This window comes from Pedobacter sp. R20-19, assembly GCF_000708265.2.
In the GTDB taxonomy this organism is placed as follows: Bacteria; Bacteroidota; Bacteroidia; order Sphingobacteriales; family Sphingobacteriaceae; genus Pedobacter.
This window is the reverse complement of the sequence record NZ_JCKI01000003.1, coordinates 346030-461372: the sequence shown is the minus strand read 5'-3', so window position 1 is coordinate 461372 and position 115343 is coordinate 346030. Positions and strand designations below refer to the sequence as shown.

At 38.7% G+C, this 115343-nt stretch carries 94 protein-coding genes, 2 tRNA genes and 1 pseudogene (1 of these 97 running past the window's edge); 70 read left to right on the top strand and 27 right to left on the bottom strand.

Annotated features, from left to right (window positions below; genetic code table 11):
* The 4 genes from AN34_RS09605 to AN34_RS21615 form a co-directional block, all read left to right on the top strand.
* Positions 1-32 (top strand) — tRNA-Pro (locus AN34_RS09605) (it extends 42 nt beyond the left edge of the window).
* A gap of 51 nt (positions 33-83) precedes the next feature.
* Positions 84-157 (top strand) — tRNA-Pro (locus tag AN34_RS09600).
* Positions 158-332: 175 nt separating this feature from the next.
* Positions 333-686, top strand: a complete 354-nt coding sequence (locus AN34_RS09595; RefSeq protein ID WP_029284716.1) for a hypothetical protein — start codon at positions 333-335, stop codon at positions 684-686.
* Positions 687-809: 123 nt separating this feature from the next.
* Positions 810-1100, top strand: a complete 291-nt coding sequence (locus AN34_RS21615; RefSeq protein WP_157263271.1) for a hypothetical protein — start codon at positions 810-812, stop codon at positions 1098-1100.
* 331 nt (positions 1101-1431) lie between these two features.
* On the opposite strand, the gene AN34_RS09585 is transcribed toward AN34_RS21615, so the two are convergent.
* Positions 1432-3060, bottom strand: coding sequence for a response regulator (locus AN34_RS09585; protein WP_082468360.1), 1629 nt, complete (start codon positions 3058-3060; stop codon positions 1432-1434).
* Positions 3061-3228: 168 nt separating this feature from the next.
* Between AN34_RS09585 and AN34_RS09580 the strand changes: the two genes are divergently transcribed.
* Together AN34_RS09580 and AN34_RS09575 are read left to right on the top strand one after the other, a co-directional pair.
* Positions 3229-3597, top strand: coding sequence for an Hpt domain-containing protein (locus tag AN34_RS09580; protein ID WP_051666399.1), 369 nt, complete (start codon positions 3229-3231; stop codon positions 3595-3597).
* A 491-nt stretch (positions 3598-4088) separates the two neighbouring features.
* Positions 4089-5321 (top strand): glycoside hydrolase family 76 protein, encoded by a 1233-nt coding sequence (locus tag AN34_RS09575; protein WP_082468359.1) that lies wholly within the window; start codon positions 4089-4091, stop codon positions 5319-5321.
* A 535-nt stretch (positions 5322-5856) separates the two neighbouring features.
* On the opposite strand, the gene AN34_RS09570 is transcribed toward AN34_RS09575, so the two are convergent.
* Together AN34_RS09570 and AN34_RS21610 are read right to left on the bottom strand one after the other, a co-directional pair.
* A complete protein-coding gene (locus AN34_RS09570; RefSeq protein ID WP_029284703.1) occupies positions 5857-6363 on the bottom strand; it encodes a GNAT family N-acetyltransferase in 507 nt (168 codons plus the stop codon).
* Positions 6364-6816: 453 nt separating this feature from the next.
* On the bottom strand, positions 6817-6963 hold the full coding sequence (locus tag AN34_RS21610) for a hypothetical protein (protein ID WP_157263270.1): 147 nt from the start codon (positions 6961-6963) through the stop codon (positions 6817-6819).
* 530 nt (positions 6964-7493) lie between these two features.
* On the opposite strand from AN34_RS21610, the gene AN34_RS09565 reads away from it, so the two are divergent.
* The 7 genes from AN34_RS09565 (at position 7494) to AN34_RS09530 (ending at position 13440) form a co-directional block, all read left to right on the top strand.
* Positions 7494-9227: an ATP-binding protein gene (locus AN34_RS09565; protein ID WP_051666398.1), complete on the top strand. Its 1734-nt coding sequence runs from the start codon at positions 7494-7496 to the stop codon at positions 9225-9227.
* A 62-nt stretch (positions 9228-9289) separates the two neighbouring features.
* Positions 9290-9646: a response regulator transcription factor gene (locus AN34_RS09560; RefSeq protein ID WP_029284699.1), complete on the top strand. Its 357-nt coding sequence runs from the start codon at positions 9290-9292 to the stop codon at positions 9644-9646.
* A gap of 464 nt (positions 9647-10110) precedes the next feature.
* Positions 10111-10677, top strand: a complete 567-nt coding sequence (locus tag AN34_RS09550) for a Crp/Fnr family transcriptional regulator (RefSeq protein ID WP_029284695.1) — start codon at positions 10111-10113, stop codon at positions 10675-10677.
* A 75-nt stretch (positions 10678-10752) separates the two neighbouring features.
* On the top strand, positions 10753-11490 hold the full coding sequence (locus AN34_RS09545) for an SDR family oxidoreductase (RefSeq protein WP_029284693.1): 738 nt from the start codon (positions 10753-10755) through the stop codon (positions 11488-11490).
* Positions 11491-11867: 377 nt separating this feature from the next.
* Positions 11868-12341, top strand: coding sequence for a hypothetical protein (locus tag AN34_RS09540; protein WP_029284690.1), 474 nt, complete (start codon positions 11868-11870; stop codon positions 12339-12341).
* A gap of 40 nt (positions 12342-12381) precedes the next feature.
* Positions 12382-12672: a hypothetical protein gene (locus AN34_RS09535; protein ID WP_157263269.1), complete on the top strand. Its 291-nt coding sequence runs from the start codon at positions 12382-12384 to the stop codon at positions 12670-12672.
* 186 nt (positions 12673-12858) lie between these two features.
* The gene (locus tag AN34_RS09530) at positions 12859-13440 is read left to right on the top strand and encodes a pyridoxal 5'-phosphate synthase (RefSeq protein ID WP_029284687.1); all 582 of its coding nucleotides are present in this window, start codon (positions 12859-12861) and stop codon (positions 13438-13440) included.
* A gap of 92 nt (positions 13441-13532) precedes the next feature.
* Here the strand turns inward: AN34_RS09530 and AN34_RS09525 are convergent, their stop codons facing one another.
* Both AN34_RS09525 and AN34_RS09520 read right to left on the bottom strand, forming a co-directional pair.
* Positions 13533-14216 carry a hypothetical protein gene (locus AN34_RS09525; RefSeq protein WP_051666397.1) on the bottom strand — a complete coding sequence of 228 codons (684 nt, stop codon included), beginning with the start codon at positions 14214-14216 and terminating at the stop codon, positions 13533-13535.
* Between the two features lie 69 nt (positions 14217-14285).
* Positions 14286-14870, bottom strand: coding sequence for a Crp/Fnr family transcriptional regulator (locus AN34_RS09520; protein WP_029284684.1), 585 nt, complete (start codon positions 14868-14870; stop codon positions 14286-14288).
* Between the two features lie 117 nt (positions 14871-14987).
* Between AN34_RS09520 and AN34_RS09515 the strand changes: the two genes are divergently transcribed.
* From AN34_RS09515 to AN34_RS09440, 16 genes are all read left to right on the top strand, one after another.
* Positions 14988-15749: a DUF72 domain-containing protein gene (locus AN34_RS09515; RefSeq protein ID WP_029284682.1), complete on the top strand. Its 762-nt coding sequence runs from the start codon at positions 14988-14990 to the stop codon at positions 15747-15749.
* A gap of 394 nt (positions 15750-16143) precedes the next feature.
* Positions 16144-19311 (top strand): TonB-dependent receptor, encoded by a 3168-nt coding sequence (locus AN34_RS09510; protein WP_029284680.1) that lies wholly within the window; start codon positions 16144-16146, stop codon positions 19309-19311.
* A 14-nt stretch (positions 19312-19325) separates the two neighbouring features.
* The gene (locus AN34_RS09505; RefSeq protein WP_029284678.1) at positions 19326-20861 is read left to right on the top strand and encodes a RagB/SusD family nutrient uptake outer membrane protein; all 1536 of its coding nucleotides are present in this window, start codon (positions 19326-19328) and stop codon (positions 20859-20861) included.
* A gap of 199 nt (positions 20862-21060) precedes the next feature.
* Positions 21061-22149, top strand: coding sequence for a family 43 glycosylhydrolase (locus AN34_RS09500; RefSeq protein WP_029284675.1), 1089 nt, complete (start codon positions 21061-21063; stop codon positions 22147-22149).
* A 1-nt stretch (position 22150) separates the two neighbouring features.
* The gene (locus tag AN34_RS09495; protein ID WP_029284674.1) at positions 22151-23197 is read left to right on the top strand and encodes a family 43 glycosylhydrolase; all 1047 of its coding nucleotides are present in this window, start codon (positions 22151-22153) and stop codon (positions 23195-23197) included.
* 38 nt (positions 23198-23235) lie between these two features.
* Positions 23236-24315 (top strand): cellulase family glycosylhydrolase, encoded by a 1080-nt coding sequence (locus AN34_RS09490; RefSeq protein ID WP_231625521.1) that lies wholly within the window; start codon positions 23236-23238, stop codon positions 24313-24315.
* 49 nt (positions 24316-24364) lie between these two features.
* On the top strand, positions 24365-28396 hold the full coding sequence (locus AN34_RS09485; RefSeq protein ID WP_029284670.1) for a hybrid sensor histidine kinase/response regulator transcription factor: 4032 nt from the start codon (positions 24365-24367) through the stop codon (positions 28394-28396).
* A gap of 292 nt (positions 28397-28688) precedes the next feature.
* Positions 28689-28904: a hypothetical protein gene (locus tag AN34_RS21605; protein WP_157263267.1), complete on the top strand. Its 216-nt coding sequence runs from the start codon at positions 28689-28691 to the stop codon at positions 28902-28904.
* A 215-nt stretch (positions 28905-29119) separates the two neighbouring features.
* Positions 29120-29614: a hypothetical protein gene (locus tag AN34_RS09475; RefSeq protein WP_231625520.1), complete on the top strand. Its 495-nt coding sequence runs from the start codon at positions 29120-29122 to the stop codon at positions 29612-29614.
* A gap of 321 nt (positions 29615-29935) precedes the next feature.
* Complete coding sequence (locus tag AN34_RS09470) at positions 29936-32122, top strand: TonB-dependent siderophore receptor (RefSeq protein WP_051666393.1); 2187 nt, start codon at positions 29936-29938, stop codon at positions 32120-32122.
* A gap of 13 nt (positions 32123-32135) precedes the next feature.
* Complete coding sequence (locus AN34_RS09465; RefSeq protein WP_036676927.1) at positions 32136-33248, top strand: PepSY domain-containing protein; 1113 nt, start codon at positions 32136-32138, stop codon at positions 33246-33248.
* A gap of 190 nt (positions 33249-33438) precedes the next feature.
* A complete protein-coding gene (locus AN34_RS09460; RefSeq protein WP_029284660.1) occupies positions 33439-35856 on the top strand; it encodes a TonB-dependent receptor family protein in 2418 nt (805 codons plus the stop codon).
* Between the two features lie 109 nt (positions 35857-35965).
* On the top strand, positions 35966-36481 hold the full coding sequence (locus AN34_RS09455; RefSeq protein ID WP_029284658.1) for a DUF2975 domain-containing protein: 516 nt from the start codon (positions 35966-35968) through the stop codon (positions 36479-36481).
* Between the two features lie 2 nt (positions 36482-36483).
* Complete coding sequence (locus AN34_RS09450; protein ID WP_029284656.1) at positions 36484-36690, top strand: helix-turn-helix transcriptional regulator; 207 nt, start codon at positions 36484-36486, stop codon at positions 36688-36690.
* A 77-nt stretch (positions 36691-36767) separates the two neighbouring features.
* Complete coding sequence (locus AN34_RS09445; protein WP_029284654.1) at positions 36768-37646, top strand: ABC transporter ATP-binding protein; 879 nt, start codon at positions 36768-36770, stop codon at positions 37644-37646.
* On the top strand, positions 37643-40840 hold the full coding sequence (locus AN34_RS09440) for a M1 family aminopeptidase (protein WP_082468358.1): 3198 nt from the start codon (positions 37643-37645) through the stop codon (positions 40838-40840). Before AN34_RS09445 ends, AN34_RS09440 begins: the two co-directional genes overlap by 4 nt.
* A 64-nt stretch (positions 40841-40904) precedes the next feature.
* Here AN34_RS09440 and AN34_RS09435 read toward each other — a convergent pair whose 3' ends face one another.
* The 5 genes from AN34_RS09435 to AN34_RS09415 form a co-directional block, all read right to left on the bottom strand.
* Entirely contained in the window at positions 40905-41261 is a 357-nt protein-coding gene (locus AN34_RS09435) for a hypothetical protein (protein ID WP_157263266.1), read from the bottom strand.
* A gap of 371 nt (positions 41262-41632) precedes the next feature.
* On the bottom strand, positions 41633-42610 hold the full coding sequence (locus AN34_RS09430; protein ID WP_051666391.1) for a DUF5777 family beta-barrel protein: 978 nt from the start codon (positions 42608-42610) through the stop codon (positions 41633-41635).
* Positions 42610-43152, bottom strand: coding sequence for a YceI family protein (locus AN34_RS09425; RefSeq protein ID WP_029284646.1), 543 nt, complete (start codon positions 43150-43152; stop codon positions 42610-42612). Before AN34_RS09425 ends, AN34_RS09430 begins: the two co-directional genes overlap by 1 nt.
* Positions 43153-43154: 2 nt before the next feature.
* Entirely contained in the window at positions 43155-43523 is a 369-nt protein-coding gene (locus tag AN34_RS09420) for a cytochrome c (RefSeq protein WP_029284644.1), read from the bottom strand.
* Positions 43524-43525: 2 nt separating this feature from the next.
* The gene (locus AN34_RS09415; protein WP_029284642.1) at positions 43526-44380 is read right to left on the bottom strand and encodes a hypothetical protein; all 855 of its coding nucleotides are present in this window, start codon (positions 44378-44380) and stop codon (positions 43526-43528) included.
* 142 nt (positions 44381-44522) lie between these two features.
* Between AN34_RS09415 and AN34_RS09410 the strand changes: the two genes are divergently transcribed.
* The 6 genes from AN34_RS09410 to AN34_RS09385 all read left to right on the top strand — a co-directional run bounded on the left by AN34_RS09410 (position 44523) and on the right by AN34_RS09385 (position 50204).
* Positions 44523-45182, top strand: a complete 660-nt coding sequence (locus tag AN34_RS09410) for an RNA polymerase sigma factor (RefSeq protein ID WP_197285512.1) — start codon at positions 44523-44525, stop codon at positions 45180-45182.
* The gene (locus AN34_RS09405; protein WP_029284638.1) at positions 45166-46272 is read left to right on the top strand and encodes an outer membrane beta-barrel protein; all 1107 of its coding nucleotides are present in this window, start codon (positions 45166-45168) and stop codon (positions 46270-46272) included. Before AN34_RS09410 ends, AN34_RS09405 begins: the two co-directional genes overlap by 17 nt.
* Before the next feature lie 141 nt (positions 46273-46413).
* A complete protein-coding gene (locus AN34_RS09400) occupies positions 46414-46680 on the top strand; it encodes a DUF3072 domain-containing protein (RefSeq protein WP_197285511.1) in 267 nt (88 codons plus the stop codon).
* Positions 46681-46724: 44 nt separating this feature from the next.
* Positions 46725-47153, top strand: coding sequence for an EamA family transporter (locus tag AN34_RS09395; RefSeq protein WP_029284634.1), 429 nt, complete (start codon positions 46725-46727; stop codon positions 47151-47153).
* 182 nt (positions 47154-47335) lie between these two features.
* A complete protein-coding gene (locus AN34_RS09390) occupies positions 47336-47752 on the top strand; it encodes a GtrA family protein (RefSeq protein WP_051666386.1) in 417 nt (138 codons plus the stop codon).
* 103 nt (positions 47753-47855) lie between these two features.
* Positions 47856-50204: a tetratricopeptide repeat protein gene (locus AN34_RS09385; protein ID WP_029284630.1), complete on the top strand. Its 2349-nt coding sequence runs from the start codon at positions 47856-47858 to the stop codon at positions 50202-50204.
* Here AN34_RS09385 and AN34_RS09380 read toward each other — a convergent pair.
* Both AN34_RS09380 and AN34_RS09375 read right to left on the bottom strand, forming a co-directional pair.
* On the bottom strand, positions 50201-50575 hold the full coding sequence (locus AN34_RS09380; protein ID WP_029284629.1) for a DUF2304 domain-containing protein: 375 nt from the start codon (positions 50573-50575) through the stop codon (positions 50201-50203). The two genes, AN34_RS09385 and AN34_RS09380, sit on opposite strands and share 4 nt — an antisense overlap.
* Before the next feature lie 2 nt (positions 50576-50577).
* The gene (locus AN34_RS09375) at positions 50578-51285 is read right to left on the bottom strand and encodes a glycosyltransferase family 2 protein (RefSeq protein ID WP_029284627.1); all 708 of its coding nucleotides are present in this window, start codon (positions 51283-51285) and stop codon (positions 50578-50580) included.
* 189 nt (positions 51286-51474) lie between these two features.
* On the opposite strand from AN34_RS09375, the gene AN34_RS09370 reads away from it, so the two are divergent.
* The 3 genes from AN34_RS09370 to AN34_RS09360 are packed head-to-tail and all read left to right on the top strand — an operon-like array spanning position 51475 to position 54619.
* The gene (locus AN34_RS09370; RefSeq protein WP_082468357.1) at positions 51475-51981 is read left to right on the top strand and encodes a T9SS type A sorting domain-containing protein; all 507 of its coding nucleotides are present in this window, start codon (positions 51475-51477) and stop codon (positions 51979-51981) included.
* Positions 51982-51988: 7 nt separating this feature from the next.
* Positions 51989-54049 carry a collagen-like protein gene (locus AN34_RS22040; protein ID WP_051666384.1) on the top strand — a complete coding sequence of 687 codons (2061 nt, stop codon included), beginning with the start codon at positions 51989-51991 and terminating at the stop codon, positions 54047-54049.
* A gap of 30 nt (positions 54050-54079) precedes the next feature.
* Positions 54080-54619 (top strand): phage tail protein, encoded by a 540-nt coding sequence (locus tag AN34_RS09360; RefSeq protein ID WP_029284621.1) that lies wholly within the window; start codon positions 54080-54082, stop codon positions 54617-54619.
* A gap of 735 nt (positions 54620-55354) precedes the next feature.
* Here the strand turns inward: AN34_RS09360 and porV are convergent.
* On the bottom strand, positions 55355-56506 hold the full coding sequence (gene porV / locus AN34_RS09355) for a type IX secretion system outer membrane channel protein PorV (RefSeq protein ID WP_029284619.1): 1152 nt from the start codon (positions 56504-56506) through the stop codon (positions 55355-55357).
* Positions 56507-56746: 240 nt separating this feature from the next.
* Between porV and AN34_RS21600 the strand changes: the two genes are divergently transcribed.
* From AN34_RS21600 to AN34_RS09345, 3 genes are read left to right on the top strand one after another with little or no spacing between them, the layout of a single operon-like run.
* Positions 56747-56980, top strand: a complete 234-nt coding sequence (locus AN34_RS21600) for a hypothetical protein (protein ID WP_157263265.1) — start codon at positions 56747-56749, stop codon at positions 56978-56980.
* 10 nt (positions 56981-56990) lie between these two features.
* Complete coding sequence (locus AN34_RS09350) at positions 56991-57932, top strand: hypothetical protein (RefSeq protein WP_029284617.1); 942 nt, start codon at positions 56991-56993, stop codon at positions 57930-57932.
* Between the two features lie 6 nt (positions 57933-57938).
* Positions 57939-58460 (top strand): adenylyl-sulfate kinase, encoded by a 522-nt coding sequence (locus AN34_RS09345; protein ID WP_029284615.1) that lies wholly within the window; start codon positions 57939-57941, stop codon positions 58458-58460.
* 54 nt (positions 58461-58514) lie between these two features.
* Here the strand turns inward: AN34_RS09345 and AN34_RS09340 are convergent, their stop codons facing one another.
* On the bottom strand, positions 58515-61865 hold the full coding sequence (locus AN34_RS09340) for a hypothetical protein (RefSeq protein ID WP_157263264.1): 3351 nt from the start codon (positions 61863-61865) through the stop codon (positions 58515-58517).
* Between the two features lie 403 nt (positions 61866-62268).
* Here AN34_RS09340 and AN34_RS09335 point away from each other — a divergent pair, with 403 nt between their 5' ends.
* From AN34_RS09335 to AN34_RS09280, 12 genes are all read left to right on the top strand, one after another.
* Positions 62269-63594 carry a paraquat-inducible protein A gene (locus AN34_RS09335; RefSeq protein ID WP_231625519.1) on the top strand — a complete coding sequence of 442 codons (1326 nt, stop codon included), beginning with the start codon at positions 62269-62271 and terminating at the stop codon, positions 63592-63594.
* Between the two features lie 43 nt (positions 63595-63637).
* Entirely contained in the window at positions 63638-64996 is a 1359-nt protein-coding gene (locus AN34_RS09330) for a paraquat-inducible protein A (protein WP_231625518.1), read from the top strand.
* A gap of 68 nt (positions 64997-65064) precedes the next feature.
* A complete protein-coding gene (locus AN34_RS09325; protein ID WP_029284607.1) occupies positions 65065-66174 on the top strand; it encodes an AI-2E family transporter in 1110 nt (369 codons plus the stop codon).
* A gap of 102 nt (positions 66175-66276) precedes the next feature.
* The gene (locus AN34_RS09320) at positions 66277-66819 is read left to right on the top strand and encodes a Crp/Fnr family transcriptional regulator (RefSeq protein WP_029284605.1); all 543 of its coding nucleotides are present in this window, start codon (positions 66277-66279) and stop codon (positions 66817-66819) included.
* A gap of 75 nt (positions 66820-66894) precedes the next feature.
* Positions 66895-67488, top strand: coding sequence for an NAD(P)H-dependent oxidoreductase (locus AN34_RS09315; RefSeq protein WP_029284603.1), 594 nt, complete (start codon positions 66895-66897; stop codon positions 67486-67488).
* 155 nt (positions 67489-67643) lie between these two features.
* On the top strand, positions 67644-69248 hold the full coding sequence (locus AN34_RS09310) for a tetratricopeptide repeat protein (protein ID WP_029284601.1): 1605 nt from the start codon (positions 67644-67646) through the stop codon (positions 69246-69248).
* Between the two features lie 261 nt (positions 69249-69509).
* Positions 69510-72287 (top strand): TonB-dependent receptor, encoded by a 2778-nt coding sequence (locus tag AN34_RS09305; protein ID WP_029284598.1) that lies wholly within the window; start codon positions 69510-69512, stop codon positions 72285-72287.
* Between the two features lie 24 nt (positions 72288-72311).
* The gene (locus AN34_RS09300; RefSeq protein WP_029284596.1) at positions 72312-73568 is read left to right on the top strand and encodes a hypothetical protein; all 1257 of its coding nucleotides are present in this window, start codon (positions 72312-72314) and stop codon (positions 73566-73568) included.
* A gap of 5 nt (positions 73569-73573) precedes the next feature.
* Entirely contained in the window at positions 73574-74650 is a 1077-nt protein-coding gene (locus tag AN34_RS09295) for a phytase (RefSeq protein WP_029284594.1), read from the top strand.
* 377 nt (positions 74651-75027) lie between these two features.
* On the top strand, positions 75028-75759 hold the full coding sequence (locus tag AN34_RS09290; protein WP_029284592.1) for a YafY family protein: 732 nt from the start codon (positions 75028-75030) through the stop codon (positions 75757-75759).
* A 46-nt stretch (positions 75760-75805) separates the two neighbouring features.
* Positions 75806-76213 carry a VOC family protein gene (locus AN34_RS09285; RefSeq protein WP_029284590.1) on the top strand — a complete coding sequence of 136 codons (408 nt, stop codon included), beginning with the start codon at positions 75806-75808 and terminating at the stop codon, positions 76211-76213.
* A 314-nt stretch (positions 76214-76527) separates the two neighbouring features.
* The gene (locus AN34_RS09280; protein WP_029284586.1) at positions 76528-77922 is read left to right on the top strand and encodes a DASH family cryptochrome; all 1395 of its coding nucleotides are present in this window, start codon (positions 76528-76530) and stop codon (positions 77920-77922) included.
* A gap of 434 nt (positions 77923-78356) precedes the next feature.
* Here the strand turns inward: AN34_RS09280 and AN34_RS09275 are convergent, their stop codons facing one another.
* Both AN34_RS09275 and AN34_RS09270 read right to left on the bottom strand, forming a co-directional pair.
* Positions 78357-78671: a hypothetical protein gene (locus AN34_RS09275; protein ID WP_029284584.1), complete on the bottom strand. Its 315-nt coding sequence runs from the start codon at positions 78669-78671 to the stop codon at positions 78357-78359.
* A gap of 333 nt (positions 78672-79004) precedes the next feature.
* On the bottom strand, positions 79005-80126 hold the full coding sequence (locus AN34_RS09270; RefSeq protein ID WP_029284582.1) for a two-component regulator propeller domain-containing protein: 1122 nt from the start codon (positions 80124-80126) through the stop codon (positions 79005-79007).
* A 176-nt stretch (positions 80127-80302) separates the two neighbouring features.
* Here AN34_RS09270 and AN34_RS09265 point away from each other — a divergent pair, with 176 nt between their 5' ends.
* The 9 genes from AN34_RS09265 to AN34_RS09225 all read left to right on the top strand — a co-directional run bounded on the left by AN34_RS09265 (position 80303) and on the right by AN34_RS09225 (position 93276).
* A complete protein-coding gene (locus AN34_RS09265; protein WP_029284580.1) occupies positions 80303-81202 on the top strand; it encodes a winged helix-turn-helix domain-containing protein in 900 nt (299 codons plus the stop codon).
* 321 nt (positions 81203-81523) lie between these two features.
* Positions 81524-81883, top strand: coding sequence for a helix-turn-helix domain-containing protein (locus tag AN34_RS09260; RefSeq protein WP_029284578.1), 360 nt, complete (start codon positions 81524-81526; stop codon positions 81881-81883).
* A gap of 1309 nt (positions 81884-83192) precedes the next feature.
* Complete coding sequence (locus AN34_RS09255) at positions 83193-83846, top strand: CPBP family intramembrane glutamic endopeptidase (protein ID WP_029284576.1); 654 nt, start codon at positions 83193-83195, stop codon at positions 83844-83846.
* Between the two features lie 64 nt (positions 83847-83910).
* Positions 83911-84312 carry a GNAT family N-acetyltransferase gene (locus tag AN34_RS09250; protein ID WP_051666380.1) on the top strand — a complete coding sequence of 134 codons (402 nt, stop codon included), beginning with the start codon at positions 83911-83913 and terminating at the stop codon, positions 84310-84312.
* A 402-nt stretch (positions 84313-84714) separates the two neighbouring features.
* Complete coding sequence (locus AN34_RS09245) at positions 84715-85287, top strand: RNA polymerase sigma factor (RefSeq protein ID WP_029284571.1); 573 nt, start codon at positions 84715-84717, stop codon at positions 85285-85287.
* Positions 85288-85417: 130 nt separating this feature from the next.
* A complete protein-coding gene (locus AN34_RS09240; protein WP_029284569.1) occupies positions 85418-86416 on the top strand; it encodes a FecR family protein in 999 nt (332 codons plus the stop codon).
* Between the two features lie 219 nt (positions 86417-86635).
* Positions 86636-89872 carry a TonB-dependent receptor gene (locus AN34_RS09235; protein ID WP_036676914.1) on the top strand — a complete coding sequence of 1079 codons (3237 nt, stop codon included), beginning with the start codon at positions 86636-86638 and terminating at the stop codon, positions 89870-89872.
* 16 nt (positions 89873-89888) lie between these two features.
* On the top strand, positions 89889-91340 hold the full coding sequence (locus AN34_RS09230; RefSeq protein ID WP_029284565.1) for a RagB/SusD family nutrient uptake outer membrane protein: 1452 nt from the start codon (positions 89889-89891) through the stop codon (positions 91338-91340).
* Positions 91341-91350: 10 nt separating this feature from the next.
* Entirely contained in the window at positions 91351-93276 is a 1926-nt protein-coding gene (locus AN34_RS09225) for a TlpA disulfide reductase family protein (RefSeq protein WP_029284563.1), read from the top strand.
* A 167-nt stretch (positions 93277-93443) separates the two neighbouring features.
* Here AN34_RS09225 and AN34_RS09220 read toward each other — a convergent pair whose 3' ends face one another.
* On the bottom strand, positions 93444-93821 hold the full coding sequence (locus AN34_RS09220; RefSeq protein ID WP_029284561.1) for a helix-turn-helix domain-containing protein: 378 nt from the start codon (positions 93819-93821) through the stop codon (positions 93444-93446).
* A gap of 97 nt (positions 93822-93918) precedes the next feature.
* Here AN34_RS09220 and AN34_RS09215 point away from each other — a divergent pair, with 97 nt between their 5' ends.
* Complete coding sequence (locus AN34_RS09215) at positions 93919-94548, top strand: NAD(P)H-dependent oxidoreductase (protein WP_029284559.1); 630 nt, start codon at positions 93919-93921, stop codon at positions 94546-94548.
* 750 nt (positions 94549-95298) lie between these two features.
* Here AN34_RS09215 and AN34_RS21595 read toward each other — a convergent pair.
* Positions 95299-95481, bottom strand: coding sequence for a hypothetical protein (locus AN34_RS21595; protein ID WP_029284555.1), 183 nt, complete (start codon positions 95479-95481; stop codon positions 95299-95301).
* A gap of 6 nt (positions 95482-95487) precedes the next feature.
* On the opposite strand from AN34_RS21595, the gene AN34_RS09205 reads away from it, so the two are divergent.
* Positions 95488-96399, top strand: coding sequence for an AraC family transcriptional regulator (locus AN34_RS09205; protein WP_029284553.1), 912 nt, complete (start codon positions 95488-95490; stop codon positions 96397-96399).
* Positions 96400-96417: 18 nt separating this feature from the next.
* The gene (locus AN34_RS09200; protein ID WP_029284551.1) at positions 96418-97614 is read left to right on the top strand and encodes an FAD-dependent monooxygenase; all 1197 of its coding nucleotides are present in this window, start codon (positions 96418-96420) and stop codon (positions 97612-97614) included.
* Positions 97615-98238: 624 nt separating this feature from the next.
* Here AN34_RS09200 and AN34_RS09190 read toward each other — a convergent pair.
* Positions 98239-98793 carry an STM3941 family protein gene (locus AN34_RS09190; protein ID WP_029284547.1) on the bottom strand — a complete coding sequence of 185 codons (555 nt, stop codon included), beginning with the start codon at positions 98791-98793 and terminating at the stop codon, positions 98239-98241.
* Between the two features lie 67 nt (positions 98794-98860).
* Positions 98861-99070: a hypothetical protein gene (locus AN34_RS09185; protein WP_197285510.1), complete on the bottom strand. Its 210-nt coding sequence runs from the start codon at positions 99068-99070 to the stop codon at positions 98861-98863.
* A 432-nt stretch (positions 99071-99502) separates the two neighbouring features.
* Here AN34_RS09185 and AN34_RS09180 point away from each other — a divergent pair, with 432 nt between their 5' ends.
* Complete coding sequence (locus AN34_RS09180; RefSeq protein ID WP_197285509.1) at positions 99503-100189, top strand: hypothetical protein; 687 nt, start codon at positions 99503-99505, stop codon at positions 100187-100189.
* 1057 nt (positions 100190-101246) lie between these two features.
* On the opposite strand, the gene AN34_RS09175 is transcribed toward AN34_RS09180, so the two are convergent.
* Positions 101247-101879: a bifunctional 2-polyprenyl-6-hydroxyphenol methylase/3-demethylubiquinol 3-O-methyltransferase UbiG gene (locus AN34_RS09175; protein WP_029284541.1), complete on the bottom strand. Its 633-nt coding sequence runs from the start codon at positions 101877-101879 to the stop codon at positions 101247-101249.
* A gap of 271 nt (positions 101880-102150) precedes the next feature.
* Positions 102151-103224 (bottom strand): annotated as a pseudogene (locus tag AN34_RS09170) (IS3 family transposase).
* A gap of 236 nt (positions 103225-103460) precedes the next feature.
* Between AN34_RS09170 and AN34_RS22110 the strand changes: the two are divergent.
* The gene (locus AN34_RS22110; protein WP_029284537.1) at positions 103461-103730 is read left to right on the top strand and encodes an endolytic transglycosylase MltG; all 270 of its coding nucleotides are present in this window, start codon (positions 103461-103463) and stop codon (positions 103728-103730) included.
* A gap of 336 nt (positions 103731-104066) precedes the next feature.
* Here AN34_RS22110 and AN34_RS09155 read toward each other — a convergent pair whose 3' ends face one another.
* Positions 104067-105713, bottom strand: coding sequence for a M1 family metallopeptidase (locus tag AN34_RS09155; RefSeq protein WP_029284535.1), 1647 nt, complete (start codon positions 105711-105713; stop codon positions 104067-104069).
* A gap of 605 nt (positions 105714-106318) precedes the next feature.
* Here AN34_RS09155 and AN34_RS09150 point away from each other — a divergent pair.
* Complete coding sequence (locus AN34_RS09150) at positions 106319-106720, top strand: TonB-dependent receptor plug domain-containing protein (RefSeq protein WP_036676847.1); 402 nt, start codon at positions 106319-106321, stop codon at positions 106718-106720.
* Between the two features lie 327 nt (positions 106721-107047).
* Positions 107048-107302 (top strand): hypothetical protein, encoded by a 255-nt coding sequence (locus tag AN34_RS09145; protein ID WP_029284529.1) that lies wholly within the window; start codon positions 107048-107050, stop codon positions 107300-107302.
* Between the two features lie 397 nt (positions 107303-107699).
* Here the strand turns inward: AN34_RS09145 and AN34_RS09140 are convergent, their stop codons facing one another.
* From AN34_RS09140 to AN34_RS09130, 3 genes are all read right to left on the bottom strand, one after another.
* Complete coding sequence (locus tag AN34_RS09140; RefSeq protein ID WP_157263262.1) at positions 107700-108845, bottom strand: glycosyltransferase; 1146 nt, start codon at positions 108843-108845, stop codon at positions 107700-107702.
* 67 nt (positions 108846-108912) lie between these two features.
* On the bottom strand, positions 108913-110250 hold the full coding sequence (locus AN34_RS09135; RefSeq protein ID WP_051666373.1) for a Coenzyme F420 hydrogenase/dehydrogenase, beta subunit C-terminal domain: 1338 nt from the start codon (positions 110248-110250) through the stop codon (positions 108913-108915).
* A 167-nt stretch (positions 110251-110417) separates the two neighbouring features.
* Positions 110418-111464 carry a polysaccharide pyruvyl transferase family protein gene (locus AN34_RS09130; protein ID WP_029284523.1) on the bottom strand — a complete coding sequence of 349 codons (1047 nt, stop codon included), beginning with the start codon at positions 111462-111464 and terminating at the stop codon, positions 110418-110420.
* 330 nt (positions 111465-111794) lie between these two features.
* Between AN34_RS09130 and AN34_RS09125 the strand changes: the two genes are divergently transcribed.
* Complete coding sequence (locus tag AN34_RS09125) at positions 111795-114236, top strand: outer membrane beta-barrel family protein (RefSeq protein WP_029284521.1); 2442 nt, start codon at positions 111795-111797, stop codon at positions 114234-114236.
* Here the strand turns inward: AN34_RS09125 and AN34_RS09120 are convergent.
* Complete coding sequence (locus AN34_RS09120) at positions 114231-115286, bottom strand: LLM class flavin-dependent oxidoreductase (RefSeq protein ID WP_029284519.1); 1056 nt, start codon at positions 115284-115286, stop codon at positions 114231-114233. The genes AN34_RS09125 and AN34_RS09120 overlap by 6 nt on opposite strands.
* Positions 115287-115343: the final 57 nt, after the last annotated feature.

Below are 115343 nucleotides of genomic sequence, written 5' to 3'. Positions count from 1 at the left end.
GGAGGTCGTAGGTTCGAATCCTGCCATCCCGACAAAAGTTCAATCCACTTTTCAAAAGGAAATAAAAAGGTGATACCAAAGTTCGGGATGTAGCGTAGCCCGGTATCGCGCCTGCTTTGGGAGCAGGAGGTCGTAGGTTCGAATCCTGCCATCCCGACGAAAACAGAAAGAACCCTCTAAATAATAAATTTAGGGGGTTTTGTTTTTTTATTGGTATTAGTTTGAATGAAAGAGGATCAAGGATCGGATCAAGCGGAAAAGGGATCAAGCGGAAAAGTTGGGGGGAATAAAATAATTTCTTTCTTTTGTAGTTTATAAGAACTACATATCCCTTGAATCCAGCCGAACAAACGCTTATCAGTTTTTTATTGCCAGAAGGTATTCTGGATTATTTCGAAATACTCAAAGTAGAAAAAGAGTCAAAAGAGCTTCAGATCTATTTGGAAGAAAAGAATACAGCTCCCTCTGGCTATCAGATAGCTGAGCTTGAATCAAAGGGCTTTCTTCCGGAAGTTGCCATTCAGGATTTTCCTATCCGTGGACAAAAAGTTGCCTTACGTATCAAGAGGCGCAGGTGGACCGTAAAAAAGACTGGCGATATCATCAGCAGGGATTGGGATTTGGTAAGAAAAGGGGCTCGGATGACTACGGAATTCGGTCTTTTTTTAAAAGGAATATTTGGATAACCATCCCATTAGCTGTTATCATTTAGGACATTATTTTCAAGTAGATGGCAAACAGCTCCAGGAGCAATATAAAGAGCATATCAGCGATTATAGTTATTGGAACCAGAAAGCACATGCGTATGATTGGATGCTTTTCGTAAAGAATGTAAGTCCCGGCTCAGTATTGATGAAACAGCTTTATCCAATGGAGAGCTTTATACCACTTTGGTGAGGGAAATGTTCAGGATATCTTTCCAGTATATCAAACCTGCTGCCTTGCTCACTGCAGTGACCCACGAGGTTATCCCTTCATTGCTAAGGACTAGCATTGGAACTGAGCGATTTAGAGAAATCAACATTCTGATGATCACAATGAACAGGATGAGCCCTAAAACAGCAGATATTCCGGCTAGCTTAGTGGATGAACCACAATAAGGCGCTAATGGTTAATGCCAGAAAATTAATGTTGGTCATCTGGAATATATTAGTCAAAAAAGCAATACTATAGGCCTTTAGACGCTTAGAATTGGTAGACAAAGAACAAGATAAGGTCCTTATATTGTGGTGGAATGGAACACCGTTTTTCAAACTGGCACAATAGTAAAAGTGTGTTACAGGCAAGGAATTGCGTTTGAGACATAGCGCTCGTAAAGGAAATATAATATGAACCGTAAATTTAGTAAAGCATGATTTTTACTGGCTCTCTTTATGTTTTGCTTAAGTCGCAGCTATTTATAGTGACCTTCTCTTTTAGTTGTTTAATGCATTATGATGACTTATCAACAAATTTATTTCTTTCGCCCAAACGATCCAGAACCAAAAGACTTGATATTTGCGCATATAAATCTGCAGGTTCTATTGGTTTTTGAATATAAGCATCAATTCCAACAGCGCGTCCCTCTTCCCTGTCTTTCTCCATAATGGATGCGGAGAATGCCACTATAGGAATAGATTTGTTCAATTCAGATGACTCATTCCTAATCATTCTTGTCGTTTCGATGCCATTCATGACAGGCATATGGATATCCATTAATATGATATCATATTTCTTGAATTTAACTTTATTGAAAGCATCCAGCCCATTTTCAGCCTCGTCTACCTGGATATTCCAATTAGAGAGCATTTGTGAAATAACAAACCGATTAATCTGGTCATCATCAGCCAGTAACAATGCAATATTTCTAAAAGGTTGAACTGTTGAGGTCTCTTTAGTTATTTCATCTGCAGCCTTATTTACATGACGGATTTTGTACCAATTGGTGAAGGTAAATGTTGTGCCTTCTCCCACAATACTTTCCACATTTAGCTTTCCACCTTTCAGGTCAGTCAGTTTTTTAACTATTGACAAGCCTAAGCCTGTGGATCCAAAGCTATCTTCTATGGTATTATCCAGTTTCTCATATCTGTCGAATATTTGGCCAAGCAATTCATTAGGTATCCCAATCCCGGTATCTGAAACAGAGAAGCTCAATAATACTTGTGAGTCTTGAATTTCTGAGATTGAAACGACGAGCTTTATACTACCGCGTGATGTGAATTTTATAGCATTGGTTATTAAATTGATTAAGATCTGGTTAAGCCTTAAGGTGTCAGCCATGATCACCTCAGGGATATCACTATTAACAGAACAGGTTAAGACAAGTCCTTTGCTTTCTGCTAAAGGTCGCGTCAAATCACAAATATCATTGAGCAGTTTTGTTAAGTCGGTTTCTGTCTTGGTAATTTTTACCTTTCCAGCATCAATTTTAGATATATCCAGAATGTCATTAACCAGGCCAAGTAACAGCTTTGAAGAATATGAAAGCATGCTCAAAATCTTCATTTGTTCATTATCAAGTTTTGAAGTTTCAAAAATGTTGATCAAACCTAAAATAGCGTTTAAGGGAGTTCTTAACTCGTGGCTCATGTTTGCGAAAAAATTTTCTTTTGCCAGTCTGCTTTGCTCGGCCATTGAAACTGCTTCTAGTAGCTGTTTTTGATATTCTACCAACTGCTGGTTTTTATTGCTTATTTCTCTTCGTTGGAGAATCAATTTAATAATTGAATCAACTTTAGCGATAGTAACATGCAAATCAAGAGGTTTAAATAAATAATCTACCGCCCCAAGCGATAAACCTTTCACCACATCTGGAGTACTCATGGAATACCCGGTAATAAGTACCACCATAATCCCGGAAGTTAAAGGATCTTGCTTGATGGCCTGTAGAAGATCATATCCTGATAGTTCCGGCATATTTACATCGATCAGTGCAATATCAATGGAATGATCGGTACACATTTGAAGGGCCTCCTTAGGTGACGTTGTTGAATATTCTCTGATATCATCTCTTTCTAAAGCAGATTCTAACATTATAACATTATTGGGGTTATCGTCGACGATGAGAATATTTATCATATTTTTATAGGGGATGGCTAATGGGAAACTATTGTTTAATTAAATTGTTAAGGATGCTAATAGTATATTTAATGTAATTGTTTTACTTAATATGATTAATTCAAGTCGACCGATTTCGTTATGATAAAGTATCAGTTATGGACTTGTATAAAAAGATATTAGCTTAATATGAATAACACTAACGAAATTGAGAATCCATTAGATCTTTCATTTCTTAAAAAAATGTCTGGTAATAGTCCAAAGTTTATTTTAACCATGATTGATCTTTTCATTTCTCAAACGCCAGTATTGCTATTAGCGGTAGAAGATGCTATTTCTCATCAAAATTGGGATAGAATTGCATCTACTGTCCACAAAATGAAGACATCATTTAGCTACTTAGGTAGAGCAGATATCACTGAAAATCTTAAAAATATTGAACAACAGGCGATTGAGCATATGGATATGAAAACGCTGTCAATGTGTTTCGAAGAAGCAAAATTACCTATAGCTATATTAACTGCACAATTACTCGAGTACAAAAGCAAATTTCAGTAAAACACGTAGAAAGTACACTTATTAAGCAAACAAGGCACAACTCATCACTTCATCACTAACCATTTAATTGCTATTCTCTTACTAGCAGGATTAGTATGCTTTGATTGTAATTTGATCAAATCTGTCCTTTACTAATTAGTCCCATTAGTAATGTATGCAGCCGCAAATGTGAATTTTTTGTAAATGACAATATTGTCATCATAAAATACTATATAAAAACTTCTGAAATATGTATTAGTTGCTTTATATATTTTTGATTATCGCCAACATATAAATAACTGATTTAAATTTTTTTAAAAATTATTTTACTGATAATCAGTTTTTTATATTTTTTAAAAGTCTTTTTTAGATTTAGTATGGAATATCATTGGAAATAATTGGGCTGATTAGCGTCGGTATTTAAAGGCCAGCTTTTTTATATCTTTAAGCAATTAACGTCGCTAGCTGATCCAAAAAGTCTAGTAAAATAACCAAATATAACTACCTAAATTATGAAAACAGACAAAAAGAAAGCGTTAAAACGTACTTTTAAACTTACTGATTGGCTTTGTGGAAACAGAAAGTTAATTGTAGTCTATGCCTTTGTGTTAGCCACCCAATTAATCAGCTGTAAAAAGGAACAGAAACCCAGCAGACCTGAATTGTCAGCAGCACTGGCTATACAATCAAATACCGCTGGTCTGGTAAGTGTTTCCGTGCCGACCAGAAGTGAGGCACTTTTTGCTATGCAAGTCTATAACAATCATTTTTATAACCAGTATGGTACGTATGGGGGATCTTATAAAGCGTATTATTGGAAGGATGATAACCACACCGGACGTATGGATTTCTGGACCCAGCAGGAGGCCATTGAGATGCTTATTGATGCCTATAATATCAACCCTAGCGATGATTTAAAAAACAAGATCATTTATCTGTATAATGGCGTGAGGGATGGCTATGGATTACTTTGGTCCAATAACATCTATAATGACGATGTGGTATGGGGCGCTTTAATGTGTATTCGGGCATTTAAGATCACCAATGATGGCGGGATGTTAGATATGGCAAAAAATAATTTTAATATGATGTGGAACCGTGCCTGGGATACACAATTTTTAGGAGGAGGATTATGGTGGACCACCGCTAATGAGACTAAAAATACTTGCGTGAATGCACCGGCTGTGATATGTGCAATGTTGTTGTATCAGGCTACAGGTGATCCCGTTTATAAAAGCAGGGCCAAGCAGCTTATGGATTGGATAGTGCTGAAGCTTTATGATGCTTCTACCGGTGAAGTTAAAGGTGCCATCAACAAAGCAGGGAATATCACTGAGGGGGCACTCTCTTATACACAAGGCACTTTTATCGGTGCCTGCGATATTTTGCGTGGAGATTATCCTTCAGTCAATTACCGAGCTATGGGTTTAAAAGCAATGGATTATGCGCATGACAGCATGTGCAATCAGTCTGGTGGGATACTGAAAGATGAAAACGCAGTTGCAGATACCCAGGGCATGAAAAGCATATTTGCAAGATGGGCATGTCTCTTTGTAAAAAATACGGGTACCGTAAGCAATTATGGGGCTTGGCTTGATGCAAATGCAGCTCAGGCTTGGTCAATCCGTAATTCACAAGGTTTAATGTGGAATATATGGGGTACACACACACCTGATAATGTACGTAATGCTTTTGAAACCACTTGTGGCGTGGCCATGATGAATGGTATTTATTATTATCGTTAATTGCAATGGTAAAACCTTAGCTATAATATCTGGTAGGTTTGGGATTCCTGCCTATCAGATCATTGTCAGATGCTATCAATTAAGATAGTATTGAAGCTTTGAATACTATCTTGGCTAGACCAGGATGATTCTTAAGAATTGTATCTTTTTTGTTCAAGTAACAGGAAGCTTAACTGATACCCACAATAACATGGTGATACAGCTGACCAAGCTGCTATTGATAGGATTTTATGTGTAAATAAAAATTAGCTTTATTTAACTTTTTACAATCATGATGATAAGAGATCCGTTTAAACTTTCTAAGATTTATTCTTAATATCATTCAGCACATCATTAACTTTTTTGATCCGATTTACATCTGAGGATGGCATCTTTAACTGCGATTTACCTGTATGGCATTCGAATACTGCACCCATAATCAATGCTTGCGCACTAAATTCAATATCTGATTGGCAGTTTGGGCATTGTATCTTAATTCATCATTTTCAAATAATGGTTATAAATTAAAGTTATATAAATACTGTATGTTAAGATTTTAAATCTGTTGTTTTAAAATACTATATAAATGTTCATCGGTCAGTTTTCCTTCTTTAATAACGGAGGAATGAAGAATTGCTTCTTTTCGAAATCCAGATTTTTCTAAAACCCTCATTGAAGCCTTATTAAAATCATAGATATAGGCATATACCCGAAAAATGTCTCGTTTCTCAAACGCGAATTTTACCAATAATTTAACTGCCTCTGTTGCATAATCTTTTCCCCAATACTCTTCTCCAATCCAGTAACCGATTTCAGCATTCATTCGATGTTCATTGTTCTGTGGAATTATACTGCCAATACCTATAAAGTCACTATTCAAAGAAATAGCAAATACATGACCTACCAAGCCATTGGATACTAATTCAAGAAAGATTGTGGCATCTTCCACTGAATAAGGATGTGGAAAAGAATCTCTAAGGTTCTTTTTAATAGCATAGTTATTAGCCAAATGCTGAATTTTTTTTGGGTCAATATCATTTATACTGGTTAACTGTATCATCATAATTTGATCATTCTGACCTTAAAAAAATTCTATTATTTAAATCAAAGGGTGGTTTTTTTACAAAGCAGTTTGCTTCGATTTTATATAACGCTAAAATATTAAATCAATAATATAAGGCAAAATTAAAAGATGGAATTTTTATGATGCTGGTATCATTGGTTTGGGATGAAGTGATCAATTGCTCCTGGATGCCCATGTTGTATTTCGCCCCCCCCCGAAGTTACTTGTTACCTGATCAATAGAGATAATCCCCAATCCGTTCATTGGGATTGGACTCGTATGATATGAAGCTTATTGATCATTACTCCGTACTGCAAAAGAAGCTTATAACTATTCTAATATTCATTTTCACTTTTAATATTCTGGTATACGCTCAAAGTGATCGGCTTTAAGCTTCACTTAAAGAGTATATATTAGTTCACCACAAGATGTAAAGCAAAAATATCAAAGTCATTAAGGTTGCTGACTTCCCTTTTTTCCATGCACTTCGCCCATGCGTGACAGTGTATCTTTTTGGACGTAAAGTATGCCTAATCCAAGCAGCAGCAATGCGGCGATAAATAAAAGTACCTTCAGGCTTTTTTTATATCTGATTATCATAAATGATTTTTCGAACGCCAAAAAAGGAGATGAAGCCAATGGTTACTCCAACGATGATTAGTGCTTTAAATGTCATACTTATTAAACGGTTTGAGTACAGGGTTTGTTTTAGTTTTTAATCATTTGTAGTTGACTAATGGAGGTGTAGCGATTTATTGATAAATAATATAGTTTGATAAATCCGGCTGGCATCGGTCAGTTTGCTCAGCAACTTTTTTCCAAAAAGTATACACCCATCTTGCCATTAATTATTTAACGGTTTATGGGCTTATGTTTTTATTTTATCGATTCTAAAAATCATATTACCGGGGCACCTTTGAACAGGAGCATGGTTTGATTGGATATACTGACTGGCAGTCGATTTTGTTCTCCTGACTGAGTTAAGAATACTGAATGTAAAGGATTTTAAAGTCAATACTTTATATGATATATATTCTTTCAGGTTGTAAGTTTGCGTTAACTGGATTACGTTGCTTATTAAATAATTGGTGATATTTGATCTTCCAAATTAAATTGCTTTTTTCATATTCATGTGCTCATCATCCATTCACCTTCAGAACAATATATTCTCGGAGGTATTAGAGCAGTCTACTCATGCTACTGCGATTTACACCAGCGCTGATCTCATCATAGGATTAGCAAATCCTGCTATGCTATTGATTTGGGGGAAGAATGAATCTGTTGTTGGTATGCGGTTTGAAGATGCGCTTCCGGAAATGAAAGCGCAACCGTTTACTGCAATACTCAAAAATGTCTGGCAAACTGGGCAAGCTTACCATGCAGCTGATACCGCTGCTACGATGGAAAAAAAAGGGATATGGTGTACCTCATTTTTCGATTTTGTTTATCAACCCATAAAGGATGCTAATGGAAATATTACCTGTATCCTGCACACTGCAGTAGATGTAAGTGAGCGGGTGATGGCCTGGAACCTAATCAGCAAAAAAAAGAAGTTGCAGGACAGGCTTAATGAGGAACTGCAATCTGCTAACAAAGAATTTTCTATCTTAAACCAGCAGTATCAGGCAATTAACGCGGAACTTCAGGAAAGAAATCAAAAGCTGGAAGCTTCAACTGCGAAGTTATTGGAGCTAAACCGTACCATAGCAGAAGGAAATATAACTTTAACGGCGGCCAATGACAATCTTAGGTCGTCGCACGATGAGATCTTTCAGCTCAACGAGAAATTTAGTGAAAACGAAAAGCATTTGCAGGGTATACTGGATACAATGGCAGAAGGAGTTGGGGTAACGGATCATTTAGGCAAACTCATTTATGCCAACCCGAGAGCGCAAGAGATCCTGGGGCTTAGCCACAGTGAGATTTTGGATAGGGTATATGATGATCCACGTTGGCAAAATATTCGTCTGGACGGATCTGATCTTCCCCCGGAAGAACATCCCATGTCTATTATGATGCGTACTGGTCGGCCTGTTTATGACCATGAGATTGGTGTAAGGCCACCAGGTTGTGAACCCTTTTACATTTCGATAAACGCTGCTCCCATCTTTAACAGCAAAGGTGAGCTCACTGGAGGGATTGGCACATTCATGGATGTGACCACCAGGCGAATGATCATTCAAGGCAAGGATGATTTCATTAGTATCGCCAGCCACGAACTTAAAACCCCTGTGACCTCGCTGAAGGCTTCTTTGCAATTACTGGAGCGATCCCACCAGAGATTAACCGAGGATAACCGGGGATCGTTAATTGCACAGGCAATCAAAAGTCTTGATAATCTATCCAGGCTGATCAATGATCTCTTGGATACCAGCAGAGTGGAGCAAGGTCATCTTAAGCTGGAACTTTCACATTTTTCGATCCAAACCCTTTTTGAAAACTGTTCCGCCCATGTAATGAAGGGAATTAAACAGGATTTGCGTATTTTGGGAGATACAAGTCAAGTTATCAGGGCTGACATGCAGCAGATCTCCCAGGTTTTGGTCAATCTGATCAACAATGCACTGAAGTATGCGCCAGATTCCGATCAAATTATTCTACATTCAACAGCCATATCAGAAAGTGAGATTAAAATAATGGTAAAAGACTTTGGTCCTGGTATAGAAAGAGAAAAGCTGGACCACTTGTTTGAACGCTATTATCGTACCAGTTACAAAGGGCAAAAGTTTTCAGGGCTCGGCCTTGGTTTATATATCAGTGCGGCAATCATAAAAAACCACGGAGGGAAAATCGGTGTAGAAAGTCAGCCAGGTGAGGGTAGTACATTTTGGTTTACCTTACCTGTTGAAGTGACGGGCCGATAAACAATCCTGCAAAGAATAATCGAAACTATCATCGGGCTAGCTTGTTTTAACCCAAAGCACAGATGAGGAAAATAATCTTATTAGAGGATGACCAGGGGATACGGGAGGTGATGGAATTGATATTGATGCTGGAAAATTATGAAGTCCAATCATTTGCAAGTGTTGATGAATTTAGAAAACGGGATCAGAAGGTATTGCCTGATCTTTTTATTTTTGATGTGCGTTTACCGGATGGGTCAGGCATTGATGTATGTAATGAGATCAGGAAAGATGTGATTAATGATGATATTCCTGTTGTGATCATGAGTGCACATGCAAGCATTAAAGATTTGAAGGGAAAATGTGCTGCTAATGATTTTATCGCCAAACCATTTGAACTTGACTGGCTTCTGGAACGAATCAAAATTGCTATTAATTAAGTCAGATAGCAACATTGTTGAGGTGCCGGCCTTACGTATGCTAAAATTCGCTTTGCCATTATCGCTGAAAGCCAGCTCAAGCGAAATCATCCTTAGCCATCACCATCCTTCAGGCCACTGCCTTCCTGGTCAGGCAAAATGTCCATCCAGGCAAAAGAATGGTACAAATTAGAACCTTGCTTTGAACTGCCCGTTCTTGATCATATCATCTTTTGTCCACGCCACTACCACAGCTTTAAAGATGAGGATTAACCTAAACTTAAAAGCTCCTGCATTTCTAGAGGCGATTGTCTTTATAAGCACCCGGTATCAAGGTTCTTTCCGATGAATAAAAATATTCATGTATTGATTAAAAAAAATGCTGACAAAAAAGCAATACGCCCAATCCTATGTTGAATGATGTGGTGTATTAAAAATTACCAAATGTTAAATCTGGCACACTTTACTTTTATTAACTTGCGGTAATGAAAGAATTGATTGACTATATTTCAAAGTTTGGCAACCTCAACAGACAACAAGTAAATTTTGTTGAAAGCATGGCTATGAGAATAGAACTTCGCAAAGATGAATATTTTTCAGAAGCAGGAAAAATTCCTAATCAGGTCGGCTTTATTGTAGAAGGTGTTATACGCGGATGTTACTATAGCAATAAAGGGGAAGAAATAACCCGCTGCTTCATTGGTGAAAACAACCTGGTGGCTGATTATGTCAATCTAGAGGCAAATGTCATTTCTGCTGAATATCTGCAAGCGTGCACGCCATGTAAACTCATCGTATTCTCCAAACAAAGCTGGGAAGAGCTTTCTCATACTATTGTGGGTTGGGACAATATAAAAAATAAAATGGTTCAGATGTGTATGTTCCAGAAATCAAGAAAGGGACCTGTAATTTCGCAAAATGCCACGACTCGTTATCTGGAATTTATGAAGAATTACCCCTTACTTACCAATCGTGTTCCCCTGGCTTATATTGCTTCTTATTTAGGCATTACCCAACAATCATTGAGTAGAATAAGAAAAAATATCGGATAAAGAGTTTTTACCAAATGATAAATGATTTTCTTTTTATACTGTACATTTTTGTGTTATTCACTTAGAAACTATAAAATGAAATCAGTATTAATTACAGGAGCCAATAAAGGCATAGGATTTGAAACAGCAAGACAGTTGTTACAAAATGATTTTTACGTCTACCTGGGAAGCCGGGATCTGCAAAAAGGAATTGAGGCTGCCGGAAAATTAAAAGCAGAAGGGCTCAGTCAGGTAGAAGCCGTTCAGTTAGACGTAACAGATGAGGATTCTGTAAAGCAGGCTCGTCAACAAATTGGCAGGAAAATACAAGTGCTTGATGTTCTGGTGAATAATGCAGGTGTGAATGGTGGAATGCCCTATACTGCACTTGAAGCGACAACCAACCAACTGATGATAACGTTTGACACCAATTTATTTGGGGTGGCAAGAGTTACACAAGCTTTTATTGATTTACTTCGTAAATCACCTGAACCCAGGATTGTGAACGTCAGCACCAGTGTAGGTTCTCTTTCGCTTCAGAGTGATACAGCCTGGCCAGCTTATGACTATGCAAAATATGCCGTATATGGCTCATCAAAAGCAGCAATGAACATGTATACGATTCATCTGGCATATGAACTGCGTGATACTGCATTCAAAATAAATGCCGTGTGCCCGGGTTATACCAAAACCGACTTTACTAACCAGAATGGAGGGGACATTGAGGCAGCCGGCAAGCGCATTGTAAAATATGCTTTGATTGATCAGAACGGGCCAACAGGCAAATTCTTCAGTGAAGAAACCAATCCGGTAACCGGTGAAATTCCATGGTAAAAGGGGCATTTCGGCAAAAATTCACCCAAATGTGAACTACAGGATGCAGAACTTCGCAAAAGAGCTATCTGCATCCTCTTTTGATTGTGTGTTTTACAGCGCAAAGTATTTATTGAATATCCAGGTAAAAAAGTAATTAGTACCATGTCCCTTTTTTTGCTGATGTTTATAGTGAATAGCAATATTTATGATTCAGGGTTAGCTTCATGGAGTTCCTGTTTTCACACAAATGTTTTAATCAGCGTTTTTTTTCCTAATCGTTATCTGCTCGTTTCCATACTATCGATCTAAGAGCATTCAAAAAGTCAAAGTTATTTCATTCAGATCATAAATAGCCTCGTATATTTAACTTTTCAAAAAGATAAAATTGCTCTAAAATGAAATTGAAAAAAGCCGTATGGTTTATTGTTCCACTGTTTTTTATTGCATGCGAAAGCGATAGGGAAAAGTTTGCGCAGGCAGAAAGGGAATGTTCACAGAAGAACAGTATCGATAAATTAGAGCTTGATTTCTTTGGTTATTCTTCGAAAGAAGCAAACTCGGTATCTATAAAAATACAACGCAGTGGTAAAATAGTAGAAGATTATATGGATACAATTCCCAAAAAGTTTTCCGATTCAATAAGGCTGCGAAGAAACTACACCATTAAAAAGAATATCCTGCTGACAGACACGCTTATGGTAAAAATAGCAGATGAAGCAACTAAAAAAATATATGGGTTTGGTTATGCTGTTCAGCCCCATTTTTCAATGATGGATAGAAATTATGGATGCGAATTCAGCAGTTTTGTAGAAGACGGAAAGATAATGAAGGAATCTACGGTTGTTTTTACCAAAAGAAAATCAAAATAAGTTTGATAATTATGTTGAATGCTGTTTAAACACCAAATTTATGTCAACATCCAGGCCATTAAAAATAACAGTTTTCTTTGTATTGAGTCTGCTTACCTTATCTGGTTTAGTCATTTCATCTGTTGTTATGATCAACCAGCTTGGAATGAATCAGCGGTTACAAGGTTGGGTAAATTTACTGTGGTTGCCTCTTCCCATACTGATTTTAATTGTAGACCGGATCTGTGTAAGGAAATTTGAAGCCAAAAACGTAAATAAAATTCAATGGTATATTTTAGTTACACTTATTTTAATTGTTATTTTAAATTATTTGAGACTATTGATCGAATAAGAATAAAATAGCAAGATATATCGATCAATTATAGCAATTAAGATATTATCTTCTCTAAAATAGATTACAAATTGATGAAAACTATCTAATCATTTTAAGCGTTTTGTTTTGATTAGTCTGTTGCCAATAGGTTGATGTTTTTAACGTAGACTTCATAAAATAGCAGTTTAATTATTAAAGAGCGTAATGGATATTAGACCAATTGAGTATTTTAACGAATTGTTTATTAAAGAACTTAGATTAACGAAAGTCAGTATACCAACGGCTTGTTGCCTATCTACTATTGGAACAGATGGCTTCCCGAATGCCAGATTTGTATCCTTGAAAGAAATAGTAGATGGCGAATTTGTGATTACCGGGAATATGAGCTCAAGAAAGGGTATTGAAATCAGTAAAATTAATAAAGTGGCGTTAACGTTTTGGTGGACGGAGACAGGACAGCAAGTCAGAATTCAAGGAAATGCCGAAAGAATTTCAGAGAAATTATCAGACAGCTATTTTGCAGCCCGTAATCGTGAGAGTCAAATCGTATCTATAGTTAGTGAACAAGGAAAAGAAATAACTACTTTGGATGAATTAAATAAAAAGTATCAAGTCCTTGATCAGGAATATTTTGGAAAATCTATAGAAAGACCAAATGATTTCGGAGGCTTTGCCATTAAACCACAAAGAATAGAGTTTTTAGAATTTAAAACTACCCGTTTTCATGAAAGAAAGCTATATGAATTGATCGACGGAAAATGGAATATTATTTATTTACAACCTTGATAATTTCCATACTTATACAGGCATAATTTTGCTGCTATGTCTCAGCAAAACGAAACTTACCCCGCGTTTGGTAGCCAGGCTAATCAATAAATTTAATCGATATCGGGTTTTTGCTCTACTGATGTATTGCCTTTCTTTATTAATAAATGATAGATGGCCATACATCCTGGAATCATAGGCAGAACAGCAGTCCACATACCTGGAAAATAATAGTGCCCTGTAGTTTTGAAATAAAAATTTGGCATCTGCCGGATATTTGTTCCATCAATAATAGCCGTAATCGAATGAGGATCATGAGGTAAAAGATCAGGTGAAATGAGAGGAAAAATAAAATGGGTAAATTCTGCAACACCTGGTCCAATAAATATAAACCAGGCAACAAAACCTGCTATATAAACCTTATAATACAGGCCAAGTGAAGTAAGGGTATAGATGACAGGGCCAATCAGTGCAAAAACTATTAAGAAACTTTTTTCACTCCAGGGAATACCAAATAACCGACTCATAGCTGGGGCAAAGCCCATCAGGTATTCCTCAACAATATGTATCTGCAAGCCGGCTACCGTCAGAATAAATAGCGGCAGAATAATGCCCGGTTCAACAGGCTTTCGCAAATAGGTGGTATACCAACAAATTAGGCCAGTTATTGCAGAACCGCCAACAATAATAACAGGGGCAAGGCCTATAGACAGATATCCCAAAATTGGCGCAATTAAGGTAAAAGCACAGCCTGCCAAAAGGCTCATTTTCTGGTGAATAGATAGCGGATTTTTCATAACGATTAAATTTGACCGAAAGGTACACTGCTAATCTTACCCCGCACTTATCAAATGATAAAAAGACTATTATAAGCTTCTGATTCGACTTAATGACACTTGGGTAATGCCGAGGTAAGAAGCAAGGTCTGCCAGGCTAATTCGTTGCAACAGTTTTCCGTGTTCCTTTAGAAATCTATGATAAGCAACCTGTGCTTTCTCTTCCAGTGTATTGCCAATCCGATCCATCATATTCAGGGCAGCCATTGAGAGCAGTTTCCTGAAAAAAGTTTCCATGGAGTGATAGCGGGCACACAACTGGTCAAGATCAGCATAATTCAAATAGGTGATGTGCGTAGGTTCAAGAGCTAGTACAGCATAGGTGGATGGTTGTCTGGTTAGGAAACTATCTAAAACAGTAAACATATTTCCTTCAGAAAAAAAACGCATAATAAATTCCCGGGTATCAGTATAAAAAAATGTTTTCAGTAAACCACTTTCTACAAAATAAATCTGGTTACACACAGTTCCGGTTTCTAAAATCAATTCACCTTTATCATACTGCTTTGTGTGAAGTTTTGAAGTCAGCGCCTCTTTAGCTTCATCTTCCAGTTTAGTAAGTGAGGCAGCAAAATCGAGAAAATTTACGACTTTAGCCTGTTCAATTCTATTCATGATATAAAAATGCGAAATTAAGATGAACCGGATATACTTATTTAATTTACTTACAGAAATAGGTAAATGATAATTCTGTAATAACTATTTACATGCATACATTGTTATTTAGATCATATGGATACTGTATTTAAGAATTATTATGCTGGCACAAGTGGCCTTTTACTACCTGTTCCCAATAAACTTCATTATCCTGAGGCTTTCAAAGATAAATCCAGGCTTTGCTATTATGCTTCTTTAATGAATACCATTGAAATTAATAGTTCATTCTATAAAATTCCACAAGCTTCAACAATTAAAAAATGGGCCGTAGATGTACCCCAGAATTTTCGTTTTACCTTTAAGCTTTTTAGAGAAATTACGCACAATAAAGATCTGGCCTTTGATCCTGATGTAGTTTCCCGTTTTTTTGAAGTCATCTCACCTGTAGAAGAAAAGAAGGCTTGTATTTTAGTTCAGTTTCCGCCGAGTATTAAACTCAATCATTTTAACCAGTTGAAATATCTGATGTCTGTCCTCAGGGAAAATGATCCGGGCATGGAATGGAAAATTGCACTGGAATTTAGACACTCATCCCTTAACATCGATGAAATATATGAACTTCTTGATGAATATAAACTGGGCATGGTGATCCATGATAAGTCGCCGGCAAATTCGCCTGTAAGAGATTCAGATACTGATTTTGTTTACCTGCGTTTTCATGGTCCCGGGGGTAATTATAGGGGAAGTTATCCAGATGATATACTTGATGAATATGCAGACTATGTTTCTGAATGGCTGGCAGGTGGTAAAATGGTATTTGTTTACTTCAATAACACCATGGGTGAGGCCTATCCTAATTTAACAACCCTTCGTAAATTGGTTAAGAATAAGTGTTAATCAGCAATGCCTCGAAGGCCATAAGCCAGGTCGATAAATAATATATATAATCACCTAATGAATTTTTTACTTGCCCGTCATTTGTAAGGTTAATTGCAGATAGCGGTGTCTACTACACTAATAATTATTATAAATTTTCCAATAATCGCTTCCCAAGCCTTATTTAAAGGTATAATTCCACATTTTTTATAGCATTGGATTCAATTTTTATACCAGCATCATTGGTAATCTGCTAACATTGTTCCGTTAAATCTTCTCCAGGATTAACGAATTACTAACCGATATAAACCTAATCATTGTCAATGAAAAAAAGCCAAACCCTTTTGCTTTCGGACTGTCTTTTAAAGCACCCGTCCAACCAAACTTCTTTTCAACAAAACCAAATATAATTATTATGAAAAAAAGAAATTTACTTAGTTTATTTCATCTTCACCAGGTCAGTAACCTTAAAGGAATGCTTGCTTTGCCATTGTTGATGGCAGCAGCTATTGCTCCGGGTTATGCTGCGGATGTACACCGTATGACTTACGAAATCAAAGCTGTTCAACGCGATGTTCAAATTACCGGAACGGTGCGGGCAGCTTCAGGTGAAACCTTGCCAGGTGTTTCGGTGAGTGTAAAAGGTGGCGGTAAAGTAGTGGCCACCGATACCAATGGAAAATACAGCATCTCTGTTCCGGAGAATTCCACTTTAGTCTTCAATTATATTGGCTTCCAGTCTAAAGAAATTGTTGTAGGCAGCAATCCTGTAATTGATGTGACCTTAACTTCAGCAGATACTTCATTGGATGATGTTGTCGTGATCGGCTACCAAACTATTCGCCGAAGAGATTTAACCGGAGCTACCGGCTCAGTAAATACCACTAACACCGAAAAACTGGTCTCACGTTCTTTACCAGAATCATTGCAAGGGCAAACCCCAGGCGTAGCCGTTAGAAATGGCGGTGCTCCAGGTCAGGAAGCGGTGGTGAATATCCGTGGTTTGGCTACATTTGGTAACGCCAGTCCTTTGTATGTGATCGACGGGATGATTGCCGATCCGAATACCACGGTGAGTCCGAATGACATTGAAGATGTACAAATCCTGAAAGATGCATCTGCTGCTGCCATTTATGGATCAAGAGCCGGAAACGGAGTCATATTAATTACCACAAAAAAGGGTAAGGAAGGACCTGCAAAAATAGCAGTAACCTCCAGGTACAGTATTTCTCAGGTGCCTAAAACTTACGACATGATGAATGCTGCCGAATATGCAGCCACCAATACCCGTGCATACCAGGCCTCAGGAATGGCTATTCAGCCGGGTGTTGCTAACTATAATGGCAGAACCAATACGGATTGGGTAGATGAAACGCTTCGCACCGGATCGGTTCAGGATTACAATGCCAGTATCTCAGGCGGGGGCAACGGTTCGAAATACCTGATTTCCGGGGGCTATTTCAAAGATAAAGGCGTACTAATTGCCAGGGAATTTGAACGGGCATCGTTCAGGGTAAATACTGAAACCACCAAAGGCAGGTTCAAATTTGGAGAAAACCTGGCCTTTTCTTCTTCCACTTCAAAATCTCCCTTCCAGGGTGGTGCTTTTGCCGGAAATCCATGGTACGATATGTTTACCAGTGTGCCTTTAATTCCGGTTCAGGATAATGCTTTAATCAGTACCAATAACCCTGGGGGATGGGGCTACGGATCAAATGCCAGTATCAATACTTTTTCCCGTAACCAAACGGCTATTGCCAATATTACTTCGGTCAAATCAAATTTTGCCAAGCTTCTTGGTAATGCTTTCGTCGATTTTAAAATCATTGAAGGCTTAACTTATCGCTTTAATGCCGGTATCGAAACCAGCTTTGATAAGAGCAAATCGCTCAGAAAAGATGGTTCCTGGTACCAGAACCAATCGCCTGATTTTAGTCAGTTAAGTGATAACCGCTCCCAGTTCCTCAGCTATTTACTGGAGCATACCTTGAACTATAATTATGTAATCGGTAAACACAGCATCAATGGGGTGGTGGGTTACACCGAGCAAACTACGCAAACGGATAATACTTTCGGCAGCGGCATTAAGCTGGCACAATTTGGAGGCGATTATTTCAATACCTTAACTTCTACAGCCGGTGAGGGGCGTACTTCTTCCGGCACGATCTATAAAAGCTTGTTAGATTCCTATCTGGGAAGGGTAAATTATACCTATAATGATAAATACCTGGTTACCTTTACTTTCCGGGCAGATAAAGATTCCCGTTTCTCTCCTCAGTTCCGAACAGGTTATTTCCCGTCAGGTGCTTTAGGATGGAGAATTTCGAAAGAAGATTTCTTTAAAGTGGATTGGGTATCTGACTTAAAACTAAGAGGTTCATATGGTTCTTTGGGCGTCAATACTTTAAGTCCATACCAATACATCGGATTCTTAAACCAGGCACCAGATGTAGTTTTGGGCAGCGGACAAACCACCAATGCGGGTGCCATTCAGGCTAAACTGGCTTCGGGCGATTTAAGATGGGAAAAGAAAAAAACAACCAATTTAGGTTTTGATGCCTCCTTATTTAAGGATCAGTTAACTGTAAACTTTGATGTATTCCGTTCGGTTTCTGAAGATGTTTTACTTGCTCAGCCTTTACCAGGTTATTTAGGTAATTTACAGGGTGATCCAATTGTAAATATCGGATCTATCCAAAACAAAGGGATCGAGTTAAATTTAGGCTATCGCCCAAAACTGGATGGCGATTTTAAATGGGATCTTGCAGGCAACATTAGCATCGTCAGAAATAAAGTGCTCTCACTGGGTAACTTAGGGATTGATACAGAAACAGGTCAGCCGAAAGATTATATCCAGTCAGGCAATACCCGTACGCAGGTAGGCCGTTCCATCGGTGAATATTATGTGTTAAAAACGGATGGTATTTTCCAGAACCAGGCAGAAATTGATGCACATAAAGCCCAGAGTGCTTATGCCAAACCGGGTGATATCCGTTATGTAAATACCGTTAATGGTGGTACCAATGATGATATCAACGATAAAGACCGGATGTTCGCAGGTTCTGCTTTCCCGAAATTCACCACAGGTTTACAGTTCAATTCCCGGTATAAAGATTTTAGTCTTTCGGTGCAGCTTTATGGTGCCTTCGGACAAAAACTCTATAACGATGTACTCCGGGAATTGGATAGTTATGGAAACTCCAACTATAGAAAAGCGATCAACCCGTGGACCCCAACCAATACTGACACCACATTTCCAAGATTAGGTTACCAGTTTGCAGCTAATGACAGGGGTATCAATGAAAATGCAAGAGGCAACACCGATCGCTGGATCGAAGATGGCTCTTTCTTAAGGTTGCGTAATGTAGAACTGGGTTACAACCTTCCCGCTAAATTCATTTCTAAAGCCAATATCAGCAGTGCCAGATTATATGTAAGCGGTCAAAACTTGTTTACCATCACCAAATACAGCGGATTGGATCCGGATGTGGTAGGCGCAAATGCAAACCTGGAGCCGGGAGTAGACAACGGAAATTATCCATCATCCAGAATTATATCATTTGGTTTAAGCGTAGGATTCTAATTTATAAACAGATCATGAAAAAATATATATTCATATTAACGGCATCACTTATGGCCTTCACAGGTTGCAAAAGAGATTTTGATGCGGTTAATCCAAATGCACCAACTATTTCCAGCTTCTGGAAAACGGGTGATGATGCAACAAAAGGCATTAATGCGGTTTACAGTACGTTTTATCGCACCGCCAGTTTATATTCCCGCTGGATGTATTACCATGGCATTTTAAAATCTGATGAAGGTTTTGGATCTGGTGGTGATGGTGGATTAAACAACTTAATGCGCTTCAATCAAACCGATTATAACGATGGGTTAACAGCTCAAACCTGGTCTACCTTGTATGTGGGCGTGTTCAGGGCCAATCAGGTGATTGCAAATGTACCAGCCATACCGATGGATGAAACCAATAAGAAAAGGATCATTGCCGAAGCCAAATTTTTAAGGGCGTTATTTTATTTCAACCTAACGCTTTATTATGGCCGTCCGCCTTTAATGTTAACGCCCTCACAACCGAAAGATGTACCTGCAAATGCCACTACACAACAGGCTTATGCACAGGTGGCTAAAGATTTAACCGAGGCTTTGGTTGATTTGCCGGTAAGTTATTCGGCAACAGATTTGGGTAGGGCAACCAAGGGTGCAGCTTATGCACTTTTGGGTAAAACCTATCTGCAACAGCGCATGTATCAGGAAGCAGCCAATGCTTTCGGCTACCTTGTTACGGGTGCCGGAAGTTCAACCTACTCCTTAACAGCCGATTATCGTGATAACTTTATCATCAGCAAGGAAAATAATAGTGAATCTATCTTTGAAATTCAGTTCAGTGAAAACCAGTCTGAAAGTACAGATGATGATGTGGATGAGGCCAGAATTAATAACACGGGTTCATCTATTGCTCAGTTTTTTGCACCTCCGGGTGTGGGTTATTCGGATGGAGCCGCCCGCAGATGGGTTGTGGACGAATTTTTACAGGAAAAAACTACCGCTGGTGTGCAGGATCCACGTTTGGCTGCATCTTTCATCTTCAATAATGCAAATCCGGCCGGACCAACTGCCACCATTGTTTATGGACAAACTTTCGCCAGTCGCTATGGCAACGGACCAGATGCTAATGGTGTATGGTTCCGGAAATTGTTAAACGATCACTGGAGAAACCAGGAAGGTTTCCGTTCGCCAAATAATTATCGCTTGATTCGCTATGCAGATGTGCTTTTGATGTATGCGGAAGCGCTTAATGGCTTGAACAGAACGGCAGAAGCTTATCCATATGTTGATCGGGTAAGGCAGAGAGTAGGTTTGGCTACGCTTACTTCGACTAAACCAGGCTTAAGCCAGGCACAGTTTTTAACGCAGTTGAAGCATGAGCGGGTAACAGAACTGGCTGGCGAAGGTTGGCGATGGGCAGATTTATCACGCTGGGGCGATTTAAGTCCGGCGTTGGCCAGCAGAGACGCAGATTTTACGGGTTTCATTGTTGGGAAACACGAGTTTTATCCGATCCCGCAAAGCGATATTGATTTAAATTCAAATTTAACGCAGAATCCGAGGTATTAAAGGTTTTCTTAAGATGGTCGTCATTGCGAGGAGGTACGACAAAGCAATCTATTCTGCGAGGGATTTACTGCAAGTGAGATTGCTTCAGCAGGTGAAAAACCTGCTTCGCAATGACGACTTAGGCGTAGCTTCAACTGATGAAGAATCAGCTTCGCAATGACGGTAAGTAAATAACAAAAAAAATATTTAATCATATCCTATGAAAAACAACCCCATACTAAAAAACTTAAAACTTCATGCCCTCGGGCTGGCGATTTTAATTTCAGTAGGTCTTTCCTGTGGGAAAACTGATAACCCTATCCCGGTTGATCCAGTCATTCCAACTCCAACAGCAAGTACTTTTTCCAACCCCTTGATGAACGGAGCTGATCCTTCAGTTTATCAGAAAGACGGGATATATTATTACCTGCAAACTAATGGAAGTTCCATCAGCTTATGGGCCACCACTGCGATGTCTAAACTAAGTGCAGCCATTCCGAAAACAGTATTTGTTCCAGTGTCTGGTAATGCCAATTCCAGGAACGTTTGGGCACCCGAACTATACTTCTTCGATGGCAAATGGTACATTTATTACACCGCTGGTAATGGTGCAGATATCAGTCAGCGGACTTGGGTACTGGAAAACAGCAGTGCCGACCCCACTACCGGAACCTGGGTTGATAAAGGCCGGATTTTTACTGCCGATACCGATTTCTGGGCGATTGATGGTTCCATCCTCGAGATGAATGGCAGCCGCTATTTCATGTGGTGCGGAAGACCTGATGTAACTAATGTTAATTTGACACAAAATATTTACATAGCGAAGATGCTAAATCCTTTTACCTTAGCTGGATCAGCAACCAAATTGACAGAACCGGAATTAAGTTGGGAAAAGAATGGATTTGGTGTAAATGAAGGTCCTCAGGCATTAATATCTCCGGATAATAAGGCTTTTTTAATTTATTCAGCAAGCTATTGCGGAACGGACGATTATGCTTTAGGGATGTTAAGCCTTAAAACCGGGGGTGATCCTTTAGTGAAAGCCGATTGGCAAAAGTCTGCCCAACCCGTCTTTAGCAAACAGCCGCAAAGCAATGCTTATGGGCCGGGACACAATTCATTTTTTAAATCGCCAGATGGCAAAGAAAACTGGATCATTTACCACGCGAATTCTGAAACTAACCAAGGCTGTGCAGACAAAAGAAACGTGAGAATGCAGAAATTTACATTTAAAACCGATGGCAGTCCGGATTTTGGCGTGCCAGTAGCTACAGGATTGCAGGTGAACAAACCTTCCGGAGAAAAATAATATGAATAAACACATTAAAAGATACCGCATTGTACTGAGTTTGCTGCTGATGTTCGTCGTACAGATGGGCCTGGCACAGACTTTTAAAAACCCATTGTTGCCTTCAGGAGCCGATCCATGGAGCATTTATAAAGATGGTTATTATTACTATACCCAAACCATGCAAAATAAGCTGGTGATCTGGAAAACCAAAAACCTGGCAGACCTTAAAACAGCGGAGCAGAAAACCATTTTTGTTCCGCCAGCAGGTAAAGCCTATTCAAAAGAACTCTGGGCACCAGAAATACATTTTATCGGTGGCAAATGGTATGTGTATTTCGCTGCAGATGATGGCAATAACAACAATCACCGCATGTATGTACTGGAAAATGCCTCGAAAAACCCTTTACAGGGCGAATGGGTATTTAAAGGCAAAGTGGGCGATGCCGCCAACAAATGGGCCATTGATGGTTCGGTTTTTATCTACCAAAAACAGCTTTATATGATTTGGGCTGGATGGGAGGAAGACATCAACCAGAAGCAGGAAATTTATATCGCTAAAATGAAAAACCCCTGGACCATTGAGGGTGCACGTCACAAAATTTCTAGTCCTCAGTTTGAGTGGGAAAAACATGGCGACCTGAACGATCCCAATAATCCACCCCACGTAGATGTAAATGAAGGTCCGCAGGTACTCGTTAATAAAGGCAAAGTCTTTCTGATTTATTCGGCCAGTGGCTGCTGGACAGATTTCTATGCATTGGGTATGTTAACGTTGAAAGGGAAAAACCTTCTGGATGCGGATTCATGGGTAAAAAGCCCCCAGCCTGTATTTAAACAATCGCCCGAAAATGGGGTATATGCACCAGGTCACAATTCCTTTTTTAAATCGCCCGACGGGAAAGAAGACTGGATTTTATACCACGCCAATTCTGGTCCGGGGCAGGGCTGCGGCGGACAACGTTCGCCACGAGCACAAAAATTTACCTGGAATGCAGATGGATCGCCCAATTTTGGTGTTCCCCTCAAAACCGATCAGGAGCTAAACATTCCCTCACAACATAAATAAGCTGGTTCGGCAAAAGCCGGACAACACCTAAAATTGATATGATGAAAAAATATTTTAATCTTTTATTGCTCGCACTGTTAAGTATCACCAAATTGGCAAGTGCACAGGAAGCCACGCCCGTTGTAGGCAAGGTATGGTCAATTGAAAAGGCTAACGCATGGTACAAACAATACAAATGGATTAACGGTGCCGATTTCTTACCCAGTACCGCCATTAACCAGCTAGAAATGTGGCAGGCTGATACCTTCGATCCGGCTACCATTGATAAAGAGCTGGGTTGGGCAGAAGGCATTGGTTTCAATACCATGCGGGTTTACCTGCACAGCCTGGCCTGGAAACAAGATCAGGAAGGTTTCAAAAAAAGAATGGATCAATACCTCACCATCGCCAATAAACATAAAATTAAAACTGTTTTTGTGTTTTTTGATGATTGCTGGAACAAGCAAGCAAAAATAGGCAAGCAACCTGCGCCTAAACCCGGTATTCACAATTCTGGATGGGTACAGGACCCGGGCGATCCGGATTCGAAAAATGCCGCTAATTTCCCTGCACTTGAAAAATATGTAAAGGACGTAATGACCCGTTTCAAAACGGACAAACGCATTTTATTATGGGATTTATACAACGAACCTGGAAATTCAGGTAAGCTTACCACTTCTTACCCCTTGCTGAAAAGTGTGTTTACCTGGGCTAGGGCCGTTAATCCGGAGCAACCCATTAGTGCCGGCCTTTGGGCATGGGATTACAAAGAATTAAATGCTTTTCAGGCTTTAAATTCTGACGTAATTACTTACCATGATTATGAAGAGCCACAGTGGCACCAACGCGTAATTGACATGTTACACTCGCACGGAAGGCCAATGATCTGTACCGAATATATGGCCCGTACCCGCGGCAGTCGCTTTGAAAATGTGATGCCGATGCTGAAAAAGGAAAACATTGGAGCCCTTAACTGGGGATTGGTTGATGGAAAATCAAATACCAAATACGCCTGGGATACACCACTTCCAAACGGAGAAGAACCAAAAGAATGGTTTCATGAAGTGTTCAGAAAAGATGGAACGCCATATAAAAAGGAAGAGGTTGAGTTGATTAAAAAATTGAACGATATAAAATAACAGCCACGAAAGGCAATTTCACTAACTTGTGAAACCTATCTAGCCATTTATGATCTACAAAAAGATAAGCAGGGCAGTAGTCCTGCTCCTTTTTTTTAGCCTTTTTATTTTAAATTCTGTCACTGCTCAGAAAATTTTCTTTAGGCACTATACCGTATCTGATGGTTTGTGTGCCAATACCATCTGGGATATTGAGCAGGATGATCAGGGTTACATGTGGTTTGGTACCAAATATGGGCTGAGCCGTTTTGATGGCTATGATTTTAAATCTTTCCAGTTCCAGAAAGGTATCCCCGGAAGTTTAGGCAACAACTTTATCCGCAAAATTTTTAAGTACGATGCAAAAACCTTTTGGATAGGTACCGATGAGGGGATTTATATCTTCAACCTGGAAACCGAAAAGTTTAGTCTTTTTAAACCGCTTCAGCATTTTTTTATCAATGATGTCATTCGTGCTCGAAATGGCGACATCTGGATCGCGACTAAAGAGAAAGGGGTTTTCGTTTACGTGCCAAAAAGCCAGAAAATCAAGCGTTTCAACACTACATCTTCACCATCAATAGCATCAAACGAGGTGTCTAAAATTCTCCAGGATGATGCAGGAGAGATCTGGATGGGGACTTATGGCAAGGGCATCGATGTATTAAACCCGAAAAACAATCAAATCAGGCAATACAACACCTCATCGCCGTCAGCGAAACTTTCGAGTAATGTAATCCTCGATTTATATAAAGATAGCAATGGCGATATCTGGATCGGTACCATGGCTGGCGGCTTAAACTTCTGGAATAAGCGTACAAAACAATTCACTATTTACCAGAAATCGTCGGGAAATTCCATCAGTGATAATATCGTAAGGGCCATTTATGAGCCCAAACCCGGATACATTTGTTTAGGCACGGAAAAAGGTTTAAACATTTTCGATCGGAAAAATGACCGATTCACAATTTATCAGAAAAAGAACCACGATCCTTTCAGCATTAATGATGATGCAGTTTATAAGGTGTTTAAAGACCGGGAAGGGGGCATCTGGATCGGCACCTATTTTGGTGGGCTCAATTATTACCATGAAGGAAGTTCGGGCTTTGAGTTTTATTATCCTTCGGGTGTTAAAAATTCCCTTTCAGGAAATGCAGTGAGTGCCTTTTTAGAAACTAAACCAGGTCAGATGTGGATTGGTACAGAAGATGGCGGACTCAACTATTTCAATACCACAGATAAATCCTTCCGCAAATTTCCCTTTTCAGCAGGGCAGGATAGCCTTTCTTACCACAATATTCATGCGCTTTATCAGGACAAGACCGGCAACATCTGGATCGGTATGTACACAGGTGGAGTGAATATCCTCAATCCACGTACCGGAAAAATCAGGCGTTATAAAAGTGACCCAGCCAATCCGGCCTCCCTGAGTGACAACAGTGTTTATTCCATTGATGAAGACCGGCAGGGGCGCATTTGGGTATCCACCATTTCAGGCTTGAATCTGTACGATCAGCAAAACGATCGCTTTATCCGGATTAAAGGCAAAAACCTGGATAAAAGCTGTATCTACCAGGTCTATCAGGATGAAAATCAGGTCATCTGGATTGCCACCTATGATAATGGCCTGATCAGAATGGATCGAAATAACCACCTTACACAATATGCCTATTCACAAAAACCAGGTTCCATTAGTTCGAATAAGGTAATTTGTATGCTGTATGATGGAGAAGGAAATTTATGGCTTGGAACGGATGGCAGCGGACTGAATGTACTCAACATAAAGACCGGAAAGTTTAAAGCTTTTGATGAGGAAAACTGGATCAGGAGTGCTGTGATTTATGGTATTGTAAAAGATCAGGCCGGGAAATTATGGTTTTCAACCAATAACGGCATCTTTGAATATAACCCAAAAACCAAAACCAAAAGAAGTTTCGGTAAATGGGACAACCTGCAAAGCCAGCAATATAATTATAAAGCCTATTATAAAGATTCATCAGGCAAACTCTACTTTGGAGGCATTAACGGCTTCAATGCATTTTTACCCGCGGATGTAAAAAGTAGTCCGGCTATACCAAAAGTAAGTTTTACTAATTTTCAGTTGTTTAATAAAGATTTGGATCTGAACGACAGTAATAGTCCTTTGAAGCAATCGATCAACTACACCAGTGAAATTATTTTAAAGCATCATCAATCGGTATTGAGCATAGAATACGCTTCGCTCAGTTTTATTGCACCGAATAAACTCCAATATGCCTTTAAAATGGAAGGTTTTGATAAGGGTTGGAATAATGTAGGTAGCCAGCGAAAGGCTACTTATACCAATTTACCAGCCGGGGAATACCATTTTCAGGTGAAGGTAATTGATGATTTAGGGACGGGTGTTGGCGAAGTGTCCAGTATTAAAATTAAAATTCTGCCTCCATTTTATAAAACCATCACGGCGTATATTCTTTACCTGATTGCATTGGTTTCAGGTGCCATCTGGCTCCGAAGGTATGTGTATGAAAAAGAACGTAAACGAAATGAAATTAAGCTGGAGCGGCTTAAAAATAAAAGTGAGCAAGACTTTTATAAGCAAAAGATAGAGTTTTTTACGGCCATGGCGCATGAAGTGCGTACACCACTTTCGCTCATTATTGCTCCTTTAGAACAACTCCTTACCCAAAAGAAGAAAGATCCGGAAAGTATGGAGCAGTTGCTGGTGATGGAAGAAAACTCAGACCGCCTGCTCACACTGGTCAACCAATTGCTGGATTTCAGGCGGATTGAAAGTGATATTTTTGAAATCCATCCCGAACCTTTAGAACTGATTTATTTAATTAATAGCATCAGGGATCGTTTCTCGCCAATCGCCACTAAAAAAGGACTGGAGTTTAGTGTAGTCAGTGCATTTCAAAAACTGGATATTCACGCTGATCCGGAAGCCCTGATGAAGATTCTGAGTAATTTACTGATCAACGCATTTAAATTTGCCAGGAAAAAACTGGAAATTAAAATCAACGATTTGCAGGTGGCTGCCAATGGTGAAGAAATGATTTCCATCAGCGTGGAAGATGATGGCATTGGTATCCCGAAAGCACAATTGGATTCGATCTTTAAAAAGTTCTTTAAGGTGTCAACCGAAGAGCATCAGTACACCAATTTGGGTGGCACTGGTATCGGGCTGGCGCTGGCAAAATCACTGACAGAAAAGCATGGCGGACAGCTTGAAGTGCAAAGCGAAGAAGGGCTAAAAACCATTTTTACGGTGCTTATTCCATTTCATCAGTATGAACTTGCACCAGCTCTTGAGTTGGAAGAAGCCAACCAAGAACATGAAGGAAAGCAAACCGTACTGGTGGTAGAAGATGACCCTTCGCTGTTAGATTTTCTTTCCAAAAGTTTTATTGCCGAAGGCTACCATACTTTAAGGGCAAAAAATGGCAAGGAAGGATTGAAACAATTAGATAATCATCAGGTTGACCTGGTCATTTCTGATGTGATGATGCCCGTAATGGATGGGATTGAATTGTGTAAAATCATCAAGAACGATATAGATTACAGCCATTTGCCAGTGGTTTTGCTTACGGCTAAAACGAATACGGAAGCGGAAATCCAGGGATTGGAAAGTGGTGCCGATGCTTATATTTCGAAACCCTTTAAATGGAAACAGCTGTCGCTGATGATAAAAAACCTGCTCGAACGCCAGTCTAATTTAAAACAGCGCTTTGCACAGAACCCGCTAGAAGGACCGGAAATATTGAATACCGGAAACCGGGATAAAAAGTTTCTGGCAAAAATCACTCAGATTATTGAAGCCAGAATTGCCGACCCACAGCTTTCAGTAGAAGACCTGGGTAGGGAAGTTGGACTGAGTAGATCAAGCCTGTATAAAAAGATCAAGGCCAAAACCGGACATGTGCCGAATGAATTTGTGCGGATTATCCGTTTGAAGATGTCTGCAAAATTGCTTCTTGAACAGGAATATACCATTGCCGAAATTGGCTACATGGTGGGTTTCAATTCGCATTCCTATTTCAGTAAATGTTTTTATACCCAGTTCGAGTTAACGCCAACTGAGTTTGTGGAGAAACATAAACGGAACAAGGAGGTAGAGTAGGCTATTTAATTGTTTATCGATTAGGAACAATGCCGAATTTTTAATGAACATGCTTATTGATTTGTATTAATATTATGGGTTTTGTTTCATTTTTGAAATCTGTATTCCATATCTTTGCCGCTGAATGTTGAACAGGTTTATTGCCATATCTTTATTAGTTGCACTGATCGGATCCAACTTTTCGCATTTTTTCATTTATGCAGGTTTCGAGTTAAACCAAAAGTATATTTCAGAAAAGTTATGCGAAAACAGAGACCGACCTTGGATGCACTGTAATGGCAAGTGTTTCTTAATGAAAAAACTTAAACTGGCTGAAGAAAAAGAAAAGAAACAGGAAAGGGAAAACCAGCGGAGCCATCACATGGAAGCACTACCGGCAGCTGCGGCATCTTTTGCCTTTAAAAGGTCAACCATTAAAGTTATTTATCCCCAACGTCCGGTGCTCAATACGGTACACCGAACTTTTACGATATTTCAACCACCGAAATACGCTATTCTACAGGCTTAATACTGTGCTTTATCATTTTTGATTATATCTATAGCCTTAAAAAAGCTGTTTTGATATTTCTTTTATGCCTTTAAATGTTTCTGCGCTATTATTAGGGATGTTCTGGCGATAGCCTGTATTCTTTTTTCTGAAATAAATATGTTGTTTACTAAAGATTTACTGCTCGCGGTAGAACCTTTAGTAAATGTGAATTCGCGTTAAAAATGCTTAACATCATGAAAAGGTTTTTTAAAATAGATAATGCTGTCAGGGTGCTGTTTATTATCTGTATTTCAATGTTTTTAGGTTGTACCAATGAGCCTGATTACAAGGTGATTCGTCAGGAAGTAGTCGATCTGCACAATAAGGTAATGGAAGATGGAGAAATTGCTTCGAAAAACAGGCTGATGTTGGATACGTTATCCAGAATAGGATTAAAGGCTGCTCAACCCAGTATTGATACCATAACCGAGCAAAAAAATATTGCCATACTCATAGGGAAGCTTAATCAGGTAGATGAGGATATGATGAAATGGATGCAGGATTTTGAGCCAGATGTTGAAGGAAAGGATAATGCAGCAGCCGTAAAATACTTTAAAGGCGAAAAAATAAAAATCAAAAAACTGGATAGCCAATACAAGCAAATACTTAATGAATCAGGTATTTATCTAAAGAAGTTCAATCTGATGCCTCCATCACATTCAATGGAGCATGATCATGATCAACATTGATGAGTAAACAGAGTTCGAATAATATTTACTGATTTAACACCCCGGTCTGCGACCACCCCCTCCGATACATCGGAGGGAATTACGATCGCCATTCCCTCCGATGTATCGGAGGGTGCCCAAAGGGCGGGTGGTTAAATATATAAATGACACGTTTAAATAGTATTCTATTAATATTATTTATTCAACTCAGTTTATTCACTTGTAAAGTCAGTCAGATCATATTTCGCATCATCTTTATCAATAGAATACCGACTATGAACCATCCATGAATCATATTCGCTAGGATTAACGGTAGTTGAAGACTACCCACAAAAAAAATAAATGAAAAAAATCATACTTACCGGGCTATTCCTGGTATTATCTATATTTCTGGTCGTTGCCCAGGAAAAGCCATTAATTAAAAAGGATTCAGTGCGCACAGCGAAGGATACCTCAGCAAAAATACTTAATGAAGTCAAAATCAGTTCGCGTTACTATCGCCGTTACAACATCAATAAGTCTTCAGCCAGTCTCAAACTTAAAACGCCATTGCTCCAGTTGCCGCAAAATATTCAGGAGATTGATCAAAGTATCATTGCCGATCAGCAGGCGATATCGGTAAATGAAAGTGTAACCCGAAACGTCAGCGGTGCCATCCGCAACAACAATGCTGATCTTTACACTTCCTACGTATTTATGAGAGGGGCTCAAATTACGCCCATGCGCAATGGCTTAGATCTGTCTATGATTTATGCAGGCCCAAGTGCGGAAGATGCGGCCATTATAAACAGGGTAGAATTTATTAAAGGTCCATCCAGCTATATTAATGGACTTTTTGATCCGGCAGGTTCCTATAATATTGTAACTAAACAACCCATGGGAACCAATACCCGTGAGGTTAATTTTTCTGTAGGCAGCTTTAACCTGTACAGGGCAAATATAGATTTTGATGGCAACTTAGACAAAGCTGGAAAATGGCAGTATCGGCTGAATGCGGCCGGACAGAAAGCCAAATCATTTCAGCAATATAATTTTAGCGATAAGGTGGTGGTAGATCCGGTGCTTAAATACAATATTAACAACCATTCTTACCTTTCAGCAGAATACATCTTTCAAGCGCAACGCTTTCAGCAGTATTTTGCCACGGTATTTGCACCAGCTGGATTTGCAAGTTTACCGACTGATTTCACCATCAATGATCCCAATAAGGCACCGATGAAATCTATTGAGCATAATGGTTTTTTAAGTTACCATAATGCGTTTAATGCCAATTGGCAGTTAACGGTAAATGCAGCCTATGCGCATGACCACCTTGAAGGAACTTACTTTTTTGTTTCAAGATACAATGCTGCCCAGCCAAATTTAATCATGCGGAGGGCAACTTATGAAAGGCTCAATACCGATGTATTGTCCATCCAGCCCTACATTAGTGGGGTATTTAACACAGGTAGCATCCGTCACGATTTTACGGGAGGTCTTGATATTAACCACAAAAGTTTCCTTTCTTATTCAGGGTCCAATGATCCAACGGCCAATCAAACACTTTATCCGCTTGATGCTTCAAACCCTGTTTATGGAATTGCCTTTGATGCCAATGTAAGGGTAGGTGCACTATCTGATATCGCAACAGACCAGCAATCAATTAGTTACCAGGCAGCGTATGCGCAGGATGAACTTGGCCTGTTGGAAGGAAAACTCCGTTTAACTCTTGGTGCAAGATATACCTTTAGCGAAACAGGTGTGCAAAAGAGTGCTTCAAAAACCAGCCTGGGCACTACTAAGAACAATGTATTTACACCGAAGATAGGCATAAGTTATTCATTGCTTCCAGCGTTTTCTATATATGGCCTGTATGATGAAACTTTTACGCCACAAAGCGGTGTAAACACCACAACTGGTGAAGCATTTAAACCACTAAAAGGACAGAATCTGGAATTTGGATTGAAGAAAGACTGGATGAATGGCAAGTGGAATACCACGGTGTCTATCTACCGGATTATCCGTGATAATGTTAAGGTAAGTGATCCCTCAATCAATGTGCAAACACAGCTTGGGCAAACGCTTTCAAAGGGTGTAGAATTTGATTTAAAAGGTGAAATTTTCAAAGGCCTGAATGCGGTAATCAATTATGCCTATACCGATAGTCATATTTCAAAAGATACCAATCCTGCGCGGGTAGGTTTGGTCACACCATTTCGGGTAAAGCATATTCAAAATACCTGGCTTAATTACGCTATTCCATTTGCTGCTTTAAAGGGGTTTTCGGTTTCTGGAGGTTATCAATTGCAAGTGGGGAGGGCAGGTAGATATGAACTTCAACAATTAACCCTTGCACCGTTATTTCGTTTAGATGGTGGTATAGGTTGGTCAAATAAACGTTTATCTATCAATGGCATTGTTAATAATATCCTGAACAGGTTTAATTATGGAAGTGGTTGGATTACACCTTCTTCTGCCAACATCGGTGCTTTCGCTTACGTGCCCTATCCGCCACGGGAGTTCAGGCTAAATGTTGGTTACAAATTTTAATCTGGACATGGAGATGAAACAATGGATAAACCGGTTGACCAAAGTGTCCTTCAGGATTCATGGCTGGCTAGGCCTCACAATAGGTCTGTTTTTTCTGCTCTATGGACTAAGCGGTTCATTACTTGTATTTCGGCATGATCTCGACCGTTACTTTAATCCCGGGCTTCATCATCTGAAGCCCGGGAATACAAAAGTTCCGGCTGATGATATGTATAGAATGATTCTCCGCACACATCCTAACCTCAAAAAGCTGGTGCTGCATGATTTTCCCCGTGACCGTTTTGATAGTTATGAATTTATGCTCTATAAACGACAGGAACACCTGACTGATAATTATCTGTACTTTGTTTTTGTGAACCCTTATACCGGAAAAATCATTAAAGAGGGTGATTATGGTCAGCTTTCCCCATCTTTTTTAAGATGGCTTTATACACTACATTATAGTTTGCAGATGGGTATCCCGGGCATGTTTTTAACGGCAATTATAGGGCTGCTGATGTTGCTTTCACTTTTAACAGGCACCATCATTTACCGCAAACATTTTTGGCAGGCCATAAGATTTAAATCGATCTTTCGCTTTAATAACTGGCGTACCGGTGCATCTTCTCTTCACCGGATCATTGGTGTATGGTCATTGCTGTTTAATGCGATACTCTTTTTTACAGGCTTCTGGATGCTTAGAGAATATTTTAACCCTTCCATGTGGGTACTGCCTAAGCAGCAGGAGAATTACGAGGTTTCTGCAAATATTGATCGCATCGTAATGAGCGCTAAAGTTCATATTACCGGCTTTGAGCCTATTGCTGTGAATATTCCAACAGTTAAAGGTGGCGAAATTTTGGTAAGGGGACACATGTCTTCTACCAACAATCTGCTGCTTCAGGGAAAGGCAAGTAGCATCGCATTTGATGCACAAACGGGTACATTGAAAAAGCAAACGGTTATTGAACAACAAAGTGTGGAAGAACAGTTTGAGTATATGGCTTATCAACTGCATGCTGGTGCCTTTGGTGGTGATGTGCTCAAATGGATTTATGTTCTCTTTGGACTTAGCCCTGCATTTCTTTCGATAACAGGTGGGTTGTTGTGGCTGAAAAGAAAATATCCGCAGAGAAAGAGGGGATAGGTTATAATAATCTGTGAAGAATACTTGCTAATCAGTTAATATGATCTGATTTCAAATACGAATACTGAAAATTAATTTATTGATTTTCAATTTATTTGAAATGAAATTCACGCACACGTGCAACATTATCTAAACTTTTGCATCTAGTAGATAACCGGGCAAAAATGTTTTGCAGACAAACTAATCTTCTATGAGCAGATACTTAACGATTTTATGCATTTTATTACAATGCAGTTTTACCTTTTCAACCCTTCAGGCGCAAGAAAAAAAACATCAGCTAAGTGGTGTAATTGTGGATAGCCTTACGCTAAAACCTGGCGAATATTTTACCGTAGCGCTAAAAAAAGATTCATTGGTCATTAAAAGTGCAGTATCCAATGATCAAGGTAAATTCTCTTTTGATGGCATTAGTCAGGGTAAATATAAAGTCATTATCGGATCGGTAGGATATCGTTCAAAACTGCTTGATATAAACCTTAAAGATGATCTTAATTTGGGTAAAATCAAAGTTGTCTCATCAGGAAATGAGTTAAATGAAGTTTCAGTTTCAGGAAGTAAACCCATTATTAAACAAGAACCAGACCGGATTATTTATGATATTCAGTCAGACCCTGAAAGTAAGGTGCTATCTGTATTGGATATGATGCGTAAAGTGCCGCTTTTATCTGTAGATGCTGATGACAATGTTAAACTAAAAGGAACAGGCAATTACCGTATTTTGATTAATGGCAAGCCTTCCGGAATTTTAACCCGTGATCCGAAAGAATTTCTGAAAAGCATGCCAGCTGCTGGTGTACAGAAGATAGAGGTAATTACCACGCCACCATCTAAATATGAAAGTGAGGGTTTGGCAGGTATCATCAACATCATCACTTCAAAAAAAATGGAGAATGGCTACAGTGGCAATGTAAATGTGCGTAACCAGTTTCCGGGCGGACCCAGTGGCAATTTAAACTTTACCATTAAGCAGGGTAACTTTGGTGCAAGCCTTTATGGTGGTACAGGTGTGTGGCGGGTTGATGGTGTAAAAATTACAGATATCAGAAATAGTTTCGGAACCAGCACGCCATCGAGCTTATATTCATTAGGGACACAAAAAACAGATAATCAATGGGCCTGGGGTGGCGGGGAGTTTAGTTATGAAATTGACTCCTTAAATTTGGTCACCATGGAAGTGAACCCATATGGTGGTTATAATGAACAAAATCTGGGTCAGCATTTTGATATTAAAGATGGTGGGGTATCATCAGGGTATGATCTGAATAGCAAAACCAGGTATGAATGGGGTGGAACGGATTATACACTAAACTACCAGAAAGGATTCAAAGACAAAAAAGAACACCTTTTAACCTTCTCATACAAATTATTTAACAGTTCCGAACCTCAGCTGAATGATGTGATGTTTAGCAACAGACTCAACTATACCGGCCTGAATTACAAACAGGATAATACGAGCAAATCAAAGGAACAGACCGCTCAGATCGATTACATTAATCCGTTTAAAAAGCTGACGATAGAGGCAGGAGTAAAGGCAATTTTGAGAAATGGAGAAAGCAATTTTCAGTACCTGAATTTTAATGAGGCCCAGCAGATTTATATTAATGATCCATCTCAAAGCAATGTGTATACCAACGATCAAAATATTTTTGGGGTATACAACACCTACACTTTAAAATTAAAAGACTGGACTTTTAAGGGAGGTGCCCGTTTGGAACGTACTGATGTGACAGGTAATTTTGAAAGTACCAATTCTACTGTTAAATCTGATTATTATAACCTGATTCCTTCAGTTTCCTTAAACAGAACCTTAAAGAACAGCCAGAGTATTAGTTTAGGTTTCACTCAACGCATTCAGCGTCCGGGTATTTGGGATCTGAATCCATTTGTAGATAAATCAAGGCCAAACTTTGAATATTTTGGTAATCCTAATTTAAAGGCTGCATTAAGCAATAACTTTGAGATGACCTACAGCAACTTTAAAAAAGGCTCAATTAATATAAGCTTAACCTATAATTTCGCCAACAACACTCAACAGCAAGTTTATGAGTATTTTGCAGCCGAGAATCTGACACGCATTACCTCTTATAATATTGGTAAAAATAAACTTCTGGGTACCAATGCCAACTTTAATTACCCTATTACTGGCAAATGGAACCTTAACGCAAGTGCAAACCTGAATTATATTTGGCTTGAAGGGATGATTAGTGGTGTGCTGACTAAAAATAATGGTGTAACGGGTTATGCTAATGTTAACACCAGTTATAAGTTTGAAAAGAATTGGAAATCTAGTATTTCTGTAAATTATGGAGCACCAGATGTAATGTTGCAAGGCAAATCAAACGATAGTTATTATATTGCTTTAAGCGGAAGTAAAGATATCATTAAGGATAAGCTGATCTTTTCTGCCTTAGTGGCAAATCCTTTTCAAAAATACAGGGCATACAGAAGTTACAATGAAGGTGTAAATTTCACACAAGAAAGGATTCGGGAAAATCCATTCAGAAGATTTAACCTAAGCATGAACTGGAAATTTGGAAAACTGAAAGGTTCCATTAAAAAGAGCGAAAGGAGCATTACGAATGATGATACCAAGAAATCAAGTAACTAATTAGCCTATAGAAGAAATAGCTAACTTAATATGTTTCATTTTTAATAATTAATTATTGTTTTACGATAATTAATTATTATTTTTGTTGAACAATTAATATTTTAGCTATATGAAGTTAGTTCGCCATATTTCTACCGTTGCCTTTTACCTCACCAGGTTAATTGCTGCCGGATACTTTTTAACCGCCTTGTATATCATCCTTTGCGTGGCATTCAATCTGCCCACCCTACAGCACTTGCCGGATAACCGCTTTGCTATTTGCTATCCCTTTACTTCCGAACATTTTTTACTGGGTGCTGAATATACCGCTGGCTACATCGCAGAAATGGTTTTGCTTATTTTTCTGTACGGCGTGTTTTTTGCTCTGCTCAGTAATGTATTTAAATCCTTCAGGCCTCAAAAGATATTTACCATACAGGGCATCCGCCATCTCCAATGGTTCTACCTGATTAACCTTCTTCTTTTTCCATTGGTATTCCTAATCTTAGGTATTTATTCTATTGAAGATTACCCTTATGTAGCCATGATTACGGCTCACTGCATCATGGGCATATTTGCCCTTTTTATTGCTGCTATATTTGAGCAGGGTGTGAATTTACAGAATGACCAGGACTTAATTATTTAATTATGCCAATTGTAGTAAATGTAGATGTGATGCTGGCCAAACGTAAAATGCAAAGTAAAGAATTAGCAGACCGGTTAGGAATTACCCCAGCCAATTTATCCATACTTAAAACTGGCAAGGCAAAAGGGGTAAGGTTTGACACGCTGGAAGCCATTTGCAAAATCTTAAACTGCCAGCCCGGAGATATTCTGGAGTATGTAGAAGAATAATTATCTCAATATTTTTTGATCAAAAAAAAATGCAATCTAAATTGTAATGGAAGACTATTGCCTATAAATTAATCATTATGAATCACTTATCAATTAAAAATCTTCGTAAAACATATGCCAATGGTGTGGTAGCCATTAATAACATTTCACTGGAAATAGGTGATGGTATGTTCGGGTTATTAGGCCCCAATGGTGCAGGAAAATCATCTTTAATGAAAACAATTGTGGGCTTACAAACAGCAGACAGCGGGGAGTTAACTTTTAATGGCGTAGATGTGTTGGCAGATCCGGGTGCTATCCAAAAACACCTGGGGTTTTTACCACAAGATTTTGGTGTCTATCCTAAAATATCAGCTTATGATTTGCTTTCACACATGGCAGTTTTAAAGGGAGTAATAAATACTGCTGAAAGAAAAGAACAGATTCTGGCTTTGCTGGATAAGGTTAATCTATTTCAACACCGAAATAAAGAAGTGCATACATTTTCTGGCGGTATGCGGCAAAGGTTTGGCGTGGCACAAGCCCTTCTCGGCAATCCGCAAATCATCATAGTAGATGAACCTACCGCTGGCCTTGATCCTGAAGAGCGAAATCGCTTTAATACTTTACTAAGCGGTATTAGTGAGGAAGTGATTATTATCCTTTCTACACACCTGGTGGAGGATGTACGGAATTTATGTACTAAGATGGCCATCATGAATCAAGGCACCATACGCACTTACGGAAATCCGAATGAGCTCATCCGGTTGCTGGATGGTAGAATATGGCAAAAGCAAATTATGATTACGGAAATAGAACAGTACCAAAATGATTATCATGTCATCTCTTCTCAGTTTATTTCTGGCAAGATGAATATTCACCTCTTATCAGATTACCAGATTGAATCATTCAAACCAGTTCATCCCACTTTGGAAGATGTTTATTTTTCTGCCCTTAAACCTTTAAATACCAAATGATGAGTGCCATATTTCTTTTTGATGTCCGCAGTTATTTTAAGAGACCTGGCTTTTATGCTGTCTTGCTGTTAATTATAGTACTTGGTTTTGTAGGAGGAGGGAATGCCCTGTTTTCTGTTGGTGAAGATATCTATGCAAATTCACCTTATCAAATTAGTTTTATCACCAATCTGGTTAGTTTACTTACGATTTTCTTTAGCACCCTGTTCGCATCGCAATTACTTTTCAGAGAAGCTGATTCTAATTTTGAACCCTTACTTTTTAGTACACCTATTCGGAAAATTCAGTTTTTTTCAGGAAGATATGCATCACTGCTGTTCATGAGTTTTTTATGTATACTCCTGTTGATGATCAGCTTTTTTACGGGATATGCATTCGGAGCATCTTCTGCAAAACGTACCGGTTTTGTATGGATTTGGTACCTGTATCCACTGATGATTTTTACCTTTGTTAATACCTTGTTCACCACTGCGGTACTTAGTTTTGTGGCCTGGAGCACCCGTAATAAATTATTGGTGTATGTAAGTGGTTTGCTATTGTATATCTTTTATATGGTAGCCTTAATTTATTCCGGCTCACCCTTAATGGCGCAAAGCATGCCGCAATCAGATCAGGCGCAGTTCATATCCGCTATATTAGACCCATTTGGGTTCTCAGCATTTTTTTATCAAACCACACACTGGTCGGTAGTACAAAGAAATACAGAAATGGTCGCTTTAACTGGCATGTTTTTATTGAACAGATCTATCATATTATTGCTCTCAGCCGGCTTGATCTTATTTTCGGTGAGAAATTTTTCACTGATCAAAAGCATGAAATACAAAGCTATAGCCCCTGAAGCTGTGGTTCAGAAAAATAGTGGCTCTATTCTTTACAAAACAGTAGGAACTAAGCATAATTTTAAGGCGCAATTAAAAGCATTGCTTTCATTTTACAAGATGGATCTGGTCTATATTTTTAAAAGTGTACCATTTATCATTACCGCAATGGCCTTATTATTTTATGTAGGGATGGAAATGTATGGGGAGATAGAAAAAGGCATTAGAATACCGCAACAGTACGCCAGTTCGGGTTTAATGGTGAGTACGATTATACAGAATTTTCATTTGTTATGTATGATTGCCATATTATATTATGGGCACGAAATTTACTGGAGGAGTAAAAATGCGAACTTTAATTTGATTGAAGATGCTGCAGCAAATGTTAAAACCCGTTTTTTTGCCCAATGCCTTTCGCTCGCTACCTTAATTTTTTTGTTGAGCGGGCTAATCATATTAGAAGGTATTCTTTTTCAGTTGCTTTATCATTATCCATTTATAGAATGGTGGGTTTATGCACATGTGCTCCTCTTTAATAGTTTTCCATTGGTATTGCTGGGGATTCTGATTTTATTGATTCAAAAGTTGATCAGGCAAAAATACCTCGGACTTGCTTTAACAGCATTGTTTGCCTTAATCATGGCCACCTCCATAGGTAAAAAGGTTTTCAGTTACCCACTGTTGAAATTTTTACAACCCTTTCAGGGAGATTTCAGCGATATGAATGGCTTTGGTTCATATACTGTTGTTTATGCAGAAAGATTAGGCTTAGGCCTGGGGGTAGTGATTTTTCTGCTGATTATATTTAACCTGCCAAAAAGAAGGTTATTAAAATGGCCGGTAATGGTAGTTTTGCTGCTGTCTGTAAGCCTGATGTATGGTCCAGGAAGTATTTTAATGAAAGGCTATCAGCCTAAAAATGGAGATGCAGATTTATTGGCAAAAGCCAATTACGAAAGTGCTTATAGGAAATATCAGCACCTGCCACAACCAACCATTACTGCTATCACTACAAGGGTAGATTTATTTCCGGAACAAAATGCTTATCACATTATTGGCACTTATAAGCTGGTGAATAAAACAAAACAGCAAATCCATAGCTTACTGGTTAACATGGACAATGAAATGGATATTCATCATGCTGTTTTTATAAACGGTTCTGAAAAGATCCGGATGAAGAAGCCATACCAGTTGATTCAATTACAAAAAGCATTGTTACCCAATCAGGAAGCCCGGTTTGAGTTTAACATCAGCTATTCATGGAAGGCCGTGAACGGACACCAATCATTTAATGCCATTGTAGAAAATGGATCTTTTATGCGCATCAGCAGGTATTATCCACAATTTGGTTATCTATCTGGTAATGAAATAACAGATGAAAACCGCCGGAAGCAATTTGGATTAGGTCATATTACTGCTTTAAAGGCATTCAATTCGCCAAAGGTCCCTAATGATGATTTCATCAACCTAAATATGGTGATTTCTACACCAATGAACCAAACCGCTATTGGTGTTGGTGAATTAACCAGGCAATGGAAAAATGCCAATCGAAATTACTTTCAATACCAAACCAGTTCACCAATACCCTTTCGCTTTGCCATTTCTGCTGCAAGGTATGCGTTAAAAAAAGTGTATTATAAAGGGAGAAACTTTGAAATTTATTATCATCCAACTCATGTTGAAAATGTAGCGCATTTACTTAAAAATGCAGAAATAACATTGGATTATTGCGAAACAAACTTTGGTTCGTATCCATTTAAAACGATTCGTTTCGCCGAAGTTTCCAGTTTTACCAAAGGTTTTGCGGCAACGGCCTATCCGGAAACTATTTTTATGACAGAAGATATGCTATTTCATTCTAATATTAAAGGTGATAGGCAGCAGGATGTGATTAATGAATTGGCCGGGCATGAATTATCGCATATGTGGTGGGGCAATACTCAGATCTCTCCTGATGAAAGAGCTGGTGCGGCCATGCTTACAGAAACGCTGGCAATGTATACCGAATTGATGTTGCTTAAAAAGATGTATGGTAAAGCAAAACTGCTCGAAAAGATAATCATGCATTTAGGCATTTATCTGGATGAAAGGGGCTACACTACCGAAGAGCCCTTATGTAAAGTTAAAAACGAAGATATTCATATTTCTTATTCCAAAGGTGCGGTAGTGATGTACAAGTTAAGCGAATTAATTGGAGAAGAAAAGGTAAACCTTGCCCTTAGAAATTTTATGGCTAAAAATAAATATCCCAATCCTAAACCAATCTCTATTGATTTCTTAAAGGAAATTTATCTGGTAAGTGATCAAAAATTTCATGCAGAAATAGAAAAAATGTTTACCACAACAGGTGGATTAAAAGAGGAGATGAAATTATAGAAATGGATCACCTGGGAACCCTGATGTAAATAATTTAGTATTAGACCAGAAATATTAATCTTTGCTAATTTGATGAAGAAAAATTAAGCCTGCGAATTAACAGTTCATTATGTTTTTCAAGAAGCTCTATGTATTTAAGCTTCCAATGATCGCGGTCTTTTAAAAGTTCATCATAATTCATCGCTTCAGCATGAGTTATTTCTTTTGTGGTTGTGTTTAATGCCATTTCAGGAAAATCAACAGAGAAATCATATTTTAAAACTTCACCATAAGCAGAAAGGAGCTTAAAATCAAGCATCTCCATTTCGATATGATGATGAATGGCATCTATAGAGTACGAAAGTGTTTTAGATAATTCAAAGATTGATATATTGCTTTTATGAATAATCGATTTAAGCAATTTTCCCCTATGTATTTGCATGTAATTATAGTTAATTGAAATTCTCACATCCAAAACGATCATTAGTTTAAAAAAGTATTCCTAAAAATAGAAAATAGGAAATCCTGACAGTGATAATTTGAAAAATGAATAAGGCTGCCCGGTTCAGGGGGCAGCCTTATTTTTAATCGGTCAACTAACCAAAGTATACGATCAATTTTTTAGGTAGATGTAGTATAAGAACCACTATAATTGGATATTGTTTGATAAATTTTATATTATTTTAAATTAATAAAAATCAATTTATCAGATCGGTAAAATGCAATAAACCCGATTCGATAAGAATCGGGTTTTAAAATAAATCACATCACTTTATGCAAATAGTAATTTATTGATGTTAACATGATTACTCCTTATTCCTTTCCTTCGGATTTTGCTTTTTTACGGTCAAAAGAAAATCTTCTGGAGATGCTAAAGCCCCAACGGTATTGTCCTTTTAGCCATGAACTTGTAGTTTCAGGAATGAATTGCATTTCCTGAATCGCCGTTGCGTTGGTGAAATTAATATGGAATACGTGGCCACCAGTTTCCATTTCTAAACCAACACCAAGTGGATTATAGAATTTTGTGGCCCTTTGTGCCTCTACATATTCTTTATCGGCTTTATTTCGGAATGGTAGAAAATAATCTACTACCAATGCCATACGCTTCGTGAACTTCAATCTTCCGCCTGCACCAATCGCAAATAAGTCGTTCGGGTCTCTGAATGTCGTGAGATTTCGGTGTACATAACTTGGCGTTAAACTAAATGACAAATTGGAACTGAATTTCCTCGCCAGGATAATTTGTGCTACCCAATTCATTCGTTCCCTAAAATTCCGGTATGAAGTGGCCGCAGTAGGATCATCTTTATTGGCTTCTACGGCGGCTATGGTATTACTCCCGAAAAGGGTTACTGCTAGCGGTACTTTATCGTCAACGGTTTGTTCCAGTAAGCGATATTTAAGGCTTCCTTCATATAGCTGTTGCACAGCAGTAGCACCTTTTGCACGGGCAAGTCCGATGGTTAACTTATCGGTTACACCATATTCAAAACCAATTCGCACATCAGTTGAATTGTCAAGCCCGAAAAACTTTTTGATTCCGCCATTGCTTCCGGCAATATCACCAAAACGGTGATCTACTTTGAAATCGAGTTCATGTTTGTAAAGTGTTTCATTGGTATGGCCGTTGATTAGTTTAGTGGCTTTAAAAGTTGCAATCACCTTTTCACTTTTTCCACCAGAAGTAGCCATTGCCTTTTCCAAGGCATCCTGCCCATATCCATTAAATGAGATCATAATGGCCAGAAGTGATATACAGAGTCTAAGTTTGTTTGTGTTTTTTTTCATTATTTCTTTTCTAAATAAGTGGCCTGAATACGTACCTCAATTTCCTCTGCAATTTTTTTGAACACGATTGTTGGAATATCAATTTTATGATCAGCTATCTTAATTTTGAAAGTTGAGGTTGCAGATACTGTTCCTTTTGAAACAAGGATATCTACTTTTGCTTTACATGGTTTAGTTACACCATGAACGGTAAGCATTCCATCTACATCCATTTTTATAAGGCCATCTTTTGCCAGATTAATAGGAGCAGATAACGTTCCTTTAAACTCAGAAGTAGGATATTTATCAGACTCCATGTAGTTTTCATTAAAATGTTCCTGCATCAGTTTTTTAGGAAATTCAAACGAACGGTTATTTACCCTGAAAATAATTTTTCCCGTTTTTACATCGATGACAGAATTTCCTGTAATACTTTTAGCCTCAATATCTTCTAAGGGTGTTTTAGAATAAAATGATACCTGAGCCTTATTGGTACTGAGGATTTGCGAAAAAGCAGGGAGGCAAAAAAGCCCCATTACTGCTAAGAATAGTAATTTTTTCATAGTTAATTGGGCATTTTGTTATCAAACCATTCTTTTAATGAAGCCAGTTCAGCGGCTGTTAATGAACCTCCAATGGGCATGGATTTGGTTTCCAGTACCACCCGTCTAATTCGCGTTTCATTACTGGTAATTGATGCTAAGCCATTAAAGGTCCATATAGATGCAGCAGATCTTCCTGCACCATGGCATCCAGCACATTTGGTTTGAATAAGCGCCTGCGTAAAATTGGTATAAGTTACCGTTGATGTTCCACCTCCTGGATTGGTGGTTTGCGGAACAATTTCGTCTGCCTGTCTTTTAGAGCAGCTATTGCTCAATAGAATGTATACGATGACCAGAGCAACGTAAATGAATTTTTGATTTTTTTTCATAGTTATGGGTTTAAGGCAATGGTAGATTTTGTTAGAATAGGCCAAACACCAGGACTTGGTACGCTAACGCCTTTCGTATCGCCACGCTTCGCATCAGGACCGAAATAATATAGCGGATGCCCTTTATAGGTTAACTGTTTTTTTCCTACAGCCGTAATCTGGATGAAAACATTTTTTGAAAGGACAGAAGGTACATTTAAAACATCCGATTCATAAATTGGCCAAGTGCTATTGTTACTCAAATCTGCTTTGGTGTAAGTATTTACATTATAAGTATCTGGTGCGAAAGCATAAAGTGTTCTGCCAGACGCATCTGTAAGGTATTGCGTAATACCATCACCAACTTTAGAATTTTCGAGATAGTTTTTTCCATCGTTTCCAACCAGCTGTGTGCTGGCCAGCATTACCGAATAATCTGGTTTGGCAACAAACCAGGTGCCTCCGGAAGCATCACCTTTAATATCTAAAGCTGCCACATCACCAGCATAATAATACAATGGCCAGCCTTTGTAGGTAGTTTGTTTTTTTCCGTCTGCTCTGGTAATGGTAGAAACATCTGGTGCATTTAAGCCAGGCATACTGCTTAAATCGTCAGCTAAAAATACCGGCCAGACTGTTTCGCAACCACCTGTACAACCAGAACTACCATTGGCATCCAGAGAAAAGAAATACAATGTTCTGCCATCTCCATCAGTGATGACAGTTCCAAAGGTTACATTTGAAACTGTTTTCAATGTTTTTTTACCAGCTACAGGAGTTGGATTGGGATCTGCCACATTGTTCTTTGAACAGGATGAAATTACGGTAACAAATAAAAGAGCAAATAGAGACCAGTTTTTCTTGAATTTAAGTTTCATAAAAGATGATTTTAAGTTGTTTAATTATCAGGATTACGGCCCTGCTTAGCAAAAGGTTGCCTGCAGGTGTTCGAAAATCTAATTTTTTTAAAAATGGCTATGATACAGCTGATTACAATCTTTTAAAGTATTTTGATTAGTTTTGGCAACCTTTTGTGTACTTGCCTCGTATACCGTGTATAAAGAAGACCAAAACAATAGCATAGACTTGTTAGTGAAAGAAATTATTAGTGGATGTATCAGAAAGGATAGAGCCAGTCAGCATCTGCTATACAAAGAATTTTACAGTTACTGTATGGGGATATGTAAAAGATATTCCATTGGTGATTTTGAAGCTGCGGATGTACTGAACAATGGATTTTTGAAAATTTTTAATAACATAGATAAGTATGATAATGCTAAGCCCATTAAGGCATGGATTGGTAAAATCATGGTCAATACGGCGATAGATCATTATCGTGCCAACCTGCGCTTTACCACTTATGATGATATTAGCGAATATGAGCAAAATGGTACGGAAGCCATTGTTTATGAGCAGATGGCTTACAAAGAATTATTAATGTTGGTGCAAAGCCTTTCACCAGGTTATAGGATTGTTTTTAACATGTACGCAATTGATGGCTATACACATGAGGAGATTGCGAAGTCTCTAAACATTTCGGTGGGCACCTCTAAATCCAACCTTTTTAAAGCCAGGCAAAGGCTTCAGGAAATGATCAGGGACATGGAACCTCTGAATGCAAAAATGAAGGTTATTTCTAACCATGAACAAAATATAAGCAAGAATGAAAGACGAGCATAATCTGGATAAGTTGTTTAGAGAGGGGCTAGATGAGATTGATACTCCCTTTCATGAACCCGACTGGGCGGAAATGTCCAAAAAACTTGATCAGCAAGATCAAAAACCAAAATTTCCGCTTTGGTGGAGTCTGTGTGCTGCTGCGGCCGCATCAATTTTAATATTTTTTATTTTTTTTAATACGTCTAAAAACAATCATACGGTAAGCCGGGTAGAAAAGAACCAGTCATTAGTGTCTCCTAAAAGCAATCCAGCGGATACGTTTGTTCACCACGATGAAGAACAGTTGTTGGTTAAAAGTCAAGCTCCAGTTGTTGCTGATCAGCATGCATTAATCAAAAGATCTGATTCTGCTATCAGAAACTTACAACCTGTTTTATCAAAAGTTGTTATAGATGGGGAAGGCATTAATAGTGTATCGCTTGCACAGTTGAAAACAGATGGACTACTGCCTGGGGCTTTGAGTAATGGTAAACCAAAACCATTAGAAAAAGAATTGCGGAATAGCATCACTCCAAATCGACTTTCTTTAACAGTACTGGCGGCACCTGATATCTCTTCTACCAGTTCGAGTGTGAGCAATAAAGTCAGTACTAATTTTGGACTCATGATCAACTATGCGTTAACCAAAAAAATAGGTGTATCAACTGGCGTTATTTACGCAAAAAAAATATATGATTATAATGGCTTCGGTACGTCAACATCTGGTTATAGTGCCGGACCATGGCAGGTAAATGCAGATTGTAAAGTACTTGATGTGCCTGTGAATATTAATTATCAGGTCTTTAAAAAAAGAAGCCTCGGTGTTAATGTAAGTGCCGGGCTTTCCAGCTACATCATGTTGAATGAGAAATATCAGCTAACCAGTGGCCCGGCATCAACGGTAACCAATGAAGAGGTTACTGGCAATAAGCATTTTATGGGTATTGCCAATTTTTCAGTAGGCGTAGAGCGAAAAGTAAATTCACGGTTGAGCCTTGGATTACAACCTTTTTTAAAGGTTCCGCTAACAGGCATCGGGAAGTATGAAGGGAATCTGAGTTCTGCGGGCATATCAGTACTTTTTAACCTAAAAAGTTTAAGCAATAACTAATTTGTAAAGGGTATTTAGATTGTACGGCTTCTCAATATTAATAACCTTTTATCTCTCATCAACATTCTTCTTTCCAAGGCAAGATAACAGCAAACTTTGATTCAAAACATTTGTTCCTATATAAACTAAAATAAAGAACAAATGATAAACAAAGACGAGCAACCAATGGAAAGCGGACAGGAAAATACTGGCGAAATGAATAACCATCAAGCAAAAGGATCGAACACGATCAAAGATCCGGATGAGTGGACTACAGGTGATGAACCGATGACTGGTGCACAGCAATCTTACCTTAAAACACTTTCTGATGAAGCAGGGGAAACGTTTGATGATACCTTAAGCAAATCAGAAGCTTCAAAACGGATTGACGAATTGCAACACAAAACAGGTAGAGGCCTGGAAGAATAATCCTTTTGATTTAATTAAGTTAAACTTAATTTATAATTTAAAACATGTGGATACTTTGGGCAGTACTTGCTGCCATATCAGCAGCTTTGGTAATTGTATTAACAAAAGCTGGTTTAAAAAATGTTGATTCAAGTTTAGCATTTGCTATACAGGCGGTGTTAATTTTGCTGATCACCTGGGGCGTAGTGATTTATCAAGGTAATATTGGTGATTGGAAAGGCATAGAAAAAAATGCGTGGATGTTTTTACTTGCCGCGGGTGTTTTTACCTCTCTTTCTACCTTGTTTTCTTATAAAGCACTTTCTATGGGGCCAGCATCTTATGTAGCTACCATAGAACGGTCTTCTTTGATATTTGCCATTATATTATCTATTGTTTTCTTGAAAGAAAAAATCACCTGGCAGATTGTTGTAGGAGGCATTGCTATTATCGGAGGCGCCATGTTGATTGCATTATCAGATCCTGGTGAATAGTTAGGATAAGAATCATTAAAATTTAATTGTTAAACTTATTAAGCTGGTTACCAAAAGGTGGCTGGCTTTTTTTGTATTTCATTTTAATCAGAATCTTCACATCAATGAAGCTGTAATATTAAAACGATTGTCTGAGTATTGGTTTAAATTTGTATTATTGCTAGAGCAAATGAGAATATAAGGTGAAGTTTAACATTTCCAGAATCAATTTTTTTAAACTATTAAAATTTGGAACAGTTGGCGGAATTTCTGTTTTAATTGACTTTTCTTTAACCTGGCTACTGCATAATAAATTAGGTATAAATGGTTTAATTTCAAGTAGTTTGGGTTTTTTGTTTTCGTCTATATGTAATTTCCTGCTGAATAATTACTGGACATTTGGTGCGATAAATGGAGAAGCGACAAAACGTTTTATTAAATTTGTATGCATATGCGCTATAGGTTTATTGCTCAACACAGCCACTGTTTATGTCTTAACACATTGGGGAGGTTTAGGATTGTATATTAGTAAATTAATTGCCGTAGTGGTGGTTTTTAACTGGAGTTTTTTAGCTAGTTCCTTATTTGCCTTCAAGCCATCAGATGCTATACGAAGTTAGTTTTAGTAAAGTTATTGATCAAAATTGGGTAAATACAAGTTGATTAAACGAGGAAAATATTATTGTATGTTTAATTTTTGTTTTGAAGATTTTTTTTATCACTATGAAACCAATTTCTAGCTCACTTATCTATCTTTTGCTGAGTTTTATTTTATTAACTACAGCCATTACTTATTCCAATCATTTTCAAAATGGTTTTCATTTTGATGATTCACATTCTGTAGAAAATAATGTTTACATCAGAAGCCTTTCTAATATCCCGCTATTTTTTAAAGATGGTACCACCAGTAGTAACCTGCCGCAAAATCAATCCTATCGGCCAATAGTAAGTACTACTTTAGCTATTGATTATTGGTTAGGCAATGGATATAATTATTTCTATTTCCACCTATCTAGTTTTGTGTTATTCCTGTTGCAGGGCATCCTGATGTTTTTTCTTTATAAAAAAATTTATAACGAGGCAATGCCTGCAAACGTTGGGGTTTATGCCGCATTGGGAGGTGTGGCACTTTATTTATTGCATCCTGCTATTGCAGAAACCATTAATTATGTAATTGCCCGATCAGATATCTGGTCTACGTTTGGTGTGGTACTTGCTTTCGTTTTATACCTGTATTCTCCTATTTGCAGAAGATATTATATTTATTTCCTACCACTTTTATTAGGCGCTTTAGCTAAACCAACTACCGTAATGTTTGCTCCAATATTCTTTTTTTACGTTTTGTTTTTTGAAGAGGAGATGAGCATTCGTGATGTCTTTCAAAAGGTTAATTATCAAAAATTATTTAGAACCCTTAAAAAAGTAGCTCCCGCTTTTATTTTTTGTCTTGCACTGTATTTATTTATTGATAGGTTTACCCCTAAAACCTGGGAACCGGGCGGAAGTTCACCATTGAGATATCTCATTACCCAACCTTTTGTTATCACACACTATTTTTACACTCTGTTTTTACCTACGGGTTTAAGTGCTGATACGGATTGGGGCTTGTTAACATCTATTAAGGATATCCGTTTTTTTATAGGAATAACCTTTATTATAGTGATGTTATATATTGCCTGGGTAACTTCATTAAATATGATACGCAGACCCATAGCTTTTGGTATTTTATGGTTCTTTCTCGCTTTGATCCCTACATCAAGCATCATTCCACTGGCAGAAGTGTTAAACGATCATAGGATGTTTTTCCCATTTATCGGACTCATCTTTTCAGTATGCTGGGCACTGGCACTCATGATACAATGGGGGACAACAAAATTAAAAAAACAGGGATTTAAATATGCTTATCTCATTGTTATTATTCCACTTTTATCCTTGCCTATTTACGCTTCTGCTACTTATGAACGAAATAAAATCTGGAAGAATGAAGAAAGTTTATGGTATGATGTAACGGTTAAAAGCCCGTTAAATGGCCGGGGTTTGATGAATTATGGTCTATCCAAAATGGAACAGGGAGATTATAAAACCGCTGCGGTTTATTTTGAACGTGCCCTTGTAATGCTGCCTACTTATGCTAATATCTATATCAATATGGGGATATTAAAAGCGGCAACAGGGCATGACGATCAATCTTCCTTCTATTTTAAAAAAGGAATCGAGTTTGGGCAAAATTATCCTGATACCCATTTTTACTATGCAAGATACTTATATCAGAAAAAGGTATATGATACTGCAAAAGCTGAGTTACTTAGGGTATTAGCCTTATCCCCTTCGCATCTCGATGCACGTTTTCTGCTGATGGATATTTACCAAAAAACCAGTCAATGGGATCAGCTGGAAAAATTAGCGATTGAATCACTTAAATATAGTCCTCAAAATCAATTGATTTCCAGGTATTTGGAAGCGAGCAGGAAAAAAGAAGGAGAATTGGAAATGGCGCAGCAGTTGGCGAAGGAGAAACCGTCAGCATTGAACTTTCTTAACCTTAGTCTTCAATATTATGCTGCCGGAAAATTTGATGAGTGTATAAGCGCATGTGAGCAGGCCATCACCCTCGATCCAAAACTGGCAGAAGCCTATAATAACATGGGTTCAGCTTATAACCTTAAAGGAGAATATCAGAAAGCCATTCCTGTATTGGAGAAAGCGTTGGCATTAAATCCAGGATTTACACTTGCTTCAAATAATTTGGAGGTTGCTAAAAAAGGTCAGTTATCTGCTGAGAACAATAAATCTTTTGGGATAGATAAATCAGGAGAGGCAAGGCATATTAATAAAAGTCTGGAATATTACAATAGCGGAAGATTTGAGGAATGTATTGCAGAAGCAAGGCTGGCATTAAAAAGCAATCCAAAATCTGATATTGCCTATAATAACCTTTGCGCTGCATACAATAGTTTAAAAGAATATGACAAGGCAATAATGGCAGGGGAGAAGGGTATGCAGCTTAATCCATCTAATGCCCTGTTGAAAAATAATCTTGCTGCGGCATATCAAGGCAAAAAAAGAAATTAATCCGGATCCTTTTGAGGATCCTTATTTTCTTGTTTTGCCTTTTCAAGTTCTTGTTTCAGTAAGGCCATTTCTTGTGTGAGTTTTCTAATGTTGTTATGCAGCTTTGATGACACCACACTAATATGAACCAGATAAATCAGGATTGCGAAGATGGCACCGGTAAATAATAAATTAGGTGCCTGAAATACTCCAAGCAATTTGGCCATAATCTCTAAACCATTTGGCCAGAACGAAAATATGGTTAATAATATGGTGCAGATTACCCAGATAATGGCATATTCTTCACGTAACTTACCTTTAATAATTAGCCTTGCGATGTAGGCAATAAAAATGAAGTTTACCAGAATGGTAATCAGTTGTATACGAGTCATAATTAGTTTCTGATAAAGGAGAAAAGCATGGCCAGACTTACCTTAAAGCCATAAAATACAGAAGCACCGCTTCCAATAGAAGATTTTCCGCCTAAACGTCCACGCATTGTTACCGGAACTTCTTTGATGGATAAATTAGCCTTTGAAAAAATAACAAGAGATTCTGGTTCAGGATAATCGTCAGGATAGTTTTTAGCTGCCAGGTTTAGGGCTGCCCGCCCCAGAAGCCTAAAGCCAGAAGTACTATCATAAATAGATTTTTGCGTAAAAAGACGGTTAAGACCATAAAAATACCTGATCCCCATTCTTCTAATAAAAGACGATTGAAACCCTTTTCTATCTATGAATCTAGAACCTATAACAATATCTGCCTGAGTTAATCGCTGACACTCCAATAATTTAATTAGTTCAGAAGGTGGGTGCTGCCCATCACCATCCATTTGTACGGCAAGATCAAAGTTATGTTTTATAGCATATTTGATTCCTGTTTGAACTGCGCCTCCTATACCAAGATTACAAGGTAAATCAAGCACTTTTGCTCCATTTGCTTTTGCAACATCGCTGGTTTTATCTTTAGAACAATCATTAATAATAATTTTGTCTAGTTCATATTCTTCCGGAAGAGACAGTGCATTTATTTCCTGAAGTAAAATTGGTAACGATGCTTGTTCGTTATAACATGGAATGATAATCAGAATTTTGAGCGTCATTTATCAGTGCTAATTATTGTAGCGAAAGTAATCAATAAAAATATATATTCATACAACTTCAAGCTATTTACTTACTTGAGTCGATCATCGTTTTTGACAGAAGCAATTTTAAAGGATGAAAAAAAAATATCTTTTTTTTGTAATCTTTCTTGTGATATACAATAATAATTTTTTACTTTTGAGTTAAATATGATTAAGCTCTCAACTCTACTCACAATTTCTATGGCTTTGCTATGCTGTAATGTAGCATTTGGCCAATTACTTGACCGTTCTGTCATTGCATCAGCAGGCGAAAGTTCAACCGCAAATAATATTACGCTCGTATATACTATAGGTGAACCCGTTATCGCGCTTCTGGAAAATACTACAATTGACAGAATTTTATCTACAGGTTTCATTCAGGGTGATCAAGTCATTAACCGACCTTTTGCCTTAGTATCACGCGAATTGGCTGTTTATCCAAACCCAACTACCGCAAACACGGTGAAATTAGATCTCCGGAATATGCCCGATGGCGATTATACTGTTGACATCTATGATGCCGGTGGCCGATCTATTTACAGTAAATCCATAAAATATACTAAAGACTATAGCTTAAACCTTGACCTTGATATTTCGCAATTTAAAGGCGGTAATTATTATATCGCTGTCCGAAATGAACTGATTAAAGGCTCTGTAAAATTAATCAAACTATAATCATCCCATGATTAAAAAATCTCTATTAACACTCATTTTATTTTTTGCCATTGTTGTGGCCCAGGCGCAAAGTCAGGCCTTTAAGTATCAGGGTGTTGCCCGAAGTAACAATGGAACCATTTTGTCAAACAGCAATTTGGGCATTCGTATTTCCGTAAGAAGTGGCTCAGCTACAGGAAACATCGATTATCAGGAAACACATACGGTTTCTACCAATCAATTTGGAACATTTGCCATTGAGATTGGTGCGGGTACCGTAGCCCGTGGTGTTTTTAATAATATAGATTGGGCAGCTGCACAAAAATATATTCAAACTGAACTAAACACAGGTTCTGGATATGTAGATATGGGAACAGCTAAGTTATTAAGTGTTCCTTATGCAACGTATGCATTTAATTCAGGGCCTGGGTCTAGAGGAGCTACGGGTGCAACTGGTCCGCAAGGTGCCACAGGAGCAACTGGTCCACAAGGCGCTACTGGTGCTGCGGGTATTGCCGGAGCTACAGGTGCTACGGGAGCCACTGGCCCGCAGGGTATACGTGGTGCTACTGGTGCAGCGGGTGAAGCCGGATTAAATGGTTTAAACGGATTAAATGGTGCTACAGGTGCTCGTGGAGCTACAGGCGCCACTGGCGCTGATGGAGCACCGGGCGTACAAGGAGCAACTGGAGCAACAGGAGCTACAGGCTTACAAGGTATTCAGGGGACAACCGGCGCAAATGGCGCTGATGGTGCCCAAGGTATTCAAGGTGTAACGGGAGCTACCGGAGTTACAGGTTCAACAGGAGCTACAGGTGCACAAGGAATTCAGGGGACAACCGGCGCAAATGGCGCTGATGGTGCCCAGGGTATTCAAGGTGTAACGGGAGCTACTGGAGTTACAGGTTCAACAGGAGCTACAGGTGCACAAGGAATTCAGGGCATTCAAGGTATAACAGGAGCGACTGGTGTTGCAGGTGCTAATGGAGTTACTGGCTCAACAGGCGCCACTGGCCCTCAAGGTGTTCAAGGGGCAACCGGAGTTACAGGATCTACTGGTGCTACAGGTTTGCAAGGCATTCAGGGTATTCAAGGTATAACAGGAGCAACTGGTGTTACAGGTTCTACCGGATCAACCGGAGTAACAGGTTCAACTGGTGCTACAGGCTTACAAGGTATTCAAGGTGTAACAGGAGCAACTGGTGTTACAGGTGCTACCGGATCAACCGGAGTAACAGGATCTACTGGTGCTACAGGTTTGCAAGGCATTCAGGGTATTCAAGGTGTAACAGGAGCAACTGGTATTACAGGTGCCACCGGATCAACCGGAGTAACAGGTTCAACTGGTGCGACAGGCTTACAAGGCATTCAGGGTATTCAAGGTGTAACAGGAGCAACTGGTGTTACAGGTGCCACCGGATCAACCGGAGTAACAGGATCTACTGGTGCTACAGGTTTGCAAGGCATTCAGGGTATTCAAGGTGTAACAGGAGCAACTGGTGTTACAGGTGCTACCGGATCAACCGGAGTTACAGGATCTACTGGTGCTACAGGTTTACAAGGCATTCAGGGTATTCAAGGTGTAACAGGCGCTACAGGTTTAACTGGTGCTACAGGGTTGACAGGAGCAACTGGTTCTACAGGTTCGACTGGTGTTACAGGTGCTACCGGAGCAACGGGTGCCGCTGGAGGTAGTGGTATTTTTGCAGCTCAATCCGTACTTCAAAATCTTAGCACAAATTTTTTCACACCTAATGGCTATCTATCTACAGTGGTGAATGGAACTTTTTACTGGGCAGCTCAAACTGTTCCATTTTCATGTACTTTAGATCAATTAACAGTGGTAGCTACGCCAACAGCATTAAGTGGTGCGGCACCAAATATAACTGTTACTTTATATATCAATAATGTAGCTACGGGTGTTCAGATTACACTTCCTACAAGTGGTGCGCTAAATGTAAGCACCAGAGGAGCCAGCAATGCAAGTGTAAGCATTAATGCAGGAGATACCTTTGCATTTTATGTTACTCAAACTACTACAGGGCAGGTTACTCGTGTAGCTACCGCTCTTAGATATCAGGCCAATTAAATCAATTAATTAATATAACTCAATAAAACTATGGATCCTCTCATTGGTCAAATTATTATTTTTGCAGGCACTTATGCCCCACGCGGTTGGGCTTTTTGCCAAGGTCAAACGATGCAAATCAGACAATATCAGGCACTTTTCGCTGTTCTAGGAACAACTTATGGTGGTGATGGTGTAAACACGTTTTTATTACCAAATTTAACCGGAAAAGTACCTGTTCACTTTGGAACAGCTCCAACAGGTACAGTTTATCCGTTAGGTAAAGGTGGTGGTAGCGAAAGTGTAGCACTAACTACACTGCAAATGCCTGCACATACACATGCTGTTGCGGTAAATAAGAGTCCTGATGCTGCTAATTCTGTTAATCCAGAAAATAATTTTATGGCCGATACTACCGATAGTTCACTAGGTTCTGGTCCAAATATTTATACCTCTACGGCTCCAAATGCAGTGATGGGTGCCACAGCATTAAGCGCAGCTGGAGGCAGTCAGCCACACAGTAACATGCAGCCTTATTTGGCCATGAATTTTATCATTGCAATTGAGGGTATTTATCCTTCCAGAAATTAATTTTAATTATTAAATCATAACAAAGGCTGCTCGTTTTATAAACAGGCAGCCTTTTTGTTTTTAGATTTTGGTCACTAATTATTGATTTTACAAAGGTCTTCGTCCACTTATCTATTACAGGAGTATACCAATCATCATTGCCATCCTCTGATTGAGCGTTCCCATAGTGGGCTATTTAAAAATAAATATCGTGTTTATATAATAAGTTAATATATAACTTGAGTTAGTCTTGATCTTTAAGAAATAAGATAGAAAATCATCCCGGTTTTATTAACTCATAGATGACAACATAGCAGATTATTAACAATTTGATTTCTCTTTTTTCTATATACTTAATTCTCATTAAGGCACTAAATCGCTATATGAGATAAATCAATACAAATAGTGGCCAGTTATCACATATTCATCTTCTTAAGCTAAAGTATATCTTAGAAGCTATTATCACCTGAATAAATCATTGCTAATATATGGGCTTAATTCAGCCATATTAGCGTTAAAAACAACCATCATGTTAACTGATTAATCAATGATGAGATCATACCATGTTTTGCTTGAGTGATATATTGTCGTGATCTTATTCAAAAAATTGATTTAAGAATAATTTATTATGGCGAGATTAATGTACGTCAGGATCAAAATTTTATGCATAAACTAAAAAAGGCATTATTCTCATTTAAAATGGAATAATGCCTTTATTTAAGCATTCAAAAAGAAGTAATGCGGGTATTTTATTTATTAGTATTTACCTTTTCCAAAATCAAAACTTAATGTAAATCTTAAAGTATTATTTAGCGGATTTGTACGTTCTGTAGCCACCAGGTATGAAAAATCCAACATCATGTTTTTGTAGCGGTATCCTGCACCCATTGTGGCGTATCTTCTGTTCCCTTTATAAGGGTTTTCATAAAAAAAGCCAGTACGTAATGCAAATTTATCGTCATACATATATTCAGCACCCGCTGCATAACTGATTTCCTTTATTTCCTCACTAAAACCTCCAGGGGCATCACTAAACGAACCAAAAATACCTGAAACAATAGATTGATCATCACTACGTCCTGCGATGATGTTACCATCTGGACCTAATAATGGTGGAGTAGGAACCAGGTATTTATTTAAATCCAACGTCAGGGTAAATTTACTTAAGGCATCAATTTTGAATTCGTCTGCTACACCCACTCTTAAATTTGTAGGCAAGAAGTAATTAATACCATTGCTGTAATAATTCATTTTAGTACCAATGTCAGAAATGTTGGTACCAAATGAGAATTTTCCATCATTGCCAAATTGCCTGATTGCCTTCGTGTAAAAAAGAGAAACACTTGCAGCTAAGGCACTGCCTGAGTGACCGGCTGAACCTGCAACAGATGCGCTTGAACCAACAATGTTAGAATAAATATATTTAGCAGTTAGCCCCATAGAGAGGTTGTCTCCTAGTTTTCTGGCAAAAGAGAAGTCGATGGCAAATTCATTAGGCTGATAGGCACCCAGATAAACTTCGTTATTGTCATATGCAGTTACCCTGCCCTGATTAAAATAATTAATCGAAGCGCCTATAGCATTGCGGTCATCCAGCTTTTTAGCAAAGTTTGCATAAGCCATATTAACATCTGGAGCAATATTTCTAAGCCATGGTGTGTAGGAAAGTGAAGCCTTATATGAATTATCCAGAAAAGCCATTTTAGAAGGATTCCAGTAGGTATCAAAAACACCAGGAGATAAGGCAACACCAGCATCACCCATTCCACCTGATCTGGCATCTGGCGTGATGTTTAAAAATGGTACAGCAGTTAGCACAGGATTGCTATTCTTACCATTTACAACGGTCTGCGAATAAGCAATATTGCCAATTAACATGGCAAAGAGAGAGAATCCAATGAATTTCATTGTCGTTAATATAGATTTGGGATGAGAGTTTTTCTATTAGCTATAAAACTAGCATTACTTTGACAAATATAAATATATATTCTATTTTTTTAAATTTTTACACAATAATTTTGTCGATCGTTTAACAGGACTAACATTAGCTTTAAACTTATCACTCATCATATTACTGTTGTTAGATTAATTGAATAAATATTTGCACGTTTGTGATCTCTTCTATATTTTACAGATAAATTAACGCACTTGAAAAAATACATTTATTTTAACAAAGGATTTAACTTTCAGTTACTTAGGCATTACCTTGCCCTTCGGGCTACCACTAACTGGAATGAACATTTTAACTGTAATGACTGTGAAGTGAGTTGGAAAGGCATTTCTATATGTTCTGCAACTGGTGGCGAAGTTGAGACACTAAAAATTTTTTCAGATCTCGAAAAAATGGACGGCCCGAACCCTGGCAATTGTAGCTCACTATAAAAGAAATTAGATGAAAGCGCTTAGTGAATGGATACCTTATAAAATTAACTTGCTTGATAAAGTATGGCAGGTTGAATGGATGGATTTGGGAAATCATCACATTGCAGAGCCTTTTTTTGATGAAACAATCGCCATTCGTCGTGCCCGGATGCGCGAAAGATCTGTTTTTCGGAGTGTTAGCAATCTTGATTTTATGTTGGAGGCTTCTGGTAATATAGAAACCATTCCAATTAAAGCCCTTATTTTTCATGTATCCAGATGTGGTTCAACCTTGCTTTCTCAGGCGCTTTCAACTGCTGAAGAAAACATCGTCTATGCAGAAGCACCTCTTATTGATCAGATCCTTCGTGCCCATGAAAATGATTTAAGCTTTGATACAGATAAAACGAAGCTTTACCTTAAGTCTGCGATTAAACTTCTCGGGCAGAAAAGAAATGCGAAGTATCAGAATATGTTTATTAAACTGGATAGCTGGCATATCCATCATTACGCTATATTACGGGCGTGTTTTCCGGATACTCCTTTCTTTTTCATTTCCAGAGAACCTAATGCGGTAATTGCCTCTCATCAGCTTCGCCCTGGTATTCACATGGTTCCGGGATTGATTGATGCAAACTTACTTAATGTTGAGTATAGGGATGAATTTAATGCACATTCTGGCCTTTATACCGCAGAAGTATTAAAAGAATTCTATATCAAATTATTTGTGATCTGCCAGGAAAAGCACCGGTTGAATTATTTTTTTGACTACGGAATGGGGGTCGACAAAATGGTAGATTATTTTTTTAAATCTATCAGCCTTCCTTTGCCTATTGATAGCCTAATAACAGAACGTCTTACCCGGCATAGCAAATATCCAGATCAACTATTTCGGCAGGAAACGCCAGTAGAAAAGTTTTCGCATTTAGAAGTAGAGAAAGCTTATTCTGCTTTCATGAATCATTTCTCTTAATAAGGTATGGCATTAATATTACAATTTACAGGGATGTCTGGAGCAGGCAAAACCAGTATTTCAGAGGCATTTAAAGCATCATGCCCAAATAAAAAAATAATGATCATAGATGGAGATTTTTACCGGAAAACGCTTTGTGCCGATCTTGGTTTTACCAAAGCAGACCGGATAGAAAACGTAAGGCGTTTAGGACAACTCGCTTCTGGATTGTCTAAAGAATATGATGTTATTATTATTGCGGTGATTAATCCCTTTGAGGAAGGAAGAGCCGTGTTAAAAGAGACTTGCGGTGCTGAACTTGTTTATATTTACTGCAACTTAGATATTCTATTGCAAAGAGATACCAAAGGACTTTATAAACGTGCATTGCTACCTGATGGAGACCCTGATAAGCTTGATAACCTAACTGGTATTAACGATATATTCGAAGAGCCTAAAAATGTGGCCTTAACCATTGATACCTCAAGTGCTGGTTTAGAAGAAAGTATTACAAAGCTGGCCAACTTTGTAATGAGTACATTTAAATAATTTTAAGCTAAAAAATATTGGCCGGAAAATTTTCGGCCAATATTTAGATAAGCTTTAGTTTTTTACTACATTAATGATATCTGGTATATTGGCAATATTAAGCCTGATATTATCCAAAACAATTAAAGGTACTCGATTCTGATTGGTATCACCAAAGATCTGAATAGAAAGCGATAATGTAGAAAGGGTTATAGCTGGCCTATTCGTAGAAAACCAGGTTAATATTGCTTCACTAATTGCTTTAGATAATGCTTCATTAATTGGTCCGTCCTCAAACTTATTTTGAGGGAGCATAAGGATAGGTGTGCTAAGCTCAGGAAACAAATCATCAGCTAAAATTTTTGTTTTTAGTTGAATCTCTATTTGAATGAAGAGTGGGAGATTCCCTGGATTTGACTGTGTGGAAAGAGGTTTGAAAATATCGTTAATGCAAGTCGCAAGGGCTACAGCAGGCACAAGATCTGGCCAATTGATATTTTCACTAATTACTTTATTTGGCACTGCTGCATAAGGAAAGCTGATGGATTGTGTTTGATATATAAAATGCTTATCTGTTGCTAAATAATTATTTAAACCCTCATTTCTTAATATAGCTAAAGAGGTGTTTGCATTTTGTACTCCAGGCAGGTTCAGTTTAAAAAGTTTTATGCGGCGAGAAATGATTTCCACACCCTGCTCAAAAGAGAGATATTTTTTTTCATTGCCTGATGTATTGAAATAGCGGACAGCAATTTGTTTTGAGCCTTCCTTTTCCAAGGGGATAGGTGTTATTGCTATATCATCATTAAATAACTGAGGTTCTGCTGTCCAGCCTTCAAGTTCTGGGAGCAGGAAAATGTTATAGTCGGAGATTTCGCTCTTCCAATCAGAAATTACAGATTCGAAAAGAACTTCTCCGTTCGTATGAATTGATGCATGTTCCCTCACCTGGAAACTGATTTTCGTATGGCTAACTGGTGAAGATAGTAGTGGGGCCGGAACTGAAGTACCATTTAACTCTGGCCAAACAGATACTACTTCACCTGCCAGGTTCCAGAATGCTTTGAGCAATTTTTGTAGCGTTGCAAGATCAGCTTTAGTGATGTCCTGATGAACTTTGGGAATTTCCTGCTCAAAATAATCCAGAAACTGAGCCGAAACCATGTCAAACTGAAATATTTTATGAAGAAAAGTTTCTAAAGCCGGTTCAGTTGAAGAATGAATTGTTAATGGTGCTGATTGATCATCAAGACTATTAAAAGTAATTTCAAATTGATGGGTATCCTGTGCGTGAAATTCATTCAATTGATATTCAATGGCAAATCCTGTAGAAAGTATTGCCGCTATATCCGGCTTTTTACTTTTTTCTTGATAAGGCTCGTCGAAAAATGCCTGACGGATTAGCCTTGCCGGATCAGGATATTTTTTCACCGGATTCGGAATTGTCTCTTCCAATGATAAACCGGATAATGCATCGCCGGGCAAAATCAGGTTCAACCATCCTATATTTTCAAGGTTTATAGTAGGTTGATCCGGATCTGGGGCAGCATTGGTGATCTTGATTTGTTTAACATCATAATCAAACTTTATCCTAATGGAGGAATGCTTGCGCAAGCTAGCATCTGCATAGTTTACATAAGAATCATGCTGCTCAATATTGCTTTCTAAAGCAACTCCAGGAATTTTTATGACATCATTCAAACTCTCTTCTGGATTGTCAGCAGTAGTATCAATTAGGTTAGAAGATGCTGTAAATGCTAATGGAAGATAAGATTCTGCAGACTGATCGTAAGAAAGTGGCTTAATGTTTACAGATATTAGAAAAGCTGAGGCATAGGTGCGGTGCAGATCATTTGACAGGGCCTTTTTAAATTTTTCAGTCCCTATAATTTTAGTGGTTTTAGCATTAGGAATGATTACAAGTGGTCTGAGCTGGGTAACAATCCGATCAGCAAGATGTTCAGTTACTTGTTGCTGCAGATAACCGATATGTTTCGAAGGAATTTCATTGCTTTGCCTGTCAATTAAAGCGAGCGCTTCTAATACAGGTTTGCTGCGCATCAGTTGCAAATCATGTAAAAATCTGCCTGTCAATGTCTCAAGATCGATATTGTTGAGGGTATAACTGGTGATGGAATTTGTTTGACCCAAATAATGTTCGAAAGCATAAATCTCTGGAAAAGAGGAGTTTAACAGGGTAGTAGAAAATGGTGCAATAGAATAATATTGATGTTCCAAATCTTTTATGGAATTGGAAGGTGTATGACAATGATCGAGCAGATCTATCATTCTTAATACCCACAATTGGCTAAACTCTGCATCGGCAAGGCTGGCGCCTTCTTCAGGAACAGATATGGCCAGCTTAACATCCATCAGAGTGAGTGCTTCTTCTACTTCATGGGTAAATTGTTGCAGTGCAGAAACCTGTTGATCTGGTCCCTCCATTCCATAAAGGTTCATTAAGGCATAGGGCATCACAATAGTCAGGTTTTCTTCAACCCCAGTATTTACACCTAGCTTTGCAGGATCAATCAATTGCTTTTGAGATTGCAGGTTACTTAGTTTTCGCTGTGTAAGCAGATGAACCTCCAGTGGAAATAATTTTTGTGGATTACTTAGCTCCTGAGGGCTGTTCCATACATAATGAATGGGATTGATTGAAAGAAGTGATTCATGATCAGCTGCAAAAAGATTTAGTTCGTCTGGCTGGGCAATAAAATTGGTAATCCATTCGATTACATGGGTTAAAAAATCTAAAAAGCCATTGTTTTCATCCCTAAGATTATTGTTAAGCGAGATGAGTTTGCCAGGATTTAAGGTATTAGCTACTGAAATTTCAATATCAGGTGCTAAAATTTGCGCACGGATTGAATCATAACTTTCTAATATATATTCTGCATCACGAATGGTTACTTCTTTATTATTTTTAACTTCTGATGCATTTGGATCAAAAGAGAAATGCCCTGCAGGATTAAATATAAATTTTAGAGAAAGTTTAAAAGATTTGGGATTAGTCTGATCATCATTTTGGAGAATTTTATAACCAAAATCCAATGCCGGACATGCAGCTAAAGAAAGAAGTTCATGCTCGGTAAAGCGATCAATGAAGTGCTGAATGATTTCCTTTAAATCTGCATCAAGCGATTTTTCAATGTTCAGATCAAGCACTTCCCACTTCCGCCCATGCCTGAACAGGAAATTTCCTGTTGTAGCGCTTAACCTGAGTTGTCCTTCGTAAAAATTATACTGCGATGCACTTGTTTTTGAGGGCTGTGTTAACCTGATAATTTTACCTGATGATTTTTGCAAAAGAATCCAAGTATTTTCTACAGGGGCATCTTGATTGGGTTGACTATCCGAAGCAATTTCTGCGATAACCAATGATGGGTTTTCAAGCAGTGTGTTAAGTTTGAAAGTTGAAAGCATATCATCAAACATACTTACTTTCAGGCTAATTTACACAGTGAAAGTTTTAAGAATCTATTTTTATTCCGCTTTAAGCTGATGTAAAATGAATCCGTTATCTGCTTAAAAACAGTGAGATGAGGTAAATTAGTGAAAAATATTATTTGAATATTTGATTTAAACGCAACTAAAAAAAATACTCCTTTAAACTATATTATCCATTTGGTAAAACCATCTTGGCCATTCGCTGTTAACCTATCTAATTTAACCAATATTAAATGGAATATGGAGATTAAAATGCACTTTATCCATACCAGCCCCTTGCCAGTAACCAATTTATTCAGAACAATACATTTTTGATTGATCACCAGTTTTAACTTGCAGACTAACTATCCGTACAGCCAACAAACTTAAATTTAAAGAATTGACAACAACACCAATAGCCGTTAAAGGAACAAAATCTTTTGTACCCAAAATCCTGCTGATCTTTTTCCTTGCCATTTTACTCTGTGTAGAGGGTTTTTTTGCGTACAGATTGCACGTGCTTTCCAGTAAACAGGAGGATATTAAAAAGGATTATTCGAATATTAATAACATCACATATGGTCTGTTTTCTGTAGGGCAATGGCATGATAAGGTAGCTGCGATCATCAATCACCAGGTGCGTAATTTTACCATGACGAAAAGCCAGAAAAAGGAACTTCAAATTGAAGTGGAACAGGTGATTATAGCCTTAATTAATAAGGCTGAAGCTTTGGTGAATAAGCCTAAAAAAACTGTGGATGGAAAGATCAAGAAGTTTGTGATCAATACCTTTGTTGATACCGATAAGATTAAAGCACAGGCTCCTGCCTTTGCCAAAACCATCATTGCCCAGGTTGATAATGCGGCCAATAAGAAAAAGATGAGCAAAATGGCGATGGGTAAGTTTACAGAAATGGAACGTACCGGAACCATTGATAGTACTTTGACGGCTATTGAAGTGACTACCAAAGGTATGTATAAAAAGTACCATGTAGCTTCTACAGCAGAATTGAATCAGAAATTCAATACCAGCCTGGCTGACATTAGAAAATCTACTTATGGCTATTGCTTTGGCATGCTAGGTTGTATTGTAGTGGTGTTATCACTTTGGTGGGTCTTTAGAAAACGAACTGAACTACATACTACACTTTTTGTAATGTCTTTACTTTTTGCTTTCATTTTATTAGCGGTGGGTTTAACGGCTTCTATGATTGAGGTAGATGCCAGAATTAAATCGCTTGATTTTATGTTGCTTGGCGAACATGTGGTATTTAAAGACCAGGTACTCTTTTTTCAAAGTAAAAGTATCATGGATGTGGTATTGGTTTTAATAGGCCAATCTGCAGTAGATTCTATTCTGGTTGGTGTTTTAATACTTGTTTTTAGTGTATTGTTTCCGATAATGAAATTGAGTTCAACCGGTATTCACCTGTTGGGCAACAGAAAGTTGGCTGAAAACAGGTTTATTAAGTATTTTGCCTTTCAATCGGGCAAATGGAGCATGGCAGATGTGATTGTAATTGCAATATTAATGACTTACATCGGTCTGAATGGTCTACTGGAATCTCAATTGAAAAGTTTACACATCAATAGTGATTTCCTAACCATTATTACTACAAATAACACAGCACTTCAGCCTGGCTACATTATCTTTATCAGTTTCGTGTTATATGGATTAACGCTTTCTACCATTTTGAAATTTATTACGCCACACGATTCACATTAGTTCAGTTAAAAGGTATTTTTTCCAACATCTTATTCCATCAGCATTGACAAATCATATTCAACAACCAGCTAAAAGGAAAACCACAGTGGCAAATATTCTGCTTATTGCCAGCCTGGGGATTTTGCTTTGCGGCGAAAGCTATTTCGGCTATCGCCTGCACACCATTTCTGCTGAACAAGAGCAGATTAAAGAAGATTACAGCGTGGTAAACAATATCACCTTCGGTATTTTTTCTGTTGACCAATGGCGGGAGAAAATTTCTGCTGTAGTTGGGCAGCAGGTGAATAGTTTTAGCATGACAGCTAAACAAAAAGCAGCTCTACAAGCACAGGTTACCGATCAGCTTAATGGTTTAATTAATAAAACGGTAGCACAGATTAATAAACCTCAAAAAAGTTTAGGTGGTAAGCTTAAGAAGTTGGCTTTCAATAGTTTTGTAGATGAGGATGAACTCCATGCCCTGGTTCCGGTCTTCTCTAAAACGATCATCACTAAGATCAATAGCCCTGCAAGTAAAAAGAGGCTTAAGCGAATTGCCAACAGTAAAATGGATCAGCTGGAGGATCAAACCTATGACAAAACTGAAATCGCTAAAAATGCCATGACCCGCCAGATGTTTGCTAAATACCAGGTTTCAAATGCAGCTGACTTTGATAAATCTATCAAAAGCCATTTAAGCGCTATCCATACCTTAACATATAATTATGCTTATGCCATGTTGGGTTGTGTGCTTGCTGCGCTTGTACTTTGGTTAATTTTAAGGAAAAAGACCAGATTGCAAACCACACTTTTTATTATGTCTCTTTTGTTTGCTATTGTGTTATTAGCCTCGGGTATTACCACCACTATTATTGAGGTGGACGCCAGAATAACCACTTTAAATTTCAAGCTCCTGGATGAAAACATAGCATTCACTAATCAGGTCCTGTTTTTTCAAAGCAAAAGTATTTTAGGAATTATTGAAACGCTAATGAAGCAACCTAAGCCAGATTCGATTTTGGTTGGCGCTTTATTAATGCTTTTCGTTATTATGCTGCCTGTTTTAAGGCTTTTAGGAAAGGGGCTGCATGTTTGGGGGAGTGATCGTTTTGCAGATAATAAAGTGGTACGTTACCTGGCCTTTGAATCGGGTAAATGGGATATGGCAGATGTAATGGTGGTAGGTGTTGCTATGACTTATATTGGTTTAAATGGTATTTTAAAAAGTCAGCTTTCTAACCTGAATATGGATACAGGACCTTTAAAAACGGTAACTGAAAATAACAGCAGTTTGCAACCGGGATATTTAATATTTGTGGCTTACGTCATCTTCGCGATGGTTTTATCGTACATACTGAAACGCATTGCAAAACCACAGGAGAAAAACCCCCAGGTATTGGATGAAGAAAATGTTCCTACATAAATAAAAGTGCCGTAATTCTTAACATCATAATAAAATTTCAAAACCCTCCTTAATATAAAGCTATCGTTATGGATATTAAATTTTCACAGCGCCCATTTTATGTAAAAACCATGTGTGTGCTGGTTAGCCTGATTGCCTTTGGTTATCTGGTAATTATAGCCAAAGAAATTCTTTCGCCACTGATTTTTTCCTGCTTGTTTTCTATTCTGCTCTTGCCAATGGCTTCTTTTTTCGAAAGACGTTTTAATTTGCCAAGAAGTGCGGCTTCAATGCTGTCTGTGATTCTTATGCTGGCCATTATCTGTCTGGTTCTTTATGTTATCGGTTCACAGTTGAGCAAGCTCGCCTCAGATTGGCCACAGTTTAAAGAGCAGTTAGGTGTTTCAATATCAAATCTGCAACAATGGATTGATGCCCGCTTTAATATTGATGCAGCACACCAACTCAATTATGTACATACCGCAACAACTAAAGCACTTGCTTCTAGTACTACAGTGGTTAGCGCAACAGTACTTTCACTATCGTCCATTTTGCTGTTTCTGGTTTTCACTTTTATCTACACCTTTTTCTTTCTCTTATACCGTAGCTTGATTATGAAGTTTTTGGTATCAGTTTTTCTGGAAGAGAACAAGCAGCTGGTTTATGATATCATTGAGCAAGTGCAATACATCATTAGGAAATATATTATAGGTCTCTTAATTGAAATGGGCATTGTAGCAACAGCTGTTAGTGTCATTTTCTGGGCCTTGGGAATTAAATATGCCATCCTGTTGGGATTAATCACAGGGATTCTAAATGTTATTCCTTATATAGGGATTTTTGTGGCCCTTTTATTAAGTACACTGATCACTTTTGCCACGGCAGCAGTATTAACCAAAGTGATACTAGTAGTGGTTACACTGGTTATTATTCACCTGATTGATAGTAATGTACTGCTGCCAATTGTAGTAGGATCTAAAGTTAGAATTAATGCTTTAATTACAGTATTGGGGGTAATTGTTGGAGAAATGCTCTGGGGTATATCAGGCATGTTTCTTTCGATTCCAGTAATTGCAGTCTTGAAAATTATCTTCGACAGGATTGAAAGTTTGAAACCCTGGGGAATAATTTTGGGTGATGAAGAAAAGAAACAAAACAGATTAGCTAAACGCATGACGATTAAACGAAATAAAAGTTAATCAATTCTTTTTTCGAAATTTGTTGCTTAAATCAGTGGAATCATTAACAGGTTCCACTTTTGTGTTTCTAGATTTGTGGTTAACCATTTAAAATATAACTAAATGATTTTAAATACCTTATCAGCATTAGTTTTACCAGAAACTTTTAGTCATTATTTTAAGCCAAAAATGGTACCGGCAAAAACAATTTTGTTAGAAGAGGGAGCAGTCGCTAGAAATGCTTTTCTAATCAAAAATGGTTGTTTAAGGCTTTGGTTCAATGATCATGGCAGAGATATTACCTTTCAGTTTTTCTTTGAGGGAGAATTTGTATCTTCTTTGGAAAGTTTTAGATCTGGCCTTCCGAGCAATTTCTTTTTAGAAAGTATAGAACCTTCAATGCTTGAATGTATTACTAAAAAAGATTTCCAATCCATAATAGAAAAATCTGATCAGGTTAAAAATGAAGTTGAAGAACATATCTTTCAGAGGTTGATTTTTTATCAGCAACTGTTTCTATCCCGTATCAGAGATAATCCTGAACAGCGATATAAAAATATGCTGACACAATATCCAAAAATATTACAGCGAGTACCTCAACACTACATTGCCTCTTATCTCGGCATTACATCTGTTTCCTTAAGCAGGATCAGAAACCGGAAATAATATTACTTAACAATTGTTATCGTACTCCATTTTGTAAAGAATCACTTTTGTGCTGTATCATTTAAAAGCACAAATATGAAAGTATTAATCGTTTTCAACCACCCATATGAAGGAAGTTATTGTAATGCTATCCTTCAATCTGTCACATCAGGACTAAAAATAGCCGAACATGAAGTTGATTTAATTCATCTTGATCGGGATGGGTTTAATCCTGTGATGACAGCTAATGACCTAAATGCATTCCGTAAAAAAATGCCCGTTGACCCGTTTGTGATTGATTACAAGGCACGGTTAATCAATGCTGATCACATCATTTTTATATTCCCGATATGGTGGGAGTTGATGCCTGCTATGATGAAGGGTTTTATCGATAAGGTAATTTTTCCTGGCATTGCATATGATTATAAGGATGCCACAAATACGTTGATGAAGCCATTGCTCACCAAATTAAAAAGTATAACCATGATTACCACAATGAACACGCCCGGCTGGCTTTATGCCTTAATTTTTGGCAATGCTATAAAAAAGGCAATGCTGCTCGGTACATTTTGGAAAATGGGTTATAACAATAGAAAATGGATGAGTTTCAATCGTGTTAAAATGGTTACGCCCGAAAAAAGAGAAAAATGGCTAAACAAATTAGAAAGCAGGTTTGCGTCTTTAAATTAGCTAATGATTACCATTTAAATGTGTTGAGTCCGATGAAGTTCTCACAACACACCATTCCATGAAATCTTCTTAGGAAAAGAGATCCTGATCTAGGCATCTGCTTAACCTTAATTTAACATGCAAGCGCTTACTTTGCTGAAAAACCAGCCTTTAGCATGATTAAATATTTTTGGATTTGTTTATTGTTCATATTTTCAGCTTTCAAGGTTTACAGCCAGGAAGCAGAACAACTACCTTTTTTTAATCAGGATACCAAAAAGCCCATTGAATCACTTATTGAACTAAAAAAAATATATGCACAGTCTATAGAAAGTGGCGATGTTATTTTGGAAGGAAAGTGTTTGCAGCAAATGGGGAAGGTTTGCTATGTTCAGGGGCATTTCAGGCAATCACTGGAATTTTTTTTAAAAGCAGATAAAATTTTTAATACAACTAATCAGCCATTATTGCTGGCAGCAAACCTGTGTGATATAGGTGTGCTTTATTATTACGTGAAGCAGCCAGATAAAGCCCTAAAATACTATACTTCTGCCTTAAAAATTTATCAGCATTTAAAGCATTGGAGTGGGCTATCAGCCGTATATGGACATATTGGTCAGCTTTATGAAAAACGACAAAACTATAAGCGGGCATTTTATTATCAAAAAATCGCTTTAAGGCTAAGTGAAAAAACTAACGATCAGGCTGGTGCAGCTAAAATTTATGAAAACATCGGAAGTATTTATGAAGATTTAGAAAAGTATGATCTGGCTGATGTTAATTTTAAAAAATCACTCAGCCTCTATCAAAAGAATAATAACCAAATTGGGAGTATTGAAGTGATTAACAACCTGGGAGACATTTTACGTAAAACGGGTAAGTACAAAGAAAGCATTCTACAAACACAAGCTGCTATGAATTTGGCGGGCAAAATGGGCAATATTTATCAGTTGGCATCTTGCTGCAGAGATTTAGGCAAAGCATATGAATTGATGAATCAGATGGATAGTGCTTATCATTATGTTAAACTAGGCTATAAATATACGTTGGATTTATATTCTGAAGATGGGGCCAGGCAGGTTGCCTTTTTACAGGTGCTTTATGATATCAATAAAAAATCTGATGAAATTAATAAGCTGCAAAATGATAAAAAAGTTAATCGCATCATCGCTGCATCGGCTACTATTGTGGTTATACTTTTGGTTACACTGGGTTTTGTTGTTTTCAGCAGGCAGCGGTTCAAACTCCGTGATCAGCAAATGTTGGCCAAGCAGAAGGATATTGAACATGATTTAACAAGCCTGGAGTTAAAGAATCTTCAGTTAGAAGAGCAAAACCTAAAACAACAGCTGGAGGTAAAGAGTAGGGAGTTATCTAATCACACTTTGAATCTCATCAAGCATAATCAGTTTCTTGAAAACCTTCGTAACACTTTGCAGGCGATGGTAAAGGATGACAAACGGGATCAGAAAAAGCAAATGAATCAAATCCTGACGGAGATTAACCAGAGTTTTAATCACGAAAGGAACTGGAAAGAATTTACCCAGGCCTTTGAACAGGTACACCATCAGTTTCTACAGAACCTGAAAAAATTTAGCAATGAGCTAACCTCTGCAGATATGCGCCTGATTGCTTTATTGAGAATGAACCTAGATTCTACTGATATTGCCACTTTGCTGGGTATATCTACGGATAGTTTAAGGGTATCAAGATACAGGCTGCGGAGGAAACTCAATCTAGCCCAAGGCGATAACCTTTCTGCATTTATACAAGCACTTTAAGCGTTACATACTTAGTTTATTTCATATGCATTTTTATCGCTTTTTAGGACTTAACGATTTGTTAATGTAACGGTAATAAAAGCATAACGGCGTTTAGGAGTGTTATTAATGTAATGAAAATCAATGATTTATATATTATTGTTGCCTTTTGGTTTATGGTAGCTGTAACGCTGTTGCCTTTATGTAACTCCATTAATTTTCTGTTGTAAAGTAGGGTATACACCTTTGTGCCGTCGATAATAAAAGACCATATCAAACGCAATGAATAAACTATTACAAATTCTGTTTTTTGTTCTCTTTTGTGCGGGCACAGCCAATGCAACAAAAATAAAAGGACACGTTTACGATAAGCAAACCGGAGAAGCAATTGTAGGTGCTACAGTGGTGATGGAAAACCCCAGACGAGTAACCAATACGGGCCTTGATGGAACTTTCGAATTTAAGGCGGTAGCCACAGGCCCGGCCACCATCAGTGTGAGTTACATTACCTATAAAACCATTACTAAAACCTTTACTGTAGAAAAGGAAGATAATGAGCACTTAAAGTTTTATTTGGAAAGTGATTCAAAAAGTCTGGATGATATAACCATCAAATCAAACCCGGTGAGCTCAACAGATCAGGGTGCCCGCAGACTGGAGAAAAACGCCATACAGATTATGAATATTGTTTCTGGTAAATCAATCGAAATTTCGCCAGATTTAACCGTGGCGAATGTAATGCAGCGTGTGTCGGGAGTATCCATTGAGCGGAATAGCAATGGCGACGGACAATATGCCATTCTTCGGGGGATGGATAAACGATACAATTACACATTAGTAAATGGAGTGAAAATTCCAAGTCCTGATAATAAGTATCGCTATGTGCCGCTTGATCTTTTTCCATCTGATTTACTTGATCGGTTAGAAGTTTATAAAACACTTACGCCAAATTTAGAAGGCGATGCCATTGGAGGTGGAATTAACATGGTCATGAAAAATGCTCCAGGTAAATTTCAGGTAAATGCTAATCTGGCTACTGGCTACAGCCAGTTGTTTTTCGACCGGAAATTTGCTAGTTACAATGCTTCAGATATTCAATATAAATCGCCATACGAACGTAATGGAAAAAGCTATAATGCTACTCAAAACGATTTCACTAAAGGAACACTAGATTATAAGTACAAAAGCCCTGCACCGAATCTTATTGGGAGTTTATCTTTAAGTCAGCGGTTTCTGGATAACAAGTTAGGCGTAGTATTGGCCGGAAGTTATCAAAATACTTATCGCGGCAGCAACAGTACTTTTTATAATAACGCCGTTACCGGAACAGATGCTTATGCAGTGATTACCAGTAAAAGTTACCGTGAATTTTCAGAGCAGCAACAACGTACTGGTTTGCATGGAAAGGTAGATTATGTTTTCAATAAAAACCACCAGTTAACGCTTTACAATGTTTACGTTAATCTAAAAAATCAGCAGCTAAGAGATGCGGTGACAACCACATACAATAGTGTTTACAATCCAACGGCTGGTAATGCCGAATTGGTTTACAATACCCGAAGCCGTTTAACTGAACAACAGATCTACAACAGTACCTTGCATGGTGATCATAAATTCTTTGATGATAAATTTAAGGTGCAGTGGTCGGCGGTTTATTCTTCAGCCAAAAATGATGTACCTGATAATACCAGTATCAGCCTGAATGGCTTACAGCAGAACTTTCAAAGTAACAGAACAACTTTAGTAAATACTTCTCCGGTAAACCGCAGGTGGGAGCGCAATACCGATGAAGATTTAGCTGGCTATTTAGATCTCACTTACCGTTTAAATATTGGAAATAACAAACTGGATGTAATGGCTGGTGGGTTGTACCGCGATAAACAGCGCAGCAGCTTTTTTAACAATTATACACTTGCACCGGGTGCTGCCGATGCGGGCCGTGTTTATGGTGTAGACTTTCAGAACTATACTGATTTGAGTTTAATTGTAACCAACCCAACAGGTGCAGTAGCTAATCCCTTAACCTATGATGCATCAGAAAAAATTAGTGCAGGTTATGGGATGTTCAAATATAGCTCATCAAAGCTTGAAGTGGTAGGTGGTGCCAGAGTTGAACATACCAACCAGGGGTATAACTTGCTTTTCCCTGCCGGTGAAACATTTCCAAAAGGATCACAAGTATATACTGATGTTTTACCGAGCTTAGCGGCAAAATACTTTTTAACAGAAAAAGCACAATTGCACGCTTCTTATTACAAGGCCCTTAATCGCCCTGGCTTTTATGAAATTGTACCTGGAAAGGTAGTGAATGAAGAGTTTCAGGAGCGAGGTAATCCAAATCTGAAACGTGCCTTGGCCGATAACTTTGATTTACGCTATGAGCTTTTCCCTGGTGCATCAGAGCAGTTTATGGTTGGTGCTTTTTATAAAAAGATCAAAGATCCTATTGAATATACTTTTCAGGCCGATGCCACTCGTGGACAAGATATTTATTATACCCCAGGAAATTTTGGCACAGCCCATAACTATGGAGCGGAGGTAGATTATATCAAGTATTTCAGCAAGATAGGAGTAAAAGCAAATTATACCTATACGCATTCTCGCATTACTACGCCAAAAACAACCCGAACCATTGACCCGCTTACCGGTGATATTAAGGCACTTTCAGTAGATCAGGAAAGACCACTTTTCGGCCAGTCTGAACATATTGGAAACCTCTCTTTATTGTTTAAGGATACTAAAAAAGGTTGGGATGCGCAGGTAGCTGGTGCTTATACAGGTCCACGAATTAATACCGTTTCACAATTCCTCAACAATGATTTATGGCAGGAAGGATTTGTACAGATGGATGCGTCAGCCGAGAAACGTTTTAAAGGTGGCATCAGCATATTTGTAAAGGCAAACAACATTTTAAATACACCAACTAAATTATTCATTAAAGGTACCAACCCAGAGAATGATAAAATCAATGAAGATCTGATTAAAGACGGGCGTACACTCATTAGAAGTGATTACTATGGTCAGAGTTATTTACTGGGCTTCAGATATAAGTTTAACTAATCGAAATTTTAAAACAAAAAAAATATGAAATCGAATCAGATTTTTAAATTATTCATCCTTTTGGTACTGGCCCTTGCGGGATGTGAAAAGGCCAATATTGACGTAGATACTTCCGTTGTTGATGGTTCGGCCATTGGTGAAGTTTCAGGTGTATGGGCAAAAGGAAGTACGCAGGTAATCAAAGGGGATATCATTATTCCGGAGGGTAAATCGCTTACTATTGAAGAAGGCGTAACCATTTTAATGGATACCGTGGCCAAACCTGAAATTGTGGTAAAAGGAAATTTATATGCCTTGGGAACGGCAGATAACCCGATTAAATTTACTGTAAATGAATTTTACAAAACCCCGCAGAAGAAATTTGGTAAACTTTGGGGCGGCATACTGGCCGGGCCAACCTGTGAGGAACTGGTGCTTGATCATACGATTATTGAATACGCAGGTTCAACCACTTCCGATGCATCAACCTCTGTAAAAATGGGACTTTATAAAGCCGTAGCGGGTGAAAACCTCCCTGCATTATGGTTTGCTAATGCCAAAGGCAAACTGGTGGTGCAAAATAGCGTGTTCAGAAACCTTCAGGAAGATTGTACCTATATAGAAGGTGGAAAAATCATTTTTGCCAACAATGTTTTCTACACTACTGGAGTAGCTGGTGGCGAGGCGATGAACTTTAAATCGGGATGTTTGGCTGATATCGCTTATAATCTGATTTATAGCACCAACACAAATGCCTTAAAACTTTCCAATACGGGTGATAAGGTACCGCAAACCTATATCATTGCTTATAACAATACCATGGTAAATACCGGCTGGAGAAGACCAACCGCGAAAGGTGGTTCAATATGGTTGGAAAGCACTGTGCGTGCAGATTTACACAATAACCTTTTTGCCAATACCCGTTTTGGTATTAAAAGAGATCCGAAAAAGCCAGAAGATGCTCGTTCTGTATACAGCAATAACTGGTATTATGGTTTTGATCAGGTTACAGTGAATCAATTTCAGCCTAAAGGCGATATTGTTGGCGGTAAAAATGACATAATTGGAACTGTTGCGGGCGATAACGAACCTAAATTTGTGAATTATCCATTAAACACGTCAACAAGCAATGCCGATTTAAATACCTCATGGGATTTCCATTTGCAAGGAAATTCACCAGCTTTGAGCAAAGGAATCACCAACTTTACCCGTCACCATCAGGCAGGCATTGTCATGAAAAACGGTATCACTTATACATCACCAGCACCATCTACATTTATTGGTGCATATGGCACAAAATAATAAAAATGAAGCATAAAAACTTGATTTACATCGCCTCTGTTGCGGTGTTAAGCTTAACCATTTCTTGTAATGGTAGGGCACAGCAAATTAATAATAATGAAGTAAAACCTTTATATGTATCTGATCCTGTTGATTTTGATACAGATGACCCGGCCATTTGGGTAAATCCGGCCGACCCTGCCAAATCTTTAGTGATTGGTACGGATAAAGATACCAATGGTGGATTGTATGTTTTTGACCTGAAAGGAAAAATTATAAAGTCGAAAACTGTTAAGGGGTTAAAACGGCCTGATAATGTTGATATTGCCTATGGTTTAAACCTTGGTGGTAAAAAAACGGATATTGCCGTAACCACTGAGCGCTACACGCATAAATTGCGGATGTATAGTTTGCCAGATATGAAACCTGTTGACGGTGGTGGTATTCCGGTTTTTGTTGGTGAAACCGGAACAGAATATAGAGACCTTATGGGGATTTCCATGTATACTGATCCTAAAGGACAAATTTATGCCATTGTTGGCCGTAAATCTGGTCCGAAAGAAGGAGGGTATTTATGGCAATACCTATTAGCAGATGATGGAAAAGGTAATGTGAAGGCAAGGTTAGTGCGGAAGTTTGGAAGCTATAGTGGCAAGAAAGAAATTGAGGCTATTGCAGTAGATACTGAATTGGGTTTTGTGTATTACTGCGATGAACAGTTTGGCGTACGAAAATATTATGCAGACCCTGCAAAAGGCAATCAGGAACTGGCGCTTTTTGGGCAGGGTGATTTTGCGGTAGATAATGAAGGTGTTGCTATTTACAAAACGGCTGAAAACAACGGCTATATATTGGTATCTGATCAAGGCGCCAGGCAGTTGAAAGTATATAGCAGAACGGGTAAGGGTGGTGCTAAAAATGAGCACCCATTATTAATGACCATAAAATATTCAGCCAACCAAACCGATGGAATAGATGTGGTTTCTGTACCGCTAAATGCTGATTTTAAACATGGTTTACTGGTGGCCATGAGTGATGACAAAACATTTCATTTTTACCGTTGGGAAGACCTTGCTGGTAAAAAGTTAGAGGTGAATCGTTAATTGAGGTTATAAAAGTTATGAATAAATCTGTAAGGCTTTAAAAACCTTACAGATTTTTAGTACTTTAAGCTTCGTGGGGGGGACTATAGCGTAAATGCAGATTGATTTTTTACTGATTTCTAAAAACGTAGAATGTTTCTGATAATTTTGTTTCGAAAAATGGTGTAACTTGAATTAAAATATCGCAGCATAAAAAAAATGAGAGATCAACCCGGCTTTACACAAACAGAAATGGTTAAGCCCATAGAGAGCGATTAATCACAGGTAGTCTATATGTTTATGAACTGCCGATTATGCTGTGATATAGAGTTATAAATGCTTCTGCCAACTACGGGGGCATGGCTTCAAGACCACCAATTATATGAAATGAAATAAAAATGGACAGCAATGATATAAAAAGGCTTTCTAGACTTACTGCTATACTAACCATTCTACAAACAAAGCGGATTGTTACATCATTAACCCTTGCTAAAAAGTTTAATGTAAGTGTTCGAACAATTTATAGAGATATTAAAGCATTGGAACAAGCCGGTGTGCCAATAATTGCTGAAGAAAGAAAAGGATATGCCTTAATGGAAGGGTATAACATTCCGCCCGTAATGTTTACCGAAAGTGAAGCAAATGCTTTAATAACGATAGAACAATTGGTGCAAAAAAATAGTGATAGTTCTTTGATAGAAGAATATACGGAGGCGATCAACAAAATAAAGGCTGTTTTATTGTATTCAACAAAAAACAAGGCTGAATTACTTTTTAAAAGAATTGCCATTAGTCCTGTAATCCCAAACAGAAATACGAGTAATTCATTAACCTTAATACAAAATGCGCTGACAGACTTTAAGGTTTTGAAAATCACCTACCAATCAGCACCAAATAATGATAAAACTATCCGCAACATAGAGCCATTTGCCTTCTACTACAATTTACAAGAGCATTGGTTGGTTATTGCTTTTTGCCAGCTAAGAAATGATTACCGTATGTTTAGATTAGATAGAATTTTAAAAATAGAACCACTTGAAATTTCGTTTGAACCACATGAACTCACCTTAAAAGATTTTTTGGACACCAAAGAAAAAAACTTTACTATACCTGACATACAGTTGTCATAATGCCATTCTACTTTTGTGCTATTATTAATTTAAAGACAAAAGAAAAATGGATAAAGCAAATTTAGTATCAGTAAGAATTATTACCGCTGACATCAAACGATTGGTTCAGTTTTTTGAGCATGCAACAGGCACAATAGCCAAATGGGCAACAGATGACTTTGCAGAGGTTATATCTGAATCTTTTACTTTGGCAATTGGAAGTACAAGAACATTGGCTTTCTTCGGAGAAGGCGTTGCCGAACCTGTGACTAACAAAAGTATTATCATAGAGTTCCTTGTTAAAAATGTGGATGATGATTATGAGCGAATTAAAGATTTAACAAGCGAAATTGTTCAAAAGCCTACAACCATGCCTTGGGGTAACCGTTCATTATTATTTCGTGATCCAGACGGGAATTTGATAAACTTTTTTACGCCAGTAAGTGAAGAGGCAAAAATGAAATTCCTCTATTAGCTTACGTTTGGAAATACGAACACATCCCATGAAAGAGTATTATAATTACCAATCAATAATAAAGAAGGATTATACGCTACTGAATTAATCCACATCATTTCGTTACAGTTATTTATATAAATCTACACACACGGCATATTTGCGCTAGAGTAGGCTATCCAATTGATGGAATGAGCTATATTGAATTCAATTATATCGAACCTTTTTGCCATAGAGGTGTTAGTTTGAAACATTTGGTATTCTCGCGGCAGATTATAATAGATTAGTGTTTGCTAATGAGGTTACTATCTGTAAGCCTTTAAATATTGTAGCAAATGGCGAAACGTGGTTTAGTTTGGTTTAAGAATGATTTGAGACTGCATGATAATGAGGCCTTATACAGGGCGCAAGAAGAATGTAGTGAGCTAATTTTTTGCTATTGTATTGAAAAGAAAGATTTTGAGAAACTGGAGCTTGGATTTCGAAGAGCAGATGTGATCAGATTTAAGTTTATGCAGCAGTGTGTTCTTGATTTGAGAACTAACCTGGAAATGATTGGTGGGCATTTAATTATCGGCGAATTTTCGGCATTAGAAACCTTGCCTGTACTGGTTGAGAAATACGGTATAACCGATATTTATGCGGAAAAAGAATATGCCAGTTATGAAATTAATTTAGTTGATCAGGTTATCAATGCACTTTCGGATACGAAGTTTCATTTTTTCTGGGGCAAAACACTTTATCATGAAGATGATATTCCTTTTAAGATTGCAAAGATCCCGCTAACGAGCAAAGCCTATCGAATTCCTGTTGCAACTCATGCCGAGCCTCTAAAAACTTTTAGCCGGCCAGCTAAACTAAATGCCATTAAAAATATTAAAACTAAAAAATTTCCGTCTTACAGTGTTTATGGGTTTGCGAAAAATGAATATGAGAAAGCGAAACCATTTATTGAAGGGGGAGAAACCGCGGCCTTGGAAAGATTGGAATATTATACCTTCAAATCTGAGCTTTTAACGGGTTATAGATGGAGCAGAAATAAATCAGACGGGTTAGACTATAGTTCAAAATTCTCACCATATCTGGCATTGGGCTGTATTTCGGCAAGGGAGATCTATGAAAAAGTAAAAAATTATGAAGCAAAAATTAAAAAAAATCAAAGTACCTGGTGGCTGATTTTTGAACTGGTATGGAGGGATTATTTTACATTTAAGGGGATGCGTTTTGGTGATGCGATCTTTAAAACAAATGGCTATAAAAATAAGGAAGTAGACTGGGAAAATGATCCGGTGAAGTTTGAGAAATGGTGTATGGGTACTACAGGTATTCCTTTAATTGATGCGCACATGCGGCAGTTGAACCAAACAGGATACATGAGTAATCGTGGCCGAGTAAACTGTGCAAGTTATCTAGTACATGATTTAAAGGTAGATTGGACATGGGGTGCGTCTTATTTCGAAGCTAAATTAATTGATTATGATGTTAGCTCAAATTGGATGAACTGGCATATGCAGGCATTTGAGATTTGGTATACAAACCCTGTTCATCAATCTAATAAATATAAGACGCAAGATTTTATCCGCAAGTGGGTTCCTGAGCTTTCGAAAAGGAATGATATAGAGACGTTAATTCCTTGGGAGTATGATATTCCAGCATACCCCAAACCTATAGAAATCTATAAAAAGTGGAGTAGAGCAATTAACTTGATACGTGATATAGTGATTAAATAAGGCTAATTGAATTAATGCGAATAGATCAATTTGATTAAAAAATGACTACCTGGTATTTGTATTAAAACCATCTTATTTAAAGGCAGAACGGTCGTCCTTTCGAGGTACGAAGCAATCTCCTTCTCGTAGTATGGAAAAAAAGTGTGGAAGGTCTGACGGAAGCAAATTAACCAGTCCTCCCTGCATGCGGCACCCTGAAAGATGGGAATTACGATCGCTTCGATAAATATTTTTTTCATCGTCCTTTCCCTTTCAGGGGAAAGGTAATGACAGGCGGATAGGGGGCTTAATTCACCTCAGTCTGCGGTTAGACGAGTATTATATTTACAAATTTATAATGAAGAAGGATTATGCTTTGTTAAATCAATCCCTGTAAATTAGTTATTGAATAAACCTGCACAAACAAATTATACGTGCGTTAAGCGTTGCACGATTCATCTTCCGATTAGTTTTAAATTTGCGATTGGGATATCTAAAAATTCCTGGTAACTGGAGGAATTTGCAGGCTCTTCATTTTTCTGTGAATGTTCTGCTATCCTTACCGAAACCATTCCATTTTTTTTGAGCGTACCTTCAATAATTTCACCTACTGAAAAACATTTTTCTTTAATCCCTACAAAGCCACCTACAGTAATTTGAGCGCAATATGCATTTGTAAATTCGTAGGAATATTTTTTAACAGTGCTTTTTTTACAATTAAATAAAAGTATTATAATTAATACAATGCTTAATAGTTTTGCTGTTTTCATTCTATAATTCATAAATTATATTTTTGATTTAGAAGTAATTCCATAACGATTAGTGCTATTAAAATGCTACACTGAAAATATTTATCAGCATATCTTTTTTGTCCCCGCGCTAGCGCATGTATGCTGTGTGTGAAAACAAAGAAGAAATTTAACTACAAATCAATTAGAAGAGACAATTATATTTTGCAATTATTAATGTAAATAAATTACTTAACGATTTAAAACTGCACACTACATGAGTGTGCAGTTTTATAGTATTTATTTATACCTGATTAGAATTTATCACTCCGGTTTGTTAAACACCTGGTTGCTATGCACATTATTTATCCTTAATTACTTTTTAAAGTCTGTGATGGTTTTGTGTTGTCCCTCAGGTAGGTTGGCATCATAACGATACACGCCTTTCAAACCACCAAACCAAATGCTACCATCGTTAGCTGCTAAAATCCCACAGAGCATATTATCATTCACCTTTATTTCAGTTACAATGGACTTATTATCTAACAAGGACTTTTCATCATAACGAGAAAGTACCCAATTTTGGTTCTTAACACTTTCTGAACTCGTCCAGATATTGCCCTTTTTGTCTTCGTAGATGTAACCCACAAACTTTTGAGTAAAGTTGGTAAATGTTTTGCCGTTATAGCGCCAAAGTCCATCAGCGCCACCAAGCCAGATATTGCCTTTTTTATCTTTAATGATCGAACGAACGTTTGTGAAAGGTTTGCCGTTATTATTGATGATCGTGGTAAATGTCTTTCCATCATAAACGGTGGCATAGCCCCTTGTTCCAAACCAAAATTTTCCTGTTTTATCTTCGCTGATCGCATTAACATCATTATGCATCCAATTATTTTTAGGAAGCGGATGTTGATAAAATGAAATATGGACAGAGTCAGCTTCAGTATGAACAGGTTCAGGTCCTGTATAGACAGAATCAGCCTCATTAACAGGAGGGACTTCGTTCATTTTAAAATTTTGAAAGGATTTCCCATCGTAAAGGCTTGCTCCGCCTTCAGTGCCAAACCAAATATAACCAGAGTTATCTTCATAAATATTAGTCACCCGATCATTCGCAAGGCCGTCTTTGGTTGTGAAATTCCGAAAAGATTTTCCATCATAGTAATAAACTCCAGAACCAATAGAAGCAAACCAAAAATTTCCTTTTCTATCTTCTAAAACTGAAAAAAAGCGAACCGAATTCTCTTTACTGGTCATATTGGTGAAAACCTTTCCGTCATAACGAATAATACCTTCACCTGAAGCAAGCCAGATATTTCCATGCCTGTCTTGCTTAATAGTACGGACAATGCTATTGGGGCCGTAAGAAGTGGTTACATTTTTGGTTTCAATTACATTTTGAACACTACTTTTTTGCTGTGCCAGTAAGGGGAAATAAGTTACGCCTACCATTATGATGAGCAGGCTGTAAAAAACGTTTCTTTTGTTTTTCATCTGTATATGATTTTTTAACGGTGATGAATCTATCATGAGCAATATTTATTATTGTTTGCTCCTGATGGTTTCAGATACTATTTAATTGATTCACCGAAATTACTTTGATATCTTTCCGTCAGAAGAATCAGGATTGTAAATAAAAATGTAAACTTTGTAAATAAAAACTTGACCATATGCATCTTAGCCTTAACTCTCTCTCCAGAAAGCACAAATACTTGTTCGGATTGATATCACTTTCCTTTATCTCTTTAATCTGTGCGGCTTTTAGTATGACTGGCAGCGATAATTTTGATTTTGCGAGGAGGGAGGTTTTGCTCCGTAGAATCGGACATGAATTACTTCTACAATCGGGCGACAGTACATCAAGAGTACTTCCGGTAAAAAAGATTGCAGAAAATGAATACCAATTCGGGTTTGAGAATGAACTTACTTTTCGATCGGATTCTCTGGTAAATACTACCCAGCGTTTGTTGGCCAACGACCCTTTGGCAAGTGAATATGTGGTTAACGTGCTGAACTGCGGCAACTCAAGTGTAGCCTATGGATACGCCATATCTAAAAATAAAAAAGATGATATTATTGCTTGCGTAGGAAGAGTGCAACCCAGAGCTTGTTACATGATTAACATTAAATTCAAACCGACCGGAATTAATATATCAAAGAATGGATATCTTTTCGGCAGTCTGCCATTTCTGGCGCTTGTTGGTTTTATTTTTATGAGATCTGTTAAGCCTAGAAGGATTTTACCTGATGTGCAACATGCTAATATGTTCACTTTAGGCGAAGTGTTATTTGATTCGAAGAATCGGAAGCTCATCATAAATGAAAAGACAATAGATTTGACCGGAACGGAAGCTCGTGTTCTGATCATTTTCGCATTGTCTCCCAACGAGACCATAGAGAGAAGCCGACTGCAAAAAGAGATCTGGGAAGATGAAGGTGTGATTGTAGGCCGTAGCTTGGATATGTTCATATCAAAACTTAGAAAAAAACTGGAAGTTGATCCAAATATCAAAATTGTTGTAATACGGGGAAAAGGGTATAAGCTTGAAATTAACAGTAGTGTGGTATAATTAAATTGGTATGAATAGATAAGAGTTAGGCTGGTTGGTGAGACACCATCCAGTAGGTTAGCATTAGCCTAAAAATTGTTTACAGAGAAACTTTTCGCATACAAAATACCCTCCAGTACTACTGAAAGGTTTGTGGACCAACTGTGCATTTCTCGAACCATTTCCTATCTGATTTGCATTTAATCGAGGATATGGCAAAAAATATAGCATAGCATTCAACACTTATTGGTTGCTCTATTTCTGCTTAATGATTGGCTGTGTTGTTTCAAAATACTATCAGTATTATTTGATAAGGTTTGTGTGCTACTTTAAACCCTAACGATGCCTGAATTTTTTCACGACAAACGACTATATTATACACCAATAGAATTTGCTCTTAGTCATCTCGGTGGAACTTGGAAGATGCCCATTCTATGGCGTTTACAAGAAAAAGCGCAGCGCTTTAATGAACTTAAAAAGGATATACCTCATATGACCGACAAAATGCTAACAAGCCAACTAAGGGAGTTAGAAAGCAAAGGATTAATCAATAAGGAAATATTCCCGGTAATACCGCCGAAAGTTGAATATAGCCTAACAAAAAAAGGAATGAAGGCTATCCCTATCATCGAAACAATTATGAAATACGGTTATGATCTAATTCAAGATGCAGGAATTGAGTTTCCGCCAAAAAAAGCATAATGATAATCTTTATTTGAGGCCTACCAAATTTGCATTAGACCTCGCTAGTGAACACGTGCCGCATGTGAAAAACCCATCTATCGATTGGTGTCTCACTAACCGAAAAACTCATGCCAATAAATTCAATTGATATCAACAGATTGAAGAGATAAAACTTAGGCTGGTTGGTGAGACACCAACCAATAGGTTAAAATCCTTAAGTTTTCCTTAAGTTACTTATACTAATTTAAGCAAAAAGTCATGCTGATCCTAACAATAGATTGGCATTCAAAAGGTAGGAAATATAAAGGAAAAAAAGGAGGAAAACCTTAAATACAAATAAGAGAAGTTTTGCATATGTTGGTTTTACCAATTGGCCTCGTTCTTATTCAAAAGTATCGTGTTTCGATAGAGGCAATCACAGAGACAGGGTTTCCTTGTTCTTCAAATCAGGATACTAATAAAGGCACTAGAAGTTAGTTTCGGAAAAAGCAGGCTTAAATAGACCCTTACTTTCCATATTGCCAGGCATACTTTCGCAACATCAAATAAATAAATACATAAGTGATGTTAATAACGGGAGGAAATTCCAAAAATTCGATATAAGAGATATGCTATGGGAAGAGTAAATAAAAAAAGCAAAATAATACTATTCTTAATTTTCTTTTTAGAGATTGGCTTTCTTATTAGAGCTTTCATTATTTATTCTTTTTATAACAATGATGAAACTTACGGTGATGGAGTTTCCAATCTATCCAAATATAACCATGATTTTTATTTAACTATATCAATTTCATTTGTCGTAACTGCATTGTTAATATTGGGATGTATTTTATTTCAAAAAAAATAAAGTGGAGAAATGAAAAGCAGGTTAATTGAACGCAATAAAGAATCGCTAATATTTGGTTTGCATTTCTGATGCTTCCATAATCAGAGAGGAGCGCAACCACTGACACCGAGAATGAACCCCTGATTTTCTTCCGCTGCGACCAATGTTGAATACCGTATGCGCCATTCGACAATAGTATCAATGGTCTTTCAGATTTACAATCATAAGAAATAGATGTTTAGTGAGCCTGCCAAGACGATTTGTCAGGTATAGTAGCGCTAACTATGGAAGTGAGGATGGACGAGGTGGAGTGATATTCTATTGAGGTTCTTCTTCCTGGGCTCGGTTTTTTGGTCCTAAGGAAAGTATCAGTGCGTTTTATACGATACTTTACCCTTTATTATTTCTGGCTATTCCCTAGGGTAGCATGGCAACCGTCCAGGTAATGTTGATGTACTATCCATGTTGTATTCTCTATATTTGTAAAAATGAATGTCTTATATGAAGCTGATACAACAGAATAAATGGATTTCTCTTATTCTACTCGCCGTTGCATTTTCATTGATTTACAATCCCCTAACGAAGTTCCCTTTTACCTTCTGCGTAATCATTGTATTTATTTTAATTACTGCCTATTTGCAAAATGGAAGCTTAAAGGAATTGAATTTTAAGAAACTTAATTTTCATGATGTGAAAATTATTTTAATTTCCTATCTCACATTGGAGTTAGGTGTGGATTTCTTTGTGCAACCTTTAATTAACTGGCTTTGCAATGAGCCTGCCGATTACTCAACTTTTGAGCATATTAAAGGGGATGCGTTCCAATATTTCAAATGGTTGTTTAGCATGTGGATCAGTGCCGCAATAGGAGAGGAACTGTTATTTAGGGCTTTTGCTTTCGCCCAGTTGAAGAATGTGTTTGGCGAGAAGAAGGGGTTCATCGTTCTGATATCGTCATTGATGTTTTGTTTACCTCATTTATATCAGGGGGTTGCCGGTCTGATCATGACCTTTATCTTTGGGATCGTTTTTGCGTTGTTGTATATGAAATATCAGAATATCTGGGTCAATATCATTATACATGGATTAATTGATTCAGTGTTCCTTACGCTTAGCTATTTTGGATATATCGAGTTTTATCAGTTCATGTGGTAGAAATATCTCGTGAATTCAGTTTATATAACGAGATAACAATCAATTATTTGATCCATTCAAAGCGTTGCAGTTTCCGACGACAAATGCTCCGACTTTTTTCTCACCGGATGAGGTAGCACTTTTCTACAATTTTATGGATCACTATGCCGAGGGTGCTTATTTTGTTGTCTTCGATGATGGTGAGTTGATTGGTTGTGGTGGTGTGTTTTTAAATCATAGAACTGGTGAGGCCGGGCTATCCTGGGGAATGATACATGCTCAGGTGCACAATAAAGGGATCGAAAAGTTTTTTACAAATTATAGAATCGCGCTATTGAAAAATCGCTATCCTGGCAAAACATACAAAATTGAAACCTCACAGCATACGTTTCAATTTTATCACAATAGAGGCTTTGTCACAACAGGTATAATATTAAATGGATTTGGCGAAGGAATGGACAAGTATACAATGGAACTGAAAGGTTGATCAATCATATCTGTTTCGCACGTAGTCCCCAGTTTCAGGACTGAAGGATCGCTGTTCATCAACCGGGAAGGTCATAAAGAAATCTGCAAGAATTGAGAAGCCATGAGAAATATTGATGGGTTCATTCCTGCCGGCATCTACCGAGGATGGACAAAGAACTCTGAACATTAGCGGATAAAATGAAATCTGGGCGGCGCCAGCAGCTGCTAAATTCTTTATATTAGATCAATCAGCATTTAATTAAGCGTCTAAATATCGAGCGCCTTTAAGAAATGTATTCATCGAATTTCAGATATGCATCATAAAGCCGAAAATACATGGATTTAGCGTGTTATTTCTAAATTTTGAAACAGGCATTCAAACTATTATGTTTATTAGTGAAATCTACTATTTTTGTAGACTATGAATGTTGTCAAAGCTTCAGAGGCGGAATTGGTATTAAAGTTGAAAAATGGCAGCCAAACTGCTTTTGCTCGTCTTTATGAACTGCATGCAAGAAGGATTTACACATTTGCACTGAAGATTTTAAAATCACCTGCACTCGCAGAAGATATCGTCCAGGAAGTCTTTGTAAAACTGTGGGAGACCGCTCCAAAGCTGGAACCTAAACTACCCCTGCAGTCTTATCTGTTTACCATTGCCAGAAATTTATCTTTGAATGTGATCCGTAAAGCTGCCAGAGAAACCACAATTACAGAAGAGATCGCCCGATATGTGCTGGATCAGGGGAATAATGGACTCGCTGCCGCTCAGTATAAGCAGACAAAGGAATTTGTTTCCCGTGCTGTACAGCTGTTACCGCCGCAGCGCAGGAGAATCTACGAGCTTTGCCATGGGGCTGGCTATAGTTATAAGCAGGCGGCTGAAGAACTTGGCCTAAAAGATACAACCATCAACAGCCAGATGGTCAAAGCCATCCGCTCGATCAAAAAATACCTCATCAGAAACGGCGCACTATTGTCGCTCTTTTTTTAAATACAGCTTCAACCTTAAGCGCTTCTTTTTCTTCTCTACAGCGAACGCTGAAAAAAAAACAAAAAATATTTTCTTTCCGGGTAAATGTATTATAGGCTTCAAGTGTTATACTATAAAACGCAGCGCTATTTTGGAACAATCGACAAAGCAACTTTTTTTAAACTACATACGCAACCTGACATCACAGCAGGAAAATGATCAGGTACTCTTTATGATGCAGAGTGGTAGCTATCAGGAAGAGTGGGAACAGGCTTTGATCGAATTTCAGTCTGAATTTGAACACGGAGAAGAAGAAACCGAACTGGCTAACCAGCAGCTAATCTTTCAAAAGATAGAAAACCGGACAGCTTTGAAAAAGGTAAAAAAGCCATTGCACTGGATTGGTTATGCTGCGTCTGTGGTATTGATTGCAGCAATTGCATATTTGTTGCTTAAACCAGTGAGTAAGCCTGTTATCGCCGCCAAAAACAGGACAGATGAACCTGCCGGAAAGACACTGGGGCATAAATGGATCAAGTTACCAGATGGAACCTCTGTGCAGTTGAACAACGATAGCCGTTTGGTATATGACCAGGATTTTAAAGGGAAGAAGAAAAGGGAGGTGACCTTATATGGGGAAGCTTTTTTCGATGTGGCGCACGATGCAGCACATCCTTTTATCATCCATACCGGCAAAATCACGACAACTGTGCTGGGTACTGCATTTAATATTTCTGCCTATGATCATCAGAAAGCGGTAACGGTTACCGTTACCAGGGGCAGGGTGATGATACAGCAGGCAAATAAAACTTTGGCTGTATTAACCCCTAACCAGCAACTGAGCTGGAAAATAGGCCAGAAGTATCAACACAAGCAGACTGTAAATACAGAAAAGTTTACCGCCTGGAAGGCGCAGGATTTGATTATGGATGATGTCACCCTTTTGCAGGCTTCCGAACTGATCGCAAAGCGTTACGGCATAGAGGTTTTATTCAAGAGCGATAAAGTAAAAACATGCCGATTTACCGCTGCTTTTTTAAACAGGAATAACATCACCGAGGTTACAGAAGTGCTTAGTGCGATTACCGGAGCTTCTTTTGAACGCAAAGGCAACCAACTTTTGATTGACGGGAAAGGGTGTGAAAATTAATAAACCACAAACCATAAAAATTTGATGAAGAAAAAGGTATCACCGACATGATAAAGGATCGGAATGAAGTAAACCCCGGCGGCCACCGGGGCTTACAATAGTTTTAAATTATATCACGAACAACCTAAAACCACTGCAATGTATTATAAAAATACACTTTTTGCAAGTCAATCCCTATTGACTTATCACCACACTATTATCCAAAAATTAAGATTTTTCATGAAAGTAAATGCGATCTTATTGGTTATCTCATTATTTGCACTTAGTAGCCTATATGCAGTTGACAGTTTTGCCCAGAGTCTGCAGGAAGTGAATGTATCTTTAGGTTTTTCCGAAGGTAGTTTACAGGAGGCTTTTGCAAAAATCGAACAGCAGACCGATTTTCGTTTTGCTTATAAAAAAGAAGTCATCTCAGGTGTAAAAGTACCACCACTTGAAGCCGGGAAGCGAAGCGTTAAGCAGACCCTTGATGCGTTATTGCAGGGCAGCGGTTTAAGCTATAAACTACTCAATAACAGCATTGTTATTTTTAAGACACCTGTTTCCCTCACGCCATTCAATATATCCAGGGAAGAAATTAATGGTGTAGTAAAAGATGAAAAGGATACTGAAATGCCTGGTGTTTCTATCAGGGTGAAAGGTAAAACCACTGCTGCCATAACAGATAGCAAAGGAGCGTTTAAGATCCAGGCCTCGGCAGATGATATCCTTGTCTTTAGTTATGTAGGCTATTCTACGATAGAGCGACCTGTACAGAGCGGCAAGCCAATGGATGTGTTTCTGGATCCGCAAAGCGGAACGTTGGATGCCGTTGTGGTAATCGGGTATGGAACCACGACCAGAAGAACCAATACGGGTTCTGTCACCACAATAAGCGAAAAACAGATCGGCAATCAACCTGTAGGAGATCCGATTGCCGCCTTGCAGGGCAGGGTTGCCGGTCTGGATATTTCTTCGGTTACCGGTTATCCGGGTTCAGCTTACAATGTACGCCTGCGGGGACAAAATTCGATCACCGGAGGTACTGCGCCCTTATACATTGTGGATGGTGTGCCCTTTATTTCGGAAAGCCTCAGTCAGTTCGCTGGCGCAAATGGGAGCCAAAGTCCTTTAGCCAGTATCAACCCAGCCGATATCGAGCAGATCGACGTGTTAAAAGACGCAGACGCGACGGCAATATACGGTTCCAGGGGAGCAAACGGCGTGATTTTGATTACCACTAAAACAGGGAAGTCTGGCAAGCCGGAGTTTACAGCGAATGTATATTCAGGAATCTCCACGGTCAGTAAACGGGTGAAAATGCTTGACGGTACTCAATACCTGGCCATGAGGCGTGAGGCTTATACCAAGGACGCGGTGACCCCAACAGATGCACAGGCGCCTGATCTGTTATTATGGGACCAGAATCTTGATCAGAACTGGCAGGATCTATTAATCGGTAATTCAGCCAATCTTTCTGAACTTCAGTTGGGGCTTAGTGGCGGTACAGCGCAGACTAAATACCTGATCAGCGGAACCTACCGGGACGAGAAAATCGTCTTGCCAGGTAATCTGGGCTATAAAAGAGGGGCATTGAACATGTCGCTGAACCATAGTTCCCTTGATCAAAAATTTCAGTTTACCAGTTCTTTGAAATATACACTCGATGAAAATAATACCTTACAGAGTGATGTAACCAGCTTTTTTAATCTGTCGCCAAATTTCCCGATCTATGATCCCAATGGTAATTACTATTGGGTGGGAAATGAACAAAATCCGATGGCATACTTTGAACGTACAAATGTCAGTAACACCACCAATATTTTCGGCAATACCACTTTGAGCTATCAATTTTTAAAGGGCCTTACCGCTAAAGTAAGCGCCGGTTTTAACAGGATGGATATGAAACAGACCCAAACGCTTCCAAAACTGGGCTTTAACCCGGTCAATTACACCGGGAGCAGCGCGAACTATGGAACTGGTAACCTAAATTCATACATCGTTGAGCCTCAGCTCAACTATCATATTAAATTGGGCAAAGGCAGTCTTTCCGCTTTAGTGGGTGGAACCTGGCAACACAGCCTGAGAGAAGGACAAGGTGTAACCGGAAGCGGTTATATCAGCGATCTGCAATTGGATAACATTAAGGCAGCTACACTGATCACACCAAGAAGTTATAGCTATACCAAATACCGTTATACATCAGTTTTTGGAAGGCTTACCTATAACTGGGACGAAAAATATATCGTAAACGGTACCTTCCGCAGGGACGGGTCTTCCAAGTTTGGTCCCAATAACCGTTTCGGAAATTTTGGTGCCGTGGGTGCAGCCTGGTTGTTTAGCAATGAGACTTTTGTAAAAGAAAATCTTCCTTTCCTGAGTTTTGGTAAACTAAGGGGAAGTTTTGGTACGGTAGGGAATGACCAGATCGGTGATTATCAGTTTTTGGACAGCTGGACGCCTACCTCTTACCCGTATGGCGGCATAGGGGGAATATCACCCAGCCGTTTCCCAAACCCGGATTACAGTTGGGAAGTAAACCGGAAGCTGGAAGCCGGTTTAGACCTTGGTTTTTTTAATGAAAGGTTACTATTGACGACCAATTTCTATCGCAACCGTTCAGATAACCAGTTGATCGGAAGCACGCTTTCCTCGCAATCTGGATTTACCAGTTACCAGGCCAATTTACCTGCCTTGGTAGAGAATAAAGGCTGGGAATTCGAGCTGAGTTCGATCAACATCAGAGGCAAAGCTTTTTCGTGGAATACTTCCTTCAACCTTTCCTTAGCCAAAACCAAACTACTGGCATACCCAGACCTGAAAAATTCAGCAAATGCCGCCAAATACGTCATCGGCCAGCCTTTATCGATCGTAATGGGTTTTGATTTTCTGGGCATAAACCCGCAAAGCGGTGTACCTGAGTTCAGGGATCTTAACGGAGATAAAGCCATTACCGATCCGGCTGATCTTATCGTGATCGGAAATACGATGCCTGAATTTTATGGCGGCATACAGAACAGTTTCACCTATAAAAACTTCAGTTTTGATTTCTTCTTCCAGTTTGTAAAACAGGAGGGGCCACTGTTAAACTATGGTTATCTGAGTTATTCCAATGGTTCTGCACTCAGAAACAAAGACTTGAGCGCGCTTGAAAGATGGACAACGCCAGGTGTTCCGGCAGTGATCCCGGGTGCAAGTTCAACTGCCGGTAAACCGATCTACACGGCATACCAGAACAATTATCGCCTGTCAAATGCGGTTTGGGGCGATGCTTCATTCATCAGGCTGAAGAATGTTTCTGTAAGATATAACTTCAAAGACTTGCTCAAAAGCTGGAAATTCAACAATATCACCCTGTATGTTCAGGGACAGAACCTGTTCACCATTACCTCATACGACGGCTTTGACCCTGAAACAAAAGGGTTTTCAATGCCCCCGGTAAGTATTTACACCGCAGGTTTACAGGTTTCATTTTAACTTAAAATTAATTCCGATGAAAATTATCTATTATATATTATCTCTTGCCTTGATCAGTACAGGTCTGTCTTGTAAAAAATATGTAGAAATCGAAGATCCGAAAGATCAGTTGGCTACGGGAACTGTTTTTACCAGTGATGCTACCGCGACTGCCGCCATGGTGGGTATTTACAGCGATATGAATGCCGCTAATTACCAGTTTGCCAATGTGCTCACCAGCTTTACCTGCGCCATGGCCGCAGATGAGTTTATATATGCTCCGGTGCTGGCCAATTTTGACGAGTTCAAGAACAATGCCTTGACTTCCGGAAATAATTATGTCGGGTTGATGTGGTCATCGCCCTATAATTTTATTTATCGGTCCAACGCCGTTATAGAAGGCGTTACGGCCTCCAATACGCTTACACCAGCAGTTAAAAACCAGTTACTGGGTGAGGCCAGGTTTATGCGTGCCTTCTGCCATTTCTATCTGGTAAATTTCTTTGGTGATGTACCGCTTATCCTCAATACTGATGTATTGAATAATAGCAGTAAAGCGAGAAGCCCCAAGGCTGAAGTTTATGCCGCGGTTATCCAGGATTTAAAAGAGGCAAAAAATTTACTAGTAGCCGCCTACCCTGGTGCGGGTGAGCGCACACGCCCAAATAAAACAGCGGCTACACTTTTGCTGTCAAGGGCCTATTTATATACCGGGAACAATGCTTTGGCAGCGTCTGAATCCAGTGAGGTCATTGCAAATACAGCACAATATTCAATTTTAAAAAATGCAGATCCAAATGACCCCGCGCATATGACCAAAGCTTTTCTGAAAAATTCAAACGAAGCGGTTTGGCAGCTTCAGGTTGTGAATACCCTTGGCGGAAGAAACACATGGGAAGGAAATACGCTGATTTCAACAGCTGCTCCGCTTTACAGGCTTACCAAAGGGGTATACGGTCTGGAAACAGGTTTCGAAGCGGGCGATAAGCGGTTCAGTCACTGGGTTGGGAGCTATAGCACTGCTACAAACCCTGTTGTTACGTACTATTATCCTTTTAAATATAAAGTGAGGGTTGGATCAACAGGTGCTGCAGTAAGCGAATATTCGATGGTACTGCGTTTTGCCGAAGCCTACCTGATCCGCGCGGAAGCCAGGGTAGGACTGGGCAGTTTTTCGGAGGCCAAAGATGACCTGAATGTACTTCGTGCCCGTGCGGGATTAATACCGCTCGCTGTTGCAACAAGTCCTGCAGTCGCCATGGCGCAGGTTGAACAGGAAAGAAGGGCAGAACTGTTTTCAGAATGGGGACACCGCTGGTTCGACCTTAAACGATGGAAAAGTCTCTCTGGAGACCCTTTGAAATCCCGGGCAGATGATATTCTTCCACTGAGCAAACCGTCATGGAAACCCACCGCTGTACTTTTCCCTATCCCGGTTGAGGCTATGCGTACCAATCCAAATATGGTTCAGAATCCAGGTTATAATTAATTAGTTTCCTATGAAAAAGATAATATACAGTTTTATGCTCCTCGTGCTTGCCGTGATGCAGGCACGGGGACAAGGCGTAACCATCAAGCCCGAAAAAATAAGGAGAGGGGATACCGTTACCATCAGTTATGACCCTACAGCTGCCTATGCTAAAATAACACCTGATGCCACATCGGTAACGATCGTTTTTTCTTATTCTACTTTTTACGACCTGCCCTGGAAAATGCCAATGGTCAAAAAGGGCAAAATATGGACAGCATCATTTGTAGCGGGCAGGTTTGCAACCTTTGCAGCTTTTTATCTTCAGAGCGGAGAGCAGGTGGAGAAACCTGCTGCAGATCAACATTATGCGTTGCGCGTATTTGATGGAGCAAAAAGAGTAAAAAGCAGCTTTCTACACGAATCTTATAGCCTTTCTGCCCAAATGCCAAAATCTGCTGATCTTCAGGGCAGAAAGCTATTTCTCCTTGACGAAGAACTAAGAAACTACCCTGATCATTATGAAGCGAAGGTAGCACAGCTCAATACCAGGATGATCATGGCCAAAAGCCCCGTAGAAAAAATGCAGTTAAGGGAGCAGGCCAGGAAAATCATTGCAGCGAAATTTGAAGAAAATCCTACGCTGCCGGGAAATGTGAACCTGGTTACGATGGGCTACCTCATGATCGGTGAAAAAAGCAGGCTCGACTCCCTGCGCAAAGTAATTATGCAACGCTTTCCCGATGCAGATATCTCGAAAGACCTGCGTACCGCAGTTATCGCCAAAGAGCAGGATACTATCGCTAAAATTGCAAAACTGGAAGCGATGTTAAAGAAAAGCGACAGGCTTGGTGAAGAAGGATCTGAAAGTATCCATAAAATGCTCTTTGATTATTATGCTTCGGTCAAAGATTCTGCCAAGGCATTGTTTCATGCTTCAAGACTGAACGTAAAGGTCAGCCCCTACACACCGCAGACACTTAAGGATATTGCTGCCAGGCTGACCGAATATAAAATCTCCCCATCCGAGGCTATTGTCTATGCGGAGAGATCGTTAAAAATTTCCGGAAGCTGGCCGGTAGGGATTATCCGGTATTTTCCTGAGTTCGGCTATATTCCTTCCTATGTTCCCGATAGCATAAGACACCAGACGGTAGCTGAAGCAAGGTCCGCGCTGCTTTCTATTAAAGCGCTTAATTATATTGAACTGCACCGGATCGATTCCGCAAGACTCCTGGCGGACCGGGCGGTAAAGCTTTCGGATGGAAGAGAGGGGATGATCAACAGTGCGGAAGTTTTTGCAAGGCTAGGTGACAATCAGAAGGCTTTTGATATCCTCTGGAAGCTGCTGATCAAAAATCCCACAGATTCAGCCGTACTGAAAAGCGCAAAAACCAATTTTTTAAAATACAATCATTCAGAAGCCAGTTTCCAATCAAGGGTAGCAGAGCTGGAAGCTTTGGAAATTGCCCGGCTAACGGCTAAAACCAGATTAATGATGATGGATAAGCCTGGGCCGGAATTATCGGGCCTGGTAGACCTCGAAGGACGGCCGGTTTCCCAGGACATGATGAAGGGAAAGGTTGTTATCCTGGATTTCTGGGCAACCTGGTGCGTGCCCTGTATGCAGGAAATGCCTTATTTTTATCAGGTTTTTGAGAAATACCGCAACAATAAGGATGTCATATTTATGGTGGTTAACAGTGGTTCTAACAATACACTTGAAGATGCTAAAAAATGGGCAAAACAGAACCCCCAATATCAGTTTCCGATTTATTTCAATAACGATAAGAATATAGGGGAAAAAGTTGGGTTTACGGTAATTCCTACCATCGTTGTTTTAGATCAGCACGGAAAAATGCAGTTCAGAACCATTGGATTTGAGGGTGAGGTCCTTCAGAAAAAACTAGATGTGGAAATCGCTGTTCTGCTTGACAGAAAGCCGGGAGGTGAGTAAAGATACCGATCGGCATTGGAGGCTTTTTCTCGCATCCTATGCCGATCACCCTCTGCCAGCATGAAACTCCTGGCATTTTTAAGATCACCAGGCTCTTATGGTACTTATGATTTAGGGGAATTTTGGAGGGACAAAAAGGAGTGGATGTTCTCAAATATTATCCATAATTATGGCTGAGTAGTTGTTATTTCTCTTAAGCCGGAAATGATGCGCTGTCTATGTATCAATCCCCAGTCAGCTATGGTATTGGTGAGATCTCTAAGTGAATTACCGTAATCTGTGATTCGGTATTCCACGGCAACAGGCGCCGTGCTTAATACGATACGCTCAATGAGTTCATTGACTTCCAGATCTTTCAATTCTCGACTGAGCACTTTACCGGAAATGCCCCGGACTTCTTTGAGCAATTCGGAATAGCGCATCGGCTTATAACACAAACAAGCGATAATGGACATTTTCCATTTCCCATTTAAAATATCCATGGTATCGCTGATGGCTAGTATCTTCTGACTGCAATCCTTTATCGGTTCGAATTTTCGCTCCATGCTTTGAGGTGGTTACCCATTTGTCACTATAACTATTTGTCAGTTAGTGACAAATGTACACATAACAATCATAGCTTTGCATTATAATAATATAAATATGGAATTGATCAAAAATTTGCAATGGCGTTATGCTGTTAAGAAATACACAGATGAACGGGTTAGTGAAAACAAGATTGACCAAATCATTGAATCCGTCAACCTTAGTGCTTCTTCCTGCGGGATACAGCCTTATCGTCTAATTGTGGTAACCAATCCTGAAGTACGGGAAAAATTATCGCTGGGGTCTTTCAACAGCCAAATCCTGGATTCTTCCCATCTGCTTGTTTTTGCAGGATTTAAAAACATATCTAGTGAATACATTGCAGATTACGTGGCAATGATGGAAGAGCAACGCGCTTTGGAAGCCGCAACCCTAAATTCTTTAAAGGATGCCGTGACTTCTTTTTTTGCGACTCAAACTCCCGAGCAACACGCGGTTTGGTCGGCCAAACAGGCCTATATTGGATTAGGAACTGCTTTAATCGCTGCTGCTGAACTTAAAGTAGACGCTACGCCTATGGAAGGCTTTGATCCGGAATTATTTAATAAGGTATTGGGATTATCAGAGAAAAATCTTCATGCTTCGGTCATTATTGCTCTCGGTTATAGAGATGCTGCAAACGATTATCTCGCTTCGATGCCAAAAGTTCGTTTGCCAATCAACGAATTTTCAAGCAGGATAAATTAATCTGTATATCCCTAAACCAGCGAGCGTAAGTTCAAGTGGTAGAAAGATTTCGCTCAGCGGCATTGGTTTGAACATAGGCCAGGCCGGTTTAGGTTTGTTAACAGCATGTACCAGGGAAGCTTTAAAAATCACTTGATTTTGGAGGCTTCCTGTGGTTCTATATCCTGTTACGAAAAGCTAAATAATTGATTAAATTGGCTAGCAACAGTGTTCCCTCATTTCACTTTATGGTGATGTCCTGCTTCTGGCTAAACTATCTATTCTGATCTTTCGATCAGCTTTATCACCACTGGCAAGTTTCTTTTCTAGACTTTATACACATCTGTATCCCTTTACATTCCATATGCAGGCATTTGCAGTATACCGATAGGTTGAAAATGATGCTGAGCGAATATTTTCTGGAAGAAGAAATAGCTGATTCTCATATAAGCTTACATCCAATGGATAGTTAGCAAATAAGATAATTTTACGGCTCATATGACCACTGACCTTCCGGGCAGCATCCCTGCTTCATGGCTTACCCATCCGCTATTTACATCTGTATTTCTTGTTGTGGCCTTCAGCACGTATCATTATACCAGACAACAGGCGATGCTGAATAAGGCAGTGCCGATTTTAAGTGTTGTCCTGCCAATGAATTTTATTACTGATGTGGGTGTCAGATAAGCACGCTTCATGGATTTTGATGTGTCCTCAAGAAAGCAGCGATACTTGCTATCTATGATTTTCATCATTTTGTTTGCTGTATCCTTAGCCTTGGTATAGCTGTGGAAGGCTTGATCCTGCCCGGTTAGAGTTGAAATAATTGGAAATAGAATAGTATAAACTAATATTTAATGCAGAAACTAACCCCGCCAATTGTCCACCATTTTCCGGTTTGTGTCGGATAAAAGGACCAATATATAGCGCTACCTTTGATCTGTAATCGTGCATTTTTTGATGGTTAAAAAGAAAGTAGATTTATTTGAGTTGCGATCGGGCGAGCATGGTCTGGTGATATCGCCCATGCTTGCCTCGTTTTCTGATCATGATGATAGGGAGAAAACCCTTCGGCCACATCGGCATGATTGCTATGGGGTGTTTTTGCTGCGGTCAGGTGATTTGAGGATGTTGGTGGAAAACCAGGTGATTCAGATGGTGGGTTTATCCCTCCTGGTTGTTCAGCCCGGCCAGATTCATCAAAGCCTTCATGCAAATGAACTCTCGGGCTGGGTCATGTTTGTGGATGGCAAGAGTTTAGATCCGAAAACAAGGGGCGTGTTGGAGCAATCTTCCGAAGAGATCCTGTATTTCGATCGGACTGTTGGCGAAGTGTTGTTTTGTGATCAGCTTTTACAAGCGATTTTTCAGGGCTCGTGCCAGAAAAAGACAGGTCCTTTCCAACTCAGTATGATGCATGCATTAATCAATGCGCTGTTTTATCAGCTGACCAATATGCGCCTGTCATTGGAATCGGCAATGGAAAATGCTTCCGCAAGATCCAGTCAGATTGTCCAGCAGTTTAAAGACATGGTCAAACTGAATTTTAAAAGCCTCAAGAAACCTTCGGCTTACGCTGCAATGCTTAATATTTCCATATCCCATCTCAATGATACCGTTAAGGCAATAACCGGGTATTCTGCCACATACCTTTTACAACAGGAGATTATGGGAGAGGCCCAGCGTCAATTGCTTTATACCGGCAAAACCGGAAAAGAGATTGCTTTCCATTTGGGATATACCGATCATAAGTATTTTATCCGGTTATTTACCAAGGTTGTGGGACAATCTCCCGCTGCGTTCAGGAAGGTGAAACACGGTATGGAAAAGAACCATAGACATCAGCTCATCCCGGATACCGAATTCGATTAGCCATCACATACAAATTTTATGAAAAACAAAAAAATATTAATTACCGGCGCCAGTATTGCCGGTCCAACCTTAGCCTATTGGCTTAACCATTATGGCTTTCAGGTTGTCATGGCAGAAAGGGCAACTGAACTTAGACTGGGAGGACAAAATTTAGATGTCAAGGGGCCTGCACAAGAGATTTCACGTAAGATGGGGATCGAGGAAGTCATACGGGCAAGAAATACCACTGAGGCGGGGTTGCGATTTGTGGATGGTGATAACAATACGCTGGCTGAATTTCCAAAGGAAAGTGCGCTGAGTATGACCCAGGAACTGGAAATTCTTCGGGGAGACCTGGTTCAGATACTATATGATCAGACAAAGGATAATGTGGAATACCGCTTCAATGAACAGATAGCTGGGTTACGGCAAACGGCTGAAGGGCTCGAAGTTGATTTTTTAAGTGGGCGCTCAGAAAATTTCGACCTGCTGATTGCAGCAGAGGGAATAGGATCTTCAACACGTAAACTGCTTTTTGGAGACGAACCATCGTTTAATTATCTGGGCTTATATACGGCTTACCTGACCGTTGCCAGAACATCCACAGATAGTGACTGGGCGAGGTGGAATAATGCCAAAGGGGGAATTGTCTATATGATCCGTCCCGATAATCACGGCTCGGCAAGGGCCTCGATTACCTTCACAGCTGAGGAGAACCAATATAAAGGCCTGTCGCTCGAAGCCCAAAAATCAGCGCTGATTGATCGCATCAGTGGTAGTGGCTGGGAATCAGATCGCCTGATCCAGGAAATTCATCACTCCTCAGATTTATATTTTGAAAGGGTAAGTCAGGTTAAAGCGCCGGAGTGGAGTAAGGGGAGGTGTGCCATTATAGGGGATGCAGCCTATTGCGCAACCCCAATAGCTGGGAAAGGTACTGATCTGGCCATGGCCGGGGCCTATATTCTAGCTGGGGAACTGGCCCTGGCCGAGACGTATCAGCAGGGATTTGCCGCCTACGAGATTAAAATGCGTCCCTATGTGGAGAAATGTCAGAAACTCCCACCAGGCATACCTCAACTGGTTTATCCTCAGTCGGCATTTGGCGTCGCTGTCTTAAATCGGCTGTTTTCCATAGCGGGCAGTAAACCAGTTCAATGGATCATCTCCATTTTTGGAAAAGATAAAAAAGTGATGAAAGAAGAAATTCATCTTTTAGACTACGGGCATACCTGAGGTACTAGGCTTTGAATAGCATTAGAATAACATCTATGCTAAACGGATTGACAGGGTGATTTATGAAAGCTGACTTAATACATTACTCAACCTAATTTTTATGGCAGGCAAAATAAACTCAAATCTGACCATTGTTTTAAGCAAAACAGTAATATCATTCGGTACTCAATCACTTGCAGAAATGATTGATCAGTCCAATTTACGGGTGTAAGCAAGGTTCCTGACAATTGTAGAATGCAAATAGTTTATGCCTCATAAAGGGATTTAATTTACATCTTTTGTTACCATTATGCCAGGCGATTCGATTTATGGGATGATCGGCTATTGAAATGAACCATTCATCAATAAAGCAGCTAAAAACCCTTAAGAAAAAAACCAGTTGCCTTTCTGTTTATCCGCTCAAGTCCATTCTTTTTACTTGCGCAGCTGCTTTCTTGGGACTTATCCTGTTGTTGCAAAATGGGGTGGGGCAGATAAAAAGAAAGGGATTGCCTCTGGGCATCCCTTATCAACCAACCAAACTAATGTATCCCGGGAACCACTCCGGAATCATGTTAGTAACACTAAAACTTGGTAAATGTTTTATAAATTTAATTGACTGCGCTAACCTCGGTTGAGGAAACCTTAGCGCGGGTACCCAACTTCTGCCTGATCATATCCGGTGATTTTTTTTCGGTAGTCCTGAATGATCTTAAACAATTCGTCTGCGTTCATATCCAGCTCGGATGCAGTAAGGAAGATTTGCAGGTTCCCGGCTGAATCCTGTATGCCGCTGACTGCCATCGCGGAAAGTTTTTTCTTAATGATGGGCATGTAGTGTTCTGATTTGCTTACAGTGAGTTCCACCAGGGTATCCCATCCTACTTTGGTAAGGGAAATGTGTAGGATGTCTTCCCAGTATATCAGGCCTGCTGCTTTGCTCACTGCAGTGACCGATGAGCTTATGCCTTCCTTGTTCAGGACCAGCATCGGAATTGAGCGATTAAGTGAAATCAGCATTCTGATGATCATAATAAGCAGGATGAGCCCTAAAACAGCGGATATCCCCGCTAGCTTTGTGGCAATGATACCTGTGAATAATCCGATGCTGTACAAAAATACCGCTACAAGGGCAAAAAGTATGACTGAACAGATGAAGATAAGTTGTGCTGATTTTTTTTTGTTTCTGTAAAATTCCATTTATGGATGTTGTTAGGAGGTTATGGTCTGCACCACTTGAATTTTCTTCTAAAGTGGTGCGGCCGCTTTAATTAACTTTAGCGTTTTTTCGCAATGGGCAGATCACTTCAAAGCTGCCGTCAATCGCCCGCTCTGAGCAGTGTGATATGACAAGTTTTGGTTTTAATTCCGCGATCACTTCCTTTGCAAGCTTGATGCTTTTGTTCAGGTTTTTGATCCCGAGTACTTCAATGCGGGGAGCTAGCATGTTGAATTTTGAAGGTTCGAATCTTTCCATGAATTTTGAATACCGGTTGCTGTTTTGTGATCTGACATGTTTTGATTTTAGCATTTAAACTTTAAAACTGATCTTTTGTTTGCGCTGCTTTTTGGATAATGTTTTTAAATTTATCGCTCTATTGTTGCTTTTTTTATAGTTTTTATTCTTTATCATGCTTGGATCTAGGGTGCTAGCCAAGTATTAGTCTGTAAATGTTTTATCCGTATTTTCTCTTATCAGACTGGCATTTTTTTTAAATAACATAAGGCATATTTAAGTATATCTCATTGCACTTTGCTTATAAATCATTACCTTGATTCCTTGAAATCCCATATTGATCCCTGTATGAACAACGCCAAAAAAAATCTGCTCTTTGCTAATGGCTTTGCTTTTATCTTAATGGTTGCCGTGAACTACCTGTCGAATGCGGGGCTGCTCAACGGTAATAGCATGAAAACAATTTCTGACAGGTACTTCAATTATTTTACGCCTGCAGGCTTTGCTTTCTCCATCTGGGGCCTTATTTATCTCGGGCTATTGGGTTTTATTTTCTACACCGGGTTAAAGGCCAAAAAAGATCCCCGCAGGTCTGCTGTTCTGCTTAAAATCGGCTGGTGGTTCGTACTCTCCTCTTTGGTTAATTCCTGCTGGGTAGTGGCCTGGTTATATGATTATATTGGTCTCTCTGTAGTGATCATGGCTGTTCTGCTTTTTTGTCTGGTCAAGATTATAATGAATACCCGGATGGAACTTGATAGCCATCCGCTGAAGGATTATTTGTTTATATACTGGCCGTTTGCCTTGTATTCGGGTTGGATTACGGTAGCTTTTATAGCCAATATTTCCGCTTACCTGACCAAGATAGGATGGGAGGGCTGGGGCATCTCTGAAGTCAGCTGGGCAATAATAATGATCTGCGCAGCGGGGATAGTCAATATCATTATGGTGTATACCAGAAACCTGCGTGAATTCGCGGCAGTGGGTATTTGGGCATTATTTGCCATTTCTGTATCCAATAACGCCAATCCTGATGGAGGGAACATTGTGTATGCCTGTTATGCGGTGATGATTGTGCTTGCTGTTTTTATCATCATTAATGGTCTGAAAAGTCGCAAACGTTCAAGTGAGAGGATGTGATTGATGGAGAACAGACCATCTGTCCCTTCTACACCATACCGCCGTCAGACGCGTAAAATGCTGACTGGATTGGGCTGATTCTTTAGGTCAAATTTTTGGATAGTTTCGCTCAAATTTGCGGTGGACTATGGTTATTCCGCTCTGGAGGAAGCATGGCGTTTTTTAAGATTCAAATGCCTGTTAATAAATTTTGATCTTTATGGAGGCTTGAGGCAATTTTTGTAAGAAAGTTAAGCTCATTTTTCTTATTTAATATCTGAGTACATACCATGCGACGCCCCTTGCCATCTGTCTTTAAACTGAAACCTGATTTTTGTACTGGATTCACCGATGTCGCAGTCATTCAAAACAGATTGGGGGGTGAGCTATAAATGGTCATTAAAGAAGGACTTTCTACAAAGATTGGAATCAGAAGGGCGGCTGAGAGGGTCTAGACAATATCCATACACATACTTATAGGGTGACAATAATGCACAAATACGGGAAGATCGATGTTAGAATTTTTGTCATGTCGGGATATTTCTGTTTTCAACTTGAATCAACGGGCCAATGCTTTCTGGCTTTTAAAGTCCCGCCTTACGCTTATCCAAGTACCCCAATAGCAGCTGAGCAGATGCCGCTCTTTTAGTTAATGGCCTTAGTTGTTCTTGCCTTTTCTCTCTTAAATGTGTTCGATTTGTAAGAGAAGATTTTCTCTTTGAAGCAACTGGTGCATATGAACATACAGCTGAAATAAAAATATACAGTAGGGGATGGTTACCTCCGTTTTGTGAGACCGGAAGAATATTAATTTGTTTCCCTATACCATTCACTGTACAATATTTTTCTTTTTCGAGCGTGGCCTTTCATTTTTATTCTACGCTTATTGCTCATACCCAGATCAAAAATTAAGCATTATTTGCACATTCTTTTTATAAGGCACGTTTCTCTTTGCTGTAATTGTCGCATTTAAACTTACAGCTGAAAGGAAGATTAAGGTGAGGATGGATATACCCGTTTCAATAAACAGTATATCCTCCTTTTGCCGGGCATTAACGATTGAGAAATGTTAAACTGTTTAAATTTTTTTACGGCAGATAATATACCAAAATCTTTGAACGGGCTTGTTACCTGAGTCCTCACGTGGTTCATTTATAATTTGTGCATCTATCAAGTCATAATTGCTAAATGCTGATTGAATGGAATCTTCATCGTAAAAAAACAAATGAAGTCCGGGCCAAGTTTCATAGGTATCCTTACTTACTTCTTTGCCTTGTCCAAATCTAAAATCTAGTTTAGAAATGGACACGAAAACCATGTATCCATTTGGTTTAAGTTGATGATAACAGTCATCAATAAATTTTATGCGCTGCTGGGCGCTTAATAAGTGAAGTAACGCATAACAAAATATGCCCTCATATAATTCACTATCAAATGGCATGGAGGACACCGAACCGGAATATATTTTTATACGATCAGCGAACTGCTTTTTTGCGATATCAATTGCGCTTTCAGCTATTTCAATGCCAGTTACCTGGAATCCATTGTCAATAAAAACTTTGGCATTTCTTCCATAACCAAATCCTGGTATGAGAACTTTTTTCAATTTTTGTTCTTTAAATAATGCTAAAGTTGAGACGGCGGAATCAGCTGGTTCCCATCCCCACATTTCTTGTTTATCTTTAAAACTTGCCTCCCAAAATGCTGTCATAATAATATAGCTTAAATATTTTTATGCAATTATGTTGCATATGTAAATCTAAGCTAATTTTTATCATTAGGAAATGGACATTTTATTACTGATGCCTGTTTTTCCGTTTCATTTAAGATTTAAGAGCAACCCTTACAATGGGGTAATCTTCTTTAGTGCGATGTTTTTCTCATTGCCGTCCCTGGTGCATGTAAACCCAAAGCTAAAAGAAATACACAGTAGGGTGTAAGCTCCCCTGTTTTTCAGACCATTCAAAAGTATAATTTTGTCCTCAAATTTCCTGCAATAAATCTACAGGAGATTTGAAGTTCAATGCCTGGTGTGGTCGATGGTAATTGTAATCCACCATCCATTCCTCCACTTTCTCCCTTACATCATCCAGGGAGTGAAATATGTAGGCATTTAACAATTCTCTTCTGATGCTTCCATTCAATCTTTCAATATATGCATTCTGTGTTGGTTCTCCTGGCTGGATAAAAACTAGTTCAACCTTGTTTTCCTTTGCCCATTCATCCAACTTATGCGAGATAAACTCCGGCCCATTATCCATTCTTATTTTTTTTGGAAGCTTCCTATATTGTTTTAGCTCATCCAAGGCTCTTATAACTCGCAATGCTGGAAGTGAATAATCTATCTCCATAATAAGCATCTCTCTGTTATAATCATCAGCGATGTTCAACAACCTAAATTTCCTTCCATTCCAAAGCGCATCACTCATAAAATCCATGGACCATACCTCATTTACCGTTTCTGGCACGAATAAGGGTTTTTTGACTCTTTCTGGCAGCCTCTTCCTTGCCCTGCGGCGGATATTAAGCCTCATTGAGGTTATAAATCCTATAAATCTTTTTATGGTTCCATTTAAGCCCTTTTTGACGCAATCGGTAGTAACACTGCCAGAAGCCTATGGAGACGTGCTTTTCAACAAGAAGTGAAAGTGCATCAACTACTTCACTATCATCCCCTCGTTTATGTTGATAGTAATGTTTGCTTCGGTTCAATCCAACGCATTTACAGGCCTGACGATGGCTTATCCTTTTTACCATTTCATCAACTAAATCCCTTTTCTCGTCAGGCGTTAAAGCTTTTTTTCTACAGCCTCCTTGAAAACTTCATGCACGAGGCTAAGATTCGCATACATTTTCTTTAAACGTGCATTTTCTTCTTCCAGCGCCTTTAATTTCGATAGTTCTTTGACTTCCATTCCGCCATACCTTTGGCGCCATTTGTAAAAGGCTGCAGCGCTAATTCCTAACTCTCTGCAGAGATCATGCACGTTTTTACCGCTCTCATGTTCCTTGATTGCTTTTACAATCTGGGATTCCGTAAACTTGATTCTTTTCATATAACCAATTAAAATTAATAGTTTTTCTAATAGCCTCGCTGCGCTAGGTCTAGAATTCTACTTTTAACTGGTCTGAATTTTGGGAAGTGCACACTGGCAACTTCCTCAAATCAATCGGCAGGCGAAAATGCCACATTGAAACTTATGGACGATATTTCACTAATTGAAGATATAGCTCCGGAAGCTAAAATCTTGGAGGTTATATGTCTCCAAATACTTATAATTTCCCATGATCTGTGACCACTCGGGCTATTATCGAACAAATAGTTAGGGATTTTAAAAAGGTTTGGTTGCCGGAATTTTCCGATCGAGCCTTCAAATTGAAACAGACACCGCAGCAGATAAATACTATTGCTTCTTTTATAGAAATAGAGTCTCGATTGAATGAGGAGCGACCTCCTATAGCATCAGTAATCTATAATCGTCTGAACATAGGAATGCTGCTCGGAATAGATCAGACAGCCGTTTACATTACGAAGATTGAAAATCGATGGGGAATGTCATAATAAACGACAGCGACCTGGAGTCAAATTCTGCAAAACGCAAGAAAGTTTGTCTGTCTTCCTCGAGTTTAGATTTCATCAATCTCTGAAAGTTCAACCAAAGCCGACCCTTTATTCTGCGGTCATAATCTATATCTAATTAGGTTTTAAATGTAAAGAAAAAAAAATAAGTCAATTTTATTTATTAGCAGAAGAATTCGAACGTGGTAAAGCAGCCTATCGATCTTGGTTAGATAAGGAGCGTAGATGAAAACCGTAACTACACTTCAATCGTAAGAACATACACAGTGATTTAAATAATTAATCTAAGAACATATTTTGGTGTAATCTTTTGCTATGTTAATCTACCTGTGACTGTCGTTTTACTACTTTTACATAATAGTTCTTATCAACTAGTAAACGCTTTATATCATCATTAAATGTAAAAAGTGTTTGCCATTGTGTTGTTGGATAGACTAATTGAAAGGTTTTGCCGTCAACTGCAATGTTCAGGGGCATATCAAAATCCTTCTTACAGTTAGTCCACCTGAAGTACAGTTTCCCATTATAAAAATTGTATTCCCAGGCGGGAACTTGAGTAGATTCTAAGTATTGGGCAAAGACGCTTGTAAAGTCTTTTTTTGTATAATAATTGAGAAATCGCAAAATCTGTTTAGTACTAATAGTTTGGTGATAAAATGTTTGATTCAATCCATGAAGCCAGCCACGGAAAACAGTGTCTCCCAGGACCTGCCGGATAGTGTGAAGCATTGCTGCACCTTTATAGTATTTATCAGATGTGCTAGAGCCTAAAATTGGTTGGTCATTTTTTATATGTTTCCAGGTGCCAAGAGAATATTCATTACCTGCTTCATTACCCCAAACATACGCTGTGTACAGGCTTTCTAAGTATTTTGCAAAACCTTCATGTATCCAGCTATCATCGTTGGAACTTGATGAAAGGCTATTGCCAAACCATTCATGACCACTTTCATGCACTAATATAAAGTCCCACTTTAGGCCCCAGCCCGAACCTGAAATAGCGTCTCTTCCTTTATAACCATTTTGAAAGCCATTCCCATACGCTATTCCACTTTGATGTTCCATGCCAGGCATAGGTGCTTCTACTAACTTATAACCATCTTTATAAAATGGATAAGCTCCCATCCAATATTCAAAAGCTCGTAGCATAGTATCCGTTTGCAGCAAGTGTCTCTTCGCCCTTGCCAAATTATAGTCTAATACCCAAAAATTACAGTCAAGTAGACCTTTCAAACCCTTATAGTCACTATGCCAGCTGGTATATTTTCCAATGTAAGGGATAATATTATAGTTATTGATAGGGTTTATAACTTTCCAATTGTATGTTGCTGTACCGCCTTTATTGACAACCTTGTTTTGTAATCTGCCATTTGAGACTGCTGTTAGCGTATCAGGCACTGTGATACTGAAGGCAACGCCATTATCAGGTTCATCATATAAAATGTCTTTACATGGCAACCAAATACTGGCACCAGAACCTTCGCAAGCAATACTTATCCATGGTCTTCCATTCTTATCTTTTGCCCATATCCAACCATTGTCAAATGGGGGGTTAATAGCTTCAGTTGGGTATCCTTCAAATTTTATAAAGATTGCATGGGTTTCGCCTTTCTTCACTTCCCTTGGAAAAGTAATAAAGTATTTTTCTTTTTGCTTAATATAAGGAAGATTTACATTTTCCCAGGTAATACTAGTTATGCGCATTGGATCTTGTAAATCAATTTGCAAAGTGCTACTCCTCTGATAAGCAATAAAAGTTATCTCATTTGTCCCTGAAATAAATTTTTTATTAAAGTCTGGAGTTATCGCAATCGTATAATGCAGTAGATTCCACCAATTTCTTTCTCCTGATGTATTGATAGGAACTTGCTCTTTGTTGATATTCACAATGTATGGTGAAGTTTGAGCATGAAACCACGACGGAATGGTTAAAAAGAGAAGAAAAAAAAATACTATTATTTTCATATTAATTAATAAATGTGATTGTTATCTTATGTCTGCTGCGAATTAAAAAGTGCATTTGTGTTGATTTAGTGATGGTTCCTTCACTTTTTTCCTAATCTCAATTCACCGCTGTGGCGATATGCTTATTACCAATTATGGATAGAACTGAAGAGAGGGTAAGTAAAGGATTGAATGCGTAAGTTACTCTTTCAATTTAACTTTATTCCAAACATTATGTAAAGCCATTGCTATTATCATTTAACGGTGGAATAATTATTACAACATGATATCTAGCTTTGCCAGCATTGCCTTATGCCATTTTTAGCATCGATGATTTTATTCCCTGTGATTACCTGAATATATCTGTCCAATGAGTTAACTATTATTAATGAGCAGGAATTCTGTTTCTGGGAAAAGATGAGCTAATGGGAGATATTTGCAACATTTTGTAGTTTTGCCCCCAATGAAGATTTTCTATGCTGTCCTGCTGAGCCTATGCTCGACAAGTCTTTTTGCGCAAGTTTTAAAGGGAAAGGTCATCACAACAAGCGACTTGCCATTGGAAGATGCTTACCTGCAGAACCACTGGAGCAAAAACATGCGCATACCAATGAGACTGTTTTTTTATGCAGGACGTGAAAAGTGATGATTCCATCAGGGTAACGCTGCTGGGCTATCAACCGGTGACAAAGGTGGCTAAGGGGACAGAGATGAATCTCGTTTTGTCACACTCAAAGTTCCAGCTGAATGAGGTGGTCGTATCCGAAGGGATAAATCATCTCTCTCCTGTAGTGGCTGTGGATATCCCGACAACCCAGTTAAATGTTATTCAGGAATTTTTAAGAAAAGTGCCAGGACTTTTTATCTGGCAACATTCCGGCGGGATAAAGGTAGAACAGCTGTTCCTTCGTGGCTTTGACCTAGATCATGGCACAGATATCAACATCTTCGTGGACGGTATGACGGTAAATGCGGTAAGCCATGCGCATGGACTGGGTTATGCAGGCCTGCACTTCGGCAACAGCTGAATGATTATAGCAATCGAGGCTGCAGGCTGTCGCTCAATTGCAAATATTTTGCGAAGGGAATGTTCTGCATACCGAAGTGAGGTCTTCACGCTAACTAGTTGCATAATTAGCTCCCGGGCAACTTCTTTATGCCTAAAGCCTTGAAAATATACCATGTCTATCATCAGCTTATGTTTTGGGGTAAAGGTTGTGATGTCTTGTGCGGGATGGGGAGATAAGAGAGTAAGCTATAACTGGAATGATGATAAAGTTGGTTAATTTCACGATGTCTAGCTAGATTTTTAGCTATTGCATGCGTTTGTCCAGAATTTATCGCAACTGATTTCGATGACCAACAGGGCACAGGAACTGTACAAATGGAGGGATGAGAATAACAAAAGAGGCAATTACCGGAAAAGCTGGACTGATAAGGTGGTTTTATTGCTGAGAAATATAATCCTGAAACGGGCTGAATGCCCTTATGATAGTTATCTGGATACCACAGGTGTTATACTGCTCAGTACACTACATTACGAATTGCACCTGCTGGGATTTGTCCAGGTTAAGGTTGAAATCAATGAGCATTTGGATCTCGTGAATTAAAAATAAAGCGAGGCTTTAGTTAGATCTTAAATCCATCCCGCACGCCTAAGTAAATTGAAAACTTTCACCAGCGCAATCTATATTGCTGAAACCGGGGCAGAAGACAAATGCCAAAATTATGTCATGCAGCTTCATTTAGAGTCGGAGTAAGTACTAACTGGTTAATGATGGCCTTTTTACTTAATTTTTCAGTTCACTCTCCACTCAGCATAGGATCCCGCTCATTGATGCGTTATTGCCTAGGCAAGTCCATACTTGAGCAACTTATCAAACCAACCTCGGTTTGACTTAATCTCTTCAATGTGGAATGTATTCAGGTCGGATACATTGCTTAAATGGCTTCTATTGGGCTCTTTTTTTCGGTATGAGGTCATCTGGCTTGTAGGAAATGAAGCGATTATTTCTCATTAAGCCCTTTGATTATATACAAAAATTTATCTACATAGTTTTCCCATGTATAATCGTGTACAGCCTGATGCGCATCTATACATAACTGTTTATAGTCAGTGGCATTCAACATTTTTTCTATATCTGCGGCTAAATCGCATGCTCCCTGTTTTTTGGTATACACAGCAAATGAAGGTGATTCCCCAAATGTATCAGTGAAATCTTCATATGGAGCAATGACAACGGGAGTGTAAAAAAACATTGCTTCTATCGTGGATGAATAGCCTCCCCATAAAGGCGTCGGATTGATAAATACTTTGGCGTTCATAATTAAATCATAGTATGTTTTGCATTCGGACACTTCTTCTTTATCAAGATATCCATAACATGTGACTCCAGTTGGTAACTCATCAAAATCCTGGCTGTTTAATCCTATGAGATGTAAGGTTAGGCTTTGCCGATCAATTTTTAGAATATTATAAGCCGCTATTAATGATCGTGCTCCCTCTATATATTTGATGTCACCAATAAATACTAAACTATTTGACCCCGTCTTTGATATTAAAACTTCGCTTTCATTCAAACTTCCTTTATAAAAGGAATTGATAACATTTGTGTTAAGGTGACAGATATTCGCTGAGGGGTGAATATCTTGCATTAGCCTAGCGATTTTTGGGAATAGTGAAATCACTATTTTAGCTTCAGCTATCGCTTTATTTTGTTTTTTAATATATCCTTGTTCCAAAAAGTCAGGCTTTCTACCTAAGCGGTTTTTAATCAAATACTCCAGAGTCCAGTCGCAAAATAGAAATGATGGTCGTTCTGAATATTTGTTATAGTAACTAAAGTTCATAAATAACCATGCATCTGTTGACGGAAAATCGCGTGTAGCCTTTTTTATCTTATTTTGAGTAATCCAGCGGTGCAAACTGGTACGTTCAAAATGAAATACGGTGTTTTTGCTGAAGAATTTCCATATTTTAAAGATTCTTCTTTCAAAAAACAGCTCAAATCTTCTCTCTGGCCCGATATTTATGCGATTGATTTTGATCCCCCGGGCGATCAATTGCCGGGTTAAAAAATAGGGTACATTTGACCAAGTTTTGATTTTACTGGAATCACCATTGGCGAATACTGTTATTTCTTTTAGGTTCATGAGGTGATGGAAATTTGTTAAAAGCCAGCGTAATACAGATCGGAAAGAAGGTTCACAAAAAGTATTGTTATGGTTTGCCCCTTACCTTATAATAAACCCATAGGGCACATTTGGCCCAGGCAAGGTAGAACGACATTAAATTTGATGTTTTGGAAAATAAAAAAATCGTACTGCTCCATATTGATATGTGAAACCTTACGATGTAGATCAGTTTCCTACTGAGCGGTATATTGGCGTTAGGATCAACCCTTTTTTTTGTTTTTATTTTGGTGTTGTTCCAGCTTAACCGGTAAGCCAAACCTTCACGCCTTTGCCTTAACCCGGCTTCTTGTGTTCGGGCTATAAATTTTCCATCTACCCCGGCCAGTGATAATCTCCCTGACGCAATGCCCTTGCTGATCAAAAGCCCAACTACATTTGATCTGACAACCACTACATTGGTGCCCAGTCCATCTAAGGCATAGGGTTCAACCCATGCATCACCAAATGATACATCGGCGGTTTCGGCAAGAACATCGTCACAAAAGTTACAGGCTGAATTCATAAAAAAGCCAGCACCCCAGTCCCCGTCATTTAAGTATCTCCAATCTTTGTGTACAATCGAACCATCTTTCAGGGTCAGCCTGGCGTTATACCAATAGGCCGCCCGGTCGGGGAATTTGTGCCGGAATTCAACTTTTGCAACCTCTGGCAAGCTAACTTTCATCTGTACCGCAAAGCTTTCAACCAACCTCGAACTTTTCATATGACCGCAAAAGAGGCCTAATGTAAATTTTATGCGGTCTTTGAAAACCTGGTCGTGTTTTCTCAGCAGCTGAATAGCCTTTATGAAACAGGGAACTCCTACAATTGCATACCGTCCGGGCTCTTCCCTGATGATTTTTAATACATTCGACAATTCAGTAGGGTAGTATCTTGACTTTGCCCCCTGCAAAATTTCCTCTTCTGTTTTCGATATACTGAAATGAAAAAAATCACCATCCTGATCCGGCTTCTCTGAGGGGACTACATGGATGACAGCGTCGATCAGGTTATTATTCAATAACTCCATCGCTACCCAGGTGGTCATTCCCCCAGAGCTGCCCTTTGCACGAAGTCCGGGCTGATTCACATAGCCTACATAAGCATTTTGATAAAGTCCTGCTGCAATGTTTTTTTGAGCGGAATAAGGGAATAGGGCTGCGGCCAACTCATCTTCCTTCGTTGATTCCGGAGAAAAGGGGCAGGTGTCCATGATATCTCGGGATGGTTCTTCATACCATTCAACAGGACCATATGGTTTCAAATGGCCAAAATTATCGAAACCCATTTGTACCTTAAAATTTTTTGATTGCGCTACACAGCTTCCGCATCCAATGCACATTCCAGAATCTACAATGTCTTTAGGGCTTAAGTTGGCATTCATATCAGCAATTTAAGAATTTACTTTGTAATGCCTTATGCATTCTGCCAAATTTTTAATAATGCAATTGGTTTGATCATATGGTGTAGGCCTAACAGCATTAAACCGCTTATCAATACTGGATTAAGTGATCCTTTAGGGGTATAGGAGTCTTAAAAGATCGTTCGCCTTTATTTTTGCAAACTGCTCTTTAAAAATGTTTCAGAGATTTCTTTCTGATTTTTCAACCAGTTATTTACGGGTTGATAGTCAATACCCGAATTGAAAGAAGCATATAGATCGTCTGTTGATTTTACAAGCCTGTTCTGCAAATTTATCTCTTTTAAGAAATCCAGGCATTTATTTTGCCGTTCAGCACTCAAAAACATAGCGAACGGTTGATTAAACTTAACCGAGAACAATAAGCCATGGTACATGCACGTAAACACAAATGAGGCGTGTTTAATGTAAGCCATCCATAAAAAAGGTGAAGGTGCGATGATATTGAGGTCACACCAGTCAAATTTTTTTCCAATAGATACAATTTTCAGCTTCTTTTCTTTTGCTATAGATCTGAATTGATCAATGACCACCTGATCTGGCAGCAGGCCATCCGAATAAAAAATAATATAATTTTTAAGTGAGACCTTTTTTATCTTGTTTTTAAAATCATAAAGTAACGTTGGATCTAGCACAACCTGTGGTTCGGCAGCGCCAAATTGTTTGGCAAATTGATAGGTGTTGGTATCCCTAACACCCAGGTGTTTAAAATTTTTCATAAGCCTCACGATGCTCCGCGGATGCCGTGCATCAAACCGATCAGGACCCATGCTGGCCGCATAAGAAATGATATGGGTACTGTTGAGGTTATTTGAAAAGTAAGGCGTATCAATTCCTCCCCATTCTTTGCTGTAACACCAGATCTGGTCACTACCAATAATAATGGTGTCAAATTGAATGGCCTCAAGATCCTCACGATTACTGATCCAATGGGTTCTACTGAGCTTACGCTGGTAAATTTTGAATTTTGAAATTTTGATCAGCATTTTAATGAAGGTTAAAGGGGCTTGTTTTTCAGCATAAAGCATCGCTTTCAATTCATTATCGATACTTTTTTGCTTTCTGTAATTGATAAAAATATTATCATGGCCATTTTCGAGTAGATAATGATGTAGGGCATAGGCCTGCAAGTAAGCTCCGTAATTGTAACACTGAAAAAAAGTTAATATTCCTATCATTTAATATGTGTTGATTGACTTACACCGGTGTCTGCTGTTTCCCAAATTAACCAATTATTTTTAAATACTCCTTAGCTGTTCTCAGTAGCCTGTTTCTATTCTTTTCAATCAGACCTGCTTTAAGCGTGATCATATGGCAATTGATATTGAAAAATTACGCAGGAGGTTTTCAGGCGAATTCTGTAATTCTCCGATCTGAATGGAAATATAAGCCCCCACTGTAGTAATAAATGATAATATTTAATTGAATATAACTACTTTAGTAATCATTAAAGCTTACAAATATCAGATACTTTTAAATAAACTTGTGAACTATATTAACATTACCTCATGATAAATTATAAATCAATACCAACTTATCTTTTTATTTTTTTAATCACATTTTGTTTCAAGGGTTATGGACAAGGGAATACTGGTATCACTTTAAAGGGCAAGCTAAAAAATGAAAACAACGAGCCAGGTGAAGGTGCGACTTTATTCTTGAAAGATGCCAAGAATGGTCAGGTGGTGAAACAGGGATTGAGTGAAGCAGACGGAACTTTCTCCTTTGCTGTTTCAGCCGGAAGTTATGTGCTTGCAGTTAGTTATTTAGGGACACTTGTTTATCAGAGCGACCAACTGCAGCTATCCTCATCTGTTGATTTGGGTGAACTAAAAATCAAAACCACTAACCTTAACCTAAAAGAAATCGTCATTCAAAGTTCTCGTAATCAACCGTTAATTAAGGTTGAAGGCAGAAAGATAATCTATAACGTCCAAAGGAGCATAACGGCACAGGGCAGTACGGCGTTGGAAGCTTTAAAAAAAACGCCTGGAGTAATGGTAAAACAGGATAATTCAGTTTCAATCAATGGCGCAAGTACAGCATTAGTGATGATCAATGGTAGGCAAACCTATCTCCAAGCCGAAGAATTAGCGCAACTGCTGAAGTCTATTGCCGCCTCTGATCTGAAATCAATTGAGATTATTAAAAATCCCTCATCTGAATATGATGCTGCAGGAACAGGCGGCATTGTCAATCTTGTACTTCAGAAATCAATTACCGAAGGTTTCAATGGCAGTATCAATAATGGCCTTGCTTATGGTAAAACCATAAAGCAAAATACCAATCTGAATCTTAATTTCCGGCAGGGAAAACTGAATATGTTCGGTAGCTACAATCATAGTTTTGGGCATTACGCAATGGATTATGATAATGACCGGACAACAAATGGAAAGGTGTATTTAAATGCCAATCATGATGTGGATAAAAAACATCATATTGCCTCAACCCTGGGTGCTGATTATGCTATAGATACTACCAAAACTATCGGAGTTGTATTGAATGGAAACTTTTCAGCCGGGGGTGGTTTGATTACCCCGGTCACCGGTATCTATGACCAGTTAACCGGCCGGCTATTGCAAACGCTAAGAAGCCAGAGCAGCTATCCTGAGCAAATGACGCAACGGTATAATACCAATCTAAATTACCGGTATAAAGGTGCTAACCATACGACTTTGGATATTGATGCAGACTATGGGATTTTTGACGCATCAACAAGTAACTTGAGCACCAATGCCTATTATAACCCAAGCGGCGAGTTTCTGTCAACCAATAATTTTCTGGTAGCCAATAGCAGAAACATCAAACTATATGCACTTAAGGCTGATTATAGCTTTAAAATAGGCAAAGGGAAGATGCTGACAGGCGCAAAATTTTCCAGTGTAAACGCTAAAAATGTATTTGATCAATATGATGCCAACGGGAGCGAGAAGGTCATTGATATCAGTTTATCAAATTCTTTTATTTATAAGGAACAGATAAGTGCGGCATATCTCAAGTATGAAACATCCTTTAGTGAGGACTTAAATATGGATTTAGGCGTAAGACTGGAAAACACACATTCCACAGGAGACCTGCAACCCCGCGACGGAAGCGTCCAGTCTACAAATTCTGTTGTGAGAAATTATCTGAATATTTTTCCAACCGCTTCGATCACTTATAAAACCAAGGGATCTGGTACTTACAACTTAAGTTTTGCGCGTCGTATTGACCGTCCTGCTTATAATAACCTGAATCCGTTTTCGTACCCTGTTGATGAACTTTCCTACTGGAAAGGTAATCCGTTTCTCCGGCCCCAGTATGCCAATACGCTTGCATTGCAATACAGTTATAAAAAGACGACCATATCTGCAAGTTACACCCATACCAGCGACATCAGCAACGAAATAACCGAAGTTCTGACTGGAAATGTTATTAATATGATACCTAGAAATATTGGTTTTCAGAACAACCTGAATATGACCATGACCCAGGAGCTTAATCTGGCGAAATGGTGGAATGTCAGTTTTACAGCTATGGGGTACCTTTTGGATAATAAAGTCGGTACTATAGAATATGGGAATTATAGCCGAAAACGTTTTGCAGGAACCATCAACCTTCAGCAAAACTTTAACCTGCCTGGTGAAATCACTGCTGAGCTTGCAGGAGTGGTGAACTCCAAAAACATAAGCGGCTTAAATACTTATGTGAAAGGGAACTCGCAAATTGATCTGGGCTTGCAAAGGAATTTAATGAATAATAAAGCAACGCTAAGGCTCGCTGTTTCTGATTTGTTCCGGGCAAATAAAATCAGTACCGATACCCAGTTGAATAATTTATTACTCCATACCACTTACGCGGGAGAAACCCGTCAGATAAGGTTAAACTTTACTTATCGGTTTGGCAATAATAAGGTAAAGACAAAGGATGCGCGTGAATCAGGACTGCAAAATGAATCGCAAAGGCTATAATGCTTGGTACATGATGTCTGATAAGTTTTCATCTGTATCCAGAAGTTGCTGAACGGATAGGAAAACCTGGTTAATGTATTTAAATTCATCATAACCAGTCATTGGTACTTCAATTACTATGGAGTTTAGTCCCTTAATTAAATATCCCAATATATATTTAGCCACATTTTCAATACTCCCAACCAGATAGGGCACGTCACTATGGCCGTTAATAAACGGAGTCAAATTATAGATGTCGTTTACATTAGCCACTTTTGACTGAGCTAACAATTCTTTTTTCCAGATTACAGCTGATCGTTTTGTTGTAAATTCTTTGATTTTTCTGGCCGTATCATCTGCCGGGGCATATTCTGCCAATAGCTTATAATTACTTTTTTCATCTTCTCTTGCAATAATTCCAAAATGAAAACCGGTCTTGTAATCGCCAACAGACTGGTTAAAATCATTTTCAGGTATTGCCATACAAAGTCTTCCTGATCCTGTCTCACGTGTAAGTTTTAAAGAAGCATCAGATTTCCCTGCAATGTAATTTATCGGCTGCAGTTCTGAGCTTAGAGATTCAGGTAGTATGACATTATTTAAAGCGTAATAAGCCCCTTGAAAAGAAACCGGTGCTCCCCCTTTTAATAATTGGTCAACTATAGAACAGTATTCACCCAGCCGTTCATATTTTGAATCATGATTAACGGAATCTCCTAGTCCTGTCGAATCGAATAAGGCTGTGCCTGTGATGTAGTTTACGTAGAGCGGTCTGTTAAGGTATGATGATAGGTTGGAAATATATTTAGCCGTATAGAACGGATGTGTATAAAGGGAGTTAACGGCAATAAATGGGATAAGCGACTTTGAATGTTTAATGATAAGGTTTGCGAAAAACCAAGGATTCAGATAATTAGAATTCGCATCCGGAACCAGTATCCCGGTAAATTTATATCTATCAGATTCCGAGATGAATGTTTCGGCCTGCAGATAAACTGATTTTGATTCATTTACCTGGACAGCAAACATAGTAAATACAGGAATCGACTGATTGTTAAATGCTAATTGCATCTGCTATTTTGGATAAAGGCTGATTATAAATTAATGATTTTAAGCATATGCACACTA

What these genes read in the sequence shown, in the direction of transcription:
- AN34_RS09415 (WP_029284642.1), bottom strand. Translation starts at nt 44,380, where the DNA reads ATGAAACTTAAATTCAAGAAAAACTGGTCTCTATTTGCTCTTTTATTT.
- AN34_RS09345 (WP_029284615.1), top strand. Translation starts at nt 57,939, where the DNA reads ATGGCATTAATATTACAATTTACAGGGATGTCTGGAGCAGGCAAAACC.
- AN34_RS09275 (WP_029284584.1), bottom strand. Translation starts at nt 78,671, where the DNA reads ATGAAAACAGCAAAACTATTAAGCATTGTATTAATTATAATACTTTTA.
- AN34_RS09310 (WP_029284601.1), top strand. Translation starts at nt 67,644, where the DNA reads ATGATTAAATATTTTTGGATTTGTTTATTGTTCATATTTTCAGCTTTC.
- AN34_RS09470 (WP_051666393.1), top strand. Translation starts at nt 29,936, where the DNA reads ATGAAAAAAATCATACTTACCGGGCTATTCCTGGTATTATCTATATTT.
- AN34_RS09435 (WP_157263266.1), bottom strand. Translation starts at nt 41,261, where the DNA reads ATGCAAATACATAGGGGAAAATTGCTTAAATCGATTATTCATAAAAGC.
- AN34_RS09525 (WP_051666397.1), bottom strand. Translation starts at nt 14,216, where the DNA reads ATGAAAAATCCGCTATCTATTCACCAGAAAATGAGCCTTTTGGCAGGC.
- AN34_RS09430 (WP_051666391.1), bottom strand. Translation starts at nt 42,610, where the DNA reads ATGAAAAAAAACACAAACAAACTTAGACTCTGTATATCACTTCTGGCC.
- AN34_RS09540 (WP_029284690.1), top strand. Translation starts at nt 11,868, where the DNA reads ATGAAATTGAAAAAAGCCGTATGGTTTATTGTTCCACTGTTTTTTATT.
- AN34_RS09135 (WP_051666373.1), bottom strand. Translation starts at nt 110,250, where the DNA reads ATGAATGCCAACTTAAGCCCTAAAGACATTGTAGATTCTGGAATGTGC.
- AN34_RS09495 (WP_029284674.1), top strand. Translation starts at nt 22,151, where the DNA reads ATGAATAAACACATTAAAAGATACCGCATTGTACTGAGTTTGCTGCTG.
- AN34_RS09340 (WP_157263264.1), bottom strand. Translation starts at nt 61,865, where the DNA reads ATGCTTTCAACTTTCAAACTTAACACACTGCTTGAAAACCCATCATTG.
- AN34_RS09490 (WP_231625521.1), top strand. Translation starts at nt 23,236, where the DNA reads ATGATGAAAAAATATTTTAATCTTTTATTGCTCGCACTGTTAAGTATC.
- AN34_RS09400 (WP_197285511.1), top strand. Translation starts at nt 46,414, where the DNA reads ATGATAAACAAAGACGAGCAACCAATGGAAAGCGGACAGGAAAATACT.
- AN34_RS09455 (WP_029284658.1), top strand. Translation starts at nt 35,966, where the DNA reads ATGAAGTTAGTTCGCCATATTTCTACCGTTGCCTTTTACCTCACCAGG.
- AN34_RS09215 (WP_029284559.1), top strand. Translation starts at nt 93,919, where the DNA reads ATGGAATTGATCAAAAATTTGCAATGGCGTTATGCTGTTAAGAAATAC.
- AN34_RS09285 (WP_029284590.1), top strand. Translation starts at nt 75,806, where the DNA reads ATGGATAAAGCAAATTTAGTATCAGTAAGAATTATTACCGCTGACATC.
- AN34_RS09535 (WP_157263269.1), top strand. Translation starts at nt 12,382, where the DNA reads ATGTCAACATCCAGGCCATTAAAAATAACAGTTTTCTTTGTATTGAGT.
- AN34_RS09190 (WP_029284547.1), bottom strand. Translation starts at nt 98,793, where the DNA reads ATGGAATTTTACAGAAACAAAAAAAAATCAGCACAACTTATCTTCATC.
- AN34_RS09370 (WP_082468357.1), top strand. Translation starts at nt 51,475, where the DNA reads ATGATTAAGCTCTCAACTCTACTCACAATTTCTATGGCTTTGCTATGC.
- AN34_RS09220 (WP_029284561.1), bottom strand. Translation starts at nt 93,821, where the DNA reads ATGGAGCGAAAATTCGAACCGATAAAGGATTGCAGTCAGAAGATACTA.
- AN34_RS09570 (WP_029284703.1), bottom strand. Translation starts at nt 6,363, where the DNA reads ATGATGATACAGTTAACCAGTATAAATGATATTGACCCAAAAAAAATT.
- AN34_RS09185 (WP_197285510.1), bottom strand. Translation starts at nt 99,070, where the DNA reads ATGGAAAGATTCGAACCTTCAAAATTCAACATGCTAGCTCCCCGCATT.
- AN34_RS09280 (WP_029284586.1), top strand. Translation starts at nt 76,528, where the DNA reads ATGGCGAAACGTGGTTTAGTTTGGTTTAAGAATGATTTGAGACTGCAT.
- AN34_RS09175 (WP_029284541.1), bottom strand. Translation starts at nt 101,879, where the DNA reads ATGACAGCATTTTGGGAGGCAAGTTTTAAAGATAAACAAGAAATGTGG.
- AN34_RS09230 (WP_029284565.1), top strand. Translation starts at nt 89,889, where the DNA reads ATGAAAATTATCTATTATATATTATCTCTTGCCTTGATCAGTACAGGT.
- AN34_RS09585 (WP_082468360.1), bottom strand. Translation starts at nt 3,060, where the DNA reads ATGATAAATATTCTCATCGTCGACGATAACCCCAATAATGTTATAATG.
- AN34_RS09565 (WP_051666398.1), top strand. Translation starts at nt 7,494, where the DNA reads ATGTGCTCATCATCCATTCACCTTCAGAACAATATATTCTCGGAGGTA.
- AN34_RS09560 (WP_029284699.1), top strand. Translation starts at nt 9,290, where the DNA reads ATGAGGAAAATAATCTTATTAGAGGATGACCAGGGGATACGGGAGGTG.
- AN34_RS09445 (WP_029284654.1), top strand. Translation starts at nt 36,768, where the DNA reads ATGAATCACTTATCAATTAAAAATCTTCGTAAAACATATGCCAATGGT.
- AN34_RS09440 (WP_082468358.1), top strand. Translation starts at nt 37,643, where the DNA reads ATGATGAGTGCCATATTTCTTTTTGATGTCCGCAGTTATTTTAAGAGA.
- AN34_RS09315 (WP_029284603.1), top strand. Translation starts at nt 66,895, where the DNA reads ATGAAAGTATTAATCGTTTTCAACCACCCATATGAAGGAAGTTATTGT.
- porV (WP_029284619.1), bottom strand. Translation starts at nt 56,506, where the DNA reads ATGAAATTCATTGGATTCTCTCTCTTTGCCATGTTAATTGGCAATATT.
- AN34_RS09475 (WP_231625520.1), top strand. Translation starts at nt 29,120, where the DNA reads ATGAAAAGGTTTTTTAAAATAGATAATGCTGTCAGGGTGCTGTTTATT.
- AN34_RS09545 (WP_029284693.1), top strand. Translation starts at nt 10,753, where the DNA reads ATGAAATCAGTATTAATTACAGGAGCCAATAAAGGCATAGGATTTGAA.
- AN34_RS09375 (WP_029284627.1), bottom strand. Translation starts at nt 51,285, where the DNA reads ATGACGCTCAAAATTCTGATTATCATTCCATGTTATAACGAACAAGCA.
- AN34_RS09515 (WP_029284682.1), top strand. Translation starts at nt 14,988, where the DNA reads ATGGATACTGTATTTAAGAATTATTATGCTGGCACAAGTGGCCTTTTA.
- AN34_RS09520 (WP_029284684.1), bottom strand. Translation starts at nt 14,870, where the DNA reads ATGAATAGAATTGAACAGGCTAAAGTCGTAAATTTTCTCGATTTTGCT.
- AN34_RS09460 (WP_029284660.1), top strand. Translation starts at nt 33,439, where the DNA reads ATGAGCAGATACTTAACGATTTTATGCATTTTATTACAATGCAGTTTT.
- AN34_RS09260 (WP_029284578.1), top strand. Translation starts at nt 81,524, where the DNA reads ATGCCTGAATTTTTTCACGACAAACGACTATATTATACACCAATAGAA.
- AN34_RS09305 (WP_029284598.1), top strand. Translation starts at nt 69,510, where the DNA reads ATGAATAAACTATTACAAATTCTGTTTTTTGTTCTCTTTTGTGCGGGC.
- AN34_RS09235 (WP_036676914.1), top strand. Translation starts at nt 86,636, where the DNA reads ATGAAAGTAAATGCGATCTTATTGGTTATCTCATTATTTGCACTTAGT.
- AN34_RS09155 (WP_029284535.1), bottom strand. Translation starts at nt 105,713, where the DNA reads ATGAAAATAATAGTATTTTTTTTTCTTCTCTTTTTAACCATTCCGTCG.
- AN34_RS21605 (WP_157263267.1), top strand. Translation starts at nt 28,689, where the DNA reads ATGAAAAAACTTAAACTGGCTGAAGAAAAAGAAAAGAAACAGGAAAGG.
- AN34_RS09125 (WP_029284521.1), top strand. Translation starts at nt 111,795, where the DNA reads ATGATAAATTATAAATCAATACCAACTTATCTTTTTATTTTTTTAATC.
- AN34_RS09180 (WP_197285509.1), top strand. Translation starts at nt 99,503, where the DNA reads ATGAAAACAATTTCTGACAGGTACTTCAATTATTTTACGCCTGCAGGC.
- AN34_RS09385 (WP_029284630.1), top strand. Translation starts at nt 47,856, where the DNA reads ATGAAACCAATTTCTAGCTCACTTATCTATCTTTTGCTGAGTTTTATT.
- AN34_RS09225 (WP_029284563.1), top strand. Translation starts at nt 91,351, where the DNA reads ATGAAAAAGATAATATACAGTTTTATGCTCCTCGTGCTTGCCGTGATG.
- AN34_RS09255 (WP_029284576.1), top strand. Translation starts at nt 83,193, where the DNA reads ATGAAGCTGATACAACAGAATAAATGGATTTCTCTTATTCTACTCGCC.
- AN34_RS09245 (WP_029284571.1), top strand. Translation starts at nt 84,715, where the DNA reads ATGAATGTTGTCAAAGCTTCAGAGGCGGAATTGGTATTAAAGTTGAAA.
- AN34_RS09320 (WP_029284605.1), top strand. Translation starts at nt 66,277, where the DNA reads ATGATTTTAAATACCTTATCAGCATTAGTTTTACCAGAAACTTTTAGT.
- AN34_RS09530 (WP_029284687.1), top strand. Translation starts at nt 12,859, where the DNA reads ATGGATATTAGACCAATTGAGTATTTTAACGAATTGTTTATTAAAGAA.
- AN34_RS09200 (WP_029284551.1), top strand. Translation starts at nt 96,418, where the DNA reads ATGAAAAACAAAAAAATATTAATTACCGGCGCCAGTATTGCCGGTCCA.
- AN34_RS09360 (WP_029284621.1), top strand. Translation starts at nt 54,080, where the DNA reads ATGGATCCTCTCATTGGTCAAATTATTATTTTTGCAGGCACTTATGCC.
- AN34_RS09265 (WP_029284580.1), top strand. Translation starts at nt 80,303, where the DNA reads ATGCATCTTAGCCTTAACTCTCTCTCCAGAAAGCACAAATACTTGTTC.
- AN34_RS09405 (WP_029284638.1), top strand. Translation starts at nt 45,166, where the DNA reads ATGAAAGACGAGCATAATCTGGATAAGTTGTTTAGAGAGGGGCTAGAT.
- AN34_RS09500 (WP_029284675.1), top strand. Translation starts at nt 21,061, where the DNA reads ATGAAAAACAACCCCATACTAAAAAACTTAAAACTTCATGCCCTCGGG.
- AN34_RS09145 (WP_029284529.1), top strand. Translation starts at nt 107,048, where the DNA reads ATGACCAACAGGGCACAGGAACTGTACAAATGGAGGGATGAGAATAAC.
- AN34_RS09325 (WP_029284607.1), top strand. Translation starts at nt 65,065, where the DNA reads ATGGATATTAAATTTTCACAGCGCCCATTTTATGTAAAAACCATGTGT.
- AN34_RS09150 (WP_036676847.1), top strand. Translation starts at nt 106,319, where the DNA reads ATGCAGGACGTGAAAAGTGATGATTCCATCAGGGTAACGCTGCTGGGC.
- AN34_RS09425 (WP_029284646.1), bottom strand. Translation starts at nt 43,152, where the DNA reads ATGAAAAAATTACTATTCTTAGCAGTAATGGGGCTTTTTTGCCTCCCT.
- AN34_RS21595 (WP_029284555.1), bottom strand. Translation starts at nt 95,481, where the DNA reads ATGCACGATTACAGATCAAAGGTAGCGCTATATATTGGTCCTTTTATC.
- AN34_RS09140 (WP_157263262.1), bottom strand. Translation starts at nt 108,845, where the DNA reads ATGAACCTAAAAGAAATAACAGTATTCGCCAATGGTGATTCCAGTAAA.
- AN34_RS22040 (WP_051666384.1), top strand. Translation starts at nt 51,989, where the DNA reads ATGATTAAAAAATCTCTATTAACACTCATTTTATTTTTTGCCATTGTT.
- AN34_RS09130 (WP_029284523.1), bottom strand. Translation starts at nt 111,464, where the DNA reads ATGATAGGAATATTAACTTTTTTTCAGTGTTACAATTACGGAGCTTAC.
- AN34_RS09300 (WP_029284596.1), top strand. Translation starts at nt 72,312, where the DNA reads ATGAAATCGAATCAGATTTTTAAATTATTCATCCTTTTGGTACTGGCC.
- AN34_RS09205 (WP_029284553.1), top strand. Translation starts at nt 95,488, where the DNA reads ATGGTTAAAAAGAAAGTAGATTTATTTGAGTTGCGATCGGGCGAGCAT.
- AN34_RS09270 (WP_029284582.1), bottom strand. Translation starts at nt 80,126, where the DNA reads ATGAAAAACAAAAGAAACGTTTTTTACAGCCTGCTCATCATAATGGTA.
- AN34_RS09550 (WP_029284695.1), top strand. Translation starts at nt 10,111, where the DNA reads ATGAAAGAATTGATTGACTATATTTCAAAGTTTGGCAACCTCAACAGA.
- AN34_RS21610 (WP_157263270.1), bottom strand. Translation starts at nt 6,963, where the DNA reads ATGATAATCAGATATAAAAAAAGCCTGAAGGTACTTTTATTTATCGCC.
- AN34_RS09380 (WP_029284629.1), bottom strand. Translation starts at nt 50,575, where the DNA reads ATGACTCGTATACAACTGATTACCATTCTGGTAAACTTCATTTTTATT.
- AN34_RS09575 (WP_082468359.1), top strand. Translation starts at nt 4,089, where the DNA reads ATGAAAACAGACAAAAAGAAAGCGTTAAAACGTACTTTTAAACTTACT.
- AN34_RS09450 (WP_029284656.1), top strand. Translation starts at nt 36,484, where the DNA reads ATGCCAATTGTAGTAAATGTAGATGTGATGCTGGCCAAACGTAAAATG.
- AN34_RS09395 (WP_029284634.1), top strand. Translation starts at nt 46,725, where the DNA reads ATGTGGATACTTTGGGCAGTACTTGCTGCCATATCAGCAGCTTTGGTA.
- AN34_RS09350 (WP_029284617.1), top strand. Translation starts at nt 56,991, where the DNA reads ATGAAAGCGCTTAGTGAATGGATACCTTATAAAATTAACTTGCTTGAT.
- AN34_RS09120 (WP_029284519.1), bottom strand. Translation starts at nt 115,286, where the DNA reads ATGCAATTAGCATTTAACAATCAGTCGATTCCTGTATTTACTATGTTT.
- AN34_RS09510 (WP_029284680.1), top strand. Translation starts at nt 16,144, where the DNA reads ATGAAAAAAAGAAATTTACTTAGTTTATTTCATCTTCACCAGGTCAGT.
- AN34_RS09465 (WP_036676927.1), top strand. Translation starts at nt 32,136, where the DNA reads ATGAAACAATGGATAAACCGGTTGACCAAAGTGTCCTTCAGGATTCAT.
- AN34_RS09485 (WP_029284670.1), top strand. Translation starts at nt 24,365, where the DNA reads ATGATCTACAAAAAGATAAGCAGGGCAGTAGTCCTGCTCCTTTTTTTT.
- AN34_RS09295 (WP_029284594.1), top strand. Translation starts at nt 73,574, where the DNA reads ATGAAGCATAAAAACTTGATTTACATCGCCTCTGTTGCGGTGTTAAGC.
- AN34_RS09580 (WP_051666399.1), top strand. Translation starts at nt 3,229, where the DNA reads ATGAATAACACTAACGAAATTGAGAATCCATTAGATCTTTCATTTCTT.
- AN34_RS09420 (WP_029284644.1), bottom strand. Translation starts at nt 43,523, where the DNA reads ATGAAAAAAAATCAAAAATTCATTTACGTTGCTCTGGTCATCGTATAC.
- AN34_RS09290 (WP_029284592.1), top strand. Translation starts at nt 75,028, where the DNA reads ATGGACAGCAATGATATAAAAAGGCTTTCTAGACTTACTGCTATACTA.
- AN34_RS09505 (WP_029284678.1), top strand. Translation starts at nt 19,326, where the DNA reads ATGAAAAAATATATATTCATATTAACGGCATCACTTATGGCCTTCACA.